This is a genomic window from Microbacterium cremeum (assembly GCF_015277855.1).
Taxonomy (GTDB): domain Bacteria; phylum Actinomycetota; class Actinomycetes; order Actinomycetales; family Microbacteriaceae; genus Microbacterium; species Microbacterium cremeum.
Genome location: NZ_CP063812.1, coordinates 229,764 through 343,050, shown reverse-complemented (window position 1 = coordinate 343,050; position 113,287 = coordinate 229,764). Strand labels below are relative to the sequence as shown.

At 71.4% G+C, this 113,287-nt stretch carries 106 protein-coding genes, 1 pseudogene and 1 riboswitch (2 of these 108 only partly in view); of the genes and pseudogenes, 42 read left to right on the top strand and 65 right to left on the bottom strand.

Annotation, left to right across the window (positions count from 1 at the left end; all coding sequences use genetic code 11):
* The 3 genes in view from IM778_RS01525 to IM778_RS01515 are tightly spaced (at most 1 nt apart) and all read right to left on the bottom strand, a layout consistent with a single transcriptional unit that may run on beyond the window.
* Window positions 1–766, bottom strand: partial view of an NAD(P)-dependent alcohol dehydrogenase gene (locus IM778_RS01525; RefSeq protein ID WP_194410343.1) — the 5' portion only. The gene continues 275 nt to the left of window position 1, outside the view; 766 of the gene's 1,041 nt are visible here — the first part of the coding sequence; the start codon lies at window positions 764–766; its stop codon lies off the left edge, out of view.
* Window position 767: 1 nt separating this feature from the next.
* The gene (locus IM778_RS01520; RefSeq protein WP_194410342.1) at window positions 768–983 is read right to left on the bottom strand and encodes a helix-turn-helix transcriptional regulator; all 216 of its coding nucleotides are present in this window, start codon (window positions 981–983) and stop codon (window positions 768–770) included.
* Complete coding sequence (locus IM778_RS01515; RefSeq protein WP_228484685.1) at window positions 983–1,450, bottom strand: hypothetical protein; 468 nt, start codon at window positions 1,448–1,450, stop codon at window positions 983–985. Before IM778_RS01515 ends, IM778_RS01520 begins: the two co-directional genes overlap by 1 nt.
* A gap of 62 nt (window positions 1,451–1,512) precedes the next feature.
* Between IM778_RS01515 and IM778_RS01510 the strand changes: the two genes are divergently transcribed.
* The 3 genes from IM778_RS01510 (at window position 1,513) to IM778_RS01500 (ending at window position 4,860) form a co-directional block, all read left to right on the top strand.
* On the top strand, window positions 1,513–2,223 hold the full coding sequence (locus IM778_RS01510; RefSeq protein WP_194410341.1) for a DUF4386 domain-containing protein: 711 nt from the start codon (window positions 1,513–1,515) through the stop codon (window positions 2,221–2,223).
* 117 nt (window positions 2,224–2,340) lie between these two features.
* Complete coding sequence (locus IM778_RS01505) at window positions 2,341–3,186, top strand: PIG-L deacetylase family protein (RefSeq protein WP_194410340.1); 846 nt, start codon at window positions 2,341–2,343, stop codon at window positions 3,184–3,186.
* 135 nt (window positions 3,187–3,321) lie between these two features.
* Complete coding sequence (locus IM778_RS01500) at window positions 3,322–4,860, top strand: alpha/beta hydrolase (RefSeq protein ID WP_228484684.1); 1,539 nt, start codon at window positions 3,322–3,324, stop codon at window positions 4,858–4,860.
* A 66-nt stretch (window positions 4,861–4,926) separates the two neighbouring features.
* Here IM778_RS01500 and IM778_RS01495 read toward each other — a convergent pair whose 3' ends face one another.
* From IM778_RS01495 to IM778_RS01475, 5 genes are all read right to left on the bottom strand, one after another.
* Window positions 4,927–5,946, bottom strand: coding sequence for a LacI family DNA-binding transcriptional regulator (locus IM778_RS01495; protein WP_194410339.1), 1,020 nt, complete (start codon window positions 5,944–5,946; stop codon window positions 4,927–4,929).
* Window positions 5,947–5,958: 12 nt separating this feature from the next.
* Window positions 5,959–7,470 carry an arabinosylfuranosidase ArfA gene (gene arfA, locus IM778_RS01490; protein ID WP_194410338.1) on the bottom strand — a complete coding sequence of 504 codons (1,512 nt, stop codon included), beginning with the start codon at window positions 7,468–7,470 and terminating at the stop codon, window positions 5,959–5,961.
* Window positions 7,471–7,522: 52 nt separating this feature from the next.
* Window positions 7,523–8,449: a carbohydrate ABC transporter permease gene (locus IM778_RS01485; protein ID WP_228484683.1), complete on the bottom strand. Its 927-nt coding sequence runs from the start codon at window positions 8,447–8,449 to the stop codon at window positions 7,523–7,525.
* Complete coding sequence (locus IM778_RS01480) at window positions 8,446–9,375, bottom strand: carbohydrate ABC transporter permease (protein ID WP_194410337.1); 930 nt, start codon at window positions 9,373–9,375, stop codon at window positions 8,446–8,448. Before IM778_RS01480 ends, IM778_RS01485 begins: the two co-directional genes overlap by 4 nt.
* Before the next feature lie 71 nt (window positions 9,376–9,446).
* Complete coding sequence (locus tag IM778_RS01475) at window positions 9,447–10,811, bottom strand: ABC transporter substrate-binding protein (protein ID WP_194410336.1); 1,365 nt, start codon at window positions 10,809–10,811, stop codon at window positions 9,447–9,449.
* Window positions 10,812–11,123: 312 nt separating this feature from the next.
* Between IM778_RS01475 and IM778_RS01470 the strand changes: the two genes are divergently transcribed.
* On the top strand, window positions 11,124–12,152 hold the full coding sequence (locus IM778_RS01470; protein WP_237684668.1) for a LacI family DNA-binding transcriptional regulator: 1,029 nt from the start codon (window positions 11,124–11,126) through the stop codon (window positions 12,150–12,152).
* A 15-nt stretch (window positions 12,153–12,167) separates the two neighbouring features.
* Here the strand turns inward: IM778_RS01470 and IM778_RS01465 are convergent, their stop codons facing one another.
* The gene (locus tag IM778_RS01465) at window positions 12,168–15,977 is read right to left on the bottom strand and encodes a bifunctional proline dehydrogenase/L-glutamate gamma-semialdehyde dehydrogenase (RefSeq protein ID WP_194410334.1); all 3,810 of its coding nucleotides are present in this window, start codon (window positions 15,975–15,977) and stop codon (window positions 12,168–12,170) included.
* Between the two features lie 95 nt (window positions 15,978–16,072).
* Here IM778_RS01465 and IM778_RS01460 point away from each other — a divergent pair, with 95 nt between their 5' ends.
* Genes IM778_RS01460 through IM778_RS01450 form a run of 3 tightly spaced genes read left to right on the top strand, consistent with a single transcriptional unit; the run spans window position 16,073 to window position 17,905 of the window.
* The gene (locus tag IM778_RS01460) at window positions 16,073–16,744 is read left to right on the top strand and encodes a hypothetical protein (protein WP_228484682.1); all 672 of its coding nucleotides are present in this window, start codon (window positions 16,073–16,075) and stop codon (window positions 16,742–16,744) included.
* Window positions 16,734–17,402, top strand: coding sequence for a DUF4352 domain-containing protein (locus IM778_RS01455; RefSeq protein WP_228484681.1), 669 nt, complete (start codon window positions 16,734–16,736; stop codon window positions 17,400–17,402). Before IM778_RS01460 ends, IM778_RS01455 begins: the two co-directional genes overlap by 11 nt.
* Window positions 17,399–17,905: a hypothetical protein gene (locus IM778_RS01450; RefSeq protein WP_194410333.1), complete on the top strand. Its 507-nt coding sequence runs from the start codon at window positions 17,399–17,401 to the stop codon at window positions 17,903–17,905. Before IM778_RS01455 ends, IM778_RS01450 begins: the two co-directional genes overlap by 4 nt.
* Here the strand turns inward: IM778_RS01450 and IM778_RS01445 are convergent.
* From IM778_RS01445 to IM778_RS01430, 4 genes are all read right to left on the bottom strand, one after another.
* Window positions 17,809–19,230 (bottom strand): hypothetical protein, encoded by a 1,422-nt coding sequence (locus IM778_RS01445; protein WP_194410332.1) that lies wholly within the window; start codon window positions 19,228–19,230, stop codon window positions 17,809–17,811. The two genes, IM778_RS01450 and IM778_RS01445, sit on opposite strands and share 97 nt — an antisense overlap.
* Window positions 19,231–19,286: 56 nt before the next feature.
* Window positions 19,287–19,865, bottom strand: coding sequence for a hypothetical protein (locus tag IM778_RS01440; RefSeq protein WP_194410331.1), 579 nt, complete (start codon window positions 19,863–19,865; stop codon window positions 19,287–19,289).
* Window positions 19,866–19,984: 119 nt separating this feature from the next.
* Complete coding sequence (locus IM778_RS01435) at window positions 19,985–20,545, bottom strand: thioesterase family protein (RefSeq protein WP_194410330.1); 561 nt, start codon at window positions 20,543–20,545, stop codon at window positions 19,985–19,987.
* 78 nt (window positions 20,546–20,623) lie between these two features.
* Window positions 20,624–21,571, bottom strand: a complete 948-nt coding sequence (locus IM778_RS01430) for an SGNH/GDSL hydrolase family protein (protein WP_194410329.1) — start codon at window positions 21,569–21,571, stop codon at window positions 20,624–20,626.
* Window positions 21,572–21,800: 229 nt separating this feature from the next.
* Here IM778_RS01430 and IM778_RS01425 point away from each other — a divergent pair, with 229 nt between their 5' ends.
* From IM778_RS01425 to IM778_RS01415, 3 genes are all read left to right on the top strand, one after another.
* Complete coding sequence (locus tag IM778_RS01425) at window positions 21,801–22,307, top strand: GNAT family N-acetyltransferase (RefSeq protein ID WP_194410328.1); 507 nt, start codon at window positions 21,801–21,803, stop codon at window positions 22,305–22,307.
* An 84-nt stretch (window positions 22,308–22,391) separates the two neighbouring features.
* Complete coding sequence (cofE, locus tag IM778_RS01420) at window positions 22,392–23,198, top strand: coenzyme F420-0:L-glutamate ligase (protein WP_194410327.1); 807 nt, start codon at window positions 22,392–22,394, stop codon at window positions 23,196–23,198.
* A gap of 45 nt (window positions 23,199–23,243) precedes the next feature.
* A complete protein-coding gene (locus tag IM778_RS01415; protein ID WP_194410326.1) occupies window positions 23,244–23,933 on the top strand; it encodes a pentapeptide repeat-containing protein in 690 nt (229 codons plus the stop codon).
* Window positions 23,934–23,938: 5 nt separating this feature from the next.
* Here IM778_RS01415 and IM778_RS01410 read toward each other — a convergent pair whose 3' ends face one another.
* The 6 genes from IM778_RS01410 to IM778_RS01385 all read right to left on the bottom strand — a co-directional run bounded on the left by IM778_RS01410 (window position 23,939) and on the right by IM778_RS01385 (window position 30,496).
* Entirely contained in the window at window positions 23,939–24,799 is an 861-nt protein-coding gene (locus tag IM778_RS01410; protein ID WP_194410325.1) for a hypothetical protein, read from the bottom strand.
* On the bottom strand, window positions 24,796–25,473 hold the full coding sequence (locus IM778_RS01405) for a LuxR C-terminal-related transcriptional regulator (RefSeq protein WP_194410324.1): 678 nt from the start codon (window positions 25,471–25,473) through the stop codon (window positions 24,796–24,798). Before IM778_RS01405 ends, IM778_RS01410 begins: the two co-directional genes overlap by 4 nt.
* Window positions 25,461–26,720: a sensor histidine kinase gene (locus IM778_RS01400; protein WP_194410323.1), complete on the bottom strand. Its 1,260-nt coding sequence runs from the start codon at window positions 26,718–26,720 to the stop codon at window positions 25,461–25,463. The genes IM778_RS01405 and IM778_RS01400 overlap by 13 nt, the downstream gene beginning before the upstream one ends.
* 114 nt (window positions 26,721–26,834) lie before the next feature.
* Complete coding sequence (locus IM778_RS01395; protein WP_337905417.1) at window positions 26,835–28,574, bottom strand: cytochrome b/b6 domain-containing protein; 1,740 nt, start codon at window positions 28,572–28,574, stop codon at window positions 26,835–26,837.
* 164 nt (window positions 28,575–28,738) lie between these two features.
* Window positions 28,739–29,707, bottom strand: a complete 969-nt coding sequence (locus tag IM778_RS01390) for an electron transfer flavoprotein subunit alpha/FixB family protein (protein ID WP_194410321.1) — start codon at window positions 29,705–29,707, stop codon at window positions 28,739–28,741.
* A 12-nt stretch (window positions 29,708–29,719) separates the two neighbouring features.
* On the bottom strand, window positions 29,720–30,496 hold the full coding sequence (locus IM778_RS01385; RefSeq protein WP_194410320.1) for an electron transfer flavoprotein subunit beta/FixA family protein: 777 nt from the start codon (window positions 30,494–30,496) through the stop codon (window positions 29,720–29,722).
* Window positions 30,497–30,585: 89 nt separating this feature from the next.
* Between IM778_RS01385 and IM778_RS01380 the strand changes: the two genes are divergently transcribed.
* On the top strand, window positions 30,586–31,122 hold the full coding sequence (locus IM778_RS01380) for a MarR family winged helix-turn-helix transcriptional regulator (RefSeq protein WP_194410319.1): 537 nt from the start codon (window positions 30,586–30,588) through the stop codon (window positions 31,120–31,122).
* A gap of 63 nt (window positions 31,123–31,185) precedes the next feature.
* On the opposite strand, the gene IM778_RS01375 is transcribed toward IM778_RS01380, so the two are convergent.
* The 3 genes from IM778_RS01375 to IM778_RS01365 all read right to left on the bottom strand — a co-directional run bounded on the left by IM778_RS01375 (window position 31,186) and on the right by IM778_RS01365 (window position 34,277).
* Complete coding sequence (locus tag IM778_RS01375) at window positions 31,186–31,962, bottom strand: enoyl-CoA hydratase (protein ID WP_194410318.1); 777 nt, start codon at window positions 31,960–31,962, stop codon at window positions 31,186–31,188.
* Window positions 31,963–32,137: 175 nt separating this feature from the next.
* Window positions 32,138–33,037 (bottom strand): 3-hydroxyisobutyrate dehydrogenase, encoded by a 900-nt coding sequence (gene mmsB / locus IM778_RS01370; RefSeq protein WP_194410317.1) that lies wholly within the window; start codon window positions 33,035–33,037, stop codon window positions 32,138–32,140.
* Between the two features lie 28 nt (window positions 33,038–33,065).
* A complete protein-coding gene (locus tag IM778_RS01365; protein WP_194410316.1) occupies window positions 33,066–34,277 on the bottom strand; it encodes an acyl-CoA dehydrogenase family protein in 1,212 nt (403 codons plus the stop codon).
* 200 nt (window positions 34,278–34,477) lie between these two features.
* Here IM778_RS01365 and IM778_RS01360 point away from each other — a divergent pair, with 200 nt between their 5' ends.
* Both IM778_RS01360 and IM778_RS01355 read left to right on the top strand, forming a co-directional pair.
* Entirely contained in the window at window positions 34,478–34,663 is a 186-nt protein-coding gene (locus IM778_RS01360) for a hypothetical protein (RefSeq protein ID WP_194410315.1), read from the top strand.
* Window positions 34,656–36,041, top strand: a complete 1,386-nt coding sequence (locus IM778_RS01355) for a DUF2254 domain-containing protein (protein ID WP_194410314.1) — start codon at window positions 34,656–34,658, stop codon at window positions 36,039–36,041. The genes IM778_RS01360 and IM778_RS01355 overlap by 8 nt, the downstream gene beginning before the upstream one ends.
* A gap of 144 nt (window positions 36,042–36,185) precedes the next feature.
* Here IM778_RS01355 and IM778_RS01350 read toward each other — a convergent pair.
* Window positions 36,186–36,323: pseudogene (locus tag IM778_RS01350) on the bottom strand (YciI family protein); the annotation flags it as partial.
* A gap of 105 nt (window positions 36,324–36,428) precedes the next feature.
* Between IM778_RS01350 and IM778_RS01345 the strand changes: the two are divergent.
* Window positions 36,429–36,605: a hypothetical protein gene (locus tag IM778_RS01345; RefSeq protein ID WP_194410313.1), complete on the top strand. Its 177-nt coding sequence runs from the start codon at window positions 36,429–36,431 to the stop codon at window positions 36,603–36,605.
* 76 nt (window positions 36,606–36,681) lie between these two features.
* Here IM778_RS01345 and pulA read toward each other — a convergent pair whose 3' ends face one another.
* The 9 genes from pulA to IM778_RS01300 all read right to left on the bottom strand — a co-directional run bounded on the left by pulA (window position 36,682) and on the right by IM778_RS01300 (window position 52,053).
* On the bottom strand, window positions 36,682–42,456 hold the full coding sequence (pulA, locus tag IM778_RS01340) for a pullulanase-type alpha-1,6-glucosidase (RefSeq protein WP_194410312.1): 5,775 nt from the start codon (window positions 42,454–42,456) through the stop codon (window positions 36,682–36,684).
* Between the two features lie 185 nt (window positions 42,457–42,641).
* Window positions 42,642–43,241 carry a TetR/AcrR family transcriptional regulator gene (locus IM778_RS01335; protein ID WP_194410311.1) on the bottom strand — a complete coding sequence of 200 codons (600 nt, stop codon included), beginning with the start codon at window positions 43,239–43,241 and terminating at the stop codon, window positions 42,642–42,644.
* Window positions 43,238–45,610 carry a PEP/pyruvate-binding domain-containing protein gene (locus tag IM778_RS01330; RefSeq protein WP_194410310.1) on the bottom strand — a complete coding sequence of 791 codons (2,373 nt, stop codon included), beginning with the start codon at window positions 45,608–45,610 and terminating at the stop codon, window positions 43,238–43,240. Before IM778_RS01330 ends, IM778_RS01335 begins: the two co-directional genes overlap by 4 nt.
* 102 nt (window positions 45,611–45,712) lie before the next feature.
* Window positions 45,713–46,891 (bottom strand): thiolase family protein, encoded by a 1,179-nt coding sequence (locus tag IM778_RS01325; RefSeq protein ID WP_194410309.1) that lies wholly within the window; start codon window positions 46,889–46,891, stop codon window positions 45,713–45,715.
* 162 nt (window positions 46,892–47,053) lie between these two features.
* Complete coding sequence (locus IM778_RS01320) at window positions 47,054–47,506, bottom strand: hotdog fold thioesterase (protein WP_194410308.1); 453 nt, start codon at window positions 47,504–47,506, stop codon at window positions 47,054–47,056.
* Window positions 47,503–48,693 carry a bifunctional 2-methylcitrate synthase/citrate synthase gene (locus tag IM778_RS01315; RefSeq protein WP_194410307.1) on the bottom strand — a complete coding sequence of 397 codons (1,191 nt, stop codon included), beginning with the start codon at window positions 48,691–48,693 and terminating at the stop codon, window positions 47,503–47,505. The genes IM778_RS01320 and IM778_RS01315 overlap by 4 nt, the downstream gene beginning before the upstream one ends.
* 85 nt (window positions 48,694–48,778) lie before the next feature.
* Window positions 48,779–49,699: a methylisocitrate lyase gene (prpB, locus tag IM778_RS01310; protein WP_194410306.1), complete on the bottom strand. Its 921-nt coding sequence runs from the start codon at window positions 49,697–49,699 to the stop codon at window positions 48,779–48,781.
* Between the two features lie 142 nt (window positions 49,700–49,841).
* On the bottom strand, window positions 49,842–51,386 hold the full coding sequence (locus IM778_RS01305) for an MmgE/PrpD family protein (RefSeq protein WP_194410305.1): 1,545 nt from the start codon (window positions 51,384–51,386) through the stop codon (window positions 49,842–49,844).
* A gap of 10 nt (window positions 51,387–51,396) precedes the next feature.
* Window positions 51,397–52,053: a GntR family transcriptional regulator gene (locus tag IM778_RS01300; RefSeq protein ID WP_194410304.1), complete on the bottom strand. Its 657-nt coding sequence runs from the start codon at window positions 52,051–52,053 to the stop codon at window positions 51,397–51,399.
* Between the two features lie 155 nt (window positions 52,054–52,208).
* On the opposite strand from IM778_RS01300, the gene IM778_RS01295 reads away from it, so the two are divergent.
* From IM778_RS01295 to IM778_RS01280, 4 genes are read left to right on the top strand one after another with little or no spacing between them, the layout of a single operon-like run.
* Complete coding sequence (locus IM778_RS01295) at window positions 52,209–53,162, top strand: ABC transporter ATP-binding protein (protein ID WP_194410303.1); 954 nt, start codon at window positions 52,209–52,211, stop codon at window positions 53,160–53,162.
* The gene (locus tag IM778_RS01290) at window positions 53,159–54,778 is read left to right on the top strand and encodes an ABC transporter permease (protein WP_194410302.1); all 1,620 of its coding nucleotides are present in this window, start codon (window positions 53,159–53,161) and stop codon (window positions 54,776–54,778) included. The genes IM778_RS01295 and IM778_RS01290 overlap by 4 nt, the downstream gene beginning before the upstream one ends.
* Window positions 54,779–54,787: 9 nt before the next feature.
* Entirely contained in the window at window positions 54,788–55,252 is a 465-nt protein-coding gene (locus IM778_RS01285) for a GbsR/MarR family transcriptional regulator (protein WP_228484679.1), read from the top strand.
* A gap of 9 nt (window positions 55,253–55,261) precedes the next feature.
* Window positions 55,262–55,792, top strand: coding sequence for a ribonuclease H family protein (locus tag IM778_RS01280; RefSeq protein WP_194410301.1), 531 nt, complete (start codon window positions 55,262–55,264; stop codon window positions 55,790–55,792).
* Between the two features lie 25 nt (window positions 55,793–55,817).
* On the opposite strand, the gene IM778_RS01275 is transcribed toward IM778_RS01280, so the two are convergent.
* The 3 genes from IM778_RS01275 to IM778_RS01265 form a co-directional block, all read right to left on the bottom strand.
* The gene (locus IM778_RS01275; protein WP_194410300.1) at window positions 55,818–56,189 is read right to left on the bottom strand and encodes a VOC family protein; all 372 of its coding nucleotides are present in this window, start codon (window positions 56,187–56,189) and stop codon (window positions 55,818–55,820) included.
* A gap of 71 nt (window positions 56,190–56,260) precedes the next feature.
* Window positions 56,261–56,740: an NUDIX hydrolase gene (locus IM778_RS01270; RefSeq protein WP_194410299.1), complete on the bottom strand. Its 480-nt coding sequence runs from the start codon at window positions 56,738–56,740 to the stop codon at window positions 56,261–56,263.
* A gap of 6 nt (window positions 56,741–56,746) precedes the next feature.
* Window positions 56,747–57,760: an aldo/keto reductase family protein gene (locus IM778_RS01265; protein WP_194410298.1), complete on the bottom strand. Its 1,014-nt coding sequence runs from the start codon at window positions 57,758–57,760 to the stop codon at window positions 56,747–56,749.
* 105 nt (window positions 57,761–57,865) lie between these two features.
* On the opposite strand from IM778_RS01265, the gene IM778_RS01260 reads away from it, so the two are divergent.
* Window positions 57,866–58,783 (top strand): LysR family transcriptional regulator, encoded by a 918-nt coding sequence (locus tag IM778_RS01260; protein WP_194410297.1) that lies wholly within the window; start codon window positions 57,866–57,868, stop codon window positions 58,781–58,783.
* Window positions 58,784–58,871: 88 nt separating this feature from the next.
* Here the strand turns inward: IM778_RS01260 and IM778_RS01255 are convergent, their stop codons facing one another.
* The 3 genes from IM778_RS01255 to rlmN form a co-directional block, all read right to left on the bottom strand.
* Window positions 58,872–61,016, bottom strand: coding sequence for an ABC transporter ATP-binding protein (locus IM778_RS01255; RefSeq protein ID WP_420488840.1), 2,145 nt, complete (start codon window positions 61,014–61,016; stop codon window positions 58,872–58,874).
* Window positions 61,013–62,746, bottom strand: a complete 1,734-nt coding sequence (locus IM778_RS01250) for an ABC transporter ATP-binding protein (RefSeq protein WP_194410296.1) — start codon at window positions 62,744–62,746, stop codon at window positions 61,013–61,015. The genes IM778_RS01255 and IM778_RS01250 overlap by 4 nt, the downstream gene beginning before the upstream one ends.
* Window positions 62,747–62,952: 206 nt before the next feature.
* Window positions 62,953–64,215 carry a dual-specificity RNA methyltransferase RlmN gene (rlmN, locus tag IM778_RS01245; protein ID WP_194410295.1) on the bottom strand — a complete coding sequence of 421 codons (1,263 nt, stop codon included), beginning with the start codon at window positions 64,213–64,215 and terminating at the stop codon, window positions 62,953–62,955.
* A gap of 95 nt (window positions 64,216–64,310) precedes the next feature.
* On the opposite strand from rlmN, the gene IM778_RS01240 reads away from it, so the two are divergent.
* From IM778_RS01240 to IM778_RS01230, 3 genes are read left to right on the top strand one after another with little or no spacing between them, the layout of a single operon-like run.
* Window positions 64,311–64,784, top strand: a complete 474-nt coding sequence (locus IM778_RS01240; RefSeq protein ID WP_194410294.1) for a GNAT family N-acetyltransferase — start codon at window positions 64,311–64,313, stop codon at window positions 64,782–64,784.
* 20 nt (window positions 64,785–64,804) lie between these two features.
* The gene (locus IM778_RS01235; protein WP_194410293.1) at window positions 64,805–65,443 is read left to right on the top strand and encodes a LysE family translocator; all 639 of its coding nucleotides are present in this window, start codon (window positions 64,805–64,807) and stop codon (window positions 65,441–65,443) included.
* Window positions 65,443–66,378, top strand: coding sequence for a Cof-type HAD-IIB family hydrolase (locus IM778_RS01230; protein ID WP_194410292.1), 936 nt, complete (start codon window positions 65,443–65,445; stop codon window positions 66,376–66,378). The genes IM778_RS01235 and IM778_RS01230 overlap by 1 nt, the downstream gene beginning before the upstream one ends.
* Window positions 66,379–66,410: 32 nt before the next feature.
* On the opposite strand, the gene IM778_RS01225 is transcribed toward IM778_RS01230, so the two are convergent.
* From IM778_RS01225 to IM778_RS01210, 4 genes are all read right to left on the bottom strand, one after another.
* Window positions 66,411–66,788, bottom strand: coding sequence for a VOC family protein (locus IM778_RS01225; protein WP_194410291.1), 378 nt, complete (start codon window positions 66,786–66,788; stop codon window positions 66,411–66,413).
* A 78-nt stretch (window positions 66,789–66,866) separates the two neighbouring features.
* Entirely contained in the window at window positions 66,867–67,706 is an 840-nt protein-coding gene (locus IM778_RS01220) for an SDR family oxidoreductase (protein WP_194410290.1), read from the bottom strand.
* 71 nt (window positions 67,707–67,777) lie between these two features.
* A complete protein-coding gene (locus tag IM778_RS01215) occupies window positions 67,778–68,551 on the bottom strand; it encodes an enoyl-CoA hydratase/isomerase family protein (RefSeq protein ID WP_194410289.1) in 774 nt (257 codons plus the stop codon).
* 8 nt (window positions 68,552–68,559) lie between these two features.
* Window positions 68,560–69,321, bottom strand: coding sequence for an SDR family NAD(P)-dependent oxidoreductase (locus IM778_RS01210; protein WP_194410288.1), 762 nt, complete (start codon window positions 69,319–69,321; stop codon window positions 68,560–68,562).
* 194 nt (window positions 69,322–69,515) lie between these two features.
* Between IM778_RS01210 and IM778_RS01205 the strand changes: the two genes are divergently transcribed.
* Window positions 69,516–69,866, top strand: coding sequence for a DUF488 domain-containing protein (locus IM778_RS01205; protein ID WP_194410287.1), 351 nt, complete (start codon window positions 69,516–69,518; stop codon window positions 69,864–69,866).
* Window positions 69,867–69,871: 5 nt separating this feature from the next.
* On the opposite strand, the gene IM778_RS01200 is transcribed toward IM778_RS01205, so the two are convergent.
* Complete coding sequence (locus tag IM778_RS01200) at window positions 69,872–70,651, bottom strand: hypothetical protein (RefSeq protein WP_194410286.1); 780 nt, start codon at window positions 70,649–70,651, stop codon at window positions 69,872–69,874.
* Between the two features lie 101 nt (window positions 70,652–70,752).
* Between IM778_RS01200 and IM778_RS01195 the strand changes: the two genes are divergently transcribed.
* Window positions 70,753–71,478, top strand: a complete 726-nt coding sequence (locus tag IM778_RS01195; RefSeq protein ID WP_194410285.1) for an aminoglycoside 3'-phosphotransferase — start codon at window positions 70,753–70,755, stop codon at window positions 71,476–71,478.
* The gene (locus IM778_RS01190; protein ID WP_194410284.1) at window positions 71,475–71,981 is read left to right on the top strand and encodes an SRPBCC family protein; all 507 of its coding nucleotides are present in this window, start codon (window positions 71,475–71,477) and stop codon (window positions 71,979–71,981) included. The genes IM778_RS01195 and IM778_RS01190 overlap by 4 nt, the downstream gene beginning before the upstream one ends.
* Before the next feature lie 16 nt (window positions 71,982–71,997).
* On the opposite strand, the gene IM778_RS01185 is transcribed toward IM778_RS01190, so the two are convergent.
* The 3 genes from IM778_RS01185 to IM778_RS01175 form a co-directional block, all read right to left on the bottom strand.
* Window positions 71,998–72,789: an energy-coupling factor transporter transmembrane component T family protein gene (locus IM778_RS01185; protein ID WP_194410283.1), complete on the bottom strand. Its 792-nt coding sequence runs from the start codon at window positions 72,787–72,789 to the stop codon at window positions 71,998–72,000.
* Complete coding sequence (locus IM778_RS01180; protein ID WP_420488854.1) at window positions 72,786–74,186, bottom strand: ABC transporter ATP-binding protein; 1,401 nt, start codon at window positions 74,184–74,186, stop codon at window positions 72,786–72,788. Before IM778_RS01180 ends, IM778_RS01185 begins: the two co-directional genes overlap by 4 nt.
* Before the next feature lie 84 nt (window positions 74,187–74,270).
* Window positions 74,271–74,912 carry an ECF transporter S component gene (locus IM778_RS01175; protein ID WP_194410281.1) on the bottom strand — a complete coding sequence of 214 codons (642 nt, stop codon included), beginning with the start codon at window positions 74,910–74,912 and terminating at the stop codon, window positions 74,271–74,273.
* A riboswitch (TPP riboswitch) is annotated at window positions 74,903–75,014 on the bottom strand. It overlaps the preceding gene by 10 nt.
* A 37-nt stretch (window positions 75,015–75,051) precedes the next feature.
* Here IM778_RS01175 and IM778_RS01170 point away from each other — a divergent pair.
* The gene (locus IM778_RS01170; protein WP_194410280.1) at window positions 75,052–76,707 is read left to right on the top strand and encodes a D-alanyl-D-alanine carboxypeptidase family protein; all 1,656 of its coding nucleotides are present in this window, start codon (window positions 75,052–75,054) and stop codon (window positions 76,705–76,707) included.
* A gap of 5 nt (window positions 76,708–76,712) precedes the next feature.
* Here the strand turns inward: IM778_RS01170 and IM778_RS01165 are convergent, their stop codons facing one another.
* Window positions 76,713–78,008, bottom strand: coding sequence for an enolase C-terminal domain-like protein (locus IM778_RS01165; protein WP_194410279.1), 1,296 nt, complete (start codon window positions 78,006–78,008; stop codon window positions 76,713–76,715).
* A 119-nt stretch (window positions 78,009–78,127) separates the two neighbouring features.
* Here IM778_RS01165 and IM778_RS01160 point away from each other — a divergent pair, with 119 nt between their 5' ends.
* Window positions 78,128–78,988 (top strand): fumarylacetoacetate hydrolase family protein, encoded by an 861-nt coding sequence (locus IM778_RS01160; protein WP_194410278.1) that lies wholly within the window; start codon window positions 78,128–78,130, stop codon window positions 78,986–78,988.
* Entirely contained in the window at window positions 78,985–79,761 is a 777-nt protein-coding gene (locus IM778_RS01155) for an SDR family NAD(P)-dependent oxidoreductase (RefSeq protein WP_194410277.1), read from the top strand. The genes IM778_RS01160 and IM778_RS01155 overlap by 4 nt, the downstream gene beginning before the upstream one ends.
* A gap of 4 nt (window positions 79,762–79,765) precedes the next feature.
* On the opposite strand, the gene IM778_RS01150 is transcribed toward IM778_RS01155, so the two are convergent.
* Window positions 79,766–80,614 carry an amidohydrolase family protein gene (locus IM778_RS01150; RefSeq protein ID WP_194410276.1) on the bottom strand — a complete coding sequence of 283 codons (849 nt, stop codon included), beginning with the start codon at window positions 80,612–80,614 and terminating at the stop codon, window positions 79,766–79,768.
* A 76-nt stretch (window positions 80,615–80,690) separates the two neighbouring features.
* Between IM778_RS01150 and IM778_RS01145 the strand changes: the two genes are divergently transcribed.
* On the top strand, window positions 80,691–81,368 hold the full coding sequence (locus IM778_RS01145) for a FadR/GntR family transcriptional regulator (protein ID WP_194410275.1): 678 nt from the start codon (window positions 80,691–80,693) through the stop codon (window positions 81,366–81,368).
* Window positions 81,369–81,380: 12 nt separating this feature from the next.
* Here IM778_RS01145 and IM778_RS01140 read toward each other — a convergent pair whose 3' ends face one another.
* The 4 genes from IM778_RS01140 to IM778_RS01125 form a co-directional block, all read right to left on the bottom strand.
* Window positions 81,381–82,307 carry a J domain-containing protein gene (locus IM778_RS01140; protein WP_194410274.1) on the bottom strand — a complete coding sequence of 309 codons (927 nt, stop codon included), beginning with the start codon at window positions 82,305–82,307 and terminating at the stop codon, window positions 81,381–81,383.
* Window positions 82,308–82,372: 65 nt separating this feature from the next.
* Window positions 82,373–82,921 carry a hypothetical protein gene (locus IM778_RS01135; protein WP_194410273.1) on the bottom strand — a complete coding sequence of 183 codons (549 nt, stop codon included), beginning with the start codon at window positions 82,919–82,921 and terminating at the stop codon, window positions 82,373–82,375.
* On the bottom strand, window positions 82,918–83,751 hold the full coding sequence (locus IM778_RS01130) for an LssY C-terminal domain-containing protein (RefSeq protein WP_194410272.1): 834 nt from the start codon (window positions 83,749–83,751) through the stop codon (window positions 82,918–82,920). The genes IM778_RS01135 and IM778_RS01130 overlap by 4 nt, the downstream gene beginning before the upstream one ends.
* Before the next feature lie 11 nt (window positions 83,752–83,762).
* A complete protein-coding gene (locus IM778_RS01125; RefSeq protein WP_194410271.1) occupies window positions 83,763–84,878 on the bottom strand; it encodes an enoyl-CoA hydratase/isomerase family protein in 1,116 nt (371 codons plus the stop codon).
* A gap of 159 nt (window positions 84,879–85,037) precedes the next feature.
* Here IM778_RS01125 and IM778_RS17915 point away from each other — a divergent pair, with 159 nt between their 5' ends.
* Both IM778_RS17915 and IM778_RS01115 read left to right on the top strand, forming a co-directional pair.
* Window positions 85,038–86,879 (top strand): ATP-binding cassette domain-containing protein, encoded by a 1,842-nt coding sequence (locus tag IM778_RS17915; RefSeq protein WP_194410270.1) that lies wholly within the window; start codon window positions 85,038–85,040, stop codon window positions 86,877–86,879.
* Complete coding sequence (locus IM778_RS01115; protein ID WP_194410269.1) at window positions 86,876–87,697, top strand: ABC transporter permease; 822 nt, start codon at window positions 86,876–86,878, stop codon at window positions 87,695–87,697. Before IM778_RS17915 ends, IM778_RS01115 begins: the two co-directional genes overlap by 4 nt.
* Window positions 87,698–87,713: 16 nt before the next feature.
* Here the strand turns inward: IM778_RS01115 and IM778_RS01110 are convergent, their stop codons facing one another.
* Window positions 87,714–88,178, bottom strand: coding sequence for a hypothetical protein (locus IM778_RS01110; RefSeq protein ID WP_194410268.1), 465 nt, complete (start codon window positions 88,176–88,178; stop codon window positions 87,714–87,716).
* 103 nt (window positions 88,179–88,281) lie between these two features.
* Here IM778_RS01110 and cofG point away from each other — a divergent pair, with 103 nt between their 5' ends.
* From cofG to IM778_RS01085, 5 genes are all read left to right on the top strand, one after another.
* Window positions 88,282–91,047: a 7,8-didemethyl-8-hydroxy-5-deazariboflavin synthase CofG gene (gene cofG, locus IM778_RS01105; RefSeq protein ID WP_228484678.1), complete on the top strand. Its 2,766-nt coding sequence runs from the start codon at window positions 88,282–88,284 to the stop codon at window positions 91,045–91,047.
* Between the two features lie 142 nt (window positions 91,048–91,189).
* Window positions 91,190–92,674: a flavin-containing monooxygenase gene (locus IM778_RS01100; RefSeq protein WP_194410267.1), complete on the top strand. Its 1,485-nt coding sequence runs from the start codon at window positions 91,190–91,192 to the stop codon at window positions 92,672–92,674.
* Window positions 92,671–93,708, top strand: coding sequence for a glucose-6-phosphate dehydrogenase (coenzyme-F420) (gene fgd / locus IM778_RS01095; RefSeq protein WP_194410266.1), 1,038 nt, complete (start codon window positions 92,671–92,673; stop codon window positions 93,706–93,708). Before IM778_RS01100 ends, fgd begins: the two co-directional genes overlap by 4 nt.
* A 143-nt stretch (window positions 93,709–93,851) precedes the next feature.
* Entirely contained in the window at window positions 93,852–94,448 is a 597-nt protein-coding gene (gene cofC, locus IM778_RS01090) for a 2-phospho-L-lactate guanylyltransferase (protein ID WP_228484677.1), read from the top strand.
* Window positions 94,449–94,552: 104 nt separating this feature from the next.
* Window positions 94,553–94,984 (top strand): cupin domain-containing protein, encoded by a 432-nt coding sequence (locus IM778_RS01085; protein WP_194410265.1) that lies wholly within the window; start codon window positions 94,553–94,555, stop codon window positions 94,982–94,984.
* Between the two features lie 296 nt (window positions 94,985–95,280).
* On the opposite strand, the gene IM778_RS01080 is transcribed toward IM778_RS01085, so the two are convergent.
* The 11 genes from IM778_RS01080 to IM778_RS01030 form a co-directional block, all read right to left on the bottom strand.
* Entirely contained in the window at window positions 95,281–96,024 is a 744-nt protein-coding gene (locus IM778_RS01080; RefSeq protein WP_194410264.1) for a sulfite exporter TauE/SafE family protein, read from the bottom strand.
* A gap of 1 nt (window position 96,025) precedes the next feature.
* On the bottom strand, window positions 96,026–97,009 hold the full coding sequence (gene cofD / locus IM778_RS01075) for a 2-phospho-L-lactate transferase (protein WP_194410263.1): 984 nt from the start codon (window positions 97,007–97,009) through the stop codon (window positions 96,026–96,028).
* 6 nt (window positions 97,010–97,015) lie between these two features.
* Complete coding sequence (locus IM778_RS01070; RefSeq protein WP_194410262.1) at window positions 97,016–97,855, bottom strand: uroporphyrinogen-III synthase; 840 nt, start codon at window positions 97,853–97,855, stop codon at window positions 97,016–97,018.
* Window positions 97,856–98,016: 161 nt separating this feature from the next.
* Window positions 98,017–98,316, bottom strand: a complete 300-nt coding sequence (locus IM778_RS01065; protein WP_194410261.1) for a DUF3618 domain-containing protein — start codon at window positions 98,314–98,316, stop codon at window positions 98,017–98,019.
* Window positions 98,306–98,707 (bottom strand): phage holin family protein, encoded by a 402-nt coding sequence (locus tag IM778_RS01060; protein WP_194410260.1) that lies wholly within the window; start codon window positions 98,705–98,707, stop codon window positions 98,306–98,308. Before IM778_RS01060 ends, IM778_RS01065 begins: the two co-directional genes overlap by 11 nt.
* A 1-nt stretch (window position 98,708) precedes the next feature.
* Window positions 98,709–99,104, bottom strand: coding sequence for a hypothetical protein (locus IM778_RS01055; RefSeq protein ID WP_194410259.1), 396 nt, complete (start codon window positions 99,102–99,104; stop codon window positions 98,709–98,711).
* Between the two features lie 99 nt (window positions 99,105–99,203).
* Window positions 99,204–100,688: a protoporphyrinogen/coproporphyrinogen oxidase gene (locus tag IM778_RS01050; protein WP_194410258.1), complete on the bottom strand. Its 1,485-nt coding sequence runs from the start codon at window positions 100,686–100,688 to the stop codon at window positions 99,204–99,206.
* Window positions 100,689–100,819: 131 nt separating this feature from the next.
* A complete protein-coding gene (locus IM778_RS01045) occupies window positions 100,820–101,674 on the bottom strand; it encodes an ABC transporter ATP-binding protein (RefSeq protein ID WP_194410257.1) in 855 nt (284 codons plus the stop codon).
* A complete protein-coding gene (locus tag IM778_RS01040) occupies window positions 101,671–102,660 on the bottom strand; it encodes an ABC transporter ATP-binding protein (RefSeq protein WP_228484676.1) in 990 nt (329 codons plus the stop codon). Before IM778_RS01040 ends, IM778_RS01045 begins: the two co-directional genes overlap by 4 nt.
* Window positions 102,661–102,664: 4 nt before the next feature.
* Window positions 102,665–105,406: an FtsX-like permease family protein gene (locus IM778_RS01035; protein ID WP_194410256.1), complete on the bottom strand. Its 2,742-nt coding sequence runs from the start codon at window positions 105,404–105,406 to the stop codon at window positions 102,665–102,667.
* Window positions 105,403–107,787, bottom strand: a complete 2,385-nt coding sequence (locus IM778_RS01030) for an FtsX-like permease family protein (protein WP_194410255.1) — start codon at window positions 107,785–107,787, stop codon at window positions 105,403–105,405. The genes IM778_RS01035 and IM778_RS01030 overlap by 4 nt, the downstream gene beginning before the upstream one ends.
* Before the next feature lie 148 nt (window positions 107,788–107,935).
* Here IM778_RS01030 and IM778_RS01025 point away from each other — a divergent pair, with 148 nt between their 5' ends.
* From IM778_RS01025 to IM778_RS01000, 6 genes are all read left to right on the top strand, one after another.
* Window positions 107,936–108,511, top strand: coding sequence for an HhH-GPD-type base excision DNA repair protein (locus IM778_RS01025; protein ID WP_194410254.1), 576 nt, complete (start codon window positions 107,936–107,938; stop codon window positions 108,509–108,511).
* Entirely contained in the window at window positions 108,508–108,930 is a 423-nt protein-coding gene (locus tag IM778_RS01020; RefSeq protein ID WP_194410253.1) for a DUF1801 domain-containing protein, read from the top strand. The genes IM778_RS01025 and IM778_RS01020 overlap by 4 nt, the downstream gene beginning before the upstream one ends.
* A gap of 91 nt (window positions 108,931–109,021) precedes the next feature.
* Window positions 109,022–109,618: a DUF1349 domain-containing protein gene (locus IM778_RS01015; protein WP_194410252.1), complete on the top strand. Its 597-nt coding sequence runs from the start codon at window positions 109,022–109,024 to the stop codon at window positions 109,616–109,618.
* Window positions 109,619–109,737: 119 nt separating this feature from the next.
* A complete protein-coding gene (locus IM778_RS01010; protein WP_194410251.1) occupies window positions 109,738–110,205 on the top strand; it encodes an NfeD family protein in 468 nt (155 codons plus the stop codon).
* A gap of 61 nt (window positions 110,206–110,266) precedes the next feature.
* Window positions 110,267–111,799 (top strand): flotillin family protein, encoded by a 1,533-nt coding sequence (locus IM778_RS01005; protein ID WP_194410250.1) that lies wholly within the window; start codon window positions 110,267–110,269, stop codon window positions 111,797–111,799.
* 120 nt (window positions 111,800–111,919) lie between these two features.
* Window positions 111,920–112,387 (top strand): GNAT family N-acetyltransferase, encoded by a 468-nt coding sequence (locus IM778_RS01000; RefSeq protein ID WP_194410249.1) that lies wholly within the window; start codon window positions 111,920–111,922, stop codon window positions 112,385–112,387.
* A 67-nt stretch (window positions 112,388–112,454) separates the two neighbouring features.
* Here the strand turns inward: IM778_RS01000 and IM778_RS00995 are convergent, their stop codons facing one another.
* Window positions 112,455–113,287 carry the 3' portion of a glycoside hydrolase family 3 protein gene (locus IM778_RS00995; RefSeq protein WP_420488862.1) on the bottom strand. The gene runs 991 nt beyond the window's last position, so only the last 833 of its 1,824 coding nucleotides appear in the window; the start codon falls outside the window, past its right edge; it ends in the stop codon at window positions 112,455–112,457.

The window sequence follows — 113,287 nt, the reverse complement described above, 5'->3', positions numbered from 1 at the left end:
GGCCGCCGTCGCGAACGAGCCTCTGCAGGGCGGCGAGGGGCGGCTCCCCCGCGATGTCGATGACGGCGTCGAACGTTCCGTCGGGAAGTTCGTCCGAACCCGGCTGCACCTCTCGGTAGTCGAGCACACGCGTCGCGCCGAGGCCTTCGACCGCGGTGCGGCTGCGGGCCCCCGCGAGCGCCCACACTTCGGCGCCGCGCAGGGCGGCGAGCGCGACGGTGAACGTGCCCACGCCTCCGGAGGCGCCGATCACGAGAACGCGCCGGCCCGGCGCGGAGTCCGGCGTGATCCCCGCCTTCTCGAGAGCGAGCCAGGCCGTGCCGCCGGCGACCGGGAGTGCCGCGGCGGTCACGGGATCGACCGACTCCGGGCGGGCGGTGAGCTTCGCCGCGGGCGTCGCGACGTACTCGGCGAGCCCGCCGCCGGGCAGTTCGCCGACGACCTCGTCACCGACCGCGAAGGCCGTCACCTCGTCGCCGACCGACACGACCGTGCCGGCGACGTCCATTCCGCGCACCGCGACGCGCGGGCGCCGCAGCCCGAACGCGAGTCGCACCGCCCGGGGCTCGCCGCGCATCACGTGGATGTCGCCGCTGTTGAGTGCGGTCGCCCGCACGCGCAGCAGCACCTCGCCGCGACCGGGCCGCGGCACGTCGAGGCGGGTCGCGGTGACGGCATCCGGGCCGCCGTAGGCCAGCTGCCGCCAGGCCGTCATCGTGGCGGGCACCGCGGTGACCGCCGTCGTGTCGTTCTCGTGAGTGGTCATGTCAGTCCTCCGGGTAGGCGAAGAGGTCGTCGAGACCCACGCCGAAGGCGCGGGCGATCTGGAAGGCGAGCTCGAGCGAGGGCGAGTACCGGCCCTGCTCGATGGCGATGAGCGTCTGACGGGTGACGCCGACCTGCCGGGCGAGCTCGGCCTGCGTCATGCCGGCCGCCTCGCGGACGGCACGGACGGAGTTGGTGACCTTGGTGGGCTTGACCATCAGACGAGCCCGCGGCGATAGGCGATGACGCTCGCGATCCCGCCGACGGTGAACGAGACGGCGAAGCCGAAGAACATCGCGTTCGCGATCCAGAACCAGTCCACCTCGAACGCGCACAGCACGATGACGCCGAGGCCGGCGATGGTGATGAACGCCTGGCCGACGCGCGTCGACATGTGGGCGATGTCGCGGTCGCGCTGGTCGGACTTGCCGACCTCGTCGGGATCCCGCAAGCCCGCGAACATCCCCCACAGGATGCTGACGAGGATGCTCGCCCCGATGCTGCCCAGGATCGTCCACAGCATGATGGGCGGCCAGTCGACCTCGGTCAGCGGCCCGCCGGCCGCCTGCTGCAGCACGACCATGACGTACACGGTCATCGCGACGATCGTGACGATCAGGCTCGACCAGATGTTGCGTTCCTCGTAGACCACGGCGATTCTCCCCGAGTAAAAGATTCTTGACATGAAAACGGTAGCCCGCCGTAGCGTGCGGTGTCAAGAATCTTTTACACACGAAGGAGCATCCGATGAACACCCTCACCCGCACCGCACGCTGGACCGGCGCCGCGTACCTCGCCCTCGCCGTCTTCGGCATGGGCGGCTTCCTCCTCCTCCGGCCGCAGCTGTACATCGAGGGCGATGCCGACGCGACCCTCGCCGCACTGCAGGCGAACGGCGCGCTCGCGCATCTCTGGATCGTGCTCGAGCTCGGGGTCGTGGCCGCGCAGGCGCTGGCCGCACTCGGGTTCTACGCCCTGTTCCGCCACGACCGCCCGGCCGCCGCGTACGGCGTCGCGACGTTCGGCATGGCGAATGCGGCAGCGATCCTCGGCAGCGCCGCCATGATGATCACCGCGGTCGGCGTCGCCGAGGGTGCAGTCGTCCGCGCGAGCGCCCCGGCCACGGTCGCACTCCTCCTCCAGGCCTCGCAAGCGTTCTGGACTGCGGGCGGTCTGTTCTTCGGGCTCTGGCTGATCCCGATGGGTGCCTACGTCCTGTCCACGTCGCGGATGCCTCGGCTGCTGGGCTGGCTGCTCCTCGTCGGCGGTGCCGGCTACATCGCCGGCACGGTGATCGGCGTCGGCTGGGCGGGCGCTCCGGTGTGGCTCGTCGACGGCATGCCCCTGCCCGCGACGGTCGCCGAGTTCTGGATGATCGGATACCTGCTGATCCGCGGCATCCGGCCAGTGCCGACCTCCTCCGTCGCCGCGCCGGCGGCGGCAGCCACCGCGCGCTGACGTCGAATCGTATCCAGAACGACATTCGGTTTAGGATGCCTCGACCGCCGGCATCGATCGCACGGCCCACCCGGAGGGCCGCACGCCGCCGGGGCTCACGAACACAACGGAGTCTTCATGCGCAAACGCTGGATCGCGCTCATCGTCGTGGCGGCCGTCCTGGTCGTCGCCGTCGTCGGCCTGTACTGGGCGGGCCGCAGCCTCTTCCACATGCCGACCGCGAGAGGCGTCGACTCGGTCATCGGCGAACTCGAGGGCGAGCGGGTGCTGGGGGTGTTCGCGCATCCGGACGACGAGCAGACCGTGAACGGACTGTTCTGGCGCGCGAAGACGCGCGACGGCGCCTATACCGCGATGATCACCGCGACGCGCGGCGAAGCGGGGCACCAGGTCCCCGTCGTGGCCCGACAGGAAGACCTCGGCGTCGTCCGCGAGGCCGAGGCACTCAAGAACAGCTTCGCCCTCGGCGTCGACGAGCACGAGGTGTGGGACTACCCCGACGGCGGCGTGCCCGAGGCCGACGAGGACGAACTGGTCGAGCGGCTCGTCGACACGATGAAGCGCGTGAAGCCCGACATCGTCGTGGGCTTCTGGCCGGAATCCGGCGCCACGGGCCACCTCGACCACATGGAGATGGGCCGGGTGACCGAGCTCGCGATCGCCCGGCTCGCCGAGGAGGGCGGCGCGTATCGCGGACCGGACCACCTCGTGTACACGATCAGCCCGACGACGGCGCTCGAGATCTTCGGCGGCGAGCAGGGGCGGCTCGTGGTCGAGAACCAGCCCGACCCCGAGTACGCGATGTCGGCCGAGACCGGCAAGAAGATGGAGGGCTGGCGGATCCACGCCTCGCAGGAGGACTACCTCCAGTCCGCGTACCTCCTGCCCGCGTGGCTCGTGTACCTGCTGTGGGACCAGGAGTTCTATCACGTGCGAGACCTGACTGCCGACCCGCTGGGATGACCCGGATGCCGCGGGCCGCGGCATCCGGGTTTACAACGTCGTAAATCACCTCTTTACAACGTCGTAAACCGTGGCTAGCCTGGCGACGTCGACCCCCCTTGGGGCACTCAACGACTATTTCAAGGAGGAAATGTGATGAGAGCTCTGCAACTGTCCAGTGAAGACACCGCCGGCACTGACGGGACCGGTCGCCGCAACCGGCTCGCGAAGCCCTTCGCGGCGATGGGCCTCGCCCTGGCGATGGTCCTCAGCACGGCGCCCGTCGCGGCGCAGGCCGAGGACGTGGACCTGACGCCCGGACCCACCGTCGTCGCCGACCCGGACTCGCCGACCGGCTACACCGGGCACTTCGTCTACTACAACCCCACCGCGACGAGCGTGCGCTTCGTCGGCGACATCATGCTGCGCAACTGGGAGGATCGCAGCGACCCGACCGTCTACAGCCCGTGGGACTACCGTCCCGGCCTCATGCGGGGCGGCGGCGCGTACGACGTGGAGATGACCGAGGTCGCCGACGGCTACTGGGTCACCGACGTGCCGTTGGCGGCAGGCGCCAACCAGTACTGGTTCTACGTCAACAACAACACGAGCCTGTGGGTGGCCGACCCGGCGAACTCGCCGATCTTCGCGCCCGACGGCCTCACCGGCACGGCACGACGCGCGTTCAACAAGGTGCACGTCCCCTACGACCCGGTGAAGCAGAACTACGCCCCGCTGGCCGCGCGCGAGATCGAGAACCCGCGTCCCGACTCGCCGAAGGGCACGTGGAGCTATGTGCCGATCCAGATCGGCGCCGCCGAGCGGACGGTCGGCGTGTACCTGCCGCCCGGGTACGACTCGAACCGCGCTGAGCCGTACAAGACGATCTACATGCAGCACGGCGGCGGTCAGGACCAGTCGGACTGGATGAACATGGGCGACGTCCCCGTCATCATGGACAACCTGCTCCACGACGGCACCACCGAGCCGGCGGTCGTGATCACCACGAACACCAACTACCTGGGAGCCGCCAATCAGGGTTACCCCAACCTGCGGGACATCGTCCTCCCGTTCGTCGAGGCCAACTACAACGTGTCGGCCCACCCGACGGATCGCGCGTTCGCCGGCCTGTCGGCGGGCGGGTTCGTCACGATGAACCTCATCAACTACGACCCCACCGCGTTCGGCTACTTCGGCCCGTGGAGCGGCGGCGTGCGCGTCAACGCGGCGACGCCCAACCTCGCGGTGCCGTACATCCTCTTCGGCGGCGGGGCCTGGGACTTCGGTCTGCCCAACGCCGGTCAGGTCGCGGCGCTCGACGAGGTCGGATTCATCGAGAACTCGGTCGTCGCGGGCGCGCACGACTTCAACGCCTGGAACCAGCTGTTCACGATCTGGGCGCGGGACTACCTCTGGCACCCCGAGGCCTTCATCGCCGATGAGATCAACACGATCAAGGCGGGCGTCGCGGCCGCGAGCCTCAACTCGGGCAACGCCAAGGCGCTCACGGTGAAGCTCGACCAGGCGCTCAAGCTCGTGGCGAAGGGCGACAACAGCGGCGCCGTCGAGATCCTCAACGGATTCGTCGCACAGGTCGGCGAACTCCAGAGCGCCGGCAAGCTGTCAGCGGAGCAGTCGGCGAGCCTGGTCCAGACCGCGGAGAAGATCCTCTTCAACGTCGGGTACTGGCTGTAGTCGACCGAAGGATGGGCTGCCGGCATCTCCTCGCCGGCAGCCCATCCTTCTTTTGCGCCCGCAGGGTCAGACGGCGACGAGCCGACCCGGGCGCGCGGTGGAATCCCGCACCACCAAGCGCGTGGCCAGTTCGATCCGGGTGACCTGAGGCGGCACGTCCTCGAGGAGCTGAAGCACGATCCGGGTGGCCTGCTCCGCCATCTCGCGCAGCGGCTGATGCACCGTCGACAGCCGCGGGCTGGCGAGCTCGGCGACCGCGAGGTCGTCGAACCCGACGACCGACAGGTCGCGCGGGACATCGACGCCCATGGCCCGGGCGGCATGAAGCACGCCGATCGCCTGCAGATCGTTCCCCGCGAAGACGGCCGTCGGCGGATCGGGCAACTGCAGGAGGGCGCGTGCATGCCGTTCCCCGCCGGCGCGCCGGAAGTCCCCGTACCGTACCCAGCCCGGCTCGATCCGCAGTCCTGCCGATGTCATCGCGGCCCGGTACCCATCGAGCCGCGCGAGCGAGCACATGACGTCCTCGGGCCCCGTGATCGCCGCGATGCGGCGATGGCCGAGCTCGAGCAGGTGCCGCGTGGCGGCGACGCCGCCCGACCAGTTCGCCGATCCCACCGAGGGGATCCCGGGTGCCGGGTCGCCGGCGGGGTCGATGATCACGAAGGGGATGCCGCGGGCGTCGAGCATCGCGCGCTGCTCGGGCGAGATGCCGGCGAAGAGCAGGATGATGCCCGTCGGCCCGCGGCGGACGACGGAGTCCAGCCACTCAGGCCCGGGAGCGCGCCGATCGCCGGTCACCGAGAGCGAGATCGCGAGTCCGGCTCCGGCCGCGCTCTCGCGGACGCCCTCGATGATCGCCAGTGCCCAGTCGCCGTCGAGCTCGTGGAGGACGACCTCGATGTACTCGGGCCGCTTCCTGCTCTTGCGTCGCCGGTAGCCGCTCTCGCGCAGCCGGTCCTCGACCAGAGCCCGCGTCGCGGATGAGACGTCCGGCGCGCCGTTGAGCACCTTCGAGATCGTCGTCATCGACACCCCGGTCTGGGCGGCGATCTCCTTGAGCGTCACCCGCTGGATGCGAGCCATGTCGCCCCCGACTCACTCGAGCGTCAGCACCGTCCACGACACCGGCGGAAGGGTGATGCGAACGGTCCCCTCGCCGAGTTCGACCGACGTGTTCTCCTTCGGTCGCACGCGGTCCGGGTCTTCGAGCGTGTTCGCCGCGTGGATGTCGTCGTCGAAAAGGGACGTCGCCTCCGCGCGCGAGACGCCGCCGAGGGCGAGCGTGTCGATCTCGAGCGTCACCTCCTCGGTGAGACTCCGGTTCACGGCGAACACGGTGGTCCCGCCGCCGTTGCCGTCGTGCGTGGCCACGGCGTCGACGATCGGAACGGTGCCGTAGAGCTGACTGTCGTAGGTCGGGCTGTCCAGCTTCAGCTCGAGCGCGACATCCCGTGCCAGCGTCGCGGTCAGCGAGAACGGGAAGAAGGTGGTCTGGCGCCACGCGGGCCCGCCGGGCTCGGTCATGATCGGCGCGATCACGTTCACGAGCTGAGCGAGGCTCGCCGCCGTCACGCGGTCTGCGTGGCGGATGAGCGAGATCATCAGGTTGCCGAAGACGACCGCATCCAGAACCGAGTACGAGTCCTCGAGCAGGCGAGGCGCGACGGGCCAGGTCTCGACATCCGTGATGCGTTCGACCTCCTGGTAGCGGGACTGGTACCAGACGTTCCACTCGTCGAACGAGATGTTGATGGTCTTGTCACTGCCACGGACGGCCTTGACATGGTCGGCGGTGGCCACGACGGCCTCGATGAAGCGGTCCATGTTGACCGCGGATGCCAGGAAGCTCGCGTAATCCTCGCCCTGGGGCTCGTAGTAGGCGTGGCACGAGATGAAGTCGACCTCGTCGTACGTCTGCTCGAGGACGACGCGTTCCCACTCGCCGAACGTCGGCATCTGGGCGCTCGAGCTGCCGCACACCACGAGCTCCAGATCGGGGTCGATCTGCCGCATGGCGCTCGCCGTGGCCGCCGCGAGCTGCGCGTACTGCTCGGCCGTGCTGTGACCCAGCTGCCACGGTCCGTCCATCTCGTTGCCGAGGCACCACATCCGGATGCCGTGGGGCTCGGGATGCCCGTTGGCGATGCGCTGATCGGACCAGTGCGTGCCGGATCGGTGGTTGGCGTACTCCAGCACGTCGAGCGCTTCCAGCACGCCGCGGGTTCCGAGGTTGACCGCGTACATCAGCTCGCCGCCGACCTTCTCCAGCCACGTCGCGAACTCGTCGAGCCCGATCTCGTTCGTCTCGGTGGAGTGCCACGCGAGATCCAGCCGCCGAGGCCGCTTCTCACGCGGGCCGACGCCGTCCTCCCAGCGGTACCCCGACACGAAGTTGCCGCCGGGGTACCGGATGGTCGAGACGCCCAGCTCCCTGACCAGCTCCACGACGTCACCACGGAACCCGTGCTCGTCGGCGGTCGGGTGCGACGGCTCGTAGATGCCGTCGTACACGCAGCGGCCCAGGTGCTCGACGAACGAGCCGAAGAGGCGCCGGTGGATGGGACCGACCTCGAAGTGCGGGTCGATGGTGAGGTGTGCGTGGATCATTCTTCTCTTCCAGGGCAGGCGGAACGGGGGCGAGGTGGCGCGGGGAGCCGGCTCACTTGAGGCTTCCGATCGACAGCCCGCCCTGCCAGTACTTCTGCAGTGCGAGGAAGGCGATGATCAGCGGGATCACCGAGACGAGCGAGCCCAGGATGATGATGCTCCACAGGCTCTGTCCGCCTGCGGCGCCGTACGTCGACGCGGTGGACTGCCACAGCCCGATGCCGACGGTCACGGGGAAGAGCCTGTTGTCGGAGAGCATCACGAGCGGAAGGAAGTAGTTGTTCCACGACGCGACGGTCGACAGGAGCAGCACCGTCACGATCGCGGGGCGCAGCAGCGGCAGCGCGACCTGCAGGAACGTCCGGAACTCCCCCGCGCCGTCCACCCGCGCGGCATCCAGGAGCTCGTCGGGCACCGAGTCCCGGGCGTAGACGTTCATGAGGTACACCCCGAACGGGTTGAGCAGCGTGGGCAGGATCACCGCCCAGATCGTGTTCGTCCAGCCGACCTGTGCGAACAGGACGAACGTGGGGATGACGAGCGCCGTCGTCGGCACCATGACGGCGCCGAGGAGGATCGCGAAGGAGGCTCTCCGCCCCGCGAAGCGGTACTTCGCGAACCCGTACCCGGCGAGCACCGCGAGCACCGTGGCGCCGATGCCGCCCGCGATGGCGTACAGGGCGGAGTTCCCGAGCCAGCGCGCGTAGATGCCGCCGCCATAGGTGAACAGGTCGACCAGATTCTCGAGGTAGTTGATGTCGGGCGCGAACCAGAGGGCGCTCGTGCCTCCGAACAGCCCGGCCGCACTCTTCGAGCTGTTCACGATGACCCACCAGAAGGGGACCAGGAAGTAGATCATCAGCAGCGCCAGCACGATGTTCAGCGAGACGCGCCCGCGCGGGCGCGGAGTCCGCTTTCGCTCGATCTGGCTGCCCGGCGTCCGGCGCGTGACGATGCGCTCGGTGGGGGTGACGCTCATGAGAAGATGCTCCCTCGCTTGCGGGTGGCGAACAGGAAGATGTAGACGCACAGGAACACCACTGCACCCAGCGCGAATGAGATCGCCGAGCCGTAGTTGTAGTTCGCCAGCGAGAAGGCCTGCTGGTACGCGTACATGTTCGGGGTGAAGTCGTCGGGGATGGCTCCGGCGGCGAGCTGCTGCAGGATCTTCGGCTCGTTGAAGAACTGCAGCGTGCCGATGAGCGCGAAGACCAGGATCAGCAGGAGGGCCGGAGCCAGCAGCGGGATCTTGATCCGCAGCACGATCTGCCACTGGGACGCCCCGTCGATGCGCGCCGCCTCGTACAGGGTGGGGTCGATCCCCTGCAGCGCGGCGTACAGGATGATCATGTAGTAGCCGGCCCATTGCCACGTGACGATGTTGAGAAGGCCGTAGAAGATCAGCCCGCGACTCAGGAAATCAGGGGCTGTGGCGCCGAAAGTTGCGAAGAGCTCCGCGAGCGGACCGAAGTTGTCGCTGTAGAGGAACCCCCACATCAGGGCGCCGATGACGGTCGGGATCGCGTACGGCATGAAGATCATCAGGCGCGAGAACCGTGCGAACCGCGTGACGACGATGTCGAGCATCAGCGCGATCGCGAGCGACACCGCCATCTGAAGCGGGATGAGCACGAGCGAGAAGCGGATGACGAACCACACCCCGTCGAGGAAGGATGGGTCGGTGAAGGCCTTGGCGTAGTTGCCGAAGAGGACGAACCTCGTGCCTCCGATCAGCGACTTCTGGAACAGGCTGAGGTAGAGCGCGAAGCCGATCGGCAGCACCAGGAACGCGAGGAAGACGATCGCGAACGGCCCGACGAAGAGCCAGCCGGTGCGGTTCTGCCGCGCATTGGTCGAGCGACGATGCCCCTTCTTCGTCAGGGGGCTTGCTGTTGAGGCGGTCATGATTTCTCCGGATCTGGAAGGGATGACCGAGGGCCGGCCCGCACGAGCACGGACCGGCCCTGCGTGTCAGGTCACTTGACGGTGAACCCCTGCTCCTCTGCGTAGGCCACGACGGCCGCCTGCAGGGAGTCCGCGGCCTCGGAGCCGGTGGCGGCTCCGTCGTTGATCCGGGCGATCTCCTTGGTGAGCTGGGAGTAGTAGAACTGTCCGAGCGGCGTGTACGTCATGCCTTCATAGGCGTTGGCCGCCGGCACGTACACCTCCTTGTTGGCCTGCTGGCCGCTGAAGAAGGGCACCTCGTAGTCGAGGAACTCCTGCGACTCGAGCACATTGACGTTCAGAGGGAAGATGATCTGGTTCTGCCAGCCATCGTCCAGCGACGCCGGATCCGCGTAGACGCCGAACGCCACCTTGGCCGCGAGCTCAGGGTTGCTCGCCTGGCTCGACACCGAGAAGGCGGACCCGCCCCAGTTGATCGCGATCGGGTTGTCCGGATCCCACTGCGGCATCGGGGCGGTCGCCCACACACCGGCGTCCGCGCCTTCGCCGACGCCTGCGCCCTGCAGGTAGCCGGGCGCCCAGGCAGCCGAGAGGTAGGTGGCGTAGTCGCCGCCGATCACACCGGCGATGTACTCGGGGGTGAACTGGTCCTCCGTGCCGACAAGACCCTTCTCGACGAGGCCGGCCCAGTAGTCCAGGACTTCCTTGACCTCGTCGCTGTCGAGGTCGATCCCGATCTCACCCTCGTTGGCGGGGTCGTACTCGAACGGCTGCGCGCCGTTCTGGTACATCAGGGCGGTGACCTCCGCGGGCTGGTTCGCGGCGAAGCTTGCGAACACCGGGCCTCCGGCATCCTTCACCGCCTGCGCGGTCTCTTCGAGCTCGGCCCACGTCGTCGGCGGGGTGATGCCGTACTCGTCGAAGATGTCGGTGCGGTAGATCATGCCCATGGGGCCGCCGTCGACCGGGGCGCCGTAGATCCCGTCACCGACAGAGACGTCCTTCCATGCGCCCTCGCTGAAGTTGTCCTTCACGTCCTCGTAGCCGAGGTCGTTGAGCTCGACGAGGGCGTCCTGGGCCTGGAAGGTGGCGATCCGGTCGGCCTCGACCATCATGACGTCGGGGGCGCCGCTGCCGGCCGAGATGGCGGTCTGGAACTTGTCGTACGCGTCACCGCCGGCGCCGGCGTTCGTCCAGCAGACCTGGACCTCGTCGTTCTGCTCGTTGAAGTTGTCGACGACGAGCTCCATGTTCGGATACCAAGCCCACATGGTGACGACCGGCAGGTCTTCCTTGGGGATCGTGTTGGTGCAGTTCGTCGCGGCGTTGCCGCCATCGCCATCGGCATTGCCGCCGTCGCCTCCGGGAGAGCAGGCGGCGAGAGCGCCGAGCATGGCGAGCGTCGTGACCGCAGCAAGGACGTTCTTCGTCTTCACTGGAGTTTCCTTTCGGTTGCGGGACTTCTTCGTCGGTGCGCGACCGTTCCGACGTGGACCACTCGGGAAGCGGTTGTGTACGGTTCGGTCTACAACGTTGTAGAACAACATTTGCTGACACTTTCCCACCGGCGCAGGCCACTGTCAAGTACGTCCCGAAATTTCCTGGGGCGAGTTCGAAAGTTCGGTTTGCAACGATGTATGTTCGCCAGGTGCGATCGCGGGGGCCGACCGGTGGTCCCCGGTGTGCGCGGCGGACGCGCAGTAGAGTAAGACATCCACAGGAAAGCGGGAGCGTCGATGGGACCGACGATGCACGATGTCGCCCGGGTGGCGGGCGTCTCGATCAAGACGGTCTCGAACGTCATCAACGACTACCCGCACGTGCGTCCGGGCACGCGGGATCGCGTGATCGAAGCGATCGAACAGCTCGACTACCGCCCGAACCTCTCGGCTCGCGGACTGCGGTCGGGGCGCACCGGCGTCATCGGGCTCGCCGTCCCCTCGCTTCGCGAGAACTACTTCGCCGAGCTCGCCGATGCCGTCATCCGGGCGGCTGAGAAGCGTGGGCTGGGCGTCATGGTCGAGCAGACCAGCGGACAGCGCGATGCCGAGCTACAGGCGGTGGCGAGCAGCCGGCCCCGTTTCCTCGACGGCCTGCTGTTCAGCCCGGTCAGCCTCGGGCAGGAGGATGCCGCGGCACTGGCGGTCGATGGACCGCTCGTGCTCCTCGGCGAGCGGATCTTCGGCGGCCCGACAGACCACGTCACGATGCACAACATGTCGTCCGCGCAGGCCGCCGTCGAGCATCTGCTGTCGATCGGCCGGCGGCGCATCGCGCTGGTCGGCGCCGATCTGCACGGCGGCCAGGAGCCGAGCTCTGCGAACCTTCGGCTGAAAGGCTACGTGCGCGCCCTCGAGGAGGCGGGGATCGGGCTCGACCCGACCCTCGTGCGTCCCACCGAGATGTCGCGCTGGAACCGCGCCGGCGGCGCGGCGGCGATCCATCTCATGGTCCGCGAGGGCGTCGCCTTCGATGCCGTGTTCGCGCTCAGCGACACGCTCGGCCTGGGCGTGCTCCGCGCGCTCCGCGAGGAGGGCATCTCGGTGCCCGACGACGTCGCGGTCATCGGCTTCGACAACATCGACGAGGGCAAGTACTCGGTGCCGTCGATGACCACCGTCGATCCGGGGCGCGACGAGATCGCCGCGATCGCGGTCGACCGGCTCATCGAGCGGATCAACGAGAAGGGCGAGCGGCGGCCGCCCGAGACCTTCAAGCCCGCCTTCCGGATCGTCGCGCGCGAGTCGACGGGCTTCACGAGCGCCGACGACGAATAGCCCGGGCCCGCGGCGTCAGATCACGTCCTCCGACCACGGGTCGGGGTGCCCGTAGCGGTGCGCGGTGATCGTGACCGACTGCTCGCGCAGGAACGGCAGCAACTCGAGGCGCCCGGCCGTCGTCACGTCGCCGTCGAAGATCGCGAGGTCGGGGTCGCCGCCGATCGCGGTCGAGAGCCAGCGTCGCAGCGCGCCGACGCTCGCGCGCGGCCCGATGAGCCGCACGCGCGACGGGCGGGCGTGGGATGCCTCGGCCTGCGCGAGCAGCGGGTCCTCGGGTTCGGCGGGGCGGGCGATGCGGTCGAGCCACTGCTCGTCGGTCTCGACGAACACCTCGACGCCCTGGTCGCCGAGGGCGCGGCGCACACCCGCCGGAAGGCCGAGCGGCGCGCTCAGCGACGTGGCCGACCCGGCGCGGATGCCCGCGACCACCACCCGCAGCACCGCCGGCCACGTCGCGTCGGCGGTGGCCCGCAGAGCGACGGACGGCACCGGCCGGTACCGGAACAGATTGCGTTCGATGCCCAGTCGCGAGACGTCCTTGACTCGGCCGAACTCGCGGTCCCACGAGATGGCGTCCGACAGAGCGCCGCGGCGCAGCCACTCGAACGACTCGTAGTCCAGCGACGGCTGCGCCGCCTCGATGACCGCCGAGATGCGCGAGTCGAGACCCCGCAGGTGCAGCGAGGTCGACGCGGCTCCCCCGGTCGTGGCGCGCCAGCGCCCGAGCCCCGTGAGGTAGTTGGGTCCGCCGGCCTTCGCACCGCCGCCGACCGATGACCGCTTCCAGCCGCCGAAGGGCTGCCGCTGCACGATCGCGCCGGTGATGCCGCGGTTGACGTAGAGGTTGCCCGCCTCGACGCGCTCGAGCCACAGCGCGAGATCGTCGGGGTTCTGCGTGTGCAGGCCGGCGGTGAGTCCGTAGTCGACGGCGTTCTGCAGCTCGATCGCCTGCGACAGCGACGAGGCGTGCATGATGCCGAGCACCGGCCCGAAGAACTCCTCGCGGTGGAAGCGCGAGCCCGGCTGCACACCGGTGCGGATGCCGGGGGTCCAGAGCCGGCCCGCGTACTCCGGCCCCGCATCCACCGGCCGCGGCTCGACGAGCCACTGCTCGCCGTGGTCGAGCGTCGTGAGCGCCCAGTGGAGCTTGCCGCGCGGCGGCTCGATCACCGGACCGACCTCCGACAGCGGATCGGACGGCGGCCCGACGCGCAACGAGGTGACGGCATCCACCACCTGACGGGCGAAGCGCCGCGAATGCCCGACGGGTCCGGTGAGGATCGCGAGCGACGCCGCCGAGCACTTCTGCCCGGCATGGCTGAACGCGCTCTTGACGAGGTCGGCGACGGCGAGGTCGAGGTCGGCCGAGGGCATGACGATGATCGCGTTCTTGCCGCTGGTCTCGGCGTGCAGATCGAGGTCGGGTCGCCACGAGCGGAACAGCGCGGCGGTCTCGTACGACCCGGTGAGGATGACGCGGTCCACGCTCGGGTGCGTGACGAGCTGCCGCCCGAGCCCGCTTTCGTCGACGTCGACCAGCGCGAGCACCTCGCGTGGGACGCCGGCGTCCCACAGCGCTTCGGCGATGACGGCGGCGCAGCGGCGCGCCTGCGGCGCCGGCTTGAAGACGACGCCCGAGCCTGCGGCGAGCGCGGCGAGCACACCGCCCGACGGGATCGCGATGGGGAAGTTCCAGGGCGGCGTGACCACGGTGAGCCGCGACGGCTCGAACACGGCGCCGCTCACGCGGTCGAGCTCGCGCGCGGTCGCGGCGTAGTAGTTCGCGAAGTCGACGGCCTCGCTCACCTCGATGTCGGCCTCGGCGAACACCTTTCCGGTCTCGGACGCCGCAACCTCGATCAGCTCGCCACGCCGGGCCTCGAGGGCACGTGCCGCATCGGCCAGCACCGCGGCACGATCGGCCGCGGGCATCGCACCCCAGGAGGCCGCAGCATCCGTCACCCGCCGCACGATGTCGTCGAGCGTCGCCTCGTCGGTCACGCGCGCCGCGGCGAGCGTCGCGTCGCCGGCACGCGACGTCTCGATGCGCGACAGGATGCCTCGAGCCCACGCGCGATTGCCGGGCAGGGCGGGATCGGTGTCGGGCGCGTTGCGGAACCCGGGTGCACCCGCCGCGCGGGTCGCCGACTCGCGCGGGGCGAACACCGCCGTCTCGACGAACGCCTCGCCCGCGAACATCTGCTCAGGAGCCGACGGCGCCAGCGGCGCGGTGTCTTCGCTCGCCGCCGACCGCGCGATCCCGAGCACCGCCTGGGTGAGCCCGCCGGTCTCGTCTTCGGCGGGCGCGGCCCGCAGCAGCCGAGCGCGGGCACGCGGTGAATCGGGCGGCGCGGCGGTGCGGTCCTGCACGCGCCGAGGGCCGGTCGCGAGGCCGGGGTCGTCGGCCCGCTCGAGCGAGGCGAGGAACCGGTCGCGCTCGCGCTCGACGAGCGCCGGGTCGTCGGCGAGGCGGAATGCCGCAGACAGGAAGTTCTCGTCGGACGCGTTCTCGTCCAGGCGTCGCACCAGGTAGCTGATCGCGACGTCGAACTCGTCGGGGTGCACCACCGGCACGTACAGCAGCACCGGACCGACCTCGCGCGAGACGACCTCGACCTGGCCCTGCGCCATGCCCAGCAGCATCTCGAACTCGACGGACTCACGGACGCCCCCGGTCGCCGAGCCGGTCGACGCGCCGCCTGCGAGGAGCCACGCGTACGCGATGTCGAAGAGGTTGTGCCCGGCGACCCCGACTCGCAGGGACTGCGTCACCTCGGGCCGGAGCGCGAATCGCAGGCAGCGGAGGTAGTTGGCGTCGGTGTCGACCTTCGCGTCGTACGTGGCGGTGGACCACCCGTGCATCACGGCGTCCACCCGCTCCATCGCGAGGTTCGCGCCCTTGACGAGCCGCACCTTGATGCGCGCGCCGCCGGCCGCGACACGGTCGCGGGCCCACGCGGTGAGTTCCTGCAGGGCGGGCAGCGCATCCGGCAGATACGTCTGCAGCACGATGCCCGCCTCGAGCTGCCGCAGTCGCGGATCCTCCAGGAGTTTCGTGAAGACGGCGATCGTGAGGTCGAGGTCGCGGTACTCCTCCATGTCGAGGTTGATGAAGGTCGGCGAGCTCTGCGAGCCAGCCTGTCCTGAACCTGCCGACGGGTCGGAGGCGGCAGTGAGATACAGGGGCAGCAGTCGCTCGACGACCTTCTCGACGGTCTCGTCGAATGCCCACATCGAGATGTGGCTGGCGATGGCGGAGACCTTGACCGAGACGTAGTCGACGTCGGGCCGGCGGATGAGCTCGTGGATGCCGTCGAGCCGGCGCAGCGCCTCGCGCTCGCCCAGCACCGCTTCGCCGAGGAGGTTGAGGTTGAGCCTCGCGCCGCCCTCGCGGAGCGCCGCGAGCGCCGGGCCGAGCTTCTCGGGCCGCGCGTCGCCGATGAGGTGGCCGACCATCTCGCGCAGCGCGCGCCGCGCGATCGGCACGACCGGGGTCGGCAGCACGGGTGCGACCGCGCCGCCGACCTGCACGGCGCGGCGGAGGTACCAGGGCAGGAACTCGGGCACGAGCGGGGCGATGCGGTGCAGCTGAGCCGCCGCGGCGGCGAGGCTCTCGGGACGCATCACGCCGTCGACGAAGCCGATCGTGAACGGCAGGCCGTTCGGGTCTTCGAGCACGTCAGCGAGGCGCTGGGCGGCTGGATCGACATCGACGTCCGCGCTCTCGGCGATCCAGCGCTCTGCGAGCGCCACCGCCTCGGCGGCGAGGGCATCACCGGCAGCGGGGCGGTCGGTGTCGCCCGGGTACGGGTCGGTCACCATGAGCCCAGCCTAGGGTCTCGTGCGGCACCGGCTCCGGATCCACGTCGCGTGCGGTCGATCCCGGATGCCGAGCCCGGCACCCCTAGGCTGTTCGCGTGTCCGATTCGCCCGACGCCGCGCCCGTGCGCAAGCGCCGCTTCGGGTGGATCCGTGCGGCGACAGACCGGATGCCGACGAAGTGGTTCGTCGGCATCGCCACGGGCGTGTTCCTCGTCGCCACCGCCGCGTTCGGAGGCCTCGCGACCGCCGCGCCGCCGGAGTTGGCGAAGCTCGAGCCCGGCGAGGCGCACGTGACCGACCAGCGCTCCCTGACGGTCACGCGCGCGGTGCTCATCGACGAGCTCCCGGGAGTCGGCGTGTACCCCGAGGAGGGCGAGCGCGTGCTGGCGCTCGTCGTCGATGTCGAGAATCGCTGGGACGAGCCGCAAAAGGCGGAGGGTTCGGACAGCATCGGGGCTTCGTTCACCATCGGGGGAATGGACACCGACGCGGAATCGTCGGTCGCGCGGTTCGACGATGCGACCCGCTCACCGGAACTGCAGCCGGGCGTTCCGGCCGAGCTCGTGTACGCGTGGGCGGTGGATGCCGACGAGTACGAGGCCGGCGAGGAGCTGACGGTGATGCTTCGCGAGCTGTCGCTGTACACGGGCTCGTTCGTGATGACGGGGCAGACGTGGACCGATCCCGTGACCGTGGCGACGATGACCCTCGAGATAGAGGACGTCGGCGCCGGAGCCGACCAGGGGGAGGCCGGCGATGACGGCTGAACCCGAGACAGGAGCGATCGCCACGGGAGCGACAGCCGCAAGCCCCGCGACTGCCGGCGTGGCGCCGGACTCCCAGGGCCCGCCGACGGCGCCCATCGCGCCGTCGAGCCGTCTCCCAGGCTGGGCGACGTGGGCGATCGGCTCCGGCCTCATCGGCCTCGCCTGGTTCGTCGCACTCATGACTCCGGGGGAGGAGCAGGCACAGGCGCCGTTCCCGGTCGCGGCGGCGATCGGCGAGCCGGCGATGGGGCGCAACCTCAGTGCGACGATCACGGACGTTCGGCGCGCCGCCGAAGTCATGGACACGGACGGCTGGATGGCGGAGGGGAACTGGCTCGTCGTCGACCTGCAGGCCGCGTCCGTCCTCTCCGAGGGCGGAGCCATCAAGCACGCGATCCTCGAGGTCGATGGGGTCCGGTTCAGCGCCAGCGGTCGCCCGGAGTCCCTGCTCGACACGACGATGACGGCGGGCGTCGCCCAGACCGGCAGCCTCGCGTTCGAGCTTCCGCAGGACCTCTCGGCGGGAGCGGGCAGGCTGGAGCTCGCGCTCGCGAAGGACGTGCGGCTCGACTCCATGATCGTGCTGTCGCTCGACCTCGCCGACGTGCCGGTCGTCGACGAGGCCGAGTTGGCTGAGACGGGCTGGGTGAGCCCGTGACCGGGTGGTGGCGGTCCAACGCGATCGCACTCGGTGCCCTCGTGGTGCTGGTTCCAGCCGCGGTGGTGACGATGTCGTGGAATGAGTGGGCCGGGTTGCGGCAGGCCACGGAGCCGATCAGCGTGGCGTCCGGGGAGTCCGTCCGGTACGCCGATGCGCTCGTGGGACCTGTCGCAGCGGAATTCACAAGGTTGCCGCAGGCGCCGCAGGACGCACGGGTCGTCACCGTCACTGTGCCGATCGACCCGGGCGATCCGGCGATCGCCTGCTCCCCCTTCGTCCTGAGGGAGGTGGGCGGCGCGAGGAGAGAGTGGGCACCCCGAAGCGATCTCGGGCGGGAGTGGGACTCGGATCGCAAGACCTATTGCGACGACGAGGCCACGGCACCGTACGAGGTCGAACTCGACTACCTCGTACCGGAGGACGCGTCGGGCCCGTTCACCGTCGAGTTCGGGTCCGCGGGATCGTACCCGGAGTTCGTGAGCGCCGTCGTCACGCCCTGAGCGGCGGAGGTCGGGTGATCGGTCAGCGAACCATCCGCCGAGACGGGCGCCCCGGCATCCGTCGTCTTCTCGGCTTCGGCTTCGCGCGTGCGGAGCTTGCCGATCACGGCGTCGTACCCGCCCGCGACGAGAGCGATGCGGATGGGCTCGATCAACAGCGGTGCGATGAGGAAGATCAGCTGGTCGTTCACGACCCAGAAGTCGCCGAGATCCTGCGGCCCGAAGGCGCGCGGGATCGCCCACTCGAGGGCCCCTTGCAGCCCGAGCAGCAGCGTGTAGAGCAGCACGAAGCCGCCGATCAGCACCGGCCCGGCCCGCCACATGAGCACGAACGCGCGGCCGATGGGTGTGAAGCGGCCGACCAGATCGCTCCAGATGTCGGCGAGCCGAGCCCGCAGACGCTGCGGCAACGAGCGGTAGCGGGAACGGAGGCGGCGGACCACCTCGCCGCCAAGCTGGTCGGTCGAGACCGCCCGAGGCGCGACCGCCTGGCCGTAGACGACCCCCGAGATCGTGAGCCACGCGACGGGAAGGAGGATGATGCCGCCCGCCTCGCCGAGGAACCACTCGACGCCTTCCCAGATCCACGCGAGCGGCGCGAACCCGGCGGTGATCGCCTCCCGGAGGTCGGCGAGCCACACCATCGCCTGGCGCGAACCGACCCACGAAGTCACCATGCCGAGCGCGAGGCCCACGACGGTCACCGTGTAGTAGACCCACAGGGCTTCGAGGTATGCCGCAAAACCGCCCGTCCACCGCGGGAGCTTCTCGCGGTGGCGCTTCCACAACAACCGCAGCGCGAAGGCGATGACGACGATCGCGATCGTGAGGGGGGTGATGGTGAGTTCGCCGACCAGCCCGTCCCCGACCATCTCCGCCGCGGCGCCCTCTTCGCCGGCGAGCTCGGCCGCCAGCTGCTGCCATCGCACCTGGTCGGTGACTTCGAGCACTCGCGCCGAGTACGCCACAGCGTCTTCACGCAGGTATCCCCACGCCGCATAGAACGCGAAGAACGGCAGGATGCCGGTCATCAGAGCGTCGAGGAACTCGCGCCGCCGCGCCGCTGGGTCGGTCGGGACCGGTGCGATGGCGTTGAGCTGGCGCATGCCGTCGCGCAGCACCAGGAACATCGCGACGAGCGCGATGAGGCGCGCGAGGATGGCGAGAGGCAGCAGCAGCGACCCCGCGACGGCGCTGTAGGCGCCGACGAACCCCGCGAACTCGATGAGGACGTAGCGAGCCAGGATGGCGCCCAGGTACCACGCGAGCAGGGCGGGCCAGTGCCGCCACAGCAGGCGGCCGGCGACCTGGAGCACAGCGAGCACGTCCCCACGCTAGCGGTGCGCGGGTTCGTGCGCCGCGCACCGCTCGCCGCCGCGGGTCAGGCGCGCTCGGGGTGATCCGTCCGATCGGCGCGGTCGGCGCGGTCCGCGCGCGTCGGCGGGTGCACCACCTCGTCCGCGGCGACCTCGTCGTGGTGATCGGTGTCGTCGCCGTCGCGCCGGTACTCGCGTCGAAGGCCGTCGTCACTCACGCCGACGGGTCGCTCCGGCGGGGTGTCGGCATCGCTCGCGTCGTCGACGTACGGGTCGACGTCGTCGGCCTTGCGCAGCGTCTCGGCCTGCTCGGCGCGCAGCTTCTCGGCATCCGCTCGGTGCTCGTCGATCGTGCTGGTACGCCGTTCGGCGTCGATCGAGGCCTCGGCGGCACGTGCCTTCGCAGCCTCTGCCGCGGCCGCTGAGGCCGCCGCGTCTGCGCGCGCCCGGGCGGCCTCGGCCTCGTGCTCGCGCGCTTCGAGTTCGGTCTCGCGGGCGCTTTCTCGCAGCTTCTCGGCCCGCTGGTGCCGGTGCTCGAGCTGTCGCGCCTGCCGCTTGCGTGACGTCATGATCATCGCGATCACGACGATCGCGAGCAGGATGACGATACCGACGATGATCCAGATCAGGGTGCTCGTATCCACGAGTGCACTCCTTCCCCTCGCGCGCCGGAGGAGGATTCCGGCGCTCCCGATCCCTACGCAACCCCACCGCGCGACGCGGGGCAAACGGCTTGCGCGGCGCCAGGCGGTGCGCTACGTGCTCAGTTCCAGGTGCTCGGGGCGTCGGCGCGCGTGGGAGGCAGGGCGGATGCCGCGGCCCACTCGTGCACCCACTCCTCCACTTCCGGGATCCCCTCGGGGCGCCCGACGGCCGCGAACAGCTCCTCGTGCGACAGCGTGCCCCCGGACCGCTTCATCATGCGCGCGCGGATGATGGCGCGCGCGTAGACCTCGCCGTCGACGACAGCGCGGTGCTCGAGGTACACCGCCTTGTCGTCATGGCCGATCATGCGCGACTCGACGTCGAACCGCTGCCACAGGTTCAGCGACTTGCGGAACGTGACCGTCTCGCTCGAGACCACCGCGTACCACCCGCGCGCCTTCATGACGTCCCACAGCCCGGTGCGCACGAGCAGATCCCAGCGTCCGAGATCGAACAGCGACAGGTAGCGGCCGTTGTTCATGTGCTGCAGCAGGTCGATGTCGGTCGGGAGGGTGGTCAACCGCACCCGCCCGACCTCGGTGGGCCCGAGCCGCCCCGACCGTCGCACGCGGCGCCGCGCCGTGAGCATCACCATCAGGGTCCGCCAGATCACGTTCACGAGGTGCGATGGTAGCGACCCTCGCCTGGATCACCGATTCGATTGTGGGATGCCGACAGCGCGGGGCTCGGCATCCCGTCATCCGCTCGCGAATGGCGAGTGCGGCCAGGTGATCTCGGCGAGCACGCGCTGCCCCTCGACGCTCGGGTGGAAGTAGTCCGCCGTCGAGACGTGCGCCGAGGTGAAGATGTAGTCCGCCACCGCATAGTCGTCGAAGCTGCACCGCGGCGTGTCTGCGCACGCCGCGGCGAGCGCCGCGTTGAACGCGTCGACGCGCGCCTGCACCGCCAGACGCCGCTGCACGTCGGTCGTCGTGGTGCTGAGGGGGTTGGCGAGCATCGATTGGCAGACCCCCGCGCTCGCCCAGATGAAGCGCGCGGCGAACTTGTCCTTCGACACCTGCCACATCCGGTACAGGTTCGGGATGCTGGCGACCATGATGTCGGCGGTCGGTCGCTGAGCGCTGAACCCGGCGAGCGCGGCCCGGACGCGTGATTCGAAGTCGGCGGTCGACGTCATGCCCGCCACGGTCGAGGTGCACGCGTCGTTCGCGCCGATCTCGATCGTCAGATAGTCGGCGCCCGCTCCCGCCGCGGCGGCGATCTGGGTCGCGAGGCCGGCCGAGGAAGCGCCGACCTGTGCCACGTTCGCCGCCGTGAGCGAACCACCCGTCTGCTGCTGCAGCTGCACGCGGTGCGAGGTGATCGCCGTGCCGGTCGACCAGCTGTACTGCGGATACGAGCCGAAGCCGACGGTGTTGTACGAGACGGAGATCGAGTCGCCCACGGCCGCGATGACGTCGAGGGGGTCCCCGGGCGGCGTCGGCGTCGGTGTCGGCGTCGGCGTCGCGGTCGGCGTGGGCGTCGGCGTCGCGGTCGGCGTCGGCGATGCCGTCGCCGTCGGCGTCGGCTTGCCCTTGCCGGACGGGGGCTTGGCCACCGCCGGCGAGGCGACGGCGGCTGCGGCCACGACCGCGGCGAGAGACAGAGTTGCGGCCAGGACGACGAAGCGCGCGCTGCGAGCCATGATCCCCTCCCCAGAAGACCGAGCGACCCGCGCCCTCGCCACCCCCAGCGGGGAGAAGCACGGGAATGCCCAAGTAATACACCTGCCCCGGAGCCGGGTCAATGGCCAGGCGCGGGTTTGTGCTCCGCGGCGGAGCCGGCGCAGGGCTCGGCATCCGTCCCTTCATCCGCCGTTCACGCGCCGCTCCCCGGATTTCACGTCTCAGCACGACGCGCGTAGAGTCTGGCCCATGGAAGCCGAACTCCAGACCGACATCGTCGTCCGTCCGGTGCGAGACGTCGACGCCGAAGCCCTCGGCCGCGTGCACGCCACGTGCTGGCACGAGACGTACGACCACCTCATCAGCAAGGCCGCCCTCGAAGCGGTCTCGCCCAAGCGCATGGCCGAGCTGTGGACCCACTGGGCTGCACAGGGCCCCGAGTTCAAGATGTACGCCGCCCTCGTCAACGGCGACATCGTCGGGTTCGCGGGGTCGGGCCCGGCCCGCGATCGTGACGCACCGCGGTTCCGCGAGCTCTACTTCATCTACCTGCTCGACGCCTTCCACGGCACCGGCATCGGACAGAAGCTGTTCGACGCGGTCGTCGAGAAGGACGAGCCGCTGTACCTGTGGGTCGCCGAAGACAACCCGCGCGCCCACCGCTTCTACACGCGCAACGGCTTCGCCCTCGACGGCGCGACGCACACCGAGCCGTTCCTCGGCGAGACGCTCACCGAGGTGCGCTTCGTGCGCTGACGCTCACACGATGTCAGGGGCGTGTCCGGTTCGCCGGGCACGCCCCTCGTGATTCGCGGCCGGTCGTTGCGCGAGACTGGAGCCATGCCGCTTCGCCCTCCGCTCACCGTCTGGCCCCTGGACGGCATCCCCGAGATCACCGCCGGCACCGACCTCGTCGACGTCATCGCCCGGGCCGGCGGGTCCGAGCTCGCCGGCGGTGACATCCTCGTGGTGACCTCGAAGATCGTCTCGAAGGCCGAGGACAGGTTCGTCGTGGCCGACGACCGAGAAGACGCCATCACCGCCGAGACGGTGCGGGTCGTGGCATCCCGCACCTTTCCCAACGGAGCGACGACCCGCATCGTCGAGAACCGGCTCGGAGTGGTGTCGGCGGCCGCAGGCGTCGATGCGTCGAACACCCCCGAGGGTACTGTGCTGCTGCTGCCGGTCGACCCCGACGCGTCGGCGCGCGCGATCGCCGCGGGCCTGCGCGAGCGTCTCGGCATCGAGGTCGGCGTGATCGTGTCGGACACCCTCGGCCGCGCGTGGCGCGAGGGCCAGACCGACCACGCGATCGGCGCCGGCGGCGTGCACGTCTTCGAAGACCTTCGCGGGGCGACGGATGCCGAAGGCCGGCCGCTCGTCGTCACGATGCCGTGCGTCGCGGACGAGCTGGCGGCGGCGACCGATCTCGTCAAGGGCAAGGCCGCGCGCCTGCCGGTGGCCGTCGTCCGGGGCCGGGCGGATCTCGTCGGCCCCCTCGACCTGCCCGGCGCCCGCTCCATCGTGCGCCCGCTCGAGCGCGACATGTTCCGGCTCGGCGCCGACGAGGCCTACGCCGAGGGCTTCGCCGCCGGCGAGGCATCGGCCCGCGACGCCGTGGCCGACGCCTTCCAGTCCGGTCCGTAGCATCCGTACGCCCCGCGTCGGCGCCCCCGGCTAGGGTGTGCCGAGATGACCACGCGCTCCGCACGGCCCGGCAGGCCTCACCGCACCCAGCCGCCGTCTTTCGACTTCGACCCGTCGCGGCTCTCCGGGCTGGCGTCCGGCGACGCCGGCGCTTTCGCCGCGGAGCAGTTCGAGGCCACGGCCTACACCGACCTCGCTCTCGCCGAGTGGCAGGTGGGCGTCGGGACGACGATCGACGGATGCCGCTTCACGACGCTCGAGCTCGGCTCCTGGACGCTGCGCGGGTCGCGCATCGTGGAGTCCGCGTTCGACGGGGCCGACGTCCCGGTGGTCTCGGCCGCCCGTGCGACGCTGCGCGACGTCGACATCCGCGACAGCAGGTTCGGATCCATCGAGGCGTACGACGGTGCGTGGCGCGGCATCCGGTTCACCCGCTGCCGGCTCGGATTCGTGAACCTGCGCGCGACGGAGCTGCTCGATGTCGCCTTCGAGGACTGCACGATCGACGAGATCGACCTGCTCGACGCCACCGCGCGACGCGTCGCCTTCGACGGCAGCCGGATCGGCGCGCTCAACGTCGGCGGCGCGACGCTCACCGACGTCGACCTGCGCGGCGCGGATCTGCAGGAGGTCGTGGGCATGACGGGTCTTCGCGGCGCGACGATCTCGCCGGATCAGCTGCAGCTCATGGCCGGCGCGCTCGCCGAGCTCGCGGGTCTTCGCGTCGAGGACTGAACGCGTCAGTCCGCCGAGCGCAGCACCACCTGCCCTGCCGACACCGACACGTCGATCGTGCTCGTGGCCTGCGGCTGCGAGCCGATGCGGTTGTCGAACCCGCCGGCAGAGACCTCCGAGGTGACGGCGTAGTCGCCGTCCGGCACGCTCAGGCTCAGCGACCCGGCGCTCACGTCCACGCCCACGGACTGCGGCTGGGCCCCGGTCAGTCGTGTCGTGAGCGACCCGGCGCTCATGCCGAGCTGCGCCGTCTGGACGCCCTCCAGCTCGATGTCGCCGGTGCCGGCGCTGAGGTCCACCGTGACGGCGTCGGCCGAGCCGGTGACATCGGCGCGGCCCGCGCTCACAGCGACCTCGAGTCGGCCGAACTCGCCGTCGGCCTGCAGCTCGCCGGCCGCGAGCGACAGGTCCGCGTCCAGCCCGCGCAGGCTTGCCGGCAAGCGCAGCACGGCCTCGCCGCCGTGGTCGTCCCAGCCCCACGGGAACCACCTCCAGAAGCGGTCCGGCGTCGAGACGATCAGCCGGTCGCCGTTGCGCTCGAGGATCCACCGATCGGCCCCCCACGAGCTGGTGACCTGAAGCTCGGCCTCGGAGACCGTCCCGAATTCCACGCGCAGGGCGCCGGCCGACACATCCACGCTCAGTTCGTCGACGCCCGCGGCGTCGGCGGTGCGGACGGAGGTGTGAACGGATGCCGAGACCACCGTCTGCACCACCGCCGTGGCCATGGTGCCGACGATCACGATCGCGCCGATCACGATCGCCACGATCGCGATCACCCGGGGCGCGCCCGAACGGGACGGTTCGGACGGCGGCGGTCCGGCAGGCGTCGGAGTCACCGGCGGCGGCGTCAGGGTCGTGTTCATCGATTCGTTCCTGTCTGCGGCGCGGAGCCGCCGTGTTCGAGGTGGACCAGCGCAGCGAGCACGCGCCGGTTGCCGTGCTCGTCGGGCTCCAGTTCGAGCTTCTGGAAGAGCGCCGTGATGTGCTTCTCGACGCTGCCCTCGCTGATGTTCAGCGCCTTCGCGATGGCCTGGTTCGACCGGCCCTCGGCGATCAGTGCCAGCACCGTCGACTCCCGGGCGGTGAGGCGCTGCAGCCGCCGGTCGCGGGTGCGACGGTTCAGCAGCTGCGCGACCACTTCGGGGTCGAGCACCGTGGCCCCTGCCGCGATGCGCTCGACCGCCTCGAGGAAGTCCGACACGTCGGCGACGCGATCTTTGAGCAGATAGCCGAGCGCGCCGCCGCTGGAGGCGATGAGGTCCGACGCGTAGCGCTCCTCGACGTACTGCGACAGCACCACCACCGCGAGTTCGGGCAGTCGTTTCCGCAGCGCGAGCGCGGCGCGGATGCCCTCGTCGGTCCACCTCGGCGGCAGTCGGACGTCCAGGATGCACAGGTCGGGCGCCTGGTCGTCGACCGTCTCGTCGAGCCGCGATGCGTCCGGCAGCGCGGCGACGACCTGGTGGCCGGCATCCTCCAGCACCCTCACCAGGCCCTCGCGCAGCAGAGCGGAGTCTTCGCAGATCACGATGCGCACGGGATGCTCACCTCCACGCTCGTCGGACCGCCCGCGGGACTGTCGATGCGCGCTTCGCCACCGACCGACAGCACCCGGTTGACGATGCCGTCGAGTCCCCCGCCGGGCACGACGCGTGCGCCGCCCATGCCGTTGTCTTCGACACGCGCCCACAGGATCCCGGGCTCACGCAGTCTCACCACGACGCGGCATTCGGTCGCGTGGGAGTGCTTGGCGGCATTGGTGAGCGCCTCGGCGATCGCGAAGTACGCAGCCGTCTCGGCGTTGCGGCTGCACCGATCGTCCAGCCGGACATCCAGCAGGACGGGAACGACCGACCGGCCGGCGAGGGCCGACAGCGCCGCGTCGAGACCGCGATCGTCCAGGACGGAGGCGTGGATGCCGCGAGCGAGCTGCCGCAGCTCGGTGATGGCCGCCTTCGTCGAGGTGTGCGCCTCGGAGATCAGCTCCTTGGCCGCGGCGGGGTCGGCGTCGATCTTCTGCTGGGCGAGCCCCAGCGTCATCCCGACCGAGACGAGCCTGGGCTGCACGCCGTCGTGAAGATCCCGCTCGATGCGGGTGCGCTCCACGTCCGCGGCGCGGACCGCGCCGGCGTGCTGCTGCGTCGACGTGCGTACCGCCTCGGCCAGCTGCGGCTCACGGGAGGGGACGATGATCGCACGCGAGAGGATGCCGTGCAGCGCCGCGAGCCCGACGATCGACGCGGCGGCCACGACGACGGTGATGATGCCGGCGGGCACGGCCCACGCCAGCGGCACGTCGATGCCGGTGCGCGCCAGGCGCACAGCCTCGGTGCCGGCGAACAGCGGCGAGAACGCCAGGACGACGCCCGACGCCAGGGCGCTGAACAGCAGGACGACGAGCCAGCCCAGGATCACCGAGATCACGAAGTTCGCCACCCCTCGCCAGCTCGCGGCGTCGGTGGCCTGCTGCCAGATGGTGCGCAGGAGTCCGCCGAACCCGGGCCGGCCGCTGCGCCGGGGGCGAGGCAGACGCACTCCGAAGTGGTAGAGCCCGTCGACTCGCGCCGTCTCGACCCAGCCGACCGCGAAGATCGCGTAGACGAGGGCCACGAGCACGAGGACGCCGATCCCGACGACGAGGAGGAGGCCGATCCCCGCTCCGAGCATGGAGAAGAGGACGGCGAGGATGCCGGGACCGATCGCACCCAGCGCTGCCAGATGCACGACCGCGGCGCCGAGCTGGGCCGGGCGGGCGACCGGGCGGAAGGGAGGGGTCGAGGTCATACCCCCCACGGTAGGACCCCACCTCGGCGGGCGCACCCGAGCCATCCCGAGACTTCGACTCGGGTTATCCCCCACCCGGGGTCGCCGTCTCTGCGCCGCGAGCCGGGTGGCGGGTCAGCGGCCCGAGACTTTGCCGAACACCCGTGCGATGGGCGCGAGGATGAGGGGGCGGGCGGCGATCCACGCGGCGGCGATGACCACGAGCGACGCGACGAAGAGCCAGAACCCGGTCCAGTTCGCGGCGTACGCGTCGGGGTCGGCGGACCCTTGCGCGGCGTACATGTGGTTGAGGTTGCGCAGCGCGCCGGTGGCGAGCACCAGGAACACGTGCACCGCGATGAATGCGACGAAGTACAGCATCACCGGGAAGTGCACGGCGCGCGCCCATTCCACCGGGTACGCCTTGCTGAGACCGGTGGCGTTCTTGGGCCACACGCCCGACATCCGCACGCCGGTGATCGCGGCGAGCGGCGCCGCGATGAACACGGTCGCGAAGTACGCCAGCTGCTGCAGCGAGTTGTAGTTGACCCAGCCGTTCTCGGTCGGCCAGTCTAGCGACACGTACTGCAGCGTGGCGCTCAGCGCGTTCGGGAACACCTCCCACGAGGTCGGCACGATCCGCATCCACTGCCCGGTGAGGAACAGCAGCGCCACGAAGATCACGCCGTTGACCAGCCACAGGATGTCGAGCGACTGGTGGAACCAGAGATTCAGGCTGATCTTGCGGCGGCCGTTGTTGCGCGGTGACCAGAACACGGAGGGCCGCTTCTCGGTGCGCACCCGCAGCCCCGACCGGATGATCAGCACCATCAGGAACACGTTGAAGAAGTGCTGCCACCCCAGCCACGCCGGGAACCCGACCGGCGCACCGGCAGGCAGGTGGTACTCGCCCGGGTACGCGGCGAGGAAGTCCTGCCCCCACGGCATCGACAGCAGCCAGCGCACGAAGAGGACGGCCAGTCCCGCGGCGACCAGCAGCCCGCCGCCGCCCACGATGATCGCGCCCGCCCACTGCAACCGGGTGAACGGACCGATCCGCTCCGGCTCGGGCTTCGGCGCGGGCCGCGTGCGGGCCGCGGCGCCGGGCCAGACGGTGCGGGTGAACGTCAGCGGCTGCGAAAGCGGCACTCCCGTCGGAGTGCTCGCGAGGACCGGTGCCGCCGGCGTCGCCGGCTCGGCGGTCGCCGGCTCGGCGGTCGCCGGTTCGGGTGTCACCGGCTCGGCGGTCGCAGGTTCGGGTGTCACGACACGCGGGGTCGGGGCCCGCGTCTCGGCGTGTTGCGCCACTTCTGCGGCGGGGGCGGCGGGCGCGGCCTGCGCGGCCTGCGCGGCCTGTGCGACTGGCGCGGCGGGCGCGAGGCCCTCGGGCGGCCACGGGTCGCCGCCCGGCACGCGCGGGAGTCCGCGTCGCAACGGTCGCGTCGCCGCCCCGGCCGGTGCGATCGACGCGGATTCGGGGGTCGCGACACGCGGGGTCGAGGCATCCGTCCCCGCGTGTTGTGCCACTTCAGTCGCAGCCGCGGGGGTTCCGGCGGGCGCTGCGGCCGCGGGCGCGGCGGGGATGGCGGCGCCCACTGCCTCCGGAGGCGCGACCGGGGCGTCGCCCGAAGCGGGCGGACGGGCGGCCTCGGCCGGCGGCCACGGCTCGCCGCCGGGCACGCGCGGCAGCCCCCGGCGCAAGGTCCGCGCGGCAGCCGCGGCGGGTTCGGGGGTCACGACACGCGGGGTCGAGGCATCCGTCCCCGCGTGTTGTGCCACATGAGTCGCCGACGCCTCGGCCGGTGCGGGAGCCGCGGCGGGTTCGGGGGTCACGACACGCGGGGTCGAGGCATCCGTCCCCGCGTGTTGTGCCACCTGAACCTCCGCGGCGCCAGCGGCAGCGCCCGCGGCGCCAGCGCCCGCGCCCGCGGCCGCGCCGCGTCCGTCGGGGACGGGGGCCTCGCCGGAGGCCGGCCACGGCTCGCCGCCGGGACGACGAGGAAGCCCGCGCCGCACAGTCGTGCCGTAGGTCGCCATGCCTACTTGGCCTTGTTCGCCTCGAGCGCCGCGATCAGCTGCGGCACCACCTGGAACAGGTCGCCGACGACCCCGAAGTCCGCGATCTCGAAGATCGGGGCCTCGGCGTCCTTGTTGATCGCGACGATCGTCTTCGCCGTCTGCATGCCCGCCTTGTGCTGGATCGCGCCCGAGATGCCGAGGGCCACATAGAGCTGCGGCGACACCGAGACCCCGGTCTGCCCGACCTGGTAGGTCTGCGGCACGTAGCCGGCATCGACCGCCGCGCGCGAGGCGCCGACCGCCGCGCCGAGCGCGTCGGCGAGCTGCTCGACGAGCGCGAACTTCTCGCCCGAACCGAGGCCCCGGCCGCCCGAGACGACCTTCGCGGCGCCGCGCAGCTCGGGGCGCGACGACGTCACGACCGCGGCATCCACGGACTCCACCGTCGCCGCCGCCCGGCCCGAGGGCGTCACGTCCAGCTTCTCGACCTCGGGTGCGGCCACCGCCTCGGCGCGCGCATCCACCGACCCCTGCCGGATCGTGATGACCGGCGCACCCCACGTCACCGCGGAATCCACGTTGTACGCGCCGCCGTAGACCGAGTGCTGCGCGACGACGCCCTCCGCATCCCGCGAGATGCCGACGGCGTCGATCGCGAGCCCCGATCGCGTGCGCGCCGCGAAGCGCGCCGCAGCCTCGCGGCCCTCGATCGAGTGCGAGGCCAGCACCGCATCGGGGCGCACCAGCATCGCGGCCGCCGTGAGGGCATCCGCGATCGGCACCGAGACGCCGTCGCCGGGCGCCGCCACCAGCACCTGCGCCGCGCCCAGGGCGGCGGCATCCGTCGCCAGCGCGTCGTCTCCGATCACCAGCGCCACCGGCGCGCCCACCTGGGATGCCGCACCGAGCAGCTCTGCCGCCGACTTCGCCAGCCCGCCCGACGCGGTGGTGTCGAGCAGGACGAGGATCGAGTCATCTGCGAAGTTCATGTCGCCCATTTCTCACACCAGCCGGTTCTGGATCAGGAACTGCGCGAGCTTCTCACCCGCGTCGCCCTCGTCGACGATCTTCACGCCGGCCTGCCGCGGAGGCTTCTCGCTCAACCCGATCACGATCGACCGCGACGCGTGGGAGTCGTGCGGGTCGATGTCCAGCTCGTCGAGCGTCAGCACCTCGAACGGCTTCTTCTTCGCCGCCATGATGCCCTTGAAGTTCGGGAACCGCGCATCCGGCAGCGCCTCGGTGATCGAGATCACCGCGGGAAGCGGTGCCGACACCTGCGCGGTCGCACCGTCGGACGCGCGCACACCGCTGACCCCGGCATCCGAGATCTCGACGCTGTTCAGGTAGGTCGCCGCCGGCACATCCAGCAGCTCGGCCACCATGGCCGGCAGCACCCCGCCCGACCCGTCGGTGGACTGGTTGCCCGCGATCACCAGGTCGTACCCGATCCGCCGCAGCGCGGCCGCGAGGACCTCTGCCGTCAGCCCCAGGTCGGCGCCCAGCAGGCCCTCGTCGGCCACCTGCACCGCCGACGACGCGCCCATCGCGAGCCCCTTGCGCACCGTCGCCGACGCCGACTCGGGCGTCATCGACAGCACCACGACCTCGGTGCCCGCATTCGCGTCGGCGTACGACAGCGCGACCTCGAGCGCCCGCTCGCCGATCTCGTCGAGCACCGACTCGGACGCCCCGCGATCGGCCAGGCCCGTCTCGAGCGACAGCTTGCGATCCCCGTACGTATCCGGGACTTCCTTGACCAGGACGACGATCTTCATGACGATCTCCTCACGCTGGCCACGAGTCTAGAGCCCCGCCCCCGAGGCCGACGAACCGGCTGCCGGTACGGTGGGAGCAGGAGGTTCACATGGCTGCGACCAAGCGTCTTCCGGTGGATCCGATCGCCGAGGCGAAGCGCCAATGGATCGCTCACGGCTGGGAGTCCGCCGCCGGCGGCATGACCGCCGTGACCTCCATCATCCGCGCGCAGCAGCTCATGTTCGCGCGCATCGACGGCGCACTCAAGCCGTTCGGGCTGTCGTTCGCGCGGTACGAGATGCTGCGACTGCTGGGGTTCACGAGAGAAGGACGGATGCCGATGGCCAGTGCCATCGCGCGCCTGCAGGTGCATCCGACGAGCGTCACGAACACCGTCGACCGCCTGGCACGCGACGGGCTCGTCTCGCGCGAGCCGCATCCCGGCGACGGGCGCGCCGCGATGCTCGTGCTGACCGACGCCGGGCGCGAGCTCGTCGAGCGGGCGACGTCGGCGCTCAACACCGAGGTGTTCGAGAGCCCCGGCCTCAACGAGACCGACACGACCGAGCTCGTGCGCATCATCGCGCGGCTGCGCAAGGACGCGGGCGACTTCACCGACCCGAAGCCGCAGCCCGACCCCCTCTGACACTCGGGACCTCGTTGCGTCCCGCTCGGTCCTCGCTCGCAGCGCCTCAGCGGTTCGAAACGCTCAGCGATTCTCGAAGTCCGGGGTGCGCTTCTCGCGGAACGCGGCCATGCCCTCTTTCTGGTCGGCGGTGTCGAAGAGGCTCGCGAACACGTGCCGCTCGAGGCGAAGTCCCTCGGCGAGCGACGTCTCGAGCGCCGCGTCGAGCGTCGACTTCGCCGCGTACAGCGCCGGCAGGCTCTTCGACGCGATCGCCTCGGCGATCTTCGCCGCCTCGTCGAGGAGCTCGGCGGCGGGCACGACGCGCGACACGAGTCCCGAGCGCTCGGCTTCTGCGGCATCCATCATGCGTCCCGTGAGGATCAGGTCGGCGGCCTTGTAGTACCCGACCGCGCGGATGAGCCGCTGCGAGCCGCCCATGCCCGGGATCACGCCGAGGTTGATCTCGGGCTGACCGAACTTCGCGGTGTCGGCGGCGAGGATGATGTCGCACATCATGGCCAACTCGCAGCCGCCGCCGAGCGCGTACCCCGACACCGCCGCGATCACGGGCGTGCGCACGGCCGCGAACCGGGCCCACCCGCCGAAGTGGTCGCCCATCAGCATGTCGATGCCGCTCTTGGACTCCATCTCCTTGATGTCGGCGCCGGCCGCGAACGCGCGCTCCGAGCCGGTCACCACGATGGCGCCGATCCCCTCGTCGTCATCGAAGGCGGATGCCGCGACCACGACTTCGTGCATCACCTGCGTGTTGAGCGCATTGAGCGCCTCCGGCCGGTGGAGGGTGATCCATCCGACGCGTCCTCGCGTCTCGGTGAGGATCGTCTCGAACTCGGTCATCGGTTCCTCCGTCATGGCTCCGCTTTCGTGAGGGGTGGTGCACATCTCACCACACCAGGGCATGTGCTCTCACCAGAACAGGACATCTGGCGAATGCAGGACGTTCAGCTCCCGAATCGTCCTGCCTCCGCCAGAACAGGACATCTCGCACGCGGCGACGCGGCGGGGGCGGGGGTCATACGGACTCGGCGCGGATCGTGTTGATGATCCCCGAGAAGTCCTGGGAGGCCCCGGGACCGTCGGCGTAGCGGCTGTAGATCTCGCGCGCGAGCCGACCCATGCGCGCCTCGACGCCGGTCGAGGCGATGGCGTGCTCGGCGAGCCCGAGGTCTTTGTTCATGAGCGCGCCGGCGAACCCGGGCTGGTAGTCGCGGTTGGCGGGACTCGTGGGCACAGGCCCCGGCACCGGGCAGTTGGTGGTGAGCGCCCAGCACTGCCCCGACGCGTTCGACGCCACGTCGAACAGCGCCTGGTGCGACAGCCCGAGCCGCTCGCCGAGCACGAACGCCTCGGCGACGGCGATCTGCGACACCGCGAGGATCATGTTGTTGCACACCTTGGCCGCTTGACCGAGGCCCGCACCGCCGCAGTGCACCACGCGGCGACCCATCGCCTCGAGCAGCGGCCTCGCGGCCTCGAAGTCCTCGTCGGATCCGCCGACCATGAACGCGAGGGTCGCGTTCTCGGCGCCGACGACCCCGCCCGACACGGGGGCGTCGAGAGCGCGATGGCCCGCGGCCTCGGCGAGCGCGTGCGCCTGTCGGGCCTCGTCGACCGCGATCGTCGAGCAGTCGATGAACAGGGCGCCCGGGTTCGCGACCTTCAGCAGTCCGGGGGCACCGTCGACACTCCCGTACGCGTCGAGCACCTGCTGCCCGGTCTGGAACATCGTGAAGACGACGGATGCCGCAGCCGCGGCATCCGTCCCCGTATCGGCGACCGAGAACCCGGCCTCGCGCGCCGTCTCGACGGCTCGGGGCGACACGTCGAAGCCGACGACCTCGTGCCCCGTCGCTGCCAGGTTCTTCGCCATCGGCAGGCCCATGTGGCCCAGCCCCAGGAATGCGATCCTCATCGCGGACCTCCTCGTCCGGTCGCGGCGATCACTGCGCGAGCAGCTGTCGGCCGATGATCACGCGCATGATCTCGTTGGTCCCCTCCAGGATCTGATGAACGCGCAGATCGCGCACCACCTTCTCGATCCCGTACTCGTGGAGGTACCCGTAGCCGCCGTGCAGCTGCAGCGCCTGGTTCGCGACCGAGAACCCGGCGTCGGTGGCGAAGCGCTTGGCCATCGCGCACTGCATGCTCGCGTCGGCGGCCTTCTCGCCGGTGCCGTCTCCGTCGAGGGCGGCCGCGGCATCCCGCACCAGTGCGCGCGCGGCACGCAGCTCGGTGGCCATGTCGGCGAGCGCGAACTGTACGGCCTGCTTCTCGGCCAGCGGCTCACCGAACGTGAACCGCTCGTGCACGTAGCGCAGCGCGCGATCGAGCGCCCACTGCGCCCCGCCGAGCGAGCATGCGGCGATGTTGATGCGACCGCCGTCGAGCGCCGACATCGCGATCTTGAAGCCCTGGCCTTCGCCGCCCAGCACGTTGGCGGCGGGCACACGCACCTCGTCGAGGATGACCTGGCGGGTGGGCTGCGCGTTCCAGCCCATCTTGTGCTCGGGCGAGCCGAAAGACAGCCCCGGGGTGCCGTCGGGCACCAGGAACGCGGTGATCCCGCGCGCGCCCGGCTCGCCGGTGCGCGCCATGACGATGTAGACGGATGCCTCGCCCGCGCCCGAGATGAACTGCTTGACGCCGGTCAGCACGTACTCGTCGCCACCCTGTTCGTCAGAAACCCGGATCGCGCTCGTGGTGATCGCCGCGGCATCGGAACCCGCGCCCGGCTCGGTGAGGCAGTAGCTGCCGAAGTCGGTCATCGCCGTCAGGCGCGGCAGCCATTCGTGGCGCTGGGCGTCGGTGCCGTAGGTGTCGAGCATCCACGCGACCATGTTGTGGATCGAGATGTACGCGGCGATCGCAGGGTCGCCCTGCGCGAGCTCCTCGAAGATCGCGACGGCGTCCGAGCGCGAGAGGCCCGAGCCGCCGACGTCCTCGCGGACGTACACGCCGCCGAGGCCGAGCTCGCCGGCGAGGCGCAGCGTATCGCGCGGGAAGATCGACTTCGCGTCCCACTCGAGCGCGTGCGGTTCCAGCTCGGTGCGGGCGAATTCGCGCACCGCGTCGAGGATCGCGGCGCGCTCCTCGGTGGTCAGACTCGGGGTCAGGGGGGTGATCGTGGTGGACACCGGTGCTCCTTCAGCCATCGACGGTGCTCTTGTGGGGCATCCGTCCAGCGTGATCGTGCCCTCGTCGGCACGGCGCCAAGTTTACATGGATGTCCAAGTAGTTATGCGGTACTCCATTGACTTGCTGCCGCGATGCAGCCCGATGGCCGAATGCGCAACCCCATGGCCGCCGACAGACTCCGGCGGCAGACTGTGGCGCGACGAGAGGAGAGCAGCGCATGCGGTCGCTGAGCATCGACGTGTCATCGACGGAGGGCACCGCGTCGTTCGTCCTGCTCGCGGGGTTGCAGTTGCTCGTCACGCGGCTGTCGACGACGTCGCGGGCGTTCCGCCGCGCGCTGACATCCCGTCGCGCACTGCTGGGCAACGGCTCGGCGCTGCCGAAGGACACCGACGATGCCTGACCGTCGGCGCGACCGGTGGTCTCCGCATCAGGGCCGCGGGTGGTGGGCGCGGGTCTCGGAGTCGATCGAATCCCGGCTGTGGCCGCTACCCCTGCTCACCGTCTTCGTCGCCGTGGGCCTCGGGATCGTGCTCCCCCGCGTCGATCTCGCCGTCGACGCGAGCCTTCCGACGGCCGTGCACTCTGCCGTCTTCAACGGCGGCGCCGCTACAGCGCGCTCCGTCCTCTCGTCCATCGCGGGCTCGCTCATCACTGCGACCTCACTGACCTTCTCGCTCACCGTCATCGCTCTGCAGCTGGCCAGCAGTCAGGCGTCTCCGCGCGTCCTGCGGCTGTTCGCCCGCGACCGGAACGTCCACGTCACCCTCGCGGCCTTCCTCGGCACGTTCGCGTACTCGCTCACCGTCCTCAGGTCGGTGCGGTCCGGCGACGATGGCGCCTCGGAATTCGTGCCGCGGATCGCGGTCACGGTCGCCTTCGCGATGACGGTGCTGAGCGTCATCCTGCTCGTGTTCTTCCTCGCCCACCTGGCGACCCAGCTGCGCGTGGAGACGATGCTGAAAGAGATCCACGCCGAGACGGACCGCACGATCGACCTCGTCGGCGAGCGCAATGCGTCTGCGCCCGAGTACCGGGGCGAGATCACCGAACCCCTCTGGCGAGGCGTCGTGGTGTCCGAATCGAGCGGGTTCATCACACGCCTGGATGTTCCGGCCTTGGTCGCGTCCGCGGACGACCACGACATCGTGGTCGAGGTGGACCGCGACGTCGGCGACAACGTCGTCACCGGAACCCCCCTGGCGCACTGGTGGCCCCGGCGAACCGACGCTGGCACGAGCACCGGACCGATCGCGGCCGAGGTGGCATCCGCGGTGAAGAACGCCTTTTCGATCCGCTACGAGCGCACGGCTGCTGAAGACATCGACTTCGGCGTGCAGCAGACTGTCGACATCGGCCTGCGCGCCCTGTCGCCCGGGGTCAACGATCCGACCACGGCGGCGCACGCTCTCGGGCATCTGTCCGCCATCACGGCCCGTCGCCTTCACAATCCGACGTTGCCCGCCCGCCTCGCGGGGTTGCACGGGCAGCTCAGCGTCGTGACGTCGCCGTCCCCTCGCACCGACGCCATCGAGGCAGCGCTCACCCCGCTGCGCCACTACGGTGCCACGCACCCTGCCGTCGTATCTCGGCTTCTGCAGGCGATCGCCGAACTGCATCTGCTCTGCGCCGACCACGACGTCGAGGTCGCACTCCTGGCGCAGCTGGACGCGCTCGCCGAACAGCTGCGTTCGAGCACCGGCGACCCCGTCGTCGTCGCGACGCAGCTGGTCGAGACGTCTGCGCTGCGAACACGCATCGCCGGCGCACCGACACAGTGAGGGCCTCGTTCACCGGCACGACTCCCCGCCGCATCGGGCACGAAGCGCACCTTCCGCGTGTCACCCCGGCTGCACGCGAAAGCGGGCGGGTGCCGCCGTGCTCGACGACGGCGCCCGCCCTCACACGATCCGGGATGCCCCGGCTCAGGTCCCTTCGTCGGGCCAGACCATGAAGGGCAGCAGCTCGAGCCGGCCGTTGCGGGCCATGGGGTGCCGCCACGCGATCTCGATCGCCTCGTCGAGATCCTCGACCTCGAGGATGTCGAAGCCGCAGATCACCTCGGCCGTCTCGGGGCTCCTTCATCTGCGTAGGATCATCCTCACGGCATACCCGGATGCGACTCACGACGGACGACGCGGCGAGACCCGCTCCGTAGCGTCGAAGGCATGACCACCACTTCGTCCATCCGAGTCGGGCGCCGCCACGAGCTGCCGCCCGTCGCTGCGCTTCTGCTCGCGATCGGCGGCAACATCCTCGCGGTGGCGATCGTCGCGGTCGGCCTCGCCGGCGTCGCGGTCGCCGCGCTCGCCGTCTTCGGCCCGCAGCTGTTCGCAGCCTTCTGACCAGAGACAGCGCCGAGGGGCACCCCGCCACGTTCGCAGCGGGGTGCCCCTCGTTCTCAGCCGTCAGCGCCGGGCGTCAGCGGGCCTGCTTCTCGACCAGCACCACCGCGGTGCGAGCGGGCACGGTGATGGTGCCGGTCGCTTTGTCCCACGTCGTCGTCTTCACGACCGGGTCCGAGCCCTTGGCGAGCGCCGGCGTCAGGGCGAACTTCCGGCCCTCGAGCTCCGAGACCGTCTGCGTGACGGGCTCGGTGCCCGCGTTGAAGACGACGAGGGCGCCCGTGAGCTCGGGGTCGACGTCCGTGCCGACGAGGTCGTCGATGAGCATCACGACGACGCCGGGCGCGGCATCCGGTCCACTGTTCGGGAACGTGACCTTCTGCCCGATGAGGTCCGCCGAGCCGAGGCGCAGCAGGCCGACCTCCTCGCGCACCCGCAGCAGGTCGAGAGCGGCCGCCTCGGCCGTCGCGATGTCGGACGCGGCGGGCTTGTTCGCCGGGTCGGCGAGCAGCGGCTGCTTGATGCTCCACGACGTGGCGTTGTCGGCCGCGCGCGGCAGCCCCGAGCCGAACGTCGACTCCTGACCGGTCCAGTCGATGCGGTTGAACCAGTCGCCCGAGTTGTAGCTGTTGCGGTCGAGCGACTTCGAACGCAGCAGCTCGGTGCCGGCGTGCCAGAACGAGGGCGTCTGCGCGAAGGTCGTCGTCGCGAGCGACAGCGTGTTCATGCGCACGCGGTCGGCCATCGTCGTGTCGGCCGGGAGCTTCAGCACCGACAGGTCGTACAGCGTCTCGTTGTCGTGCGCGTCGACGTACGTGATGATCTCGTCGGGCTGGTCGGCGTAGCCGGCGGGCGAGCCGCGGTAGTCGAGCTCGTCGCCCGCCTTCACGGTGCCGTCCGACGCGAGCAGCTCGTAGTCGCGGAGGTTGCCCGCGAGACCGAGCTTGACCAGGTCGGTCTGGTGCGCGAGATCGGCGAGCGCCTGCTCGGTCGTGCCGTTGATCGGCGCGCCGTTGGGGTCGGTGCCGAGGCCGGTGCCGAAGCCCTGCTGCTGGATCGTCTCGCCGGCGACGGGGCTGCCGCCGTGGACGGCGTCGCGCAGCCGGTCGCTGAACGTGCCGATGCCGGTGCCGCCGAGCTGCCCCTGCGTGGCCTGCTCGAAGAGGGCGTTGTTCGCGACCTCGCCGAAGTTCCAGCCCTCGCCGTAGAGGGAGATCGCCGTGCCGTCGACGCCGTCCTTCTTGAGCGTCAGCTCGTCGAGGGCGTCGCGGATCGCGAGCATGTTCGCCTTGGAGTGGTGGCCCATGAGGTCGAAGCGGAAGCCGTCGACCTTGTACTCGCGGGCCCACAGCACGACCGAGTCGACCATGAGCTTCTGCGCCACCTCGTGCTCGGTCGCGACGTTCTGGCAGCAGGTCGAGGTCTCGACCGCGCCGGCTGCGTTGAGCCGGTGGTAGTACCCGGGCACGACCCGGTCGAGCACGCTCTTCTCGCCCTGGCCGGACTGCGCGGTGTGGTTGAACACCTTGTCGAGCACCACCTGGAGGCCCATGCCGTGGAGGGCGCCCACCATCGAGCGGAACTCCGCGACCCGCGCGCCACCCTCGGGGTCCACCGCGTACGAGCCCTCGGGGGTCGAGAAGTGGTACGGGTCGTAGCCCCAGTTGAAGCCGTCGGCGTCGACCACGCCCTCGATGCACGCCTGCTGCTCCGGGCTGTCGGCCGGCATCGAGGCGAGGTCGCAGTCGGGCACGGCCTGCTGCGAGCGGTCCTCTTCGATGGTCGCGATGTCGAACGTGGGCAGCAGGTGCACGGTGTTGATGCCGGCGTCGGCGAGCTGACGCAACTGCGTCGTGCCGGCGCTGTCACGCGTGAACGCCGAGTACGTGCCGCGTTCGGCCTCGGGCACCGTCTCATCGGTGATCGAGAAGTCGCGCACGTGGAGCTCGTAGATCGCACGGTCGACCGACCGGTCGATCACGGGCGCCTTCGTCTTCTCCCAGCCCCTCGGACGCCACTGCTTGTCGCCGAGGTCGATCGCCACCGAACGCTCGGAGTTGACGGTGAGGGCGATCGAGTACGGGTCGGTGACGGCGTTGGTCTCGATCGCTCGCGTGGTCGGGGCGTAGACCACGACCTCCCACAGGTACTCGTCGCCCTTGAGCGACTTGCCGCCGGTGACGGTCCAGATTCCGGATGCCTCGTCCCAGGCCGCGTCGTGGCGCACCGGGTCGCCGTCGGCGCCCGCGTTCCACGTGAGCAGCGTCGCCGACTGCGCGGTAGGCGCCCAGAGGCGGAACGTCGGCTTGCCGCCCTTGCCGAACGTCACCCCGAGCTCGGCATCCGCCACCCCGTCGGCGTAGAGGTCGTCGAGCACGCCTGCGATCTGCACGCCCGTGAAGGCGGCGAGGGCACCGGCGGCGCCGCTCTGCGCGACCATCAGCTGGCCCTGCAGCAGCGTGGCCGCGGCCGCTCGATCCACGCCGTCGACGCGGAGTGCGACGGAGCCCGCGAGCGCGGGGAAGCGCTGCTTCTGCGCGTCGGAGAGACCGCCGTCGATGCGCGTCAGAGCGATCGGGTCGGAGCCGCCGGTCACCTCGCGGTCGGCCGAGAGGGCGAGCGAGGCATCCGTCGATGCGTACAGCTGCCAGGTCGCACCCGCGGCGGGCGCGCCCAGGTCGGCGGGCCAGGCGATGGTCTGGGCGTCGATCCAGTGGGCGCGCAGCTCACCGGTGCCGGCGAGCGGCGGTTCGCTCGCCTTCACGGTGAGCACGTGCGTCGCGAGGTTGTAGCGGAACGTCACGACCTTGCCCGCGCTCGCGCTGAACGAGATGTTCGCTCCGCCCGGCGCACCGCCGGCACCGTAGTTCTCGGCCCAGCTGCGGTTGTGCGCGACCTTCACCTCGTACGAGCCGGTGGGCAGGTCGTCGGTCGTGAACTGGAACACGCCGTCGCCGTCGCGGTCGAACATCATGCTCGCGAGGCAGTCGGGCGCCCAGTCGCCGGCGCAGCCGAGCTCGCTCTGGAACGAGCCGGGCAGCGTGATGACGGGCCCGTCGGCCGTCGAGCGGATGTTCTTGGTGCGCGGGTCGAAGAAGAACGTGATCGGTCCGCCGGCGTGGTTCAGCGCGATGTTGGGGCCGTTCGGCACGCCGCCGGCGCCGTAGTTCTCGTTCCAGCTCTGCTCGGTCGCGATCTTGTACTCGTACGAGCCGGCGGCGAGGTCGCCGAGGGCGAGGGTCCAGATGCCGTCGACCTTGGTCATCGCGGCGTTCGCGCACTCGGGCTGCCAGTCGCCGGGGCATCCCATCTCGCTGTTGAGGCTGCCGGGCACGCTAACCGCGCCGTACTCGGTGGGATCCTGCGGCTCGGGCTCCTCCGGCTCTTCGGGCTCCTCCTCGACGCCGAGGCTCACGCGGTTGCCGACGGAGGCGTAGGTCGAGGCGGCGGAGTGCCGGCCCGCGGCATCCGTCGTCACGGCGCGGTACTCGACGAGCGTGCCGTCCGCGAGCCCCTCGATCGTGTGGAACACCCGCGGGTCGGTGTCTTCGGCGGTGCCGAGGGCGTGCCACTCGTCGCCGCCGACGATGCGCCACGCGAAGCTCGTCTCCTGCCACGTCGCGTCGTGCACGTCGGCGCCGACGCCGGCCGATCCGGTGAGCCCGGCGCCCGCAGCGGGCACGTTCACGCTGATCTCCGCCGGGGTCGCCGGTGCCGTGACCGGCGCGTCGGCGCGGTAGACGACGGCCGACAGGGCCGGGACGGTGACGGATGCCGCAGCCGAGGCATCCGTCGAGATCCCGGTCGTCGTGCCGTACACGGGGGCGTACGAGGTGCCGGCGGTGAGCGTCGTCAGGGCGACGCTCTTGTCGGCGCCGGTGTTGTTGAGGGCGACGAGGTACTCGACCTTGTCGTCGCGGTCGACGCGCGAGAACGCGTACACGCCGGCACCGTCGTCGGCATGGCGCTCGATCTGCGCGCCGCTGACGAGCGTCGGGTGCGCTCGGCGCAGCGCCGACAGTTCGGCGATGCGCTCGTAGACCGGCGCCGTGGTGGCGTAGCGGTCGACGGCGCCCGCCTGCTCTCCGGTGATGAGGTTCTGGTTCTGGTACGACGCGACCTGGCTCGCGAAGAGCGTCTGGCGTGCGTCCTTGTCGCCGCCGGTGCCCGCGAAGCCCTGCTCGTCGCCGTAGTACACGACCGGCTGGCCGCGCCCGAGGAACATCAGGTCGTGCGCGAGCAGGTCGCGCTCGAGCGCGTTCGGCGCGGACTGCAGCATGTAGCCGACGCGGCCCATGTCGTGGTTGCCGAGGAACGTCGGAAGGGCCGTCGCCGACGAGTCCGGCGTGGTGAACCAGTCGTCGCCCGCGTACAGGTGGTGCAGGCCCCTCGCGCTGTTGCCCGCGGCGAAGCCGACAGCGGCGGACTGGAAGGTGAAGTCGAGCACGGAGTTCATGTCGGTGTCGCGGACGTAGGGCGCGAGCTTGACCGGGTCGGCGTCGTAGACCTCGCCGAACATGAAGAAGTCGGGCTTGCCCGCCGCGTGGGCGTAGTCGAGCACCTCGGCCGACCACTGCTCCCAGAACTCGAAGTTCACGTGCTTGGCGGTGTCGATGCGGAAGCCGTCGATGCCGAGGTCGATCCAGTCCTGGTACACCTCGACGAACCCGTTCACGACCGTCGGGTGCTCGGTCATGAGGTCGTCGAGTCCGTCGAAGTCGCCGTAGGTGACCGATTCGCCCGCCCACGTCGAGTTGCCGCGGTTGTGGTAGAACGTCGGGTCGTTGAGCCACGCAGGCACCTTCACGTCGGCGTCCTCGGCGGACAGCTGGGGCGTGTAGGGGAACGACGTGGCCGCGTCGAGCGCCGGGAAGTCGCTCGTGCCCGCGTAGTCGGCGGGGTCGAACGCCGTGCCGCTCGCGTCGCGGTAGGGGCCGGTCGCCTTGTCGATGTAGGCGTACTGGCCCTCGGCGTAGTCGATCACGTCGGCGGTGTGATTCGTGATGATGTCGAAGTAGACCTTGATGCCTTCGGCGTGCGCTTCGGCGATGAGCGCCTCGAGCTCTGCGTTGGTGCCGAGGTGCGGGTCGATCTGGGTGAAGTCGGTGATCCAGTACCCGTGATAGCCGGCGCTCGCGTTCGCGCCTTCGCCCTGCACCGGCCGGTTCTTGAAGCTGGGCGTCAGCCAGATGGCGCTCGTGCCGAGCCCCTTGATGTAGTCGAGGTTCGCGCGCAGCCCCGCGATGTCGCCACCGTGGTAGAAGCCCTTGTCGGTCGGATCGAAGCCGTGTGCGAGCCGGTCGCCGTCGATCCCGCCCGCGTCGTTGGACGTGTCGCCGTTGGCGAACCGGTCGGTCATGACGAAGTAGAACTGCTCCTGGCTGCCCGCCTGGCGTGCGGGCGCCGCGACGAGCGCGTCGTCGTCGGGAGCGTAACCCGCGCGAAGGCTCTTCGCCTCGAGGCCGACTCGATGGGTGACGTCGTCGAAGAGGAATCGCAGGGTCGCGGGACCGGCGATCGTCAGCGGGATGTTGTCGGAGCCGCCGTTCAGCCCGTATGACTCGCCCCACGCGTCATCGACGGCGACCTTGTACTCCCACGTGCCGGCGGGCACTTCGAACTCGGCGGCGTAGAGGCCGTCGGTGCCGGTCGGCTGCAGCTCGGTGGCCGTGCACTCGGGCTGCCAGTCGCCCGGGCACCCGAGCTCGGACTGCAGGCTGCCGACGAGCGCGAACGTCCGCTCCGCCGCAGTGGCGGGGGCAGTGGCGACAAGACCCCCGGTGAGGATCAGTGCGGCGGCGGCGAGGCTCGCGGCGATCCGGCGGACACGTGGGGATGTCGTCTTCGACACGGGTGGCTCCAGGGGTGGCGCGATGGCACGGCGACGTGCCGGGGGCTGTGTGCCGCCGAGACTAGCGCGGCGGAGCCGCCGAGTGCAAGCGCTTACACAATGAGAAGGCTTTCATCCGGCGGATGCCGAGGCCCGCGGCCTCGCGTGTGCACCCGGTTCTCGCAACCGCTTGCAGTGCACGTGCGTCAGCGCCGCGGGGCGAACAGCGGCACGACCACGTCGTCGACGATCTCGGCGAGGTCGTCCTCGCCGATCACCGTCCCGTCGAACAGGAAGTGCTGGCGGAGCATCGCGTGGGCGACCCCGAGGCGCGCCGGCGTGACCGCTGCGGGATCGATCTCGCCGCGGGCGACCGCCCGCCGCGCGATCTCGGTCATCGCCGTCACCCCCGATCCCTGCGAGCCGCGCCGCAGCGCGCGCATGCGCTCCTGATCGGCCATCGCATCGCCGAGCAGGCCGCGGAGCGCCTGACCGGCCGGCCCTGCCAGCAGGGCGGCGTTCTCGCGCAGGCACTCCAGGACATCGGTGCGGAACGCGCCGGTGTCGGGCGGCGAGGCCGGGTCGGGCATGGCTTGGCGCACGGCGTCGAGAGTCAGCTCCATGCGCGTGGGCCAGCGGCGGTACAGCGACGCCTTGCCGGTGCGGGCGCGTTCGGCGACCCGCTCCATCGTCAGCCCCGCATAGCCCACCTCGGTGAGCTCCTCGAGCGCCGCCTCCAGGATCGCCACGTCCAGCGCCTCGCCGCGCCGGCGCGGGCGGGAGCGGTGGTCGTCGGCGGCGGTCACGCGGTCACGCGCCCGGTGTCGCCGTCGACCGTCACCGTCTGGCCGTCGCGCAGCACCGCGGTGCCGTCCGCCGTGCCCATGATCGCCGGGATGCCGTACTCGCGGGCGACGATCGCGGCGTGGGACGCGATGCCGCCCGAGTCGACGACGACCGCGGCCGCGCGCTGGAACAGCGGCGTCCAGGACGGGTTGGTGTACGGGCAGACGAGGATGTCGCCGTTCGCGAGCCGTCCGAACTCCGCGGGCTCGCGGATGATGCGGACCGGTCCGCTCACCCGCCCGCCGCTGGCCGGCTCGCCTGCGACGAGGGCGTCGCCGGCGTCACGTGCCGGGAAGACCGACCGGGGATCGATCAGCCGCACGCCGGCGAGCTCGTCCCGCCGGGCCGCCCGCGCGCGCGCGGCGTCGCGCAGCCGTCCCCCCGCCGCGGCGGGCTCGTCGAGGTCCTCGATCTCTTCGAGGCGCAGATGCCAGATGTCGGCGGCATCGTCCAGCACGCCGGCCGCAGCCAGGCGGCCGCCCAGCTCGTGCAGCGCCGCGCGCAGGATCGGCAGCGGACGCGTGAACTCGTAGTGCGAGTCCTCGCGGAATGCCGCACCCGCCCGCGCGCGCTCCACGAGGCGGCGCAGGCGCGGGGACAATCCGGCGTCGGCGCGCGGCCGCTCCGAGGGGGCTGCGTCGGCGGTGGCGAGCGCCTTGACCAGGCCGACGACGATCTCGGGCGCCTCGCCCCACGTCGGCGAGCTGGCGAGCAGAGGAGACGCCGACTCGCGATGACCGTGCTCGGCGATGAGGGCCGCGAACTGCGGCATCCGTTCCGCCGTCGCAAGCAGCTCGGCGGGTTCCTCCGTCGCGAAGCGCTCGGCGAGATCACGATCGGCGCGCACGGTTCCCGCCAGCGCCTCGAGGTCGCGGTTCGCCTGCTCGGTGCGGCTGCGCCCGTCGAGCATCAGGTCGCCGAGCCGGATGCGGCTGCGGCTGACCCTGAGGGCGAGGAACAGCCGCGCGACGGCGACACCCGAGCCGGGGAGGTAGTCGATGCGCAGGTCGGTGACGGGCTCCACGAGGTCGAGCGCCTCGCGCGGCACGCGGACGAGCTCGGCCCAGCTCAGCGCGGTGAGATCCCGCGCGGCCAGTTCGCGCACCCTCTCGCGGTACGCGCCGTAGCGGGGGTCATCGGTCCAGCGCGCCGGATCGAAGCGCCGGGCACGCGATGCCACCCGGAACGGCGCGAGCAGCACGCGGGGCAGGGGGTGGGGTCGGGGCGGAACGAGCTGATAGACGACGCCGTCCTTCTCGCGCAGGAAGTCCTCGAACGCACGGCGGATCCCGAGGCTCTCGGTGACCTTGGCCATGAGCCCCGCCGGGCCGTGCGGCACCCACGTCGACATGTCCATCGGGTACGGGCGCGTCGGCAGCAGCTCCATCAGCACCGCCGTCAGCCGGCGCTGCAGCGGATTCAGGCGGCGGGCGAGCGGGGGCGGCGGCAGCGCCGTCATCGGCCGCGCCTGCAGGAGGTGCACTCGGCCCGACTCGACCGCCCACTCGATGTCCTGCGGACGGCCGAAGTGGCGCTCCACCTCGCCCCCGAGTCGCACCAGCTCGTCGAGGACGGCATCGTCGAGGCGGCCGGCGACGGGCGCGGTGTCGTGCGAGACCCCGCCGCCGGGCGTCGCCCGTACGACGACCTCGTTCCTTCCCGGCGTGTACTGCCCCAGCTTCGCTGCACGGTCCAGCACGTAGCGGTCGGGAGTGACGAGCCCCGAGACCACCGCCTCGCCGAGCCCGGCGCCCGCCTCGACGACGACGTGGCCGCGGTCGCCCGTCACCGGATCCGCCGTGAACATGACGCCCGCGGCATCCGGATCGATCATGCGCTGCACCACCACCGCGATGCGGACGTCGTCGGGATCGATGCCGAGCCGCGCCCGGTACGTGACCGCGCGCTCCGCCCACAGCGAGCCCCAGCACCGGCGGACCGCGTCGAGCAGGGCCGGCTCGCCGACCACGTTGAGGTAGGTGTCCTGCTGGCCGGCGAAGGCGGCGCCGGGCAGATCCTCGGCCGTCGCACTGGATCGCACCGCCACGGGACCGCCGCCCAGTGCGGCGTAGGCGTCGGCGACGGCTCGCGCGAGCGGAGCGGGCAGCTCGGCGTGCTCGTAGCTCGCGTGATCGCGCGCCGGCACATCGACCGCGGCGTACGCGTCGGTGGTGACGACGAAGCCGTCGGGGACCGGCATCCCGATCCTGATCAGCTCGCCGAGGTTCGCGCCCTTGCCTCCGGCGCGCTCGAGATCGTCGCGCCCGAACGCCCGCAGCGGCGCCACGAGTCGCCCTGCGTCCTGCGTGACGTGCTCGAGTGCGGGCATCGGCGCTCCTTAGTGAACGGATCGTTCTCTAAGTTGACCACGTTCTCGGTGGCGGTTCAAGCCCGACGCGGCGGTTCCGGCCCGATTCCACCGCGCCGACGGCTACAGGCGCTCGACGATGGTGGCGTTGGCCATGCCGCCGCCCTCGCACATCGTCTGCAGGCCGTAGCGGCCACCGGTCGCCTCGAGGTGGGCGACGAGCGTTCCGAGCAGGCGCGTGCCCGACGCGCCGACGGCGTGCCCGAGCGCGATCGCTCCGCCCCACGGGTTGAGCTTCGCGGGGTCGGCGTCGAGCTCCTTCCGCCACGCGAGCGGCACCGACGCGAACGCCTCGTTCACCTCGTACGCGTCGAGATCGCCCATCGACAGGCCGCTGCGGTCGAGGATCCGCCGGGTCGCCGGGATCGGGCCCGTCAGCATCATGATCGGGTCGTCGCCGACGACCGCGAACGAGTGGAAACGAGCACGGGGCGTGAGCCCGAGTTCCGCAGCCTTCTGCTCGCTCATGATGAGGGCGGCGGATGCCGCGTCCGTGAGCGGCGACGAGTTGCCCGCGGTGATGCGCCAGTCCAGCTCGGGGAACCGCGCCGCGAGCTCGTCGGTGCGGAACGCCGGGTTCAGCCCCGACAGCCCCTCCACCGTCGTGCCGGCCCGCACGGTCTCGTCGAACGCGACCGCATCGGCGCCGCCGGCGAGCACGGGGAGCACCTGCGAGTCGAACGCGCCGCGGCTCCAGGCATCCGCCGCCCGCCGGTGCGACTCGGCCGAGAACGCATCGAGCTCCTCTCGGCCGAAGCCCCACCGCTGCGCGATGAGCTCGGCCGAGACGCCCTGGTTGACGAGCCCGTCGGGGTAGCGCGTACGGATGCCGGGAGCGGTCGATCCGCCCTGGCGCGACGACCCGAGCGGCACGCGGCTCATCGACTCGACGCCCGCGGCGATCACGATGTCGTAGGAGCCGGCGATGACGCCCTGCGCCGCGAAATGGGCGGCCTGCTGGCTCGAGCCGCACTGGCGGTCGATCGTGACGGCGGGAACCGTCTCTTCGAACCCGGCGGCGAGCACCGCCTGCCGCGCGATGTTCATGGCCTGGTCGCCGATCTGGCTGACGCACCCCACGAGCACGTCGTCGATCTGCGTCGACTCGAGCCCGTTGCGCTCGAGGAGGCCCGTGAGGACACCCGCGGCGAGGTCGACGGGATGCACGGAACTGAGCGCTCCCCCGGGCTTGCCGCGTCCGGACGGAGTGCGGACGACGTCGACGATGACGGCTTCGGGCATGAGAGCCTCCTTGTTCTTCAGCCTAGGACGGTGACGGATGCCGCGGGCCGCCGCGCGTGCGATCTGCCGCGCCGAACGGTTGCGGCTGCAGTTTCCTGAGAGAGCACACCAGATCTGGTGCGCCATCTCAGGAAAGTGGCGCCACTGCGGGCGCCGAAGTGGTCAGCCGCGGGCGTCGGGCGTGGCGTAGGTGCTGCGCTGCTCGATGATGGCGAGCGTGCACCGCGAGATGCACACGAGCTTTCCGGCCTCGTCGACGATGCGGATCTCCCACACGTGGGAGCGGCGGCCGATGTTCGCCGGCGTCGCGGTCGCGGTCACCCAGCCCGTCGACACCGGGCGGATGTGGTTGGCGTTGATCTCCTGCCCGACGGCGTGGAACCGCTCACGATCGACCGCGAGGTAGCCGGCCCACGAGGCGAGCGTCTCGGCGAGCGCGACCGACGCGCCGCCGTGCAGGACGCCGGCGGGCTGCACGGTGCGCCGGTCCACCGGCATTCGTCCCACCAGCGCGTCGTCGCGGACCTCGACGATCTCGATACCGAGGTTCTCGATGAGCGTGCCGTGCGCCATGGCGGCGAGGTCGACTCCCTCGAGGTCGTGCCAGAGGCTCACCCCGCGGACTCCTCGGCGCGATCGACCGCGGCGAGAGTCGCCGCATCCGGGACGTACCCGTCGATGTGGCGCTCGGCCGGGCCGTTGTACTCCGACAGCGGGCGGATGAGGGCGTTGGAGGCGAGCTGCTCCATGACGTGCGCCGTCCACCCCGTGACACGAGCGGCCACGAACAGGGGCGTGAAGGTGAGCGTGTCGAAGCCGATGAGGTTGTACGCCGGTCCCGACGGGTAGTCGAGGTTGGGGTAGATGCCCTTGCGCGAGACGAACTCTGACTCGAGCGCGTCGTAGAGGGCCGCCACATCGGGCCGGTCGAAGTGGTGCACCAGCTCGTCGAGCGCCGCCTTCATGGTCGGCACGCGCGAGTCGCCGCGCTTGTACACCCGGTGGCCGAAGCCCATGATCTTGCGCTTCTCGGCGAGCGCCTCGTCGAGCCAGGGGCCGACGTTCTCGGCCGAGCCGATCTCGTCGAAGATGTGCAGCACGGCCTCGTTCGCGCCGCCGTGCAGCGGGCCCTTGAGCGCGCCGATCGCACCGACGACGGCGGAGTACAGGTCGCTCAGCGTCGACGCGATCACACGGCCGGTGAACGTCGAGGCGTTGAACGAGTGCTCGGCGTAGAGGATCATCGAGCGGTTGAAGGCGTCGACCACGACCTCGTGCGACTCCTCGCCGAAGGTCATCCACAGGAAGTTCGCCGCGTAGTCGAGGTCGTCGCGCGGCGCGACCGGCTGCAGCCCACGGCGGCGGCGCTGACCGTACGCGACGATCGAGGGGAGGACCGCGAAGAGACGGATGCTGCGCGACAGGTTCTCGTCGGCGCTGCCGCTGGCATCGAGCACCGAGCCGGTGCCGGCGAGATCGCGGGCGCCGATGAGGCTCACGGCCGTGCGCACCTCGTCCATCGGGTGGGCATCCAGCGGCACGAGGTCGATCGCGGCGCGCACGTCGGCGGGCAGCGCTCGATACGAGCGCTCGGTCGCCCGCAGCCGCGCGAGCTGCACGTCGGTGGGCAGCTCGCCGTTCCACAGCAGGTACGCGACCGCCTCGAACGGCTGCGTCGCCGCGAGCTCCTGCACCGGGTAGCCGCGGTAGAGCAGCGAGTTGGTCTCGGGGTTGACCTTCGAGATCGCCGTGTAGTCGACGACGACGCCGGCCAATCCCTTCTTGATGTCGGGATCCGTCATGGCCTTGCTCCTTTGCTGGGGCCCGGTCGTCGAGCGAGGAGCGAAGCGACGAGACGGTCGCTGCGTTTCGTCTCGCTTCGCCCGCTCAACGGCCGGTGGTGTCGATCTGGAAGTTGAAGACGTCCTGGTCGAAGTGGTTGTAGTGCTCGTAGTCGATCAGGTCGTAGAGGTCGGCGCGGTGCTGCATCTCGTCCAGCCTGGACGTGAGGTGACCCTCGTCGACGAGCGTATCGAGAGCGCGGGATGCCGCGCCCATCGCGATCCGCAGCAGCGAGACCGGCCAGATCACGATGTTGACGCCGACGTCCCGCAGCTGGTCGACCGAGAACAGGTCGGACTTCCCGAACTCGGTCATGTTCGCGAGGATCGGCACGTCGACGGCCGCGCGCACGGCGGCGAACTCCTCGAGGGTCCGCATCGCCTCGGGGAAGATGGCGTCGGCCCCGGCGTCCACGAGCGCTTTCGCGCGGTCGATCGCGGCATCCAGCCCCGCCTGTCCCTCGTGCAGGGCACGGATGTCGGTGCGGGCCATGATGAGGAAGTCCGGGTCGCGGCGGGCATCGGCGGCCGCGCGGATGCGCTTGATCGCGGTGTCTTCGTCGACGACGGCCTTGCCGTCGAGGTGGCCGCAGCGCTTCGGGTTGATCTGGTCCTCGATGTGGGTGCCGGCGAGCCCGGCGTCCTCGAGGGTCTGGATCGTGCGGGCGACGTTCATCGGCTCGCCGAACCCGGTGTCGGCGTCGATGATCGCCGGGAGGTCGGTCATGCGCGCGATCTGCTGCCCGCGACCGGCCACCTCCGTCAGCGTCGTCAGCCCGATGTCGGGCAGGCCGAGGTCGGCCGACAGCACCGCGCCCGAGATGTAGACGCCCTCGAAGCCCTTGCGCTCGATGAGCCGGGCGCTGAGCGGGTTGAAGGCTCCCGGGAATCGCAGCAGCTCGCCGCTCGCGAGCCGCTCGCGGAAGGCCCGCCGCTTCTCGTGCGCCGGCACGGTCGAGTACAGCATCAGAGGCTCCTCGTCGGTTCAGGGCGTCTCGTCCCGGTCGCCGGCGCTCCCTCGCTCGACGACCGAGGACCCCGGTCGTCGAGCGACACTTCGGCTCGCTGGCGCTCGCTCAGTGCGGGTCTCCGCGAGACGAAACGCAGCATCAGAACAGGCCCTTCGGGGCCGGAGCGCCGGCGAGCACGCCGAAGTCGGCGACGATCGTGAGCTGCTGCACCTCTTCGGGGGTGAGCTCGGGCAGGCGCTGCGCGAGGTCGAGGAAGCGCTCGATCTCCTCCTCTGCGAGCACGCCGTCGGCGAGCGTGCGGAACTTGCGCACGTAGTCCTCCCGGGCGAACGGCCGCGCGCCGAGCGGGTGGGCGTCGGCGACGGCGATCTCGTCCTCGATGACCGAGCCGTCGGTCAGCCGGATCTCGACGCGACCGCCGAAGGCCTTCTCGTTCGGGTCGTCGGAGTGGTACCGGCGCGTCCACTCCGCGTCTTCGGCGGTGGTGATCCTGTGCCACAGCTCGACGGTGTCGGGACGGCCGGCGCGCTCGGGGGTGTACGAGTCGACGTGGTGCCAGCCGCCGTCCTGCAGCGCGACCGCGAAGATGTACGGGATCGAATGGTCGAGCGTCTCGCGCGAGGCCTTCGGGTCGTACTTCTGCGGGTCGTTCGCGCCCGAGCCGATGACGTAGTGCGTGTGGTGCGACGTGTGCAGCACGATCGACTCGACGTTCACCTCAGAACCCGGTTGCTGAGCCTGTCGAAGCACCGGGTGCTCGCCGTGGAGCTTACGGGCGAGGTCGATCCAGGCCTGCGCCTGGTACTCGGCCGAGTGCTCCTTCGTGTACGAGTCGAGGATGCCGCGCTTGGGCTCGCCCGCCGCGGGGAGCGGCACGTCGTACGACGCCTCCGGGCCGTCCAGCATCCACGCGACGACGCCGTCCTCGCCCTCGTAGATCGGGCTCGGCGACGTCTCGCCGCGCATCGCTCGGTCGACGGCCTCGACCGCCATCTTGCCCGCGAATGCGGGGGCGTGCGCCTTCCACGTCGAGATCTCGCCCTTGCGCGACTGGCGCGTGGCCGTCGTGGTGTGCAGCGCCTGCCCGACAGCCTGGTAGATCGTCTCGACGTCGAGGCCGAGGAGCGTGCCGATGCCGGCGGCGGCCGACGGACCGAGGTGGGCGACGTGGTCGATCTTGTGCTTGTGGAGGCAGATGGCGCGCACGAGGTCGATCTGGATCTCGTACCCGGTCGCGATGCCGCGCACGAGCGCCGCGCCGTCGGCGCCGACGTGCTGGGCGACCGCGAGGATGGGCGGGATGTTGTCGCCGGGGTGGGAGTAGTCCGCCGCCAGGAACGTGTCGTGGTAGTCGAGCTCGCGCACCGCGACGCCGTTGGCCCACGCCGCCCACTCGGGGCTCGTCTTGCGGTCGAGGGCGCAGCCGGACACGGTCGCGCCCGAGCCGCCGACCGACACGGCGTGGTCGAGCGCCTGCTGGCGCGCGGCGCTGACGGGCGGGCGGGTGAGGGATGCCGCGGCCACCGCCGCGTTGTCGATGACGCGGTTGATGATCATGTCGACGACGTCGGGTTCGACCGCGACGGGATCGGCGGCGACCTCGGCGATGTGCCAGGCGAGCTGACCCTCGCGCGCGAGGTTCTCGTCGCTGCGGTGGACTCGGAGGTGGTGGATGACGGGCATGTCGGGCCTTTCAGGTCGCTGAGCTTGTCGAAGCCCCGAGGGATCGAAGGATGTTGGTGAGCGCGTTGTGCAGGTGCACGTGCGTGGCGTGGGCGGCGAGATCGGCGTCGCGGGCCGCGATGGCCGACGCGATCAGGCGGTGCTCGGCGACGGATGCCGCGAGCCGATCGGGATTGTCGCGGGCGAGGCGCCGCACGCGCACGAGGTGCGTGCGGACGGTGCGCAGGGCCGCGGTGAGGTAGCCGTTCGCGACGGCGGCGTCGAGAGTCTCGTCGAACCGCGCGATGAGTCCGTAGTAGTCGTCCGGGCCGTCGCCGTCGCCCGGCCCGTTGGGGTCGACCTCGCCGAACGCGCGCGCGAGCGCGGCGAACGCCTCGGCGTCGCCTCGCTCGGCGGCCAGGCGCGCCGCGGACTCCTCCAGAGCCCGGCGCACCTCGAAGATCTCGCGGATGTCGTCGGCGTCGATCGCGGTCACCACCGTCACGCGCGGCGACTGCTGAGCGACGAGCCCGTCGGCGGCGAGACGCCCGAGCGCCTCGCGCAGGGGAGTGCGGCTGACCCCCAGCCGTGCCGCCTGCTCGACCTCACCGAGCACGGCGCCGGGGCGCAGGATGCCCGACTGGATCTCGTCGAGAAGGGTCGCGTACGCGCGGTCACTCGCCCGCATCCGCATCACCTCCTCGTCACGAGACTCGGTCAGTGTATACATAAAGCCCATCGATACGCCAATCGATCCGGGTCGTGCCGCGCAATGGTATACATAGCCCCACTGGGCCGTGAAGAGTATTCATGAATTTGTGAAATCGGTGTACGCTCGCCGGCATGACCACTGTCATCCGCACCAGCGGCCTCACCAAGCACTACGGCCGCGTCCACGCTCTCGACGGCCTCGATCTCACCGTCGAGGAGGGCAAGGTTCACGGCTTCCTCGGCCCCAACGGCGCCGGCAAGTCCACCACGATCCGCATCCTGCTGGGGCTCGCACGCAAGACCGGCGGCGAGGCATCCGTCTTCGGAGGCGATCCGTGGCGCGATGCCGTCACCCTCCATCGCCGTATCGCGTACGTCCCCGGGGATGTCAGTGTCTGGCCGAACCTGTCAGGCGGCGAGGCGATCGATCTCATGGCGCGCTTGCGCGGAGCATCGCGACGCGACCCCGCCTACCGTGCCGAGCGCGAACGGCTCATCGAGGCGTTCCAGTTCGATCCCCGTAAGAAGGGCCGCGCCTACTCCAAGGGCAACCGGCAGAAGGTCGCCCTCATCGCCGCGTTCTCGGTGCCGGCCGACCTGTACATCCTCGACGAGCCGACGAGCGGCCTCGACCCGCTGATGGACGTCATGTTCCGCCGCGAGATCATGCGCGTCCGCGCAGGGGGCGCGACCGTCCTGCTCTCGAGCCACATCATGTCGGAGGTCGAGCAGCTGTGCGATCGCGTGTCGATCATCCGCGCCGGCCGCATCGTCGAATCGGGAACCCTCGCCGATCTCCGCCACCTCACGCGCACCGAGGTGTCGTTCGAGGGGACGGATGTCTCGGTCGCGGCCGGTCTCACGAGTGCCCACGACGTGTCGGCCGAGGACGGGCGCGTGCGGTTCACCGTCGACAGCGAGGCGATCTCGACGGTCCTCCCCGAGCTCGGCCACCGCGCCGTCGCCGGCTTGCGCATCGCCCCGCCGTCGCTCGAGGAGCTGTTCCTCCGGCACTACGGCGACGAGCTCGGACGCGGCACGGAGTCGACGGACGCTCCGGCGGCACCCGCGGCGGCAGGGCGATGAACCGGCTCGGCGTCCTCGTCGGTCAGCGTGCGCGCCGGGACTGGCGGCAGCTGACGCTGTGGATCCTGGGCACCGCCGCGCTGGCCTATCTCTCCTACGTCGGCGTCGGAGAGTCCTTCGGCACGGCGCAGGAACGTCAGGCGCTCATCGCGACGGCTCTGGCCAATCCGGTCATCCTGCTCTTCCGCGGGCTGCCGTCGGGCACCGGCCAGAGCGAGTTGATGGTCTTCCTCATCCTCCCGTGGCTGGCGATGCTCGCGGCGTTCATGAGCTCGTTCCTCGCGGTGCGCCACACCCGCGGCGAGGAGGAACCCGGCCGCGCCGAACTGGTCTCGGCGACGCCGGCCGGACGCGCCGCACCGATCGTGGCGACCATCGTGCACGGCGTGCTCGCCAACGTGATCCTGGCCGCACTCGTCGCCGTCGCGTTCCTGATGACGGGAAACGACGTCGAGGGCTCGCTGCTCGTGGGCGTCGCCGCAGGATCGATCGGCATCGCATTCGTCGGAGTGGGACTCTTCGCCGCGCAGCTCATGCGCACGTCGCGCGGCGCCAACTCGCTGTCGGTGTGGACCCTGCTGGTGTCGTTCGTGATCTGCGGCATCGGCAACGCCGTCGGCACGCCGAACGACGCCCTCACGCGGATGGAGAGCTCGTGGCTGACCTGGCTCTCGCCGTTCGGCTGGGCCGAGAACACCCGCGCCTTCGACGAGAACGCGTGGTGGCCGGCCGTGCTGTGTCTCGCGCTCGGGCTGGTGCTCGCAGGAGTCTCGGTCGCCTTGACGACCGCGCGCGATCTCGGCGGCAGCTTCATCGCCGAGCGAGCCGGACGCGTGACCGCGCCGGCGAGCCTCTCCACGCCGGCAGGGCTCGTGTGGCGCCTGACCCGGGGCAGCATCGCCGGCTGGGCCGTGGGAGGACTGCTCGTCGGGATGCTGTCGACCACGCTCGCCGGGGTGGTCGAGGAGATCAGTGCCGACAACCCCGCGATCGAGCAGATCCTCGCTCAGATCTCAGGCTCGGGCGACCTCCAGCAGGCCACGATCACCACCTTCTACACGATGCTCGGAATCCTCGCCGCCTGCTGCGCGGTGCAGATCGTCTGCCGCGCGCGTCAGGAGGAGGTCCACGGCACGGCCGAGGTCGTGCTGGCGGGTGTCGTCGGCCGCGTCCGCTGGCTGTCGGGCTACCTCCTCCTCGCGCTGGCAGGGCTGGTGGCCGTGATCGTCGCAGGAGCCGCGGGTTCTCTGGTCGGGCTGGCCTCACAGGGCGAGGACGAGCTGCTGATGCGGACGGTGCTCATCACCGGCGCCGGGCAGGTGGCGGCGGCATCCGTCTTCCTCGCGCTCACGGCGCTCGCATTCGTGCTCGCACCGCGACTGACCATCCCGCTCGGATGGACGCTGGTCATCCTCGGCATGGTCCTCGGGATGTTCGGCCCGATCTTCGGGTTCCCCGAGTGGCTCACCCAGCTGTCGCCGATGGCGTCGGCGCCGGTCATGCAGGGCGATGACGTCGATCCGCAGGGCCTGGTCTGGCTGGTGCTCGCGGTCGGCATCGGCGTCGGGGCGGCCCTCGCCCTGATGCGACGACGAGAGGTCACCGCGGGCGGATAGATTCGAACAGTGGGGGGCGACGTGGATCATCCGGGAATCGAGGCGGCCGAGCAGGCGGCGGCGATGCTCACGGCTGCCGGCATGGCGCGCATGCCCGCGCGCGTCATGATGGCCCTGGTCGGCTCGCCGGACGACGGGTACACGGCCGCTGAGCTCGCCGAGCGGCTGGGGGTCTCGCCCGCGGCGGTGTCGGGGGCGGTGCGTTACCTCATCTCGATGCGGCTGATCCAACGGCTCTCGCGGCCCGGGGACCGCCGCGACCGATACGACCTCACCGACGACGCCTGGGACGGCATGATCACCGCGAACGCCCCGCTGTACGCCGCACTCGCGATGCAGCTGGACCGCATCGCGGACGAGAACACGGATGCCCCGGCCTCGGTCGCTCGTGCGCGTGACGTCGCAGACTTCCTGCGGTACCTGAGCGAGCGGGTGCCGGAGATCGCGGCCGAGTGGCGCGCCGGGCGCGGGTAGCCTCGTCAGGTGACCGACGCACTTCCGTACATCGTGGCCACCGACGGCGCCTGCAAGGGCAACCCCGGACCGACGGGATGGGCGTGGGTCGGCGAGGACGGCCACTGGGCCGCCGGCTCGATCCCGGTCGGCACGAACAACATCGGCGAGCTCACCGGGCTGTTGAAGGCCATCGAGGATCACGCCGATGTCGCACACCTCGTGGTCCAGGCGGACTCGCGGTACGCGATCGACACCTACGAGAAGTGGATGGACGGGCACCGTCGCCGTGGCTGGAAGACCTCGACCGGGGCGCCCACGAAGAACGTCGACCTGCTCGAGCAGCTCATCGTGGCCCGCGACGCGCGCCGCGCGGCCGGCCTGCCCGACGTGGTGCTCGAGCACGTGCGCGGCCACTCCGGCCACGTCCTGAACGCGTGGGCCGACGAGCGCGCCGTGCGCGCCTCCGAGCACGCCGCCAAGGGCGTCGCGAGCGCGTGGTCGTCACTGGGTGCGCACGACAGGATCGACGTCTCGGAGCGCCCGAAGAACGGCCGCTGACCGGGGCCCCGCGTCAGTCGCCGCTTCAGGCCTCGGGCTCGCCGGTGGTGCCCTCGTAGAGGCCGATGACGTTTCCGTCGGGGTCGGCGATGACCGCCCACCAGCTCGTGGGAGAGATCTCGCTCTTCTCCATGAGCACCGTGGCCCCGGCGTCTCGTGCGGCCGCGACGACGTCGTCGATCGAGTCCACCTCGACGTACGAGCGCGGCTGCGAGAAGCCCTCTTCGCGCGGGGCGAGGCCGCCGCCAGAGATCTTGTTGGGCGCCTGCCACATCGGGTAGCCCTCGAAACCGGGCACCTCGGCGATCTCCCAGCCGAAGAGGCGGGAGTAGAAGGCCTTCGCCTGGTCGAAGTCGCTGACCGGGATGTCGATGTGCGTGATGTCACCGTGAGCCATCGTGGATCCTCTCGTGGGGTTCGACCCGTCCAGTGTGACCGGGGCTTCGGACAGTCACAAGAGTGGGCGTGTCAGCCTCCGGTCGCCTGCGACAGGTGCTCGCCGAGCTGGTCGATGGCCGGGCGCTGCCCCTTCACGAGCTTCTCGCGGGCTTCGGGCAGCGGCATCCATTCGACGCGGTCGACCTCCGGGAACGACGCCGTCCGCCCCGACCGGGGCGGCCACTCCAGCTCGAACTCGCCGAACTCGAGGTCGTCGAGCGGGAACCCGGTGCCGTCGGCGACGAACACCGTCACGCGCTTGCCCGACGAGTACGGGAACGTGCCGAGCTCGGCGAACGGCCCGTCGGGAGCGTCGACGCCCAGCTCCTCGCGGAACTCGCGCCGGGCCGCGTCGAGCGCGGACTCCTCCCCCTCGACGTACTCGCCCTTGGGGATCGACCACGCGCCGGCATCCTTGCTCGCCCAGTACGGCCCGCCCATGTGCGCGATGAGCACGCGGGGTTCGGGATCGAGTCGATAGAGCAGGATGCCGGCGCTGGTCGCGGACATGGCGGATCAGGCCGGGCGCGTCTTGGGCGAAACCGAGTAGGTCTCTTCGGGGTCGGTGGTCGCGACGGGTGCGAGCGCCGCCTCGATGGCAGCCATGGTGTCGGCGTCCAGCTTCACACCGGACGCCTTGACGGTGTCGTCCAGCTGCTCGGGCCGGGATGCCCCGACCAGGGCCGCCGCCACGTTCTTGTTCTGCAGCACCCACGCGATGGCCAGCTGCGCCAGCGTGAGGCCGGCCTGGTCGGCGATCGGCTTGAGGTTCTGGACCGCCTCGAGCACTTCGTCGCGCAGGAAGCGCGAGATGAAGTTGGCGCCGCTCTTCTCATCGGTCGCGCGCGACCCCGCCGGAGCGGGCTGGCCGGGCAGGTACTTGCCCGAGAGCACGCCCTGCGCCATGGGCGACCACACGATCTGCGAGATCCCCAGCTCCTCCGACGCCGGAACGACCTTGCCCTCGATCACGCGCCACAGCGCGGAGTACTGCGGCTGATTGGAGATGAGCTGGATGCCGTAGCTCTTGGCGAGCGCGTGCCCCTCGCGCAGCTGCTCGGCGGTCCATTCCGACACGCCGATGTACAGCGCCTTGCCCTGGCGCACGACGTCGGCGAACGCCTGCATCGTCTCTTCGAGAGGCGTCTCGTAGTCGAAGCGGTGCGCCTGGTAGAGCTCGACGTAGTCGGTGCCCAGTCGTCGCAGCGAACCGTTGATGGACTCGAGGATGTGCTTGCGGCTGAGCCCGGTGTCGTTCGGGCCCTTCGGGCCGGTGGGCCAGTAGACCTTCGTGAAGATCTCGAGCGATTCACGCCGCTGCCCCTTGAGGGCCTCGCCGAGCACGGACTCTGCAGCCGTGTTCGCGTACACGTCTGCGGTGTCGAACGAGGTGATGCCGAGGTCGAGGGCGCGATGCACCGTCTTGACGGCGGCGTCGTTCTCGACCTGCGAGCCGTGGGTCACCCAGTTGCCGTACGTGATCTCTGAGACCTTGAGTCCGCTGTTGCCGAGGTACCGATATTCGACCATTCGAGAGTCGTTCCTTCCGGAGTGGGTGGGGTTCTCACCCTAGGCATCCCGGCCCCCATAAGTCCAACAACTGCGAACCATGCGATTCAGAAGTACTGTGTATGAATGGATCTGCGCCAGATGGAGTACTTCGTCGCCCTCGCCGACGAGCAGCAGTTCACGCGCGCCGCGTCGATCTGCGGGGTCACGCAGTCCGGCCTCTCAGCGGCGATCCGCGGACTCGAAGAGGAGCTGGGCACGAGCCTGTTCTCGCGCACCACCCGGCGCGTCGTGCCGACCGACGCGGGTCTCGCGCTGCTGCCGCACGCTCGCGGCATGCTCGCACAGTCCGCCGCGGGACGGGATGCCGTCGTGCGGGCGACGCATCAGCTGTCGGGCAGCCTGCGGGTCGGCGCCGAGCAGTGCCTCGGCTTCGTCGATGTGCCGCCACTGCTCGAGCGCTTTCACCGCCGGCATCCGCTCGTCGACATCCACTTCACGCAGGCCGGATCCCACGAGCTGACGGCGCAGGTCCGCAGCGGCGAGCTCGATGTGGCGTTCGTCGCGACGACCGAGCACGTCTCGACGGTGCGTGCCACTGAGCTGGGCCGGCGTCCCCTCGTGCTGCTCACACCGCCCGACGATGCCCTGGCGGGGTCGGGCCGGGTCGCGTGGTCGCAGCTGAAGGACCGCGAGTTCGTCGACTTCCGCCCGGCGTGGGGCGTGCGGTCGCTCAACGATGCCGCGTTCGCGTCGCACGGCGTGCGCCGGAGGGTGCGCTGCACGGTCGATGACGTGCACACGCTCCTCGACCTCGTCCACCGCGGTCTGGGGATCGCGCTCGTTCCGGAACACGTGGCATCCAAGCCGCACGCCGAGGGATTGGTCCGAGTGTCCCTTCCGCAGGATTCCACGCCGCAGTGGGTCGTCTCGGCGATCGTGGCGCCGACGGCCGACCCGTCAGCCGGGCGCCTGCTCGACATCCTCGCCCTGGATCGGGAATCCAGCGACGCCGATCTCCTGCCGGAGGCTGCGCTGAGCTGACGGCGCGGCCACGAGCGCCACGAGGCCGTCGCCCGCCTGATGATCCTCTCGTCCCGCGCCGGAGGGCGCGGGACGAGAGGATGCCGCGTCACGAGACGGTCGCGGCCTCATCCTCGGCGGCGCCGTCGACGGACTGCCCTGCCGCGTCGCCGGCGGGCTCCTCGACGATCGCGCCGAACTGCTCGTCGAGATCGGTCGCGGCCTGCTGGAACTGCGAGTTGTACAGCCGGAAGTACGCGCCCTTCGCCTCGATGAGCTCGTCGTGCGTGCCCTTCTCCACGATCCCGCCGTTCTCCATCACGAGGATGAGGTCGGCATCGCGGATCGTCGAGAGTCTGTGCGCGATCACGAACGACGTGCGGCCCTTACGGAGCGCCGCCATCGCGTGCTGCACGAGCAGCTCGGTGCGCGTGTCGACCGAACTGGTCGCCTCGTCGAGGATGAGCACCGAGGGCTGCGCCACGAACGCGCGGGCGATCGTGATCAGCTGCTTCTCACCGGCCGAGATGTTCGACGCGTCCTCGTCGAGGAGGGTGTCGTACCCGTCGGGCAGCGAGTGCACGAACCGGTCGACGTACGTCGCACGGGCGGCCGCCAGGATCTCGTCGTCGGTCGCGTCGGCTCGGCCGTAGCGGATGTTCTCGCGGATCGAGCCGGCGAACAGCCACGGGTCCTGCAGGACCATGCCGGTCTTGGCGCGGATGTCTCGGCGCGTGAGCTCGGCGATGTCCTGTCCGTTGAGCAGGATGCGGCCGCCGTCGAGCTCGTAGAAGCGCATGATGAGGTTCACCAGCGTCGTCTTGCCCGCTCCTGTCGGCCCCACGATCGCGACCGTCTGACCCGGCTCGACCCGGAACGACAGATCGTGGATCAGCGGGCGGTCGGGCGAGTACGAGAACGCGACGTCCTGGAACTCGATGGTGCCGTCGCCGTCCACCGGCGCCGGCGCGTCTACGGCGTCGGGCTCCTGCTCGTCGACGTCGAGCAGCTGGAACACCCGCTCCGCCGACGCCGTGCCGGACTGCACGACCGCGGCCATGCCGCCGAGCTGCGCGAGCGGCTGGGTGAACTGCTGCGAGTACTGGATGAACGCCTGCACGTCGCCGAGGCGCAGCTGGCCGCCCGCGACCATGAGCGCACCGAAGACCGCGATGCCGACATACGTCAGGTTGCCGATGAACATCATCGCGGGCTGCATGATGTTCGCCAGGAACTGCGCCTTGAACGATGCCTGGAAGAGCTCCTCGTTCTCGACGCGGAACGCCTCTCGCGCGCTCTTCTCGCGACCGTAGACCTTGACGAGCGCGTGACCCGAGAAGGACTCCTCGACGCGGGCGTTCAGGCGGCCGACCTTGCGCCACTGCGTGCCGAAGGCCTTCTGGGAACGAGGGCCGATCACGCCGAACAGCACTCCCATGAGTGGGAAGCTCACCAGCACCACGAGCGTCAGCTGCCACGAGATCGACAGCATCATGATGAGCACGCCGATCACCGTGAGCACGCTCGTGAGCGCCTGCGACAGCGACTGCTGCATCATCTGCGTGATGTTGTCGATGTCGTTGGTGACGCGCGAGATGAGCTCGCCGCGCTGGACGCGGTCGAAGTAGCTCAGCGGCAGGCGGTGGATCTTCGCCTCGACCTGCTCGCGCATGCGCCACATCACACGGACCATGACGACGTTCATGACGTAGCCCTGGATCCACATCAGCAGCGAGGATGCGAAGTACAGCGCGAGCACGAACAGGAGCACGCGGCTGAGCGCCATGAAGTCGACGCCCGCGCCGGGCACGAAGTTCTGCATCGCCGACACGATGTTGGCGAGATCCTGCTGGCCCGCGTCGACGAGGCCCTGGACGACCTGCTCCTTGGTCGCCCCGGCGGGCGCCATCGACGAGACGACGCCTTCGAACAGGATGTTCGTCGCCTCACCGAGCACCTTCGGCGCGGCGACGGTGAGCACGACGCCGATCGAGCCCAGGAGCGTCACGAAGATGAGGGCGAAGGCGTGCGGCTTGAGCAGTCCGAGCAGTCGCCGGAACGACGTCCCGAAGTTCGCGGCCTTGCCGGGGGCGACGCCACCGCTCCAGTCGTCGGCCGCGAGACGGGCCTGCTCGGCCATCTCGAGTTCGAGCTTCTCTTCGGGGCTGAGCTCGGCCACCGCGGCTTCCAGCGTCGCGGCGGGCTTGCGTGCGCCACGCGCTGCGCGGCGGTTCGTCTTCTTCTCGTCGCTCATCGGGCGACCTCCGCTCCGAGCTGGGATTCGACGATCTCGCGATAGGTCTGGCTCGTCTCGAGCAGCTGCTCATGAGTGCCGAGGCCCACGACGCCGCCGTCGTCGAGCACGATGATGCGATCGGCGTCGGTGATCGTCGAGACGCGCTGCGCGACCACGATCTTCGTCACCTCCGGCAGCTCGCGCCACAGCGCCTGCCGGAGTCTCGCGTCGGTGGTCAGGTCGAGGGCCGAGAACGAGTCGTCGAACACGAGGACCCGGGGGTTGTGCACGATGGCCCGCGCGATCGCGAGGCGCTGGCGCTGGCCGCCCGAGACGTTGGCGCCGCCCTGCGCGATGCGCGCGTCGAGGCCGCCTTCCATCTGCGCCACGAAGTCCCGCGCCTGGGCGATCCCGAGCGCGTGCCAGAGCTCGGCATCCGTCGCCTCCTCGCGACCGAACCGCAGGTTCGAGGCGACCGTGCCGGAGAACAGGAACGGCCGCTGCGGGACGAGGCCGATCGAGCGCCACAGCGCGTCGAGGTCGGCCTTGCGCACGTCGACGCCGCCGACGAGCACCGCGCCGTCGGTCACGTCGAACAGGCGCGGGATGAGCGAGACCAGGGTCGTCTTGCCGGCGCCGGTCGATCCCACGACCGCCACCGTCTCACCGGGGGCGGCGCGGAAGGTGATGCCGGAGAGGATCGGCTGCTCGGCCCCGGGGTAGGTGAAGGTCACGTCGCGGAACTCGACGGCGCCGGGCTCGGGGAAGTCGGACCGGGCGTCGGCCGGACGGGAGAGCGTCGAGCGGGTGTCGAGCACCTCGCCGATGCGCTCGGCCGACACCGCGGCGCGCGGGATCATCATCGTCATGAAGCTCGCCATCATGACCCCCGACAGGATGATCATGACGTACTGCATGAAGGCGAAGAGCGTGCCGATCTGGATGTCGCCGGCATCCACCTGGATGCCGCCGAACCAGATCACCCCCACGACCGTGACGTTGAGGATCAGCATGACGGCGGGGAAGAGCACGACGAAGAGCGAGCCCACCTTGCGGCCGACCACCATGATGTCGGTGTTGGCCTCGTCGAAGCGGCGCTCCTCGATCGGCTCTCGCACGAACGCGCGGATGACGCGGATGCCGGTGAGCTGCTCGCGCATCACCCGGTTCACGCCGTCGAGCTTGACCTGGAAGGCGCGGAAGAGCGGCACCATGCGGCCGATGATGAGCCCCGCCACGAGGAGCAGCACCGGCACCGCGACGGCGATGATCCACGACAGGCTGGGGCCTTGGGCGACCGCGAGGATGATGCCGCCGATCGCGAGCAGCGGCGCCGACACCAGGAACGTGGCCGACATCATCGCGAGCATCTGCACCTGCTGCACGTCGTTGGTGTTTCGCGTGATGAGCGACCCGGCGCCGAAGCCGGTGACCTCGCGCTCGGAGAAGCCCGACACGCGCTCGAAGATGTCGTCGCGCATGTCGCGCCCGGCGCGCATCGCGGCGCGTGCGGCGAACCACGTGGCGATGATCGCGGCGACGATCTGGCCCAGCGACACCGCGAGCATGAGCAGGCCGGTGTTCAGGATGTACTCGGTGTCGCCCTGGACGAGGCCGTTGTTGATGATGTCGGCGTTGAGGTTGGGCAGGAAGAGCATGGCCAGCGCCGACGCGAACTGGAACACCAGCACGCCGAGCAGGAGCCACGCGGACGGTCGCAGATATCGGACGAGGAGTTTGGCGAGCACAGGGATCTCCATGGCGCGAGAAAGCGCACGAAAGCGCGAGGGATTGTGGAGAAGACACTCCCACGGACCGCCGACATCCGTCAGGCCGGTTCGCGGAGGGCGAAAGGCGGCCATCGGACCCGGACCCGGCGACCGCTCAGCACTCTAACACGATATATCGCGTATTGGGAAGCCACGGATGCCGCGGCTCGAGGCATCCGTCGCCGTCAGGCCTCGAGCGGGGTGACGGCGGCGACCGCCTGGTCGTCCTCGGTCGCGACGAGCTGACCGCACGCGCCGTCGATCTCTTTGCCGCGCGTGTCGCGCAGGGTCGTCGGGATGCCGGCCTCGTTGAGACGGCGGACGAACTCGTTCTGCACCGGCACGTCGGACGCCGTCCAGATCGAGCCCGGCGTCGGGTTGAGCGGGATCGGATTGACGTGCACCCAGCCGCGCCCGCGCGCATTGAGCTTCTCGGCGAGGAGGTCGGCGCGCCACGCGTGGTCGTTCATGTCCTTGATGAGCGCGTACTCGATCGAGACGCGGCGGCCCGTCCTGTCGAAGTAGGCGCGCGCGGCGTCGAGGGCCTCGTCGACCTTCCAGCGCGAATTCACCGGGATGAGCTCGTCGCGCAGCTTGTCGTCGGGCGCGTGCAGCGAGAGGGCGAAGGTGACCGGGATGTCCTCGTTCGCGAGCTTTGTGATCGCGGGCACCAGACCGACGGTCGAGACGGTGATGCCGCGGGCGCTCATGCCGAGACCGTGGTCCTTGTCGGTCATGACGCGGACGGCCTGCATCACTCGGGAGTAGTTGGCCAGCGGCTCGCCCATGCCCATGAACACGATGTTCGAGACCCGCTCGGGCCTCTGGCCCGGTCCCTGAGCCCGTCGAAGGGTCTTGCCGCCGAGGCCGCCGTCGGCGATGAGGCGGTTCGCGCGGACGATCTGCTCGATGATCTCGGCCGCCGACATGTTCCGTGTGAGCCCCGCCTGACCCGTCGCGCAGAACGGGCAGTTCATGCCGCAGCCGGCCTGGGACGACACGCACAGCGTGATGCGGCCCGGGTAGCGCATCAGCACCGACTCGACGAGAGCGCCGTCGTGCAGCTTCCACAGGAACTTGATCGTGTCGCCGCGGTCGGTCTCGAGGCGGCGCACCTCGGTCAGCAACGGCGGCAGCATGCCGTGCACGAACTCCTCACGACCGGCAGCCGGGAGGTCGGTCATGTCGGCGGGGTCGTGCGTCCAGTGCTGGAAGTAGTGCTTCTCGAGCTGCTTGGCGCGGAACCCCGGCAGGCCGAGCTCCTTGACCTTCTCGACGCGCTGCTCGGGAGTGAGGTCGGCGAGGTGCACCGGCGGCTTGCCGCGCTTGGGGCTGGCGAACTGGAGGAGCGGCCGGCCCTCGGCATCCTTCTTCTGCGTCCACCCCTCGGTCGCCGGCCGCACCTGCTTGGGCTTGGTCGCACGCACGGGAGAAGAGGACTCGGTCATGCGATCCAGGGTAGGCGACGCGCCTGGACGGATGCCGATGCCGGGCCGCCCGTCAAGCCCGGGCGCGCGATCGGGACGGCCACTAGCGTGGCGGCGTGGAAGAGCTGACCGTACGACCCATCCGCTCCGAGGACGCCGGCGAGGTGCTCACGCTGCAGCGTGCCGCGTTCGTGCAGGAGGCCCTCATCTACGGCACGCCCGAGATGCCGCCGCTGACGCAGACGCTCGACGAGCTCGAGGCGGAACTGCACGAGAACCTCGGCTGCGTCGCGCTGACAGGAGCACGGATCGTGGGCGCGGTCCGCGCCCGCCGCGACGGCGATCTGCTGCTGGTCGGGCGCCTCGCGATCGCCCCCGACCAGCAGGGCCGCGGCATCGGCACGACGCTGCTGGCGGCCGTCGAGGAGCGCGGCCGAGCCGCGGGGGCCACCGAGGCGGAACTGTTCACGGGCTCGCTCAGCGAGGCGAACCTGCGCCTGTACGAGCGCGAGGGCTATGCCGAGACGCAGCGGGTGCCCGGCGACGACGGCATCGAGCAGGTCTTCCTGCGCAAGCGGCTGGACGCGTGACCCCGGCTATCGTGGCGTTCGTGGTCCCTCCTGAGAACCTGCTCGCCTTCACGCTCGCCGCGCTCGTGCTGATCGTGATCCCGGGCCCGAGCGTGCTGTTCACGATCGGGCGCGCCCTCGCACTCGGCCGCATGGGCGGACTGCTCAGCGTGCTCGGCAACGCGCTGGGCCTTCTGCCGGTGATCGCCCTCGTCGCCCTCGGCGTCGGCGGGATCGTCGCTCAGTCGGTCGTGCTGTTCACGATCCTCAAGATCGCCGGCGCGCTGTACCTCATGTACCTCGGCGTCCAGGCGATCCGGCATCGCGGCCGCGCCGCGGCGCAGGCGAACGGCGGCGCGCTGCCACGCTCCGCCTGGCGTCAGCTCGGCGAGGGGTTCGTCGTGGGCGTCACGAACCCCAAGACGATCGCGTTCTTCGTCGCGGTCCTGCCCCAGTTCGTCGACCTCTCGAACGGCTCGGTCCCGCTGCAGATGATCGAGCTCGGACTCGTGTTCTTCGTGATCGCGCTGATCTCGGACGGCATCTGGGCGCTGGTCGCGGCATCCGCCCGCACCTGGTTCGGCCGCTCTCCGAAACGGATCGCCACGCTCTCGGCCACCGGCGGCGGGCTGATGATCGGCCTCGGCGGGATCCTCCTGTTCACCGGGAACGAGCACTGATGACGACGGTCCCCACGCCCCCTCTCGGCGCCGCTGGCGCGTCGTCGGGAGCCTCCGGGCGCGTGGGCCCAGCCCCGGCCCGAGGCCGCGACGGTCGCCGCCGCATCGTCTTCCTCGACGTCGACGGCACGATCGTCGAGCACGGCTCCCGCGTCGCGCCGTCGACCGCGCCGGCGATCCGCGCGGCGCGCGCCGCGGGACACCTCGTGTACCTCAGCACCGGGCGCGCGGCGTCCGACATCCACCCGCGCGTGGCCGAGATCGGGTTCGACGGCGCCATCACGAACTCGGGTGCGCTGGTGACCTCGGGCGAGGACGTCGTGGTCGATCGGCCGCTCACCCCGGCCCAGACGGACCGCTTGCTGACCGTGCTGCGCGGGCGCGGCATCCGGTATTTCCTGCAGAGCCACGACGGGGTCTACGCCAGCGACGACATGGCCGAGCTCATGGCGTCGCACGCGCAGGCGCTGCGCGATCGCGCCGGCGGCGGCGTGCGGCCCGAGGACTCGATCGCGGGGCTCGCAGGACGCGAGTTCCCGCGCACCGACGAAGCCGACCTCTCGCGCATCGCGAAGGCCGTGTTCGTCAGCGATCGCGCCGACGGCCTCGACGTGCTGCGCGCCGACCTCGGCGACGAGTTCCTCGTGGTGCCGGGGAGCATCCCGCTGCCCGGCGGATCGAACGGCGAGATCAGCGAGCGCGACACCACGAAGGGCTCGGCCATCGAGCTGCTGCTCGCGCACCTCGGCCTCGACGCCGCCGACGCCGTCGCCGTGGGCGACAGCTGGAACGACGTCGAGATGTTCCAGGTGTGCGGGGTGTCGGTCGCGATGGGCAACGCCCACGCCGAGCTGAAGGAGCTCGCGGACCTCACCACGACGGACGTGCTCGACGACGGCGTCGCGAACGCCTTGCGGCGCCTCGGCCTGATCTGACGCAGCGCGGCGCTGCACCGTACTGCGCTGCGCTACAACGCGGCCGCCTCGGCGCCGAGGTTCACGAGGTTGCCGTCGGGGTCGCGCACCTGAGCGATGCGCTCCCCCCACGGCATGTCGGCCGGCGCCTGCTCGATGCGGCCTCCCGCCTCGGTCCACGCGGCGAACGCCTCGTCGACGTCGTCGACGTAGATCCACAGCGCGATGCGATCGCCCACCGACGGCGGCAGGGCGCCGGGATCACGGCCGATGCCGAGAGACACCTCGCCGATCTGCAGCGACACGTAGTCGTCGTCCTCGCCGTCGCCGAAGTGGTAGCCCACCTCCGCGCCGAGCGCGGCCCGGTAGAACCGCACGAGCCCCGGAAGGTCGCGCGAGAGCAGGATCGGGAACAGGCTCCGTACCGCCACGGGCCTCACCCTACGCCGATTCCATCCGGGTCTCGATACTCGCGTTCCCCGCTGCCCGACCTTGAGTCGAGCCGCGTCTCAACCCAAGAAGATGTCGGGGAACAGCGCCGAATCAGGGGTTCCCGGCACCGCGGCGTAGCCGGAGAAGTCGGTGATGCCGGCATCCGTCAGCACGTCCTCGACGATGAGCGTCTGCCCGGTGTGCTCGCGCGCGGGCTTGGTGACGATCTCGTACGCGGCGTCGGCGTAGATCTCGGGCGTACGGCTGACCTTCATCATGCGGTCGCCGCCGAGGGCGAACTGCACCGCGGCCGTCGCGATCGTCGTGCGCGGCCACAGCGTGTTGGCTGCGATGCCGTCCTGGGCGAACTCCGCGGCGAGGCCCAGCGTCGCCATCGTCATGCCGTACTTGGCCAGCGTGTACCCGGTGTGCGCGCCGAGCCACTTCGGCGACAGGTTGAGGGGCGGCGAGAGCGAGAGGATGTGCGGGTTCGCGGCATCCTTCAGGATCGGGACCGCCGCCCGCGACAGCATGAAGGTGCCGCGCACGTTGACGTCTTGCATGAGGTCGTACTTCTTCGCCTCGAGGTCGAGCGAACGCGACAGGTCGATGACCGAGGCGTTGTTGACGACGATGTCGATGCCGCCGAACTCGCCCTGGGTCTTGAGCACGGCCTCGGTCACGTCGTCGTCGTTGCGCACGTCGCCGACGATCGGCAGGGCCTGGCCGCCCGCCGCGCGGATCTGCTCTGCCGCGGAGTGCACCGTGCCCTCGAGCTTCGGGTGCGGGGTGTCGGTCTTGGCCAGCAGCGCGACGTTGGCGCCGTCGCGGGCCGCGCGCAGCGCGATCGCGAGGCCGATGCCGCGGCTGCCGCCCGACATCAGGATCGTCTTGCCGGCGAGGGACTTGTCGCTCATCTCGGGTCCTTTCGGTCGTCCGGCGTCAGGAGCGGGACGTGGCTGATGGTTTCGGTACGGCGCTGGCGCGCCTACTCGACCCGGCGGCGGCCCTGCGCGAACGCCGCGACGCGGGCGCGGGATTCCGCGGTCTCGAACCGGGCGCCGATCGAGGCGGCCTCGTCGTCGAGGTTCTCGGCGAACGACCGCCCGGCACCGGTGCGGACGAGGCGCTTGGCCTGTCCGAACGCGGCGGTGGCGTTGTCGAGCCAGAACCGGGCCACCTCGTCGGCACGCGACGCGACGACGGCGGCGGGCACCACCTCGGTCACCAGGCCCCAGTCGAGGGCGGTCGCGGCGTCGATCGTGAGATCCTGCAGCAGCAGCTGCAGCGCGCGGCGCTGCCCGATCGCCGCGGGCAGCAGCGTCGGGACGCCGAGGTCGGGGGTGAGGGCGATGTTCGCGTACTTGCTCACGAACTTCGCCTGCTCCGACGCGACGATGTAGTCGGCGGTGAGCATCAGGCCGAGCCCGCCGCCGGCGACCGCACCCTGCACCGCCGCGACGATGGGCTTGTCGGACTCGACGAACGTGCGGATGCCGTCGTGGATCGTCTGCGCCGCCGCGGTGACGTCGGCACCGGACGCGCCGGAGGCCGCCATCTCGACCACGTCGCCCCCGGCGCAGAACGCCGGGCCCGAGGCATCCAGGATCACGGCTCCGACGGAGTCGTCCGAGGTGACCTCGTGCGCGACGTCGCGCCAGCGCCGTCCCATCTCGAAGCCCATCGCGTTCAGCGACGCGGGACGGTTGAAGGTCACGCGCGCGAGTGCGCCGTCGCGGGTGACGAGGATCGAGTCGGTCATCGCTCTCCTTACTTCGGCGCCATGCGGATGGCGCCGTCCAGGCGGATGGTCTCGCCGTTGAGATAGCCGTTGTCGACGATCGACATGACGAGGGCGGCGTACTCGTCGGGCCGGCCGAGGCGCTGCGGGTGCGGCACCTGCTGCCCGAGCGAGTCTTGCGCGGCCTGCGGCAGCCCCTTGAGCATGGGGGTCTCCATGATGCCCGGGGCGATCGTGCACACGCGGATGCCGTAGCGCGCCAGCTCCCGCGCGATCGGCAGCGTCATGGCGTGCACGCCGCCCTTCGACGCCGAGTACGCGGGCTGGCCGATCTGCCCGTCGAACGCCGCGACGCTCGCCGTGCTGACGATGACACCGCGGTCGCCCTCGGAGTCGGCGTCGGTGCGCGCCATGACCGCGGATGCCTGCGCGATGACGTTGTAGGTGCCGACGAGGTTGATGCGGATGATCCGCTCGAAGTCGGCGAGCGGCGTCGGCACGCCCTCGCGATCGAGCACCTTGGCCGGCGGCGCGATGCCCGCGCAGTTCACCACGACACGAAGAGGACCGGATGCCGCGGCCGCCGCGACGGCGTCGGCCACCTGCTCGGCCGACGTGACGTCGGCCGCGGCGAACGTGCCGCCGAGCTCGGCGGCGACCTCCGCGCCTGCCGAGCCGGGCAGGTCGACGATCGTGACGGCGGCCCCCGCGGCGGCCAGGCGCCGGGCGGTGGCGAGGCCGAGTCCGCTCGCGCCGCCGGTGACGAGGGCGGCAGCTCCCGTGAGATCCATGTGTTCTCCTTCGAAGACCGGACGTCGGCGAAACTCCGTATCAGCATACGCGGGACCGAGTCCCACGCGCGCCGTACTTTCGATCACCAGGCTAGCCGCGCCGCAGGGCGAGGTCACTCCGCGATCCGTCGCCGGGTCCGGCGTTCGCACGCCGGATGGCGGCACGTGGGCTCGGAAAGGGGTTGGATGAGGCCATGGAGCTGCGATTGAAGCGCGTGTACGACGACCCCGACCCCGGCGACGGGGTCCGGGTGCTCGTGGATCGGCTGTGGCCGCGCGGGCTCACGAAGGAGCGTGCGGCGCTCGACCTGTGGGCGAAAGAGGTCGCACCCTCGACCGGCTTGCGCAAGGCCTTCCACCACGGCGACATGCCGTGGGACGAGTTCGCCGAGGCCTACCGCGCCGAGCTCGACGGCCCTGCCCACGCGGAGCTCGAGGCGCTGCGCGGTGAACTGGCGCGGCATCCGGTCGCCACGCTCCTGTACGGCGCGCACGACGGGCTTCAGAACCACGCGGTCGTGCTGCGCGACGCCCTCGGCGGCTGACCGGGTCAGTCCTCGGGGACCGAGATATCGATCTCGCCGCCCCACTCCAGGAACGTGTTGCTCGTGGTGACCGAGATGCCTGCCATGCTGCCCGTGCCGACGAAGTAGGCGCCGAGGTGATCAGGGCGCAGCCACAGCTGCACGTCGCTGAGCGAGACTCCGAGGACCGTCGTCGGGGTGTCGGGGGTCAGCAGCCACGCCGCGTTCGCCGCGGCGTCGTCGACCGGGAGCGGCTCCTCGCCGACCACGGTCCACGTCGGTGAGCTCGCGATGCCGGCGGAAAGCACGCGCGGGTCGGAGAAGACCCGGGTGAGCTCGACGATCCCCGTCGCCATCACGACTGCGGGATCGGTCGATGAGGCGTCCGCCTGGATCCACCCGGCATCCGGAAGCCGCACCCAGCCGGTGTCGCCTTTGATGACGACCTCCTGCTCGCCGTCGTCGACGCTCATCGCGAAGTCCGGAGTCCAGCTGAACTCGACGACCGACGAGGTGCCGTCGCTGGAATCGACGCGATGCCTGCCGGTCTGCGCCGCCACCATCGCGGCGGCCATGCAATCGCCGAGCGCGACGCCGTCGATCGACTCGCCCTGCTCCAGCGGCACCTCGTCGCAGGCGGCGATGTGCGGGAGCGAGAAGCCGTCGGCCGGCTCTTCCGCCGGGGCATCGGTGGCTGTCGGGGTGCTGACGGGTTCTTCGATGGAGTCCGCGGACGTGCACCCGACGAGGGCTCCGGCGGCGACGAGCAGGATGGCGGACGCGGCGATGACGTGACGAGGGGCCATGCCTCCACGCTATTCCAGGGTTCCTCGGGCGCCGGCCCGCCACCCGCACCCGTACCCGTACCCGCACCCGCACCCGCACCCGCACCCGGCAGGATGGGTCCGTGTCGATTCCCCTCGAAGCGGTCGAGATCCCCCGGCAGGTGGTGCAGCTCGCGGCGGGAGCGACGCTCGAGCCGGTGTGGCGCAACGACTACGGCGGCGTGACGTTCCGCACCGACGACGGCCGGTACATCAAGCACGGTCCGCACAACGCCGAGACGTCGTTCGAGGGCGAGGTGGCGCGGCTGGCCTGGGCCGCGCCGTATGCCCGGGTGCCGACGGTGATCGAGGTGGGCGGCGACGCGACGCACGAGTGGATCGTCACCGCCGCGCTCGCCGGGCGGTCGGCCGTCGACCCGCGCTGGATCGCCGAGCCCGCCACGGCCGTCCGTGCGGTCGGCGGGGGACTGCGAGCCCTGCACGACGCGCTGCCCGTCGCCGACTGCCCGTTCGAGTGGAGCGTGCCCTCGCGCCTGGCGAATGCGTCGGCCCGCGGCATCCTGGTTCCCGACGCGCTGCGCGAGCCGCCGCCCATCGACCGGCTCGTCGTGTGCCACGCCGACGCGTGCTGTCCCAACACCCTGATCGGCGAGGACGGCCACTGGAGCGGCCACGTCGACCTCGGCGGGCTCGGCACCGGCGATCGCTGGGCCGACATCGCCGTGGCGTCGATGTCGACGACGTGGAACTATGGCGAGGGATGGGAGGACGCCCTCATCGAGGCGTACGGGGTCGATCCCGATCGCGAGCGCCTGTCGTACTACCGAGACCTCTGGAACGCGACATGACCACCATCACCGGCACCGTCACGAAGATCGACGGTCACCCGAACCTCGTGATCCTGCGGCGATTCCGCGCCTCCGCCGACGAGGTGTGGCGCGAGCTGACCGAGTCCGACCGCCTCGTCCGGTGGATCGGCCGCTGGGAGGGCGACCCGAAGACCGGGCGCGTCACGTTCTACATGACGGCGGAGGGGCAGGATGCCGAGCCCGAGGAGTACACGATCCTCGAGTGCGACCGCCCCCGCAGGTTCGCGGGCGACACGTCGCAGGGCGCGGGCTCGTGGCACCTGTGGTTCGAGCTGGCCGAGGACTCTCCGGGCGACACCGTCCTCACCTTCGGGCAGCGGCTGAACCCGGGCGAGGACGTCGGCTCGATCGGCCCCGGCTGGGAGTACTACCTCGACCGCCTCGTCGCGGCGCAGGCCGGCCTCGACGCCGACGACGTGCAGTGGGACGACTACTTCCCCGCGCTGCAGGCACCGTACGAGCAGCTGGTGGCGGCCGACTGAGCCCGACCGCGCCGCGTCACGAGCTCGGCCCGAGGATGAAGTTCCACGTGCCGAAGACGACGGATGCCGCGACCGCCGTGAGTGCGATCGCGAGTCCGATCGCCATAAGGGTCCACTCGCGCCCGCCGAACCGCGATTCGCGCGCCCACGTGCGGCGCACCGGCGCGCCGAAGCCGCGCGCCTCCATCGCCGTCGCGAGCTTCGCGCCGCGGCGGATCGAGAGCACCAGCAGCGCGAACGCCATCCCGAGGAACCGACGCAGACGGCCCCGGTCGGCGACGCCGCGCGCACGGCGTGCGAGCTCGAGCGCACGCCAGTCGTCGAGGAAGAGCCCCACCATCCGCAGTCCCGCGAGCGCGCCGAGCACGAACCGCGCGGGCAGGTGCACGACCTGCGCGAGCCCGTCGGCGAGGTCGGTGGGGTCGACCGTGACGAAGAGCACGACCGACGGCAGGGCGATCGCGAGCACGCGGAGCATCGTGGCCAGGGCGAGCTGCAGCGAGCCGTCACTGACGTGCACGACGAACCAGTCGACGTAGACGGTCCCGGATGCCTCGCCGTACAGCGCGATCGTGAGCCCGGTGAGGGGCGCCGCCAGCCACACCGGCCACGTGCGCACCCAGAACTCGCGCCAGCCGAGCCCGGCGAAGGGGATGAGCACGAGCTCGAGGGCGAGCGCGACCGCCGCCGAGAGCCAGTCCAGCGTCAGCACGAGCGGGATCGCGATGAGCGCGCTCGCGCCGAGCTTCGCGACGGGGTTGATGCGGGCGACCGCGCCGGTGCGCGCTCGCGCGTCGAGCAGGGTCATGCCGGCGGCGCCCCCTCCAGCTCGAACCGCTGCGCGTGCAGCGCGGTCACGACGTCGAGGTCGTGGGTGATGGCGACGATCGCCGACCCGTCGTCCCTGCCGATGTCGCCGTCGCGCAGCCGCGCCAGCAGCGCGACGAGCTCGGCCCAGGTGCGGGCGTCCTGCCCGAACGTGGGCTCGTCGAGCACCAGCACGCGCGGCGCGGTGGCGAGGGCGGCGGCGACCGTGAGGCGCCGCTTCTCGCCGCCCGACAGCGTGTAGGGGTTGGCGGCGGCGAGCCGGTCGAGCCGCAGCCGCTCGAGCAGCTCGTCCACCCTTCTCGTGATGTCGGGCTCGGCCAGCCCGAGCGCACGCGGGCCGACCTCGAGCTCTTCGCGGACCGTCCGCGCGAGGAGCTGATGCTCGGGGTCCTGGAAGACCGTGCCGATGCGGGTGAGCAGCTGCCGCGACGACCAGCGGATCGGCGTCGCTCCTGCGCCCGATGCGAGGGCGACGGATGCCTCGACCCGTCCCGCGGCGGGAGCCAGCAGGCCCGCGAGGGTCAGGCCGAGGGTCGACTTGCCGGCGCCGTTCGGTCCGGTGATCGCGAGCGCCGTGCCGGCACGCACATCGACCTCGATGCCCCGCGCGACGGGATGCCCCTTCACGCGCTCCACCGCGAGGTCGCGCGCGCTCAGCAGCGGGTCGCCGCCGCTGGAACGCGGCGGCGCCGGATGCTGTGGCGGGATGCCGGGCACCCACACGCCCGCCGCCGCGAGCTCGGCACCCCGATCGCGGAGCACCGCGTCGGGGGAGCCGTCGGCGATCACGCCGTCGTCGCCGAGCACGATGACCCGCGACACCAGCGGCAGCCACACGTCGACGCGGTGCTCGACCACCACGAGGGTCGCCCCCGTCGCGGCCAGCATGGCGGCGACCGCGTCCCGCACCTCGGCGACGCCGCGCGGATCGAGGTTCGCCGTCGGCTCGTCGAGGAGGAGCAGCCCCGGCCGCATCGCGTGGGCGCCCGCGAGCGCGAGTCGCTGCTTCTGGCCGCCCGACAGCGCCTTGGTGGGGCGGTCGAGCGGCACGTCGAGGCCGACGGCGTCGAGCGCCTCGCCGACCCGCGGCCAGATCTCTTCGCGCGGGACGCCGAGGTTCTCGCACCCGAACGCGACGTCGTCGCCGACGCGCGCGAGGATGACCTGCGAGTCCGGGTCCTGCAGCACGAGCGCCGCCCGGCCGCGTACCTGCGCCGCGGGCACCCCGTCGAGGAGGAGGACTCCCTCGGACTCCCCTTCTTCGTCGCCGCCGAGCACCCCCGCCAGCCCGTGCAGCAGTGTCGACTTGCCCGAGCCGGAGGCGCCGAGCAGCAGCACGCGCTCGCCCGGATCGATGCGGAACGAGGCATCCGTCACCGCCCACGCGTGGCGGGACGCGTGCCGCCATCCCCACCCGCGCGCCTCGACGGCTGCGGGCGGGGACTCGTGCGGTGTCACGGACTAGACGCGGGCTCGGGCCTCGCGGCCCGACGCGAAGCGGTCGAGCGCACCGGTCGCGGCGAGGCCGCGCGCGAGGAGCCACGACCCCGCGCCGGCGATGACCGCCCCCGAGAGCACGGTGCTGATCAGGTACACCGTCGTGAACAGCGCGTCGGCGCCGGCGAACCACAGGATCAGGTTGTTGATGCCGCCCGCCAGCGCCGCCCCGGCACCGGCGAGGATCGCGACCGGCAGGCTCCAGCGGCGGTAGAAGAACAGCAGGAAGATCAGCTCGGCGCCGAGGCCCTGCACCAGGCCGGCCTCGATCGTCAGGAACCCGCCCCACGTGTTGCCGACGAGCGCCGACACGACGGCGGCGAGGGTCTCGGTGTAGAGGGCGGCACCCGGCTTGCGGATGATCAGCGCCCCGAGCACTCCGGCGAACAGCCACGGCCCGTCGAGGAGGCCCTGCAGGCCCGGTGTGAGCGGCTCGAGGAGCGTCTTCGGCCCGAGGTAGCCGATGTTCCACAGCAGGAAGATGAGACCCGACGCCACACCGACGACACTGGCGACGACGATGTCGACGACGCGCCAGCGGAGGCTGCGCCGAGGACGCTGCTCCCCGGACTTCTGCGACGTGGCTGCGGACGTGGACGCGTGCATGTGAACTCCTCCCTGCGCCGGCATGATCCGGATCAGGTTCGACGGTCGAAGCGTGGGTCGCTTCCTCTCAGCCCGGCTCACCGGACTCCCGTGGTTGTGGCGATCAGTATAACGCCGTCCACCGAGGTATCGTGGCCGAGTGCCCCAGGACGATGCCCCCGCGCCGACGCGCCGTCAGCGTCGCGTGCAGTCGGGCGCGGTTCCGGTGCAGCACGACGACGCGTCCGAGAGCGGCATCCTCACCCTCGACGGCGGGGCGGGGGATGCCGGGCGCGCGAGCGCGACCACCGGCCCGGGTGACGTCGTCTCGGCGCCGCCGACCGTCGCCGCGGCCCCACTTGCCCTCACGGCGACCCCCGCGGCGCCGGCCATCGGCGCGGCGAACCCCGGCGCAACGACCACCGGCGCAGTGACCACCGGCGCAGTGACCACCGGCACGCCGAGCCCGGCCGCACCCGCGCCCGCCGCGCTGGCGTGGGTGGACGAGCGCGCGATCGGGCGTACCGCGGCACCGGGCGACCTCAACGCCGCGGCATCGTCGTACGTCACAGTCGACGTCGACCTGCTCGCCGATGCCCCGCGCCGCTCGCCGCTGCGGGCGGGCGTCGTCGTGCCCACGCTCGTGATCGCCGGCCTCGTCGCCGCCTACTCGGGCACGACCCTGCTGTGGCCGCTGCACGCGGTGGCCCCCACCGTGACGGCGATCGAAGTGCAGCCGGCCGCGGCCTCGGCCGCCGCACCCGTGTGGCCCGCCCAGGGCAGCGCGGCGGTGGGCGTCCGGGGCATGGGCGCGGCGCTGGCGTCCTCGCCCGATCCGAGTGAGATCGCCAGCATCACGAAGGTCGTGACCGCCCTCGTCGTGCTCGACGAGATGCCGCTCGCAGTCGGTGAGCAGGGGCCGGAGTACCACTTCACATCGGGCGACAGCTGGCGGTACTGGCAATATCGCCGCAACGGCGAGTCGGCGCTGGACGTGCCGGCCGGCGGATCGCTCACGCAGTACCAGATGCTCGAGGGCATGCTCATCGGATCGGCGAACAACTACGCCGACCGGCTGGCGCAGACGCTGTGGCCGTCCGATGCCGTGTTCGCGTCCGCCGCGGGCGACTGGCTCGCCTCGCGCGGGGTGGAGGGCGTGACGATCGTCGAGCCCACCGGGATGGACTCCGACAACGCGGCAACGCCCGCCGGGCTCATCACCCTCGCGCAGAAGGCGCTCGAGAACCCGGTGATCGCCGAGATCGTGGCCAAGCCCGCCGTCGACCTCCCCGGCGCCGGTCATGTCGAGAACACCAACGGCCTGCTCGCCGACGCCGGCGTCGTCGGCATCAAGACCGGCACGCTCGACTCGTGGAACCTGCTCTCGGCCAAGGACGTCGTGATCGGCGACACCACGGTGCGCCTGTACGCGTCCGTGCTCGGTCAGCCCGACGACGCCGCGCGCCTCGAGGCGTCCCGCGCCCTCTACGCGGGGCTCGAGCAGGAGCTGCAGCTGAAGCCCTCGGTGGCGGCGGGCACGGTCACGGGCCGGGTGGACACGCTGTGGGGCGACCCGGTCGACATCGTCACGTCGGGTGACGCATCGGTGGTGCTCTGGAACGGCGGGGCCGGCACCGTGCAGACCTCGCACGCGCTCGGCGACGGCCGTGAGGCCGGAGACCGCGTGGGCACGCTCGCGGTCACGGGCCCGCTGAACTCGACGACGGTCGAGCTGGAGCTCGCGGGAGACATCGAAGAGCCGTCGCCGTGGTGGCGCCTGACCCACCCCCTCGACCTCTTCGGCCTGAACGGCTGACCTCGTCAGCCGGCGACGCGGGCGGCCTCCCACTCGTGTGCGATTCGGCTCTCCGCCTTCATCTCCATGCCGGCGCCCGGGGCGAGCGGAGCGACGTAGACGCCCTCTCGCACCTCGGTGGGGACGACGAAGTGCTCGTGCAAGTGGTCGACGTACTCGATCATCCGGCCCTCGCGAGTACCGCTGACCGCCACGAAGTCGAACATCGAGAGGTGCTGCACGGCCTCGCACAGTCCGACGCCGCCCGCATGCGGACAGACCGGGATGCCGTACTTCGCCGCGAGCAGCAGGTTCGCGATGTTCTCGTTGACTCCCGCGACCCGCACGGCGTCGATCTGCATGACATCGATGGCTCGGGCCTGCAGCAGCTGCTTGAAGATCACCCGGTTCTGCGCGTGTTCGCCGGTGGCCACGCGGATCGGCGCGACGCCGCGCGCGATCTCGGCATGGCCGAGGACGTCGTCGGGGCTGGTCGGCTCCTCGATCCACGCCGGCTGGAACGGGGCGAGCGCATTGACCCACGCGATCGCCTCCGCGACCTCCCAGCGCTGGTTCGCATCGATCGCGATCGGGAAGTCCGGGCCGCACACCTCGCGGGCGATGCGCAAGCGGCGGATGTCGTCCTCGAGGTCGGCGCCCACCTTGAGCTTGATCTGCCCGAACCCGTCGGCGATGGCCTCGCGGCACAGGCTCGCGAGCTTGTCGTCCGAGTAGCCGAGCCACCCGGGACTCGTCGTGTATGCCGGGTACCCCGTCGCGAGAAGCTCCCGCTCCCGGTCGGCCCGGCCGGGCTCGGCAGTCCGGAGGATCTCGAGCGCCTCCTCGGGTGTGAGGGAGTTCGTCAGGTACCGGAAGTCGACGAGGCCGATCAGGTCCTCCGGGCTCATGCGAGCGAGCAACTGCCACAGCGGGAGCCCCGCCTGCTTCGCCTTGAGGTCCCACAGGGCGTTGACCACCGCCCCGATCGCCATGTGCATGACCCCCTTCTCCGGGCCGAGCCACCGCAACTGCGAGTCGCCGATGAGCGCACGGTTGGCGGCACCCATGTCGTCGAGGAGAGGCTCGAGCTCCCGCCCGACCAGACGTGCGGCGAGCACCCCCAGCGCTGCCACCTGCACGTCGTTGCCACGGCCGATCGTGAATACGAGGGAGTGACCGGACAGGTCGTCCTCGGCATCCGTCACGATTCGCAGATAGGCGGCGGAGTAGTCGGGATCGGGATTCATCGCGTCGGAACCGTCGAGGCTCAGCGATGTCGGGAAGCGGATGTCTGTCGTCTCGAACGCGACGATGCGGGTCACGGGCTCTCCTGGGTTCGCGGCCCGCTGTCGGACCGCTCGTAGCGTAAACATCCGATGTCTATACTGTCAATCACGTCGGTGGACCGACGCGGCACTACCCAGGAGAATCCAGGAGAATCATGAAGTTCGCGCGTCTCGGCGAGCATGGAAGCGAGATCCCCGTCGTCATCGATGGTGATCGGCATCTCGATCTACGCCCCGTCACATCCGATGTAGACGGCCCGTTCCTCGCCGACGACCCCGTCGGCCGCACGTCCGCGGCGATCGCCGCCGGGCTCCTGCCTGAGTTGCCCTCCGCCGGATCGTTGCGTGTCGGCGCCCCGATCGCCCGCCCGGGCGCGGTGGTCTGCATCGGCATGAACTACGCGGCCCACGCCGCCGAATCGGGCTCGGCGCCGCCGAGCGTGCCGGTGATGTTCCTGAAGACGCCGAACACGGTCGTCGGGCCGCACGACGCGGTCACCATCCCTCGCGGCAGCACGAAGACGGATTGGGAGGTCGAACTCGGCGTCGTCATCGGACGCCGCGCGTCGTACCTCGACTCCCCGACCGATGCCGCGTCGCACATCGTCGGGTACGTCGCCGTGAACGACGTGTCGGAGCGCACCTTTCAGCTCGAGCAATCGGGCGGCCAGTGGTCGAAGGGAAAGTGCGCGCCGGGCTTCAACCCGACCGGACCGTGGCTCGTCACTCCGGAGGAGGTCGATCCGCGAGCGCTCCGCCTGCGCAGTCATGTCAACGGCGAACCCCGCCAGGACTCGTCCACGGCCGACATGATCTTCCCCGTCGACCACATCGTGTGGCATCTGTCGCAGTTCCTCGCGCTCGAGCCCGGCGACCTCGTCCTGACCGGGACCCCCGAAGGCGTCGCACTGTCGGGCCGGTTCCCCTACCTCGCACCCGGTGACGTCGTCGACATCGAGATCGACGCGCTCGGCGCTCAGCGGCAGCGATTCGTCGCGTGGGAGGCGCAGTCATGACGACGGATGCCGCCGCTCGAGGCGACCTCGACGGCCTCGTCGCCGTCGTGACCGGGGGCGCGTCGGGGATCGGCGCCGCGATCGCGGCCGCCCTTCACGCCGCCGGCGCGCGCGTCGCGGTCCTCGACCGCGACCCGTCGTCCGCCGACCCGCGGTTCGCCGCCGTCGCGGCGGACGTCTCGGACCGTTCGGGAGTCGAACGGGCGATCTCCGAGGTGGCAGACCGCTTCGGCCGCATCGACATCCTGGTCAACAACGCCGGCGTCGGCGCACAGGGTGACATCGCCGCGAACGACGACGACGAGTGGGCGCGCGTGCTGTCGATCAATGTGACGGGCATCGCTCGCGTCACGGCGGCCGCGCTGCCCTGGCTGCGCCGCTCGCCTGCCGCAGCCATCTGCAACACCTCGTCGATCGCCGCGACCGCCGGGCTCCCCCGGCGCGCGCTCTACAGCGCGTCGAAGGGCGCAGTCCTCTCGCTCACGCGGGCGATGGCGGCCGACCACCTGCGCGAGGGGATCCGCGTCAACGCGGTGAACCCCGGCACCGCCGACACGCCGTGGGTCGCCCGGCTGCTCGACGGCGCCCCGGATCCCGCGGCCGAGCGTGCCGCCCTCGAGGCGCGCCAGCCGCATGGACGCCTGGTCACGGCGGACGAGGTCGCCGGCGCCGTGCTGTACCTCGTCAGCCCCCGGTCGGGATCGACGACCGGCACCTGCATCGAAGTCGACGGCGGGATGTCGGCGCTCCGCCTGCGCCCGTCGGCATCCTGACGGCTCAGCGCAGACGGTAGACACGCTCGGCGTTCGCCGCGAGGACCGCGTCGCGCCCGGACTCATCCAGGTGCTCGTCGAGCCACGTCACGACGGTCTGCACCCATCGCCGGTACGGTGCGGACACCGGCCAGTCGCTGCCGAAGAGCAGCCGATCGGGCCCGAAGGCGTCCAGCGCGACGTCGAGGAACGGCCGCACCTGGGCGTCGGTCCAGCCGTCGGTCGCCTCCGCCGGCAGTCCCGAGAGCTTGCACACGACGTTCGGCCGCCGCGCGAGCTCCTGCAACGACTCGGCCCACGGCATCCTCGCGACGCGGCCCGTCCCCGCGGCCTCGCCGACCTCGGGCTTCCCGACGTGGTCGAGGACGATGGTGAGTCCGGGAACCGCGTCGGCGAGCGCGACCACGTCGGGGAGCTGCCCCCAGCGCACGCAGGCGTCGAAGACGAGACCCGCGGATGCCACGGCGCGCGCCGATTCGCGGAACGCCGCGGTCGCCGAGAATCCGGCGGGCTCCGACTGCAGCAGCCGCCGCACGCCGACGACGAGCTGTCGTTCGGCGAACGCCGCAAGATGCGCCGCAGTCGCCGCCGGATCTTCGAGCGGAGCGCGCGCGACGATGCCCCGCGCCCGCACGCGCGGCGCGAGCGACACGACCCAGTCCACCTCGGCGATGGACTGATCCGGGGCGCACTCGGCCTGCACGAACACGAACTCGTACTCGGCGTCCGGCTCCTCACCCACCGCCGCCTCGAGCTCAGCCGGGCCGAATGGTCGGATCAGCGGCCCGGGCAGCCAGTCGTACGACAAGACGCCCGGGTCCCACAGGTGAAGGTGTGCGTCCACGACTCGCATGGGGACCATTCTGTCGTGCGAGGCCGAACGGAAGCGGCGCCTCTCGCCCGTGACATCCGATGTCTATGATGGGCGCGTGGCTGTGACCGACGAGGCGATCCAGAAGATCAAGAGCATGATCGTCAGCGGCGAGCTGTCTCCCGGGTCGCGGCTCCCGCCCGAGAAGGACCTCGCCGAGCGCCTCGGACTCTCGCGGAACTCGATGCGGGAAGCGGTGAAGGCCCTCGAGGTGATGCGGGTGCTGGACGTGCGCCGCGGCGACGGCACCTACGTCACCAGTCTCGAACCGGGACTGCTCCTCGAGGCGATCTCGTTCGTCGTCGACCTGCACGACGACGACTCGCTGCTCGAGATCTTCGCGGTGCGCCGGGTGCTCGAGTCGCACGCGACCGGGCTTGCGGCGCAGGTGGCGGGCGACGACGATGTCGCTGCGCTGAGTGCGGATATCGCCGCCGTCGCGCCCGACACCGACATCGAGTCGCTGGTCGAGCACGACGTGCGATTCCACAGCACCATCGCCCGGCTCGCCGGCAACGCGTACCTCGCGAGCCTGCTCGAGAGCCTCACCAGCCAGACGATCCGCGCACGCGTGTGGCGGGGCCTCACTCAGGCGGGCGTCATCGAGCGCACCCTCGCCGAGCACCGAGCCATCCTCGACGCGATCGCCGCGCACGACATCGAGCTGGCCTCCTCCGCCGCTCAGGTCCACATCGCCGGCATCGAGAGCTGGCTGCGTGAGGCGCGCGGTGCGTGAGCCCGGCTCCGGCTACGCGAAGCGCACGGTCTGCTGCAGGCGCGTGCGGTAGTCGAAGACCTCGTTGCCCCCGATGTCGCGGGCGCCGGTGATGCCGCGCCGCAGGACCGTGGCCAGCGCGCTGCGCGAGACCACGGCGACCCGGACGCCCCGCACCTTGCCGAGCTCGGCGATGGGCTCGAGCACGTCCTCGTCGGGGAGCACCACGATCGCACCGCTGAAGCGCACGCCGGCGGCGCGGGACACCGCGCGCATGCCGGCGAGCAGCTCGGCGATCGGTGCACCCGGCACCGCGTCGCCGGCGAACTCCCCGCGGCGTACCCGCACCGGCCCGCCGAAGTCCTCCGACAGCACGCCGTAGAGCCCGCTCGGGCCGAGCACGATGTGGTCGATCTTCGCCTCGGGGTCGGCGCCCCGTCCCGCGGCGGCCACATCGTGCCACACGGTGTACCCCATGCCGAGGTCGGCCACGATGCGGGCGGTGGCCTCCTCGGCGAGCGCGTCGGCGAGGAGGCGTCGCAGGTGGTGCGGGGCCGAGCGCACGAGGGCGGGATCGTAGGGGTCCTCGATCGTCACGCCGCGGCCGGCCCATTCGCGGATCAGCGCCAGGTATCTCTCACGACGCCAGCCGCCGGGATGCCCGTACGAGCGTGCGCGCGGACGCGTGTCGGTGCGCGCCGCCGGCGGCCGCCAACCCGACCACTCCGGCGCCTGTGCCTCACCGAACCCGTGACCGCGGTCGTAGGCGGCGCGGGCCTCGGGCGTGCCGATGAGCTCCCAGGCCCGCTGCACCTGGACGAACAGGGCGGCATCGCCCCCGGTGTCGGGGTGGGTCTGCCGCAGCCGCAGGCGGTACGCCTTGCGGAGGGTCTCGTCGTCGGCCTCGGGCTCGACCATGAGCACCTCGTAGGCCGAAGCCGACAGCGGACTGTCGAACACGCACCCTCCCCGGCGTCAGCGATTCACAGCGGGATCCAGGCTACGACACCTGCCCGCGCGCGGGCTCAGCGCCTCTCGTGGCGGCGCGCGTAGGCGGCCGCGCTGCGGCTCGACAGCGCGAGCAGCAGCAGGATGTCGAGGCTCAGCGACAGGAACGTGGTCTCGACCTTGATCTCCTGACCCTGCGCCCACCATGCGAAGAACGACGTGCTGATCGACCCGACCGCGATGATCATGACGATCACGCGGGCCCAGTTGTGCCCGCGGAACACGAAGACCGCGAGCATCAGGTCGATGAGCAGCACCGTGCTGCCCGCCGCGACCACGAACCACAGCGCCGCCTGCGACCCCGCCGGGCTGGGGTCGAAGCCGTCGAGCACGGAGTCGGGGTCGGCGAGGATCGCGTCCCACCCGGTCGCGATGCCCGCGAGCACGGCGACGCCGGCCAGCACGCGCAGCAGCACGAGCGCCGACCCGGCCACGATCGTCGGCGGCCGGCGCATGTCGGGGTGGTACCCCGTCGGCTTCAGCAGCCGCCCAGGAGGCTCGAATGCCGGCCGCTTGTTTGGCACCGGGGTCTGCGCCTCGCCTGTGCTCGCGCGTTCGTCCTTCATGCCGTCACCGCCTCGACCGCGCGCACGTCGACGATGGGCAGGTCGCCGTCGGTGCGGATGCTGTCGCCGCCGCCGTTGCGCGCGTGATAGCCGGTGGCGAAGTCGGCGATGACGTCCACGGCCACGCGGGGGTCGGCATCCGTCACCGTCTGCACGATGTGGTCGCGCTCGACGTCGGTGTCGGCGTCGATGCGGTGGGTGACCTGCAGCGTGAACAGCGACAGCCCGACGCTGGTGTCGAAGGTGCCCGCGGCGAGCCAGTCGACGCGCCGACCGCCCGGCAGCAGCCAGCCGTCGGGGCAGCGCCAGAACCGCACGTGGTGGCGCTGCGCGGGGTTGCCGTCGACCTCCTGCTGGTAGGCGAAGTCCTGCTGGTGGCCGAACAGGAACAGCGGGCTCACCGGGGCTTCGTGATAGCTCCGGCGCGTCAGGGTCGACGTGATGATGCGCCACGACGTCGCCAGCGTCACCGGGTCGGCCTTCGTCCAGCCGGCGTTGCGCATGGCGGTCTCGATCTGCTCCCCGGTGCCGAGGAATGCGAGGTTCACCGGATCGCCGAGAAGGCCGTCGCTGGTGCGCGTGCGGCCGATGAAGTAGTCGGGCACGTAGATCGTCGTGAGGATGCGGTGCAGACGAGGCAGCACGAGGTACGCCAGCAGCACCCAGAACGCGATGAAGAACGGGATGCCCCACCATCCGACCGTGAACGTCTCAGTGAGGCTGAGATACGCGAGCCACAGCGCCGCGACGCCGGCGAAGACGAAGAAGAACCAGTCGACCGCGATGCCGATCGAGTAGGCGCGGCGGCGGTGCGGCTCTTCGTCGGTCATGGCGTCGCTCGTCAGTCCCAGAGCGGGGGGTCGTGCCGGAAGGCGAGGGCGGATGCCGCGACCTGCGGATCCAGGTCGGCCAGGGTCGCCGGCTGCCAGCGCGGCGAGCGGTCCTTGTCGATGACCTGCGCGCGGATGCCCTCGGGAAGGTCGGGCTGGCTCGTCGCGAACCACATGACGAGCCCGTACTCCTGCGCGAGCGCATCGCGCAGCCCCGGCAGCTCGCGCGAGCGGCGCACCGACGCGAGCGTCACGGCGAGCCCCGTCGGCGACAGTTCGCCGAGCAGGTCGGCGGTGGCGCGCGTTTCGTCTCGCTGGCGCTCACTCAACGACCGGGAGTCCGACAGCTCCCGCAGCCGCTCGATGATGCCGGGCACGGTGTCGGCGGCGAACGCGTCGTCGATCCACGCGCGCGCCTCGGCGAGAGCCGGCGGTGGCGGCGTCTCGTCGAAGAGCAGCACGAGCTCGGTGGGGCTCGACGGATCTGCGCGAGTCTCGAGCGCGTCGCGGAGGCCGTCGAGGTTGTCGGAGGGCACGAAGTGGTCGGCGAATCCGGCGTAGATCGCGTCCGAGGCATCCATCGTGGCGCCGGTCAGCCCCAGGTACTCGCCCAGGCGGCCCGGCGCGTGGGCGAGCAGCCACGTGCCGCCGACGTCGGGCGTGAAGCCGATGCGGGTCTCGGGCATCGCGAGCTTCGAGCGCTCGGTGACGATGCGGATCGCGGAGTGGCCGGCCAGCCCGATGCCACCGCCCATCGTGATGCCGTCGGCGAGCGCGACGATCGGCTTGGGGTACTCGGCGATGCGGGCGTTCAGCGCGTACTCGTCGCGGAAGAACACCGACGACTCGTCGGCGAGCCCGCCGTTGACCCGCTCGGCGAGGCCGCGCACGTCGCCGCCCGCGCACAGCCCCCGCTCGCCCGCGCCGTCGAGCACGACCAGGTCGACCTCGGTGTCGTGCTCCCAGTCGTCGAGCGCGGCGTGCAGCAGGTGGATCATGTCGAGGTCGAGCGCGTTGATCGCGCGCGGCCGGTTGAGCGTGAGACGCCCGAGTCCGCCGCTCGCGCGGACGAGGACGGGCGGCTCGGCGGGCGCGGCGGCGTCGGTGGGCTCGGTGGGCTCGGTCACGAGCGCAAGGTTACCGGCACGCCTCGCCGGGCGGGGCGGCCGGCAGCGGACACCGGTGCGCCGCGGCACACCGTGAAGCGGCGGCAAGAATCATGTGCGCCGGAGCAGGTGTTTCCGCAAAGATGGGGAGAACTGCTCACGAGGACGAGAGGGTTCGGCATGCCCGACGGCCAATCGCTGGAATTCTCAGGTGTCACCAAGCGCTTCGGCGCCATCACCGCGGTCGCAGGGCTCACCGCCCGCATCGAACCGGGTCGGGTGACCGGATTCCTGGGACCCAACGGCGCCGGCAAGACGACGACCCTGCGGATCCTCCTCGGCCTCGTCCGCGCGACCGACGGCCGCGCCACGATCGGCGGCAAGCGCTATGCCGAGCTCGCGCACCCGCTGCAGACGGTCGGCGCGGTGCTCGAGGCATCCAGCTTCCATCCCGGACGCACCGCCGCGGCGCACCTGAAGGTCTATGCCCAGGCGGCGGGCATCGCGAACGGCCGCGTCGACGAGGTGCTGGGCCTGGTGGGACTGACGCATGCCGCGGGCCGCAAGGTCGGCGGTTTCTCGCTCGGCATGCGCCAGCGCCTCGGCCTCGCGTACGCGCTGCTGGGCGACCCGGGCGTGCTGGTGCTCGACGAGCCGGCCAACGGCCTCGACCCCGAGGGGATCCGCTGGATGCGCGGCTTCCTGCGCGATCTCGCCCGCGAGGGACGCACGGTGCTCGTGTCGTCGCACCTGCTCGCCGAGGTGCAGCAGACCGCCGACGCGCTGCTGATCATCTCGCTGGGCCGGCTGGTGTTCCAGGGCACGCTCGACGAGCTGGCCGACCCCTCCGAGCACGCCACGGTCGTCGATTCGCCCGACCGCGCCGGGCTGAGCGCGGCCCTGCAGGCGGCCGGGGTGCCGTTCGAGGTGCTGCGCTCGGGCCTCACCGTCCGCGGTGTCGAGCCCGCGGCGGTCGGCGCTGTGGCCGCGGCCGGCGGCGTCGCCCTGTCGTCGCTGCACCGCCGAGGACCCGCGCTCGAGGAGGTCTTCCTCGACCTCGTCAACGGCGTCCGCGTTCACCCGAGCGCCGCAGGCGTCGCCGCGGTCGAGGTGGCCCGCTCGTTGAGCGAGGGAGCGCCGGCGACCGACACGAACGGTCCCGAGCCCACCGACGACACCGACGCCGAGGCGTTTCGTCTCGCTTCGCTCGCTCAACGACCGGACCCCGAGCCCGAGCCCGACGCCGACGCCCGGTCGTTGAGCGAGGGAGCGCCAGCGACCGAGACGAAACACCCCGAACCCACCGACGACACCGACCCCGAAGCGTTTCGTCTCGCTTCGCTCGCTCAACGACCGGACCCGGAGCCCGAGACCGACGACACCCCCCGGTCGTTGAGCGAGGGAGCGCCAGCGACCGAGACGAAACGCCCCGAACCCACCGACGACACCGACCCCGAAGCGTTTCGTCTCGCTTCGCTCGCTCAACGACCGGACCCCGACCCCGAGACCGAGCCCGACCCCGCCCCCCGGTCGTTGAGCGAGGGAGCGCCAGCGACCGAGACGAAACACCCCGAACCCGCTGACGACACCGAGCCCGAGCCCGAGACCGGCACCGGCTCGGCCGCGTTCGCCGTGGCGAGCACGGGCATCATCGACGTCGTCCCGCCGGCGCAGTCGGATCCCGACGGTCCCCCGCCCGACCCTGACCCCGACGTCGAGGAACTGGGCGCCGTCGACGAAGAGCTGTCGGTTCCGGAACCCGCCGAAGACGACGACGCGCGTCCGTGGGAGAGCCGCGAGAAGACGGATGCCGACCTCGAGGCCGACCGCTTCTTCGCCGCCTTCGACGCCGGCGACGAAGAGCCCGGCCGCGAGCCGGAGGCCGAGGCATCCGTCGACGAAGAAGGAACGGAAGAACCGGCATCCGACGACGAAGAAGGAACGGAAGAACCGGCATCCGTCGACGAAGAAGGAGCGGAAGAACCGGCACCGGCCGACGAAGAAGGGGGTGACGAGCGATGAGCCTCACCGCAGCCACCCGCGCCGAGACCACGAAGCAGTTCACGACGTCGATGTGGTGGATCCTCGCGATCGTGCTCGTCGCCTACATCGGCTCCGCCGCGGCGGGGATCGCCGCCGTGTTCGCGGGCACGGCTTCCGGGGCGCTGCCCGCCGGCGACACACCCACGCTGCCCGCCGAGCAGCTTCCGCCGCTGCTGTACAGCATGGCGACCGCGGTCGGATACGTCTTCCCCCTGCTCATCGGCACGCTGATCGTGACGACGGAGTTCCGGCACCAGACCCTCACACCGACATTCCTCGCGACGCCTCGGCGCGGCCGCGTGCTCGTCGCGAAGCTCGCGGTCGGCGTGCTCCTCGGTGCCCTGTTCGGCGTCCTCGGCATCTTCGCCTCGGTCGCCCCGTCGGCGGGAATCCTCGCCGCCTTCGGCCTCGAGACCGAGTTCACGTCGGTCGACACCTGGGCGATGATCGGGCGGATGCTGCTCGCCTACGTGCTGTGGGCACTCATCGGCGTCGGGATCGGGGCGGTCGTACGCAACCAGGTGGGAGCGATCGTCGGCGTGCTGGTGTTCACGCAGTTCCTCGAGCCGATCGTCCGCCTCGCCGCGAGCTACGTGGAGGTCCTCGCCGACGCTGCACGATTCCTTCCGGGGGCGGCCGGAGACGCGCTCGTCGGCGCGAGCCTGTACGACTCGGCACTGGTCGGTGCGAGTGCGACCGGGCTGGAGTGGTGGCAGGGAGGCCTGGTGCTGCTCGGCTACGCCGTCGTGCTCGTGGTGATCGGCCACCTCGTCAGCTGGCGCCGCGACGTCAGCTGAACCCGGCGAGCGCCGATCAGACGGCGGGCGCCGGTGCGGGGGTCTTACGCTTGCGCGGCTTCTTCTCGGGCGCGACCGGGGTCGTGCCGGTCTCGGCCGCGATCTCGGCGACATCGGCCGGCTCCTCGTCGACCTCGATCCGCAGCGCCTGCACGAGCGCGAGCCCGTGGCGAGTGGTCAGGATGAGGCGCTGGAACTCGGGGTGACCCTCGAGGTCGATCACGACGCTCGGCCGGCGACGCCGGATCACCGCGAAGTCGTCGCCTCCGGCGGAGCGCCACGTACCCATCGCGACGACGCCGCGAAGATGAGTGCCGGGGCTCGGGATGCCGCGCAGCCACGTCCATGCGTCGTCGGTGAGCTGCACCTTGGTGATGGCGGAGCGCTCGATGACGACGTTCCCCTTGCGGAACGACATGGCACGCTCGGCTCCCGACAGCACGACCTCGAGCTGCGTCGAGTCGAGCAGCAGCGTCACCATGGCACTAGTCTGCCAGCGGCTCTCAGCGGAACCCGGCTCATTTGCTCACAGGAGGGCAACGATCCTCGGCCCCGCCGCGCACCGGCGGTGCAAGACTGGTTCGGTGACCGTCGTCGCGTCCTCCGCCGAAACCTCCCCCGCCGTGCTGTCCACGGTCGGCCGCGCGCTCGACCGTGCGGCCTCGGGCGAACGCCTCGACGCCGCCGACGCCGAGGCGCTGCTCGGCGCGACAGGCGAGCAGCTCGACCGCGTGCTCGGGCTCGCCGGAGCCCTGCGCGATGCCGGGCTCGAGGCATCCGGTCGCCCTCGCATCATCACGTACTCGCGCAAGGTGTTCGTGCCGCTGACGACACTGTGCCGCGACCGCTGCCACTACTGCGTGTTCGTCGACACCCCCGGGCAGCTCCTGAAGAAGCACAAACCGGCGTACATGTCGCCCGAGCAGGTGCTCGGCGTCGTGCGACAGGGTCAGGCGATGGGCTGCAAGGAGGTGCTGCTGACGCTCGGCGATCGCCCGGAGGACCGCTGGCCCGAGGCGCGGGCGTGGCTCGACGAGCACGGCTTCGCATCGACGCTCGAGTACGTCGCGCACATCGCGCGCCTCGTCACGGCCGAGACCGGTCTGCTCGCGCACGCGAACCCCGGTGTGATGAGCGCGGAAGAGCTGCGGATGCTGCGCCCCCTGGCCCCCTCGATGGGCATGATGCTCGAGACGACCTCGCGCCGGCTGTTCGAGGAGCCCGGGCAGGTGCACTTCGGCTCGCCCGACAAGGACCCGGCGCTGCGCCTCGAGGTCATCGACGCGGCCGGCCGCGAGCGCGTGCCGTTCACGACCGGCATCCTCGTCGGCATCGGCGAGACGCTGCGGGACCGTGCCGAGTCGCTCGTCGCGATCCGGGACGCGCACGAGCGGCACGCGGTGAACGGGCAGGGTCACGTGCAGGAGGTGATCGTGCAGAACTTCCGCGCGAAGCCGCGCACCGCGATGCAGGGTGCGCCCGACGCCGACCTGCTCGAGTACGTCGCGGCGGTCGCCGTCGCCCGGCTCGTGATGGGCCCACGCATGCGCATCCAGGTGCCGCCGAACCTTTCGGACCCCGCCGAGTTCGAGCTGCTGGTGCGCGCCGGCGCCGACGACTGGGGCGGGGTCTCGCCGCTTACCGCCGACCACGTCAATCCCGAGCGTCCGTGGCCGCATCTGTCGGAGCTCGCCGAGCGCACGGCCGAACTCGGCTTCCAGCTGCGCGAGCGCCTGACGGCGCAGCCCGAGTTCGTGCTCGACTCCGAGACGTGGATCGACCCGGCGCTGCGGCCCGCGGTCGCCGCGCTCGCGGATCCCGAGTCCGGGCTCGCCTCGGCATCCGTCCCCCGTCCCGGCGCGGCATCCGTCCCCCGTCCCGGCGCGGCATCCGTCCCCCGTCCCGGCGCCGCATCCGTCCCCCGTCCCGGCGCCGCGCCGGACGCTCCGGCCGACGCCCCGGACGCCCCGGCCGCCCCGGCCGACGCTCCGGCCGTCCAGGCCGACGCTCCGCAGTCACAAATCGCGCGATCCCGCCCCGCACATCCGCAAGAACTGACTGCGGAGCCCGATGCGCCGAGCGCACCGGAGGCGCGGTACGCGGCGGACGCACCGAGCGCGGCGGACGCCCCGGCCCAAGCTCCGGCCGTCCCGGCCGACGCTCCGCAGTCACAAATCGCGCGAACGCGGCCCGCACACCCGCAACAAGTGACTGCGGAGCCCGATGCGCAGAGCGCGCCGAGCGCACCGAGCGGTGCGAGCGCGGCGCACGCTCCGCGAGGGCGGGTGCGACGGCTCGCCGAGGCCGCGGCGGGGGACCCGCTCGCGCTCGACGACGCCGAGTGGGTCGCGCTGCTCGAGGCCACCGGCGACGACCTCGACGCGCTCGCCGCGACCGCCGACGACGTCCGCCGCTACACCGTCGGCGAGGCCGTGACGCTCGTCGTCAACCGCAACCTCACCTCGACCGGCTTCCGCTCCACCGCGAGCCCCGACCCCACCACGTTCATCCTCGACGACGCCGCCGCGATCGCAGCCGACGCGGCGGACCTCGGCGCCACCGAGCTGTGCGTCCAGGGCTTGCTGCCCGCCGCCGAGGAGCCCCGGCGCTACCTCGACATCGCGCGGGCCGTAAAGGGCGCGGCCCCCGGCATCCACCTGCATGCGTACCGCCCGCAAGACGTGTGGGACCTCGCCGATCGCGGCGGCCTGGGCCTCGACGGCGCACTCACGGCTCTGCGCGAGGCTGGCGTGGACACCGTCCCGGGCACCGGGGTCAAGGTGCTGAGCGAACGCGTGCGCGGCCTCGTCGCGCCGGCCGATGTCGAGATCGACCGCTGGATCGACGGCATCACCGCGGCGCACCGGGCTGGCTTCCGCTCGACGAGCGTGCTCTTCTACGGCCACGTCGAGACCGCCGCGGAGCGCATCGCGCACCTGCGGCGCCTGCGCGAGCTCCAGGCTCCGACCGGCTCGACCACCGCGGGAGGCGGGTTCTCCGAGTTCGTGCCGATCCCGCTCCCCGGCCCTCGCGGCGGCGTTCCGCTCGTCAGCGGCCGCGCGCCGCTCGACGAGCACCGCGCGATGGTGGCGGTGTCGCGGCTGCTGCTGTCGGGCAGCATCCCGCACATCCAGATCCCGTGGACGCGCGTCGGGCGCGAGGCATCCGTCGTCCTGCTGCAGTCCGGCGGCGACGACCTCGGCGGCACGCTCCTCGACGGGCGCGTCAAGCCCGAGACCGGCATCGAGCACGGTCTCGAACTGCCGGTGACGGATGCCGCGGCCCTCGTCGCGCCGCTCTTCCGGCCGTTCCGCCTCCGCACCACGACGTACGGCCAGGTCACGCGATGAGGCCGGCCGATCCGCGACGGTCCGGGCATTTCGACTCGCACGCTCGCTCGACGACCGACTCACACCTTCGCTCGACGACCGACTCGCGGGCTCGCTCGACGACCGGGAGTCGAGCCCCCTCGACGACCGAGCAGGTCGGCGCATGACCCGCGTCGAGGTCGCGATCGTCGGCGCCGGGTTCGCCGGGATCGGCATGGCCATGGCGCTACGGCGCGCAGGCCGCGACGATTTCGTGCTGCTCGAGCGTGCGGCATCCGTCGGGGGAACGTGGCGCGACAACACCTACCCGGGCGTCGCGTGCGACGTGCCGTCGCACCTGTACGGCTTCGCGGCGCACCCGAACCCGTCTTGGTCGGGCACGTACGCGCGCGGGCCCGAGATCCACGAGTACCTCGAACGCGTCGTCGAGGCCGAAGGCCTGAGCGACCACGTGCGGCTGTGCGCCGGCATGCAGTGGGCGGACTGGGATGCCGAGCACGAGGCGTGGCGCATCGGCACGGCAGCGGGAGTCGTCGTCGCCGACGCGCTGGTGCTGGCGTGCGGGCGGCTGACCGAGCCGTCGATCCCCGACATCGCGGGGCTCGAGACGTTCCGCGGGCCGCTGTTCCACTCCGCCCGCTGGGACCACTCGGCTGACCTCGCGGGCCTGCGCGTCGGCGTCGTGGGCACCGGCGCGAGCGCCGTGCAGCTCGTGCCCGAGCTGGCGCGCACCGCCGCGCACATCACGCTGTTCCAGCGCAGCCCGGCGTGGATCGTGCCGCGCGGCGGCGGCGCGTACTCCGAGGCCGATCGCGCCCGGTTCGCCGAGCAGCCCGCCGCACTCGCCCGCCTGCGCGACGAGCTGTACGCCGAGGGCGAGGCGCGCTTCGCGTCACGATCGGGGGATGCCGAGGCATCCGCCCGCGCGCAGGCCGAGGCGCTCGCGCACCTGCACGCGCAGGTCGCCGACCCCGCGCTGCGCGCCGCGCTCACCCCCGACTACGCGTTCGGCTGCAAGCGCGTGCTGCTGTCGGACGAGTTCTACCCCGCCGTGGCCTCCGACGGCGTGACCCTCGTGCCCGCCGCGCTGGAGTCGGCTCACGGCTCGACGCTCGTCGCCGCCGACGGCTCACGCCACGAGGTCGACGCCCTCGTGCTCGCGACCGGCTTCGCGTCGACGCGGCAGCCCTACGCCGACCTCGTCGTCGGCGAGCACGGCGAGACGCTCGCGCGGCACTGGTCGACGGGCATGACGTCGTTCGCGTCGACGGTCGTGGCGGGGTTCCCGAACCTGTTCGTGCTCAACGGCCCCAACGCGTCACTCGGCCACTCGTCGTCAGTGCTCATGATCGAGGAGCAGGCCGCGTACACCGCGGGCGTCCTCGGCCGTCGCCAGGAGGTCGGCGGCGTGCTGCGCGTCGACCCTCGCGCCGAGCAGGCGTACACCGACGAGATCGCGGCGGCAGCGGCATCCACCCCCTGGATGACCGGCGGATGCCGCAACTGGTACGTCGACGAGCGCTCGGGCCGCCTCACCCTGCTGTGGCCGGGCACGGTCGACGCCTTCCGGACGCGCCTCGCCCGCGCCGACGGCTCGGAGTTCCTGCCCGCCCCCGCCACCCCTGCCCCGTTGAGAGGAATCGCATGACGCTTCGACAGGCCCAGGACGGCGCCGTCCCGCTGCGCTTCGGATACAAGGCCTCGGCCGAGCAGTTCGGCCCCGCCGAGCTGCTCGACTACGCGGTCCTCGCCGAAGAGGTCGGGTTCGACTCGGTCTTCATCTCGGATCACCTGCAGCCCTGGCTGCACGAGGGAGGCCACGCTCCGGCATCCGTCCCGTGGCTCGGCGCGCTCGGCGCGAAGACCTCGCGCGTGCTCATCGGCACGTCGGTGCTGACGCCGACGTTCCGCTACAACCCGACCGTCGTGGCGCAGGACTTCGCGACGCTCGGCGTCATGTACCCGGGGCGCGTGATCCTCGGCGTCGGCACCGGCGAAGCGCTCAACGAGGCGAACCTGGGCATCACGTGGCCCGACCCGCCGGAGCGCTTCCAGCGGCTGAAGGAGGCGATCGGCCTCATCCGGAGGCTGTGGTCGGAGGATCGCGTCAACTTCGAGGGCACGTACTACACGGCCCGCAACATCACGATCTACGACAAGCTCGACCAGCCGGTGCCGATCTACATCGGCGCCGCCGGGCCTGCCGCGACCCGGCTCGCGGGCCGCATCGCGGACGGCTTCATCACGACCTCGGGCAAGAAGCGCGAGCTCTACACCGATACGTTGCTGCCCGCGCTCGACGAGGGGCTGTCGAAGGCCGGCCGCGCGCGCGACGACCTCGACACGCTGATCGAGGTCAAGGTGTCGCTCGCCGAGACGATCGACGAGGCGAAGCAGAAGACGCGGTTCTGGGCGCCGCTCGCGCTGACCCCCGAGGAGAAGATGGGCATCGACGACCCGATCGAGATGCAGCGCCTCGGCGAGGAGCTGCCGATCGAGCGCGCGGCGTCGCGGTTCATCGTGTCGGACGATCCCGACGAGCACGTCGAGCGGATCGGCTGGTACGTCGATCTCGGATTCCGTCACCTGGTGTTCCATGATCCGGGGCACGACCAGGCCGCCTTCCTGCGGATGTACGGCGAAGAGGTCCTGCCGCGCCTGCGCGCGAAGTACGGCGCGTGAGGCGCCTGTTCCGGCGGCGGGCCACAACTCCGCCTGAACCGGCTCTCAGCCGCGCCGGGCGCGGCGTGTCACCGCCCCCGGCGCCGGGCGAGGCGGAGTTGCGGCCCGGCGCGGGGACGGCGCCCGCTCGGTGGATCGTCGTCGTGCCGGTGAAGCCCCCGGCTCGCGGCAAGTCGCGGCTCGAGGTCGCGGGGGTCGACCGCGCCGCCCTCGCGCACGCGATCGCGCTCGACACGCTCGCCGCGGCGACGGCGTGCGAACTCGTCGCGCAGGTCGTCGTCGTGACGAACGACCCCGCGCTCGCGCGCGAGTCGGCCGCGATCCCGGCGCTGCGGTTCGTGCCCGAGGGCGAGGCGCGGGGTCTCGACGCAGCGGTGGCCACCGGGATGGCGGCGATGGATCCGAATCACCGGATGCCGCGCGCCGCGCTCCTCGGAGACCTCCCCGCCCTGCGACCGGCCGATCTCGCCGACGCGCTGCGGGCCGCGGCATCCGTCGACCGTGCCGTCGTCGCCGACGCGGAGGGCACCGGGTCGACCCTGGTGACCGCGGCGGCGGGCACGGCGTGGACGTCGTCGTTCGGCGACGGCTCGTTCGCCCGCCACCTCGAGCTGGGGTGCCAGGCTCTTCCGGTTCCGGATGCCTCGACCCTGCGCCGAGACGTCGACACCGCCGGCCAGCTCGAGGCCGCGCACGCGCTGGGCCTCGGCCCCCGCACCGCGGCGCTGCTCGGCGGCTGAACCTCGATGCGGGCGGGGCGAGGCATCCGCCCGCTTCCGCCATTCGTGGGCGGGAACCTGCCAGTCCCCGCCGGCGCGTGCCGGGCCGCCGTTAGCCTGACGTGATGAGCGATTACCAGGTGCTGGAGATGGGCGGACTCGACGAGTGGCGGGCGCACTACGGCGGCTTCCGGCCGGAGAGCTCGCGGGACGGGCGCCGTGTGGTCGACCACGACCTGACGATGCAGTACATCGGCATGACGGCCAATGCGCTCGAGCCCGGCGAGGAGGCCGGCTACTGGCACGACCACGCGCGCATCGAGGAGCTGTACGTGTTCCTCACCGGCCGCGGGCAGATGGGCCTCGACGACGACGTCGTCGACGTCGGTCCCGGCTCCGTGGTGCGCGTGGGCCAGGGGGTGTGGCGCACGTGGCGTGCGACGCCCGACAGTCCCGAGCAGCTGCGGTGGCTGTGCATCCGCGCGGGCGGCGACGAGCTGCCGCGGCTCCCCGACGACGGCACGCGCGACCCCGACCGCCCCTCGCCCTGGGCCTGACGCCCGGGGTCCTGACGCGCCGATCCCGCGCCCTGGGCCCGACGCCCCGGTCCCGCGCCCTGGGCCTGACGCCCCAGCCCTCGCTCCGCAGTCAGTTTCTGCGGTCCCCCCGGGCGTGGGCGCTCAGAAACTGACTGCGGAGCCGGGCGGTGACGCCGCGACCCCGACCGCCCCTGCGCCCCGACCCCGCGCCCTGGGCCCGACGCCGGCCCTTCGCTCCGCAGTCAGCTTCTGCGGTCGCGGCCGGGCGTGGGCGCGCAGAAACTGACTGCGGAGCGAAGGGCGGTGACGGTGGGTCAGACGAACAGCAGGTACAGCGCGCCGATCAGCGTGAAGACGATCACGAGCTTCTCGAAGAGGGCCTGGGGCATGCGGTTCGCGAGCCAGCGACCGAGGAACGCCGACGCCACGACGAGCGGCACGAGCACCAGGTCGATGAGGAGACCCGGCACCGTGATGATGCCGATGCCGACCGAGAACGGCACCTTGAACAGGTTCACGATCGCGAAGAACCAGGCCGCCGTGCCGAGGAACGCCTTCACCTCGAACCGCGCCGCCAGGAAGTACATCGACATCACCGGGCCGGCGGCGTTCGCGACCATCGTGGTGAAGCCGCCGAGCGTGCCGTAGGTCGCCGCCGCGATCCGATGCGAGCCGCCTGCTTCGACGCTCGACGCGAAGCGTCGCCGCAGCAGCGTGATCGCGATGACCGCGAGCAGGATGACCCCGATGGTGCGCTTGACCCACGCATCGTCGGCGAACGCCAGGAAGACGACTCCCAGCAGCACGCCGACCACGACCGCCGGCGCGAGGCGCAGCAGCGCGCGCCAGTCCGTGTGCCGCCGGTACATCGCGACCGCGAACACGTCGGCGACGATCAGCAGGAGCAGCAGCACCCCCGTGGACTGCCTCGCCGGCAGCACGGCCGCGAAGATCGCGACGGCGATCGTCCCCGCGCCGGGAACGGCGGTCTTCGACAGCCCGACGACGACGGCCGCGACGCCGAGCAGCGCCCACGCCCACCACGCGAGCTCGGGCACGTCAGAGACCGGCCGCGATCAGCGCGGACTCGGCGAGCGCAGCCGAGCGCGCCGGGTCCGTCATCCACAGCGGCGTCACGACGGGACGGATGCCGAACCCGGCGACCTCGCCCGCGAGGGCCTCGTCCTCTTCGGCGATCAGCCACGCGTCGAGCAGCCCGGCGTCGCCGCGCGAGCCGTACAGCCCCGCCACCGCCGCGGCGGATGTCTCGACGCCGATCGCCGTGAGGCAGACGTCGGCCATGCCGCGCACGACGCGTCCGCCGATGATCGGCGAGACGCCCACGACCGGTGCCGCTGTGGCGCGCAGCGCCTCACGCACCCCCGTGACGTCGAGGATCGGACCGATCGAGACGACCGGGTTCGACGGCGCGAGGAGCACCGCCTCTGCCTGCGCAATCGCCTCGACCACTCCGGGGGCCGGGGCGGCCTCCGAGATCCCGGGGTTCTCGAACCGCGTCGGGGCGAGCGCGGCGCGATGCCGCGTCCACCACTCCTGGAAGTGCAGGCGGGTGCCGTCGTGCAGGACCACGACGGTGTCGACCTCGGTGTCGGTCATGGGCAGCAGGCGCGCGCCGAGCGGCCAGCGCCGCGACATCCGCTCGATCACCTCCGTCGGCGTGAGGCCGTCCCGCAGCCAGCCGGTGCGGGCGAGGTGGGTGCCCAGATCGAGGTCGCCGAGCGTGAACCACGGCCAGCCGGCGCCCCACGCCTGCAGCTCTTCGTTGACGCGCTCCGAGTCGCCCTGCCGGCCCCACCCGCGCTCGGCGTCGTTGACGCCCGCGAGCGCGTAGGTGAGGGAGTCGACGTCCGGCTGGAGCCGCACGCCCGATAGCCACAGGTCGTCGCCCGTGTTGACGACGACCGTGAGGGCCGAGGCGGTGTCGCCGATTCCGCGGGAGCGGAGCGCGCCGCGCACGCCCAGGACGAATCGCGATCCGCCGACCCCGCCGGCGAGCACGACGATGCGGGGCGAGACGCTCATCCCGACTCAGCCCCGCTCGGTGCGGGGCAGTGGCAGCGCGCCGGTGCGCGGCGCGAACTCGTCGGCGGCGTGCGGCAGGGAGAACGTCGCGACGGCGTCGATCAGCGCGTCGACCGTCTGCATCTCGGCCACGATGTCGACATCGAGACCGGCGCGCTTCGCGTCGCGCGCCGTGCGCGGCCCGATCGCGGCGATGAGCGTGGTGTCGGGGATCTCGGCGAACTGCTGATGCACCTGTTCGGCGACCGAGCCGCTCGTGACGAGGATCGCGTTGATGCGCCCGGAGCGCACGTCCTCCGCGATCCGCTCCGTCACCGGAACGCCGACCGTGCGGTAGGCGACGACACTGCGCACGCGGTGCCCCGCCTCGGACAGCATGCGGGTGAGCACCGGCTTCGCGATCTCGCTGCGGAGCGTCAGGATGTCGCGCGGCTCGGGCTCGAGGGCGATCATCTGCTCAGCCATCCCGGCGGCGGAGTTGTCTTTCTCCGGGACCAGGTCGACGTGGTAGCCGACCGCGAGGAGTGCGGCGGCGGTCGTCTCGCCCACGGCGGCGACCTTCGTGCGCGCCGGCACGGTTGCGCGGTAGGCGTACAGCACGTCGACCGTGGTCGCACTCGTGACGGTGAGCCAGTCGAACGCCCCCGCGGCGAGATCTGCCAGCGCCTGATCCAGGGACGCCTGGTCGTTCGTCGGAGCGAAGTTGATGAGCGGCGCGATCACGGGCGTCGCGCCCTGCCGACGCAGCGATGCCGCAACACCGTCGCCCCACGGTCCGCCGCGGGGCACGAGAACGCGCCAGCCGGCGAGCGGCTTGGCGGGTTGGTGCTGGGGGGCTGTGTTCATGAAGGTCGACTCTCGTGATGCTCAGTCGGCCGCCCGAGACGCCGAGCAGCCGACGCGCGGATCGAATCGGGTTCGCGCGACCGGCAGCATACGCACCGTTGCACTGCCTTGCCTCCCGAGCATACCCCTCCCTCGCGCAAGGCCTTCCTCGTCGGGAAACGTCAGCGCGTGTAGAGCCGCACCAGCCCCCACACCGCAGCGCCGATCGCGGCAGCCCCGACGACGACCGCGACCGCGGCGGCAGCCGGGTTGCGCCGCGAGAAGGTGCGGGCCTTCTCCACGCCCTCGTCAACGGCACGGCCGACTCGCCGCGGCACGTTCGCCTTCTCTTCGATGGCGGCCAGCGCCGCCTTCAGCTCCGCCCGGGCGTGCTCGACCGGATCGTCGATGCCGAGCGGCACCGCGGTTCGAGGCACCGCAACGGGGGTCTTCGGCGCCGGTGTGCGAGCCTCAGAGCTCATCGCGGACCTCCTTCACGTCCTGGGCGATCGACTGGACAGGGTTCTGGCGCTCACCGATGCGGCGGAAGCGCATGACGCCGAGCAGCGCCAGCACGGCGGTGACGATGAGCATCGCGAAGAACACCACGAGCGCCGACAGCCACACCGGCCACCACGACGAGAGCCCGGCGATCACGAAGGTGCCGAGCACCGGCACCGACCAGAACAGCACGAACAGCGCCGCGAAGACCCACAGGGCACCCCACCCGCCGTCCTTCGCAGTGCGTGCGAGCCACGCCTTCGCCGCGTCGATCTCGGCGATGACGACGTTGCGGACCAGCTCCGGAATCTCGCCGAGAAGCGTGAGCAGACTGTCATCCGCGCGATCGCGGAAGCCACGCGGCGTGGTCACGTCACGCTCCGCCGCGACCGTCGGTGGACTCTGCGATGTCGTCCGCTACGTCTTCGACAGCGTCCTTGACCGCCTTCGCCGAGGTCTTGGCCGCTGCCTCGACGTCATCCGTCGAGTCCTTGCCGACCTTCAGCGCCGCGTCGAGCTTCTGGCCGGGCGTGCCCTTGGACCCGGCCGCTTGAGCGACCTTCACCGCGGAGTCCCACAGCGTCGACGGCAGGGCCATCGCCGAGGACTTGGCGAAATCCTTGACCTTGCCCACCTGCTCCTGGACGGGGTCGAGGTTCCACACCTTCAACCACTGCGTCTTGATCTGCTCGTAGCGTTCGCGGCCCGCCCTCGTGCCGAGCACGTACCCGATGGCGAGTCCGACGACGAGTCCTGCTTTGCCCCTCATGGGGTCTCCTCACGCTCGTGTGCACCTGACGACCCTCCCCAGGGTAGCCCCGTATTCCGATTCCGGCATCCACCCTTGACAGCGGGCACCGGAGCGCACTCACTCCGGCGCCGGCCCGCCGAAGAGCGCAGCCCTGCGGACGCGATCCGCCTCGGACCGGGCGTCGGCGACGACCTGGGCGAGCCCGCTCCCCGCGACCCACGCGCCGACGGCGGCCAGCCCCGGCCGCGCCGAGACACGTCGGCGGACGTCAGCGGTCGCCGCGTCGTGTCCGAGCGCCGAGGCCGGGGCGGCGAGCTCGAAGCGCGCGGTGTGCGCCGCGCGCACCGCGGTGTCGTCGATCCGGACGCCGAGGAGAGCGGATGCCTCGTGCCGGGCGAGCTCGATCGTCTCGTGCCCTTCGGCCACCGGGTGGTCGAACGCGACGCTCAGCACGTGGCGACCCGCTCCGGCCGCGTGGGCGAGCCACGCCCACCGGGCGGTGTGGTGCACAAGACCCGAGGCGCGATGCGTCCCCGCGAGCGGGTAGACCTGCGCGCCGCGGGGCGCGGCGTCGAGCGCGGGCTCGTCGACGACGAGCGTCACGACCTCCCGCACGATCCCTTCGTGTCCGGGTTCCGCGCCGGGCGACGAACCGGCCCGTGCGCCCGCCGCCTCGAGGAGGCGCTGGGCCTCCTGTCGGCCCGTCGCCACGATCACGATGTCCGCCGGGTCGGGCACAGCGGCCCCGGCGTCGTCGTCGGTGCTCTCGATGCCGAGCCGCCACCGTCCACCGACGCGCGAGAGTCCGGTGACGCGGGTGTCGAGCACGATCTCGGCACCGAGCAGCCGCAGCCGCTCACCGAGGGCGGACACCAGCTGCGGCATCCCGCCGTCGAGGCTCTCGATCGCGGCGACCGGCGGGGCGTCCCGGTCGACGAGCAGATCGGCGACGGCGCCGCTGAGCGAGCCGGTGCGGGTGAGGGCGGCGGTGAGCCCGGGCGCCGCGACGACGACGTCGACCTCGTCGGGCGTGAGACCGAACCGTCCGGCGGCCAGCGGTGCGACGAGGCGATCGTGCACGGCGGCGCCCATGCGTGAGCGCACGAGCTTGCCGAGGTTGCGTTCGGTCCCGATCGTGAGCGGCGGCCGCAGCCGGTCGACGTACGCCCGCCACGCGCCGCGCCAGCCGATGACGCGGCGGACGCTTTCGTCCCACGGGTTCGCCGGGATCCCCAGCAGGCTCTGCTCGGGAAGCGGCGCGGCGGCGCCCTTCGGCAGCCCGGCGATCCAGGTGCGGTCGGTGCTCGGCGCGACGATCCGGTCGTCGAGGCCGAGCTCCTCGACGAGAGCGCGCACCGTCCCGCCGCTGGTGGACCAGCAACTCGCGCCGAGGTCGAGCGGCAGGCCGTCGAACTCGGCGCCTGCGATCGTGCCGCCCAGCCGCGGGGTCGCCTCGACCAGGGTGACCGGCATCCCCACCTTCGCGCACTCGAGGGCGGCGACGAGCCCTGCGATCCCACCGCCGATGACCACCGCGCGCGTCTCATGGGCGTGGGAGACGAGCCCTTCGAGCGGTTCGGCGGGGGAGGTCACGGCATCCATCCTCCCAGGTGCGCCGGCCTGGTCGAGCTTGAGAAACCACGCGCAGGTTGAGACTCCATCGGTTGTGGGGTTTCTCAACCTCCGTGGGGTTTCTCAACCTCCACGGGGTTTCTCAACCTCCACGGGGTTTCTCAACCTCCGTGGGGGTCGTCAGCCTCGGCGGGGCGCCGGTGGCGGGCCTCGGCACGCGTGCGGGGGGTGGCGGGGGCGACGGATGCCGCGTCCTCGGCATCCGGATCGCTCGCCGTCACGGGATCGCCGTCGACGGAGGTGACTCGGCCGTCGTGCAGTTCGATGACACGGTCGGCGCGCTGCACGAGGAGCGGGTCGTGCGTCGAGACGACGGCGGCGAGGCCCTGCGAGTGCACGAGGTCGCCGATGAGGTCCATGACGGTCGCGGCGGTGCGCGAGTCGAGCTGGCCGGTGGGCTCGTCGGCGATCAGCACGTGCGGACGCGCCGCGATCGCGCGTGCGATGCCGACGCGCTGCTGCTGGCCACCCGAAAGCTCGCCCGGCCGCTGCGCCGCGTGGTCGGCGAGCCCGACCAGCCGCAGCGCCTCGGCGACGCGTGCGTCGCGCTCGGCGGGCGGGGTCTTCGCGATCCGCAGCGGAAGCTCGACGTTCTCGGCGGCCGAGAGGATCGGGATGAGCCCGAAGGACTGGAACACGAATCCGAGCCGCTCCCGCCGCAGCGCGGCGAGGGCGTCCTCGTCGAGCGCGGTCGCCTCGACGTCGCCCAGCCACACCTTTCCCGACGTCGGACGGTCGAGTCCGCCGAGCAGGTTGAGCAGCGTCGTCTTGCCCGCACCTGACGCGCCCCGGACCACGACAAGCTCGCCCGCGGCGACCTCGATGTCGATGTCGACGCACGCGTGCACGTCTCCCGCGGCGGACGAGAACGTCCGTGTCAGCTTCTCGCCGCGCAGCGCAAGGGCGCCGTCCTGAGCTCGTCGAAGGGCGCCGTCCTGAGCTCGTCGAAGGGTCATGACGTCTCCTCGGTGGGGCCGGCGGATGCCGGGTGCGTCTCGTCTCGGTCGCTCGCGCTCTCTCGCTCGGCGACGGAGGCCGTCTGACCGGGCCAGACGCCGACATGGTCGGGTTCGAGGGCGAGGCGCACGCGCTCCCGCAGGTCGAGGGCGGTGACGAAGTCGTCGGGGAGCTGCAGCCGGCCGACGCGGTCGAGCACCGCGTACTCCTCGGCGACGTGGTGCTCGGCGCCGTGCTCGTCGAGCCTCGTGGATCGCAGCACCTCGGTGGACGTGCGGCCGTCGCGGATCTGCACCGTCCGGGCCACGTGCTCCGACACGGCCGGGTCGTGGGTCACGATGAGGGTCGTCAGCCCCAGCTCGCGATTGACCGAGCGCATCGCCTCCAGCACGTGGGCGCTCGTCAGGTCGTCGAGCTCGCCGGTCGGCTCGTCGGCGAGCAGCACCCGCGGATCGTTCGCGATGCCGACGGCGATCGCCACGCGCTGCTGCTCGCCGCCCGACATCTCGGCCGGTCGGCGGTCGGCGCAGTGCGAGACCTCGAGGAGGTCGAGCAGGTCGGCCACGCGCCGGCGACGCGCGGCCGCGCCACGCGTCGCGCCCGTGATGGCGAGCGCCGCGGCGACATTCTCGCTCGCCGACAGGTACGGCAGGAGGTTGCGCGACGTCTGCTGCCACACGAAGCCGACGCTGTGGCGACGGAACTCGACGCGCTCCTTCTCCTTCATCGTCAGCAGGTCGTGGCCCGCGACCCGCGCGACGCCGGCAGTCGGCTGGTCGAGGCTCGACAGGATCGACAGGAGCGTCGACTTGCCCGAGCCCGACGCGCCGACGACGGCGACGAGTTCGCCTCGATCGATGCGCAGGTTCAGCCCCTGCAGGGCCTGCACCTCGACCCCGGCCCCGTTCGCCGCCTGCACCTTGAAGATGCGCACCAGATCCGTGCACAGGATGTCGGCATCCGGTTGGTGAGCCTGTCGAACCATGGTCCTATCCTTCCTCCACCGTGCGCAGCACTCCCGCGGCGCGCGCGCGGCGCGACACGAGCAGGGCGAGCACGGTGAGAACGACGGCGAGCGCGACGAAGCCGCCGAGGGTGAGCAGCAGGATCGCCGGGTCGATCACATAGGCGGGCGCCACCGACGATCCGGTGAACGGCCGCAGGTCGACGGCCGCCATGACGACGAGCGGCACCAGCGCCCCGAACACGGTGCCGGCGAGCACGGCGGCGGCGGCCGGCGGCCCGATCTCCCACAGCGCGAGCGACGACGACGAGCGGCGCGGCGCACCGAGCGTGCGCAGCAGGGCGAGCACGCGAGCGCGCGGCCCCGCGGCGAGCGTCAGCGTCATGACGATCGCCAGCGCGCTCAGCAGCGCCGCGACCCCGGTCGCGAGCAGCAGCGCCCCGCGGACGCCCTGCACCGCGGGCCCGGACTCGATGCCGGCCGCCACCTGGGCCGCACCGTCGATGCGCACCGTCGGACCCAGCACCTCGCGGAGGCCCTGCTCGACGGCATCCGCCGACCCTTCGTCGTCGAGGCTCACGAGGATCGTGCGATCGCTCTGATCGCTGCCGAAGACCTCCTCGGCGTACGACGAGTCGATCGCCACCCAGTTCGCGCGGCCGCCGATGGGGGCCGGGCCCCGTGTCGTGCCCACGAGCTGAGCATCGACGCCGTCGAGCCTCAGTTCGTCGGTGTCGCCGATGAGGTCGGCCGCATCGCCTGAGGCGACGAGCGGCATCGGTCCGTCGGCGGGGGGCTCGAGCGAGACGCCGGGCGGCAGCATCCCGGGTCCCTCTCCCTGCACGGCCCGCAGGTCGGCCGCGTCGACGACGAACACCGAGGTGCCCGCTTTCACGCCGCCGATGTCGAGAGTCGCCGGCTCGGCTCCCGAGATGCCGGTCGCCAGTGCGACGCCGTCGATCTGCTGCACCCGCTCGAGCTGCTCGCGCGTGAACAGGCCGCCCTGCACGCGCAGGTCGGCACCGACCTGTGCGCGCGATGCCTCGTCGACACCGGACTGCAGGGTCGACAGGAGGACCCCCGACGACATCGCGACCGACACGCCGACGACGAGGGCGAGCACCGGAGTCACGCCGAGCGTCGGCTCGCGCAGGGCTCGCGCCGACCCGACGAACGCGTCGAGGCTCGCGCCGCGCCGAGCGCGGGCGTGCGCGGCGGCGAGAGGCAGCGGGTACAGCCGGATGGTCACGAGGCAGGCGACGAGCGCCAGCAGGAGCGGCGTGGCGGCGAGCAGGAGGTCGGCGCCGTCGCTGTACCCGCGGAGGAACAGCAGCGTGAGCGCGATCACCGCCAGCCCGGCGACGACTCCCTCGACGATGAGCCGCAGCCGCGATCCGCGGTGCCCGAGGTCGGCGCGCACCTGCCGTTCGGCGACCGACGGAGCAAGGACGAACAGGATCGCCACGGGAGCGATCCCGGTCAGCAGCGCCGTGGCCACGCCGGCCGCACTCGGTGCGGCGCCGAACACGGATGCCGCTGCGATCACGACGGTCGCGGCTCCGAGCAGCGCCGGCACGACGCCGACGAGAACACCCTCGGCGCCCAGCAGCCGGCGCAGCTGCCCGATCGACGCTCCGCGCGCCGACAGCAGCCGCAGGCTCGATCGCCGGCCCTCGAGGATCAGCCGGCAGCCGAGCACCAGCACCGCGGCTGCGACTCCCACCGGCCCCGACACGAGCATGGCGATGACGCCCGCCGTCGAACGCTGCTGCGCGAGCGCGGACTCGATGGTCGCGGTGATGTCGGCGTCGAACCTGAGACTGAGGATGCCGGGACCCTGGTCCATCGTCCCGATCACATGGGCGACAGCGGTGAGCTTGTTCAGCGCCGCGACCGCGGTTTCGGCGTTCGCGCCGTCGATGTCGTCGACAGCCGTGGGGAACCAGACCTTCGTCGACGGACTCCCGGCAAGACCCCCTGCCACGATGGAGGCGGGGTGCGCGAACCCCATACCCTTCACTTCGCGCGGATCATTGCCGTTGTCGAAGATGTAGGGCGTGAGCGACGACGGCACGTGCTGCCAGAAGTCCGAGCCGGCGTCGACGGGTTCGTAGAGCCCGACGAGCACGAACTCCACCAGACCCTGAGCCGACCTCGAGGTGCGCGTCTCTCCGACCGACCACTCCATCTCTGCCGCCGTCGCCGGCGACATGATGATCTCGACGCGGCTGATCACCGGCATGCCCTCGAACCCGGGCACCTGCTCCGACTCCGGCAGGTAGCTGGCGGAGGCGTCAGGAAGCCGCCCCTCCACGACCTCGAACTCGTCCTCGACTCCCGGCGCGAAGGCCAGGGTCACGGTGCGCGTCCTCGACTCAACCAGCTGGGTCTCGGCAAGGAGGGTCACGGCGGTCGCGGGTCGCAGAACCTCCGGCAGCGGCGCATCCGCCTCCGCGCGGATCCCCTCGACCTCGCCGAGGAAGTCGCCCCACACCTCGTCCGTGGTCGGTGGCTCCTCGTACGGCCAGTCCGGAAGCTGCGGGAACGCCGTGGTTCCCACGTTCTCGGACACGACGTCGCGCACCGTAGGCGCGATCGCGTCGAGCCGGCTGCGCAGCGTCGCGTCGCCGACGGCGTTCAGCGCGACGGGTGCGGCTGCCGCGAGCAGCGCCAGCACGAAGACGAGCAGCGCCACGATCACACCGCCGCCGGCGTGCGAGCGGAGGTGGTGCGCGACCAGCGCGCCGGTCGAGACGCGACGGCTCATCGGGATTCCTCCCCCACCGTCGCAGCGCGAGCCGCGCGCGAGACGCTCACCGCCACGGCGACGACGATGACGCCGAGACCCGCGGCGAGCAGCGCGACGGCGACGCCGAGCGGCGGCCATGCGAACGACACGCCGCCGGCGATGGGAAGGATGCCGGGAGTCACGGCTCGCACCAGCTCGGGCACGATCAGCCACGAGGCCAGGCCGCCCGCGACGGCGCCCAGCACGAGCGCCGCTCCGAAGACGCCGCCGAGCTCGGCCGCACGCATGCGTCCCTGTGCCGCGGCGCCGATCCCGAGGGCGCGCAGCACGCCGAGTTCGCGACGGCGGGCGATCGCGAGGGTCTGCACGATCGCGGATGCCGCGACCAGCGACAGCGCCATCGCCCCTGCCGTCGCGATCCACCAGCCCGGCGCGAGGGCGGCCACGACGTCCGCGCTCACCCCCGGCGCCGCCGTGTCGACCGGGCGATCGCCCAGGGCCGCGCTCAGGGCGTCGTCGGCGGTCGCGTCGCCCGCCGCCCACACCGAGTTCGGGGTCACGAACGACGCCCCCCGCTGCAGCTGCGAGACGAGCAGGTTCTCCATGGGCGCGAAGAGGGCCAGCGGCCTCGACGCACCGGGCACGACGTCCACGATCGACGACACGAGAGCGGCTCCGCGGCGGCCGGTGCCGGCGTAGCGGAACTCGAACGAGTCGCCTTCTCCGATGCCGAGGTGCTCGGCCAGGCCGCGAGAGACGACGGTCGCGACAGGGGGCGCGTCTCCGTCCGGTCCGCCATCGGCGGCGAGCTCACCGCCGTCGGCGAGCCACACGACGACGTCGTTGATCCCGGGGTGGAACTCCGCGTCCGCCTGGATCTGGAGCGGGCCGCTGCCGACCGCAACGACCGAGTCGAGGGTCACCTGCACCACGTCGCTGACGAAGCCCCGGCCGCGGTCGGCGCCGATCGCGAGCAGCCGCCACGGTGCGGTGCCCTCGGGAAGCGGCGCCTCGGCGACCACGGTCACCGACCCGTCGGGATTCGGCAAGACCTCGCCGTCGAGCGGGAGGCGGACAGGAGTCCCGGCGGCGTCGATCAGGACGGCGGCGAGGACGGGCGTCGGCGCGTACGAGCCCTCGGATGTGGCTTGTGCTGTCACCCGAAGGGCGGTGGCGCCGTCGCCGAGCGGCACCGGATCGACGACGACCGTTCCGTCCACGGCTGCGGCGGCCTCGAGCGCGCCCTTGTCGATGAGTCCGCCCGCCGACGTCACGACCTCGGGGATCTCGGATGCCGGGACCGCGACGAGCTGGGCGTCGGCATCGCCGATCTCGATCTCGTCTACGAGAGCAGGAGCCGCGGCATGAACCCCCTCGACACCGGCGGCAGCCGCCACGGTGCGGGGGTTCGCGGATTGGGGCGACATGTCGACGCGCAGGTCGGTGCCGGCGCGCACCGCGGCCGAGTCGGTGACCATGGCGGTCCATGTCGCGCTGTACGCCGAGGCGAACACGGCCTGCGCGACGGTGAGGGCGACCAGCAGCACGGCCACCGCGTAGATCGGGATGCGGCGAGCCACCTGACGAGCCGGATACCCCGGCTGCACGCCGGGGACGGCGGCGGCGGGCGGCGCCCACGCGACCGCCGCCGCGCCGAACACCGCGAGAGCGATCAGCGCGCCGGCCATCAGCACGACCGCCGGAGCGAGGGCGACGATGGGATCGAGTCCCGTCCCGCGGGCGAGCGGCAGCTGCCAGACGACCAGCGCCGACGCCAGAACCACCACCACGACCACGGCGGCGGTCGTCGCGCGCGCCGCCCGGGTCGTGGTGCGGGTGCGTTCGCCGCGGCGGAGCGCCACCGCGAACACGACGGCGAGCGCCGCGCCCGTCGCGAGCGCCCACGGCCAGGCTCCGACGGCTCCATCCGCGGCAGCGCCGATGACCGCGGCGAGACCTGCGGCGAGCGCGACGCCGAGCACAGTGCCCGCGAGCGCGACGACGACGCCTTCGGCGGCATCCGTCGTCCACGCCTGTGTCCTCGAGAACCCGCGGGCACGGATCGTCGCCGTCTCGTGCTCGCGCGCCGCTGCCACGAGCCGGGCGAGCTGGGCGACCGCCGTGCCGGCGAGGATCGCGACCATGAGGACGAGGGCAGGGGCCGCCGATGCGAGCGCCGCGGCGCCCGCCCCGACCTGCCTCGCCACGTCGTCGGCTGAGACTCCGGGGGGCGGCGGGTCACCCGCGACCTCGACCGCGCGGCCGAGCCACGCGAGCACGAGGCACACCGTGGCGACCGCGACCGCCACAGTGGCGGCGGCACTCACCAGCAGTCCGGCGCGCGCCCGGGCGCGCACTCCGAGCAGTCGCGCTGACGAGAGCGCACGGCGATCGGGCATGGGCTCGGTCCTCCGTGGTCGGTCGGGCGCTGTCGGTCCTGCAAACCTATCCAAAGCCGCAGTCGCGTCACGCGCTCCGCATCGCCGAGAGCGTCCGGCAGTGCGAAGATCCTGACAACGTAGCCGAGCCGGGTGCGAGACTGGGGCCATGACGCTCCACATCACGGGCGATGCCGCTGCCGATCGCCTTCTGACCGACGACCCGCTCGCGTTGCTGATCGGCATGCTGCTCGACCAGCAGGTGGCGATGGAGACGGCGTTCGCCGGACCGTTGAAGATCTCGGAGCGGGCCGGCACGCTGGATGCCGCTGCCATCGCGACCTTCGATCCCGACGCGTTCGTCGAGCTGTTCAAGGCGACGCCTGCGGTGCATCGGTTCCCGGGTTCGATGGCGGCTCGCGTGCAGGCGCTGTGCGCCGCCGTCGAACAGGATTGGGGAGGCGACGCGGCCGCGATCTGGCGGCGCGACGAGCCCGACGGGGCGACCGTGCTCACGCGGCTCAAGGGGCTGCCCGGCTTCGGCGAGCAGAAGGCGAAGATCTTCCTCGCGCTGCTCGGCAAGCAGTACGGCTTCACCGGGGCGGGCTGGCGCGAGGCATCGGCTCCCTACGGCGAGGACGGGTCGTTCCGCAGCGTCGCCGACATCGTCTCGCCCGAGTCGCTCACGAGAGTGCGAGAGCACAAGCGGGCGATGAAGTCCGCCGCGAAGGAGAAGAGCGCATGAAGAAGACCGGTGGCAGCGTGGGCGCCTTCGTGGCGGGCGTGACGCCCGAGAGGCGCCGACGGGATGCCGAGACCATGGTCGCGCTGATATCGGAGGTCACCGGACGCGAGCCCGAGATGTGGGGCACCATCATCGGCTTCGGATCGTGCCACTACACCTACCCGACCGGCACTCACGGCGATGCGCCGATCGCCGGGTTCGCGCCCCGCAAGCAGGCGACGACGGTGTACCTGCTCAGCACGGATGCGCACCGCGATCAGCTCGCGACGCTCGGACCGCACGAGACCGGCGTCGGGTGCCTCTACATCAAGGACCTCGAGACGGTCGACACCGACGTGCTGCGCGAGATCATCGCGGAGGACTACCGGCGAGTGCTCGCCGACGACATCGAGGGCGTGACCTTCACGATCGCGGACTGACGGCAGCGCCACCGCTGCGCACACCCCACCCCTCACACCGAGCTTCACCCCTCCCCCTGCCTCGCGGCACGCACACACGAAAGAGCGACTCTTGACCACGATCCTCCCTGGCCTGCCCGCCCTCGACTGGACGAACGGCACCACCCGCTTCGAATCGCTCGGCGACGACGCGCTGCGCCTCGAGGCGACGGCAGGCGTCGATTGGACCAACGACGCATCCGGGAAGGAGGCCGAGCCCCAGCACGGCGCAACGAGTCTCGCCTTCGCGGTCGACGGCGACTTCCAGCTGTCGGCGCGCGTGCGCGTCGACCACCCGCGGACCACGTTCGACGCCGGCGCACTCACCTTGTGGGCGGATGCCGAGCACTGGGCGAAGCTGTGCTTCGAATGGTCGCCGGACGGAGCCGCGATGGTGGTGAGCGTCGTCACCAACCACTACTCGGACGACGCGAACGCGATCGACGTCCATGCGGACGAGGTCTGGCTGCGCATCTCGAAGATCGGACCCGCCTTCGCGTTCCACTCCTCGTCCGACGGTCGGCAGTGGCGGTTCGTGCGGCTGTTCCGCCTGCTGACCGACAGCCCCGTTCGTGCCGGGTTCCTCGCCCAGGCACCGCTCGGCGATGGCGCGACCGCGACCTTCACCGACGTGCGGTACACGCCCGAGACCCTGACTCAGCTTCGCTGATCCACGACGCCCCCTGGGCCGGGGCGTCTCGCCACACGACTCTCCACACCCTCCCTCACACCGCGGCCCACCCCGCCGATAGGGTGAGGGAACCCACCCCCTCGCTGCGGAGAGAACTCATGCTGCCGTTCCTGATCGTCGGAGGCGTCGGCCTCGCCGTGCTCCTCATCTCGCTCATCGTGGGCGACATCTTCGACCACTTCGAGATCGGCGACGGTGCCATCTCGGGAACGGCCCTGGGCATCGCCGCCGTCGTGTTCGGGGCGTCGGGCGCTCTCACCTACACCTCGAACCTCGACCCGGTGTGGGCCTACGTCCTCGCCGCAGCGCTCGCGGTCGTGGCGTATCTCGTCGCGGTGCTGTTCGTGAAGCGGTTGACGAAGAGCTCGGACGGTGTTCCCACCTCGGCCGTCGGCCTCTCAGGCGTCACCCGGTCCACCATCACGCCCGCCGGAGGCGAGGTCAGCCTCGACGGCCCCCACGAGGTGGAACGCCGGCTCGCCTACAGCGACGGGACCATCGCCGAGGGCGTCCGCATCCGCGTCGTCGAGCACTCCGGCACCCGCGTCAAGGTCGTCGCGGAGTAGCAGTCACTTCTTGCCGCCGGGCGCGACGCCCGGCAGCGGCATCCGTCAAGAAAGGTCGTCCATGACGAACGAACTCATCCAGGTCATCGCCGTCGTCGCGCTCATCGTCGCGGTGCTCGGCCTCATCACCTTCATCGCACGGCGCATCCGGCGCGTGCCGCCGAACGAGGCGCTCGTGATCGTCGGGCGCGGCGCCGGCAAGCCGGCGGTCGATGAGATCGGCACCGGTCAGCGCGTCGTGATCGGCGGACGCACGTTCGTGTGGCCGATCCTGCAGCAGGGCTTCTCGATCTCGCTCGAGCAGCGCCAGATCGGCATTACGGTCGAGGGCGTCGACAAGCACCGCATCAAGATCGCCATCAAGGCGTCCATCAACTTCAAGGTGTCGGGCACCGAGGACGGCGTGCGCCGCGCGGCGCAGCGCTTCCTGTCGCAGCAGGACCTCCTCACCGAGATCATCAAGGAGTCGCTCGAGGGCTCGCTCCGCTCGATCGTCGGCGACATGACCATCGAGCAGATCATCTCCGACCGCAAGAGCCTGTCGGATCGCGTCGTCGCCGAGACCAAGGCCGACCTCGTCGAGCAGGGCCTGCAGGTCGACCTCCTCAACATCAGCGACATCTCGACCCCCGGCAGCGACTACCTCGCCAACCTCGGTCGCGCCGAGGCCGCGCGCGCACGCCAGGTCGCTGAGATCAGCGAGGCCGAGGCATCCCGTGCCAGCGAGTTCGCGCGCATCGAGGCCGCGGAGCAGATCGCCGAGCGCCAGAAGGCGCTGGCGCTCAAGCAGGCCACGATCAAGGCCGAGACCGACCGCGCGAACGCCGAAGCCGAGGCCGCGGGTCAGCTGGCGAAGGCCGAGCAGGACAAGGCCGTCGCACTGCTCGAGCGTGACGCGCTGTCGGAGCAGGCGAACGTGACGCAGGAGCGGCTCGACATCGACATCCGCAAGCCCGCCGAGGCCGAGGCGTACGCCGAGGTGCAGCGCGCCAACGCCCAGCGCGACGCCGCGAACGCCGCGACCGAGGCCGACGCCTACAAGCGCACCAAGATCGCCGAGGCGAACAAGGTCGCCGCGGTCCAGGACGCCGAGGCCGCCGCCACCGCGGTGCGCGTGTCGGGTGAGGCCGAGCGCGACAAGCAGGTCGCCCTCGCCGCCGGTATCAAGGCCGAGGGTGAGGCGCGCGCGTCGGCGATCCAGGCCGAAGGTCTCGCCGAAGCCGCTTCGACCGACGCCAAGGCGCTCGCGCTGCAGAAGTACGGCGAGGCCGCGCTCGCGCAGGAGATCATCTCGCGCCTGCCCGACATCGTGCGCGCCGCCGCCGAGCCGATCGCCTCGATCGACAAGCTCACGGTGGTCTCGACCGACGGCGCGTCCGAGATGACCAAGACCGTTGGCCGCGTTCTCAGCGAGGGCACCGACGTGGTCAAGGGCCTCACCGGGCTCGACATCAGCACGCTGCTGCAGGCCTACGCGCTCAAGACCGCCGGGGCCGACGCGCTCGCGGCCGTCGACGGCTCGAAGTCGGCCGCGAAGAACGCCGCGAAGGCCGCAGCCGCCGACGCCGCAGCATCGGTCGGCGCCGCCGGCTGACACCCGCTCGGGCACACGGATGCCGCGCCGCGACGTCTGCGGCGCGGCATCCGTCGTCTCGTCCGCCCGCTGACGCGACGCGCCCTCCCGTCGATCGTCGTGCCGCCGTACCGTGGAGGCATGGCCACCTCACCCGTTCGCCGGGCATCCGTGGACGACGCCGGCGTCGTCGCGCGCATGCTCCACGACTTCAACACGGAGTTCGACTCCGAGACCCCCGGACCGGAAACCCTGCAGCAGCGGCTCGTGCAGCTGCTCGGGGGCCCCGCGACGTTCGCGCTCCTGGGCGGCGAGCCGCCCGCCGGGCTCGCGCTCGTGACGCTCCGGCCCAACGTCTGGTATCCCGGACCCGTCGCGCTGCTGGACGAACTGTACGTCGCCCCCGAACACCGCGGCGCGGGTATCGGCGGTGCGATCATCGAGCGGCTCGTCGACGAGAGCACCGCATCCGGTGTCTCGGCGATCGAGGTCAACGTGGACGAAGGCGACGTCGACGCCCTGCGGTTCTACGACAGGCACGGCTTCCACCTGCAGCAGCCCGACACCGGCGAGCGCGCGTTCTACCTCTCGCGGGAGCTCGGCGCCTGAGCACCCGCGCTGCGGACGACGACGGATGCCGCGCCGCGGCGTGTGCGGCGCGGCATCCGCCGACTCGTCAGAGCGAAAGGCCGTGGCCGAAGCGGAACAACGGGTCGGCCGTGTCGAACGGCACGTCGGGACGCGATGCCTCGACCGCGGCCATCGACCGGGGGATGTCGAACGGCAGTCGGCCCTTCGCCTCGGCCGCGCCGGTCAGCACATCCAGCAGCGCCGCCGGGCTCGCGCCCCAGTCGGCGACGACCGCGTGGGCGGCCTCGACGATCGGCGCGAGGATCGCGGGGCGATCGAGGAACACGTCGACCACCGTCGGCACGACCGCCGCGACCTCGCGCACGTGTGCGACGACGTCGGCCGGGAAGTCGAGCGACCCCGCGTGGAAGAACGACTCGAACCCCTGGCCGCGCTGCTCGAACGGGGCCTGCAGACGGATCACGGCGATGTCGGCCTCGGCCGGCGTCGCGACGACCTCGCCATACGACGCCGCGACCTCGGCGGCGATGCCCTCGACATACAGCCTCACACCGGGAGCGAACGGCAGCACCGGCGCACCCGCCGCCCCGGCCGCGCGGTCGGTGAGGATCGTGATCGCGGCGCGCTGTGCGGCCTCGCCGGCGGCGCGGAACTCCGCCGAGCCGACGATCGCATCGGCGGCGTCGGCGTCGACGAACGGATCGTCGAACAGGCCGAGCGCGAACTTCTCGCGCAGCAGCCGGCGAGCCGAGACGTCCAGGCGCTCCTCGGTGATGCGGCCGTCCGCGACCAGAGCGACGAGCAGGTCGGGGCAGGCCTCGCCGCCGAACTGGTCGGCACCCGCGTCGAGGATCTTGACGATGCGCTCCTCGCGCGACAGATGCTCGACACCCCACGCCCGCGCGGGGAACGGCTGAC

Coding starts and splice junctions, on each gene's coding strand:
- IM778_RS01385 (WP_194410320.1), bottom strand. CDS start 30,496: ATGAAGATCGTCGTCCTGGTCAAGGAAGTCCCGGATACGTACGGGGAT.
- IM778_RS01155 (WP_194410277.1), top strand. CDS start 78,985: ATGACGACGGATGCCGCCGCTCGAGGCGACCTCGACGGCCTCGTCGCC.
- cofD (WP_194410263.1), bottom strand. CDS start 97,009: ATGAGCGTCTCGCCCCGCATCGTCGTGCTCGCCGGCGGGGTCGGCGGA.
- IM778_RS01110 (WP_194410268.1), bottom strand. CDS start 88,178: ATGGTGACGCTGCTGCTCGACTCGACGCAGCTCGAGGTCGTGCTGTCG.
- IM778_RS01135 (WP_194410273.1), bottom strand. CDS start 82,921: ATGAAGGACGAACGCGCGAGCACAGGCGAGGCGCAGACCCCGGTGCCA.
- IM778_RS01485 (WP_228484683.1), bottom strand. CDS start 8,449: ATGAGCGTCACCCCCACCGAGCGCATCGTCACGCGCCGGACGCCGGGC.
- IM778_RS01230 (WP_194410292.1), top strand. CDS start 65,443: ATGACGACGGTCCCCACGCCCCCTCTCGGCGCCGCTGGCGCGTCGTCG.
- IM778_RS01495 (WP_194410339.1), bottom strand. CDS start 5,946: ATGGCTCGCATCCAGCGGGTGACGCTCAAGGAGATCGCCGCCCAGACC.
- IM778_RS01455 (WP_228484681.1), top strand. CDS start 16,734: ATGACGGCTGAACCCGAGACAGGAGCGATCGCCACGGGAGCGACAGCC.
- IM778_RS01465 (WP_194410334.1), bottom strand. CDS start 15,977: ATGGTGACCGACCCGTACCCGGGCGACACCGACCGCCCCGCTGCCGGT.
- IM778_RS01130 (WP_194410272.1), bottom strand. CDS start 83,751: ATGACCGACGAAGAGCCGCACCGCCGCCGCGCCTACTCGATCGGCATC.
- IM778_RS01510 (WP_194410341.1), top strand. CDS start 1,513: ATGAACACCCTCACCCGCACCGCACGCTGGACCGGCGCCGCGTACCTC.
- fgd (WP_194410266.1), top strand. CDS start 92,671: ATGACGCTTCGACAGGCCCAGGACGGCGCCGTCCCGCTGCGCTTCGGA.
- IM778_RS01260 (WP_194410297.1), top strand. CDS start 57,866: ATGGATCTGCGCCAGATGGAGTACTTCGTCGCCCTCGCCGACGAGCAG.
- IM778_RS01315 (WP_194410307.1), bottom strand. CDS start 48,693: ATGACGGATCCCGACATCAAGAAGGGATTGGCCGGCGTCGTCGTCGAC.
- IM778_RS01345 (WP_194410313.1), top strand. CDS start 36,429: ATGACCACCACTTCGTCCATCCGAGTCGGGCGCCGCCACGAGCTGCCG.
- arfA (WP_194410338.1), bottom strand. CDS start 7,470: ATGATCCACGCACACCTCACCATCGACCCGCACTTCGAGGTCGGTCCC.
- IM778_RS01160 (WP_194410278.1), top strand. CDS start 78,128: ATGAAGTTCGCGCGTCTCGGCGAGCATGGAAGCGAGATCCCCGTCGTC.
- IM778_RS01365 (WP_194410316.1), bottom strand. CDS start 34,277: ATGGCTGAAGGAGCACCGGTGTCCACCACGATCACCCCCCTGACCCCG.
- IM778_RS01355 (WP_194410314.1), top strand. CDS start 34,656: ATGCCTGACCGTCGGCGCGACCGGTGGTCTCCGCATCAGGGCCGCGGG.
- IM778_RS01295 (WP_194410303.1), top strand. CDS start 52,209: ATGACCACTGTCATCCGCACCAGCGGCCTCACCAAGCACTACGGCCGC.
- IM778_RS01085 (WP_194410265.1), top strand. CDS start 94,553: ATGAGCGATTACCAGGTGCTGGAGATGGGCGGACTCGACGAGTGGCGG.
- IM778_RS01190 (WP_194410284.1), top strand. CDS start 71,475: ATGACCACCATCACCGGCACCGTCACGAAGATCGACGGTCACCCGAAC.
- IM778_RS01065 (WP_194410261.1), bottom strand. CDS start 98,316: ATGAGCTCTGAGGCTCGCACACCGGCGCCGAAGACCCCCGTTGCGGTG.
- IM778_RS01430 (WP_194410329.1), bottom strand. CDS start 21,571: ATGGCTCGCAGCGCGCGCTTCGTCGTCCTGGCCGCAACTCTGTCTCTC.
- IM778_RS01000 (WP_194410249.1), top strand. CDS start 111,920: ATGGCCACCTCACCCGTTCGCCGGGCATCCGTGGACGACGCCGGCGTC.
- IM778_RS01205 (WP_194410287.1), top strand. CDS start 69,516: ATGGAGCTGCGATTGAAGCGCGTGTACGACGACCCCGACCCCGGCGAC.
- IM778_RS01375 (WP_194410318.1), bottom strand. CDS start 31,962: ATGACCGAGTTCGAGACGATCCTCACCGAGACGCGAGGACGCGTCGGA.
- IM778_RS01025 (WP_194410254.1), top strand. CDS start 107,936: ATGACGCTCCACATCACGGGCGATGCCGCTGCCGATCGCCTTCTGACC.
- cofE (WP_194410327.1), top strand. CDS start 22,392: ATGCCGCTTCGCCCTCCGCTCACCGTCTGGCCCCTGGACGGCATCCCC.
- IM778_RS01210 (WP_194410288.1), bottom strand. CDS start 69,321: ATGGATCTCACGGGAGCTGCCGCCCTCGTCACCGGCGGCGCGAGCGGA.
- IM778_RS01360 (WP_194410315.1), top strand. CDS start 34,478: ATGCGGTCGCTGAGCATCGACGTGTCATCGACGGAGGGCACCGCGTCG.
- IM778_RS01480 (WP_194410337.1), bottom strand. CDS start 9,375: ATGACCGCCTCAACAGCAAGCCCCCTGACGAAGAAGGGGCATCGTCGC.
- IM778_RS01500 (WP_228484684.1), top strand. CDS start 3,322: ATGAGAGCTCTGCAACTGTCCAGTGAAGACACCGCCGGCACTGACGGG.
- rlmN (WP_194410295.1), bottom strand. CDS start 64,215: ATGACCGAGTCCTCTTCTCCCGTGCGTGCGACCAAGCCCAAGCAGGTG.
- IM778_RS01220 (WP_194410290.1), bottom strand. CDS start 67,706: ATGAGCGACAAGTCCCTCGCCGGCAAGACGATCCTGATGTCGGGCGGC.
- IM778_RS01010 (WP_194410251.1), top strand. CDS start 109,738: ATGCTGCCGTTCCTGATCGTCGGAGGCGTCGGCCTCGCCGTGCTCCTC.
- IM778_RS01255 (WP_420488840.1), bottom strand. CDS start 61,016: ATGAGCGACGAGAAGAAGACGAACCGCCGCGCAGCGCGTGGCGCACGC.
- IM778_RS01400 (WP_194410323.1), bottom strand. CDS start 26,720: ATGACCTCGACCCCTCCCTTCCGCCCGGTCGCCCGCCCGGCCCAGCTC.
- IM778_RS01035 (WP_194410256.1), bottom strand. CDS start 105,406: ATGAGCCGTCGCGTCTCGACCGGCGCGCTGGTCGCGCACCACCTCCGC.
- IM778_RS01100 (WP_194410267.1), top strand. CDS start 91,190: ATGACCCGCGTCGAGGTCGCGATCGTCGGCGCCGGGTTCGCCGGGATC.
- IM778_RS17915 (WP_194410270.1), top strand. CDS start 85,038: ATGCCCGACGGCCAATCGCTGGAATTCTCAGGTGTCACCAAGCGCTTC.
- IM778_RS01070 (WP_194410262.1), bottom strand. CDS start 97,855: ATGAACACAGCCCCCCAGCACCAACCCGCCAAGCCGCTCGCCGGCTGG.
- IM778_RS01175 (WP_194410281.1), bottom strand. CDS start 74,912: ATGCACGCGTCCACGTCCGCAGCCACGTCGCAGAAGTCCGGGGAGCAG.
- IM778_RS01265 (WP_194410298.1), bottom strand. CDS start 57,760: ATGGTCGAATATCGGTACCTCGGCAACAGCGGACTCAAGGTCTCAGAG.
- prpB (WP_194410306.1), bottom strand. CDS start 49,699: ATGCTGTACTCGACCGTGCCGGCGCACGAGAAGCGGCGGGCCTTCCGC.
- IM778_RS01030 (WP_194410255.1), bottom strand. CDS start 107,787: ATGCCCGATCGCCGTGCGCTCTCGTCAGCGCGACTGCTCGGAGTGCGC.
- IM778_RS01300 (WP_194410304.1), bottom strand. CDS start 52,053: ATGCGGGCGAGTGACCGCGCGTACGCGACCCTTCTCGACGAGATCCAG.
- IM778_RS01150 (WP_194410276.1), bottom strand. CDS start 80,614: ATGCGAGTCGTGGACGCACACCTTCACCTGTGGGACCCGGGCGTCTTG.
- IM778_RS01390 (WP_194410321.1), bottom strand. CDS start 29,707: ATGAACTTCGCAGATGACTCGATCCTCGTCCTGCTCGACACCACCGCG.
- IM778_RS01515 (WP_228484685.1), bottom strand. CDS start 1,450: ATGTCAAGAATCTTTTACTCGGGGAGAATCGCCGTGGTCTACGAGGAA.
- IM778_RS01005 (WP_194410250.1), top strand. CDS start 110,267: ATGACGAACGAACTCATCCAGGTCATCGCCGTCGTCGCGCTCATCGTC.
- IM778_RS01290 (WP_194410302.1), top strand. CDS start 53,159: ATGAACCGGCTCGGCGTCCTCGTCGGTCAGCGTGCGCGCCGGGACTGG.
- IM778_RS01325 (WP_194410309.1), bottom strand. CDS start 46,891: ATGCCCGAAGCCGTCATCGTCGACGTCGTCCGCACTCCGTCCGGACGC.
- IM778_RS01215 (WP_194410289.1), bottom strand. CDS start 68,551: ATGACCGACTCGATCCTCGTCACCCGCGACGGCGCACTCGCGCGCGTG.
- IM778_RS01425 (WP_194410328.1), top strand. CDS start 21,801: ATGGAAGCCGAACTCCAGACCGACATCGTCGTCCGTCCGGTGCGAGAC.
- IM778_RS01020 (WP_194410253.1), top strand. CDS start 108,508: ATGAAGAAGACCGGTGGCAGCGTGGGCGCCTTCGTGGCGGGCGTGACG.
- mmsB (WP_194410317.1), bottom strand. CDS start 33,037: ATGAGGATCGCATTCCTGGGGCTGGGCCACATGGGCCTGCCGATGGCG.
- IM778_RS01470 (WP_237684668.1), top strand. CDS start 11,124: ATGCACGATGTCGCCCGGGTGGCGGGCGTCTCGATCAAGACGGTCTCG.
- IM778_RS01045 (WP_194410257.1), bottom strand. CDS start 101,674: ATGACCCTTCGACGAGCTCAGGACGGCGCCCTTCGACGAGCTCAGGAC.
- IM778_RS01270 (WP_194410299.1), bottom strand. CDS start 56,740: ATGTCCGCGACCAGCGCCGGCATCCTGCTCTATCGACTCGATCCCGAA.
- IM778_RS01380 (WP_194410319.1), top strand. CDS start 30,586: ATGGCTGCGACCAAGCGTCTTCCGGTGGATCCGATCGCCGAGGCGAAG.
- IM778_RS01410 (WP_194410325.1), bottom strand. CDS start 24,799: ATGAACACGACCCTGACGCCGCCGCCGGTGACTCCGACGCCTGCCGGA.
- IM778_RS01040 (WP_228484676.1), bottom strand. CDS start 102,660: ATGGTTCGACAGGCTCACCAACCGGATGCCGACATCCTGTGCACGGAT.
- IM778_RS01520 (WP_194410342.1), bottom strand. CDS start 983: ATGGTCAAGCCCACCAAGGTCACCAACTCCGTCCGTGCCGTCCGCGAG.
- IM778_RS01185 (WP_194410283.1), bottom strand. CDS start 72,789: ATGACCCTGCTCGACGCGCGAGCGCGCACCGGCGCGGTCGCCCGCATC.
- IM778_RS01050 (WP_194410258.1), bottom strand. CDS start 100,688: ATGGATGCCGTGACCTCCCCCGCCGAACCGCTCGAAGGGCTCGTCTCC.
- IM778_RS01505 (WP_194410340.1), top strand. CDS start 2,341: ATGCGCAAACGCTGGATCGCGCTCATCGTCGTGGCGGCCGTCCTGGTC.
- IM778_RS01415 (WP_194410326.1), top strand. CDS start 23,244: ATGACCACGCGCTCCGCACGGCCCGGCAGGCCTCACCGCACCCAGCCG.
- IM778_RS01275 (WP_194410300.1), bottom strand. CDS start 56,189: ATGGCTCACGGTGACATCACGCACATCGACATCCCGGTCAGCGACTTC.
- IM778_RS01200 (WP_194410286.1), bottom strand. CDS start 70,651: ATGGCCCCTCGTCACGTCATCGCCGCGTCCGCCATCCTGCTCGTCGCC.
- IM778_RS01330 (WP_194410310.1), bottom strand. CDS start 45,610: ATGCCCGCACTCGAGCACGTCACGCAGGACGCAGGGCGACTCGTGGCG.
- IM778_RS01115 (WP_194410269.1), top strand. CDS start 86,876: ATGAGCCTCACCGCAGCCACCCGCGCCGAGACCACGAAGCAGTTCACG.
- IM778_RS01055 (WP_194410259.1), bottom strand. CDS start 99,104: ATGAGGGGCAAAGCAGGACTCGTCGTCGGACTCGCCATCGGGTACGTG.
- IM778_RS01305 (WP_194410305.1), bottom strand. CDS start 51,386: ATGCCCGTCATCCACCACCTCCGAGTCCACCGCAGCGACGAGAACCTC.